This is a genomic window from Cytobacillus gottheilii, from assembly GCF_018582665.1.
In the GTDB taxonomy this organism is placed as follows: Bacteria; Bacillota; Bacilli; order Bacillales; family Cytobacillaceae; genus Cytobacillus; species Cytobacillus gottheilii.
In genome coordinates, this window is the sequence record NZ_CP071709.1 from 392,501 (window position 1) to 507,843 (window position 115,343).

At 37.5% G+C, this 115,343-nt stretch carries 98 protein-coding genes and 2 riboswitches (2 of these 100 running past the window's edge); of the genes, 76 read left to right on the forward strand and 22 right to left on the reverse strand.

Annotation, left to right across the window (positions count from 1 at the left end; translation table 11 throughout):
* The 3 genes in view from tsaB to tsaD are tightly spaced (at most 20 nt apart) and all read left to right on the forward strand, a layout consistent with a single transcriptional unit that may run on beyond the window.
* On the forward strand, nt 1-361 hold the 3' portion of the coding sequence (tsaB, locus tag J1899_RS02095; RefSeq protein WP_214477195.1) for a tRNA (adenosine(37)-N6)-threonylcarbamoyltransferase complex dimerization subunit type 1 TsaB. The gene continues 344 nt to the left of window position 1, outside the view; only the last 361 of its 705 coding nucleotides appear in the window; the start codon falls outside the window, past its left edge; its stop codon occupies nt 359-361.
* Between the two features lie 20 nt (nt 362-381).
* Nucleotides 382-831 (forward strand): ribosomal protein S18-alanine N-acetyltransferase, encoded by a 450-nt coding sequence (gene rimI / locus J1899_RS02100; RefSeq protein ID WP_066450609.1) that lies wholly within the window; start codon nt 382-384, stop codon nt 829-831.
* Nucleotides 828-1,856: a tRNA (adenosine(37)-N6)-threonylcarbamoyltransferase complex transferase subunit TsaD gene (gene tsaD / locus J1899_RS02105; RefSeq protein ID WP_214477197.1), complete on the forward strand. Its 1,029-nt coding sequence runs from the start codon at nt 828-830 to the stop codon at nt 1,854-1,856. The genes rimI and tsaD overlap by 4 nt, the downstream gene beginning before the upstream one ends.
* A 246-nt stretch (nt 1,857-2,102) precedes the next feature.
* On the opposite strand, the gene J1899_RS02110 is transcribed toward tsaD, so the two are convergent.
* On the reverse strand, nt 2,103-4,022 hold the full coding sequence (locus J1899_RS02110; protein WP_214477199.1) for an ABC-F family ATP-binding cassette domain-containing protein: 1,920 nt from the start codon (nt 4,020-4,022) through the stop codon (nt 2,103-2,105).
* Nucleotides 4,023-4,187: 165 nt separating this feature from the next.
* Between J1899_RS02110 and moaC the strand changes: the two genes are divergently transcribed.
* Together moaC and J1899_RS02120 are read left to right on the forward strand one after the other, a co-directional pair.
* The gene (gene moaC, locus J1899_RS02115) at nt 4,188-4,673 is read left to right on the forward strand and encodes a cyclic pyranopterin monophosphate synthase MoaC (protein ID WP_066450600.1); all 486 of its coding nucleotides are present in this window, start codon (nt 4,188-4,190) and stop codon (nt 4,671-4,673) included.
* Nucleotides 4,674-4,697: 24 nt separating this feature from the next.
* The gene (locus J1899_RS02120; RefSeq protein WP_066450597.1) at nt 4,698-5,342 is read left to right on the forward strand and encodes a redox-sensing transcriptional repressor Rex; all 645 of its coding nucleotides are present in this window, start codon (nt 4,698-4,700) and stop codon (nt 5,340-5,342) included.
* A gap of 57 nt (nt 5,343-5,399) precedes the next feature.
* Here the strand turns inward: J1899_RS02120 and J1899_RS02125 are convergent, their stop codons facing one another.
* Both J1899_RS02125 and J1899_RS02130 read right to left on the reverse strand, forming a co-directional pair.
* Nucleotides 5,400-5,606, reverse strand: a complete 207-nt coding sequence (locus tag J1899_RS02125) for a YdiK family protein (RefSeq protein WP_066450595.1) — start codon at nt 5,604-5,606, stop codon at nt 5,400-5,402.
* Complete coding sequence (locus J1899_RS02130) at nt 5,603-6,331, reverse strand: CPBP family intramembrane glutamic endopeptidase (RefSeq protein WP_214477202.1); 729 nt, start codon at nt 6,329-6,331, stop codon at nt 5,603-5,605. The genes J1899_RS02125 and J1899_RS02130 overlap by 4 nt, the downstream gene beginning before the upstream one ends.
* A gap of 340 nt (nt 6,332-6,671) precedes the next feature.
* On the opposite strand from J1899_RS02130, the gene groES reads away from it, so the two are divergent.
* Nucleotides 6,672-6,956, forward strand: coding sequence for a co-chaperone GroES (gene groES / locus J1899_RS02135; RefSeq protein ID WP_066450589.1), 285 nt, complete (start codon nt 6,672-6,674; stop codon nt 6,954-6,956).
* Nucleotides 6,957-7,012: 56 nt separating this feature from the next.
* Entirely contained in the window at nt 7,013-8,644 is a 1,632-nt protein-coding gene (gene groL / locus J1899_RS02140) for a chaperonin GroEL (protein WP_214477205.1), read from the forward strand.
* Between the two features lie 82 nt (nt 8,645-8,726).
* Here groL and J1899_RS02145 read toward each other — a convergent pair whose 3' ends face one another.
* The gene (locus tag J1899_RS02145; RefSeq protein WP_214477206.1) at nt 8,727-9,938 is read right to left on the reverse strand and encodes a tyrosine-type recombinase/integrase; all 1,212 of its coding nucleotides are present in this window, start codon (nt 9,936-9,938) and stop codon (nt 8,727-8,729) included.
* Nucleotides 9,939-10,337: 399 nt separating this feature from the next.
* Between J1899_RS02145 and J1899_RS02150 the strand changes: the two genes are divergently transcribed.
* Nucleotides 10,338-12,095 (forward strand): hypothetical protein, encoded by a 1,758-nt coding sequence (locus J1899_RS02150; protein ID WP_214477208.1) that lies wholly within the window; start codon nt 10,338-10,340, stop codon nt 12,093-12,095.
* A 182-nt stretch (nt 12,096-12,277) separates the two neighbouring features.
* Here J1899_RS02150 and J1899_RS02155 read toward each other — a convergent pair whose 3' ends face one another.
* From J1899_RS02155 to J1899_RS02175, 5 genes are all read right to left on the reverse strand, one after another.
* Nucleotides 12,278-13,516: a tyrosine-type recombinase/integrase gene (locus tag J1899_RS02155; RefSeq protein ID WP_214477210.1), complete on the reverse strand. Its 1,239-nt coding sequence runs from the start codon at nt 13,514-13,516 to the stop codon at nt 12,278-12,280.
* Nucleotides 13,517-13,563: 47 nt separating this feature from the next.
* Entirely contained in the window at nt 13,564-13,794 is a 231-nt protein-coding gene (locus J1899_RS02160) for a helix-turn-helix domain-containing protein (protein WP_214477212.1), read from the reverse strand.
* A 384-nt stretch (nt 13,795-14,178) separates the two neighbouring features.
* Nucleotides 14,179-15,693 carry a recombinase family protein gene (locus J1899_RS02165; RefSeq protein WP_214477214.1) on the reverse strand — a complete coding sequence of 505 codons (1,515 nt, stop codon included), beginning with the start codon at nt 15,691-15,693 and terminating at the stop codon, nt 14,179-14,181.
* Complete coding sequence (locus J1899_RS02170) at nt 15,690-17,072, reverse strand: recombinase family protein (RefSeq protein WP_214477215.1); 1,383 nt, start codon at nt 17,070-17,072, stop codon at nt 15,690-15,692. The genes J1899_RS02165 and J1899_RS02170 overlap by 4 nt, the downstream gene beginning before the upstream one ends.
* A gap of 358 nt (nt 17,073-17,430) precedes the next feature.
* Nucleotides 17,431-17,589 (reverse strand): hypothetical protein, encoded by a 159-nt coding sequence (locus tag J1899_RS02175; protein WP_214477217.1) that lies wholly within the window; start codon nt 17,587-17,589, stop codon nt 17,431-17,433.
* Nucleotides 17,590-17,907: 318 nt separating this feature from the next.
* On the opposite strand from J1899_RS02175, the gene J1899_RS02180 reads away from it, so the two are divergent.
* From J1899_RS02180 to J1899_RS02195, 4 genes are all read left to right on the forward strand, one after another.
* Complete coding sequence (locus J1899_RS02180) at nt 17,908-19,479, forward strand: type I restriction-modification system subunit M (RefSeq protein ID WP_214477219.1); 1,572 nt, start codon at nt 17,908-17,910, stop codon at nt 19,477-19,479.
* Nucleotides 19,463-20,701 carry a restriction endonuclease subunit S gene (locus tag J1899_RS02185; protein ID WP_214477221.1) on the forward strand — a complete coding sequence of 413 codons (1,239 nt, stop codon included), beginning with the start codon at nt 19,463-19,465 and terminating at the stop codon, nt 20,699-20,701. Before J1899_RS02180 ends, J1899_RS02185 begins: the two co-directional genes overlap by 17 nt.
* Before the next feature lie 2 nt (nt 20,702-20,703).
* Nucleotides 20,704-23,856, forward strand: a complete 3,153-nt coding sequence (locus tag J1899_RS02190; protein WP_214477223.1) for a type I restriction endonuclease subunit R — start codon at nt 20,704-20,706, stop codon at nt 23,854-23,856.
* A 151-nt stretch (nt 23,857-24,007) separates the two neighbouring features.
* Entirely contained in the window at nt 24,008-24,268 is a 261-nt protein-coding gene (locus tag J1899_RS02195) for a hypothetical protein (RefSeq protein ID WP_214477226.1), read from the forward strand.
* 12 nt (nt 24,269-24,280) lie between these two features.
* Here the strand turns inward: J1899_RS02195 and J1899_RS02200 are convergent, their stop codons facing one another.
* The 5 genes from J1899_RS02200 to J1899_RS22535 all read right to left on the reverse strand — a co-directional run bounded on the left by J1899_RS02200 (nt 24,281) and on the right by J1899_RS22535 (nt 27,826).
* Nucleotides 24,281-24,775: a DUF1643 domain-containing protein gene (locus tag J1899_RS02200; protein WP_214477228.1), complete on the reverse strand. Its 495-nt coding sequence runs from the start codon at nt 24,773-24,775 to the stop codon at nt 24,281-24,283.
* 93 nt (nt 24,776-24,868) lie between these two features.
* Nucleotides 24,869-25,105: a DUF5348 domain-containing protein gene (locus tag J1899_RS02205; RefSeq protein WP_214477230.1), complete on the reverse strand. Its 237-nt coding sequence runs from the start codon at nt 25,103-25,105 to the stop codon at nt 24,869-24,871.
* Entirely contained in the window at nt 25,102-25,902 is an 801-nt protein-coding gene (locus tag J1899_RS02210; protein ID WP_214477231.1) for an ExeA family protein, read from the reverse strand. The genes J1899_RS02205 and J1899_RS02210 overlap by 4 nt, the downstream gene beginning before the upstream one ends.
* On the reverse strand, nt 25,895-27,250 hold the full coding sequence (locus J1899_RS02215; RefSeq protein WP_214477233.1) for a DDE-type integrase/transposase/recombinase: 1,356 nt from the start codon (nt 27,248-27,250) through the stop codon (nt 25,895-25,897). Before J1899_RS02215 ends, J1899_RS02210 begins: the two co-directional genes overlap by 8 nt.
* A 45-nt stretch (nt 27,251-27,295) precedes the next feature.
* Nucleotides 27,296-27,826, reverse strand: coding sequence for a DUF6431 domain-containing protein (locus tag J1899_RS22535; protein WP_281420604.1), 531 nt, complete (start codon nt 27,824-27,826; stop codon nt 27,296-27,298).
* A gap of 796 nt (nt 27,827-28,622) precedes the next feature.
* Here J1899_RS22535 and J1899_RS02220 point away from each other — a divergent pair.
* The 3 genes from J1899_RS02220 to J1899_RS02230 all read left to right on the forward strand — a co-directional run bounded on the left by J1899_RS02220 (nt 28,623) and on the right by J1899_RS02230 (nt 35,345).
* Complete coding sequence (locus J1899_RS02220) at nt 28,623-30,323, forward strand: hypothetical protein (protein WP_214477234.1); 1,701 nt, start codon at nt 28,623-28,625, stop codon at nt 30,321-30,323.
* Between the two features lie 14 nt (nt 30,324-30,337).
* Nucleotides 30,338-33,664, forward strand: coding sequence for a hypothetical protein (locus tag J1899_RS02225; RefSeq protein ID WP_214477236.1), 3,327 nt, complete (start codon nt 30,338-30,340; stop codon nt 33,662-33,664).
* Between the two features lie 829 nt (nt 33,665-34,493).
* A complete protein-coding gene (locus J1899_RS02230; protein ID WP_214477238.1) occupies nt 34,494-35,345 on the forward strand; it encodes a DegV family protein in 852 nt (283 codons plus the stop codon).
* Between the two features lie 219 nt (nt 35,346-35,564).
* Here the strand turns inward: J1899_RS02230 and J1899_RS02235 are convergent, their stop codons facing one another.
* A complete protein-coding gene (locus J1899_RS02235) occupies nt 35,565-37,349 on the reverse strand; it encodes a sigma-54-dependent Fis family transcriptional regulator (RefSeq protein WP_214477240.1) in 1,785 nt (594 codons plus the stop codon).
* A 219-nt stretch (nt 37,350-37,568) separates the two neighbouring features.
* Between J1899_RS02235 and J1899_RS02240 the strand changes: the two genes are divergently transcribed.
* The 9 genes from J1899_RS02240 to J1899_RS02280 all read left to right on the forward strand — a co-directional run bounded on the left by J1899_RS02240 (nt 37,569) and on the right by J1899_RS02280 (nt 49,314).
* Nucleotides 37,569-38,723: an iron-containing alcohol dehydrogenase gene (locus tag J1899_RS02240; RefSeq protein WP_214477242.1), complete on the forward strand. Its 1,155-nt coding sequence runs from the start codon at nt 37,569-37,571 to the stop codon at nt 38,721-38,723.
* 13 nt (nt 38,724-38,736) lie between these two features.
* Entirely contained in the window at nt 38,737-39,777 is a 1,041-nt protein-coding gene (pdxA, locus tag J1899_RS02245; protein ID WP_343216736.1) for a 4-hydroxythreonine-4-phosphate dehydrogenase PdxA, read from the forward strand.
* A gap of 9 nt (nt 39,778-39,786) precedes the next feature.
* On the forward strand, nt 39,787-41,028 hold the full coding sequence (locus J1899_RS02250; protein ID WP_214477244.1) for a four-carbon acid sugar kinase family protein: 1,242 nt from the start codon (nt 39,787-39,789) through the stop codon (nt 41,026-41,028).
* A 17-nt stretch (nt 41,029-41,045) separates the two neighbouring features.
* A complete protein-coding gene (gene dapA, locus J1899_RS02255) occupies nt 41,046-41,954 on the forward strand; it encodes a 4-hydroxy-tetrahydrodipicolinate synthase (RefSeq protein WP_214477246.1) in 909 nt (302 codons plus the stop codon).
* A gap of 45 nt (nt 41,955-41,999) precedes the next feature.
* A complete protein-coding gene (locus J1899_RS02260) occupies nt 42,000-42,989 on the forward strand; it encodes a hydroxyacid dehydrogenase (RefSeq protein WP_214477248.1) in 990 nt (329 codons plus the stop codon).
* Nucleotides 42,990-43,096: 107 nt separating this feature from the next.
* Complete coding sequence (locus J1899_RS02265) at nt 43,097-44,425, forward strand: SLC13 family permease (RefSeq protein ID WP_214477250.1); 1,329 nt, start codon at nt 43,097-43,099, stop codon at nt 44,423-44,425.
* 230 nt (nt 44,426-44,655) lie between these two features.
* Nucleotides 44,656-45,300 (forward strand): nucleoside deaminase, encoded by a 645-nt coding sequence (locus J1899_RS02270; protein WP_214477252.1) that lies wholly within the window; start codon nt 44,656-44,658, stop codon nt 45,298-45,300.
* Nucleotides 45,301-45,650: 350 nt separating this feature from the next.
* Complete coding sequence (locus J1899_RS02275; RefSeq protein ID WP_214477255.1) at nt 45,651-48,005, forward strand: ABC transporter permease; 2,355 nt, start codon at nt 45,651-45,653, stop codon at nt 48,003-48,005.
* A 541-nt stretch (nt 48,006-48,546) separates the two neighbouring features.
* On the forward strand, nt 48,547-49,314 hold the full coding sequence (locus tag J1899_RS02280; protein WP_214477257.1) for an ABC transporter ATP-binding protein: 768 nt from the start codon (nt 48,547-48,549) through the stop codon (nt 49,312-49,314).
* Nucleotides 49,315-49,447: 133 nt separating this feature from the next.
* Here J1899_RS02280 and J1899_RS02285 read toward each other — a convergent pair whose 3' ends face one another.
* Entirely contained in the window at nt 49,448-50,701 is a 1,254-nt protein-coding gene (locus tag J1899_RS02285; RefSeq protein WP_246586559.1) for an anaerobic sulfatase maturase, read from the reverse strand.
* A 236-nt stretch (nt 50,702-50,937) separates the two neighbouring features.
* Entirely contained in the window at nt 50,938-51,774 is an 837-nt protein-coding gene (locus J1899_RS02290; RefSeq protein WP_214477259.1) for a class II fructose-bisphosphate aldolase, read from the reverse strand.
* A gap of 161 nt (nt 51,775-51,935) precedes the next feature.
* Here J1899_RS02290 and J1899_RS02295 point away from each other — a divergent pair, with 161 nt between their 5' ends.
* Genes J1899_RS02295 through J1899_RS02310 form a run of 4 tightly spaced genes read left to right on the forward strand, consistent with a single transcriptional unit; the run spans nt 51,936 to nt 56,589 of the window.
* Nucleotides 51,936-52,784, forward strand: coding sequence for a MurR/RpiR family transcriptional regulator (locus J1899_RS02295; RefSeq protein WP_214477261.1), 849 nt, complete (start codon nt 51,936-51,938; stop codon nt 52,782-52,784).
* 59 nt (nt 52,785-52,843) lie between these two features.
* The gene (locus J1899_RS02300) at nt 52,844-54,211 is read left to right on the forward strand and encodes a GntP family permease (RefSeq protein WP_214477263.1); all 1,368 of its coding nucleotides are present in this window, start codon (nt 52,844-52,846) and stop codon (nt 54,209-54,211) included.
* 45 nt (nt 54,212-54,256) lie between these two features.
* Nucleotides 54,257-55,156: a 2-hydroxy-3-oxopropionate reductase gene (garR, locus tag J1899_RS02305; protein ID WP_214477265.1), complete on the forward strand. Its 900-nt coding sequence runs from the start codon at nt 54,257-54,259 to the stop codon at nt 55,154-55,156.
* Between the two features lie 2 nt (nt 55,157-55,158).
* Nucleotides 55,159-56,589: a four-carbon acid sugar kinase family protein gene (locus J1899_RS02310; RefSeq protein ID WP_214477267.1), complete on the forward strand. Its 1,431-nt coding sequence runs from the start codon at nt 55,159-55,161 to the stop codon at nt 56,587-56,589.
* 59 nt (nt 56,590-56,648) lie between these two features.
* On the opposite strand, the gene J1899_RS02315 is transcribed toward J1899_RS02310, so the two are convergent.
* Complete coding sequence (locus J1899_RS02315; RefSeq protein WP_214477269.1) at nt 56,649-57,434, reverse strand: sulfite exporter TauE/SafE family protein; 786 nt, start codon at nt 57,432-57,434, stop codon at nt 56,649-56,651.
* A gap of 196 nt (nt 57,435-57,630) precedes the next feature.
* Here J1899_RS02315 and J1899_RS02320 point away from each other — a divergent pair, with 196 nt between their 5' ends.
* From J1899_RS02320 to J1899_RS02420, 21 genes are all read left to right on the forward strand, one after another.
* Entirely contained in the window at nt 57,631-58,542 is a 912-nt protein-coding gene (locus J1899_RS02320; RefSeq protein ID WP_214477271.1) for a LysR family transcriptional regulator, read from the forward strand.
* Nucleotides 58,543-59,184: 642 nt separating this feature from the next.
* Nucleotides 59,185-61,833: a beta-glucosidase H gene (locus J1899_RS02325; protein ID WP_214477273.1), complete on the forward strand. Its 2,649-nt coding sequence runs from the start codon at nt 59,185-59,187 to the stop codon at nt 61,831-61,833.
* Nucleotides 61,834-61,924: 91 nt separating this feature from the next.
* Nucleotides 61,925-63,373 carry a glycoside hydrolase family 30 protein gene (locus J1899_RS02330; RefSeq protein ID WP_214477276.1) on the forward strand — a complete coding sequence of 483 codons (1,449 nt, stop codon included), beginning with the start codon at nt 61,925-61,927 and terminating at the stop codon, nt 63,371-63,373.
* A 486-nt stretch (nt 63,374-63,859) separates the two neighbouring features.
* A complete protein-coding gene (locus J1899_RS02335; protein ID WP_246586654.1) occupies nt 63,860-64,540 on the forward strand; it encodes an ABC transporter ATP-binding protein in 681 nt (226 codons plus the stop codon).
* Nucleotides 64,541-64,554: 14 nt separating this feature from the next.
* Nucleotides 64,555-65,298 carry an ABC transporter permease gene (locus tag J1899_RS02340; RefSeq protein ID WP_214477280.1) on the forward strand — a complete coding sequence of 248 codons (744 nt, stop codon included), beginning with the start codon at nt 64,555-64,557 and terminating at the stop codon, nt 65,296-65,298.
* Between the two features lie 58 nt (nt 65,299-65,356).
* A complete protein-coding gene (locus J1899_RS02345) occupies nt 65,357-68,005 on the forward strand; it encodes a lantibiotic dehydratase (protein ID WP_214477282.1) in 2,649 nt (882 codons plus the stop codon).
* Nucleotides 68,005-69,186 carry a hypothetical protein gene (locus tag J1899_RS02350; protein ID WP_214477284.1) on the forward strand — a complete coding sequence of 394 codons (1,182 nt, stop codon included), beginning with the start codon at nt 68,005-68,007 and terminating at the stop codon, nt 69,184-69,186. The genes J1899_RS02345 and J1899_RS02350 overlap by 1 nt, the downstream gene beginning before the upstream one ends.
* A gap of 144 nt (nt 69,187-69,330) precedes the next feature.
* Complete coding sequence (locus J1899_RS02355) at nt 69,331-70,695, forward strand: hypothetical protein (protein WP_214477287.1); 1,365 nt, start codon at nt 69,331-69,333, stop codon at nt 70,693-70,695.
* Between the two features lie 2 nt (nt 70,696-70,697).
* The gene (locus tag J1899_RS02360; protein WP_214477288.1) at nt 70,698-72,650 is read left to right on the forward strand and encodes a TOMM precursor leader peptide-binding protein; all 1,953 of its coding nucleotides are present in this window, start codon (nt 70,698-70,700) and stop codon (nt 72,648-72,650) included.
* A 12-nt stretch (nt 72,651-72,662) separates the two neighbouring features.
* The gene (locus J1899_RS02365) at nt 72,663-73,586 is read left to right on the forward strand and encodes a thiopeptide-type bacteriocin biosynthesis protein (protein WP_214477289.1); all 924 of its coding nucleotides are present in this window, start codon (nt 72,663-72,665) and stop codon (nt 73,584-73,586) included.
* Nucleotides 73,564-74,394 (forward strand): SagB/ThcOx family dehydrogenase, encoded by an 831-nt coding sequence (locus J1899_RS02370; RefSeq protein ID WP_214477291.1) that lies wholly within the window; start codon nt 73,564-73,566, stop codon nt 74,392-74,394. The genes J1899_RS02365 and J1899_RS02370 overlap by 23 nt, the downstream gene beginning before the upstream one ends.
* Nucleotides 74,395-74,411: 17 nt before the next feature.
* On the forward strand, nt 74,412-75,413 hold the full coding sequence (locus tag J1899_RS02375; RefSeq protein WP_214477293.1) for a hypothetical protein: 1,002 nt from the start codon (nt 74,412-74,414) through the stop codon (nt 75,411-75,413).
* Nucleotides 75,379-75,534, forward strand: coding sequence for a thiazolylpeptide-type bacteriocin (locus J1899_RS02380; protein ID WP_082851772.1), 156 nt, complete (start codon nt 75,379-75,381; stop codon nt 75,532-75,534). The genes J1899_RS02375 and J1899_RS02380 overlap by 35 nt, the downstream gene beginning before the upstream one ends.
* A 33-nt stretch (nt 75,535-75,567) precedes the next feature.
* Entirely contained in the window at nt 75,568-75,723 is a 156-nt protein-coding gene (locus J1899_RS02385; RefSeq protein WP_151575816.1) for a thiazolylpeptide-type bacteriocin, read from the forward strand.
* Between the two features lie 43 nt (nt 75,724-75,766).
* Nucleotides 75,767-75,922 (forward strand): thiazolylpeptide-type bacteriocin, encoded by a 156-nt coding sequence (locus tag J1899_RS02390; protein WP_082851772.1) that lies wholly within the window; start codon nt 75,767-75,769, stop codon nt 75,920-75,922.
* A 303-nt stretch (nt 75,923-76,225) separates the two neighbouring features.
* The gene (locus tag J1899_RS02395; RefSeq protein WP_214477295.1) at nt 76,226-77,710 is read left to right on the forward strand and encodes a hypothetical protein; all 1,485 of its coding nucleotides are present in this window, start codon (nt 76,226-76,228) and stop codon (nt 77,708-77,710) included.
* Nucleotides 77,697-78,971, forward strand: a complete 1,275-nt coding sequence (locus J1899_RS02400) for an aminotransferase family protein (RefSeq protein WP_214477297.1) — start codon at nt 77,697-77,699, stop codon at nt 78,969-78,971. The genes J1899_RS02395 and J1899_RS02400 overlap by 14 nt, the downstream gene beginning before the upstream one ends.
* 15 nt (nt 78,972-78,986) lie before the next feature.
* On the forward strand, nt 78,987-79,727 hold the full coding sequence (locus J1899_RS02405) for an SDR family NAD(P)-dependent oxidoreductase (protein WP_214477298.1): 741 nt from the start codon (nt 78,987-78,989) through the stop codon (nt 79,725-79,727).
* A gap of 30 nt (nt 79,728-79,757) precedes the next feature.
* Entirely contained in the window at nt 79,758-80,579 is an 822-nt protein-coding gene (locus tag J1899_RS02410; RefSeq protein WP_214477300.1) for a DUF4097 family beta strand repeat-containing protein, read from the forward strand.
* Between the two features lie 329 nt (nt 80,580-80,908).
* Nucleotides 80,909-82,177 (forward strand): sensor domain-containing protein, encoded by a 1,269-nt coding sequence (locus J1899_RS02415; protein ID WP_214477302.1) that lies wholly within the window; start codon nt 80,909-80,911, stop codon nt 82,175-82,177.
* 123 nt (nt 82,178-82,300) lie between these two features.
* Nucleotides 82,301-83,740, forward strand: a complete 1,440-nt coding sequence (locus J1899_RS02420; RefSeq protein WP_214477303.1) for a glycoside hydrolase family 1 protein — start codon at nt 82,301-82,303, stop codon at nt 83,738-83,740.
* A 111-nt stretch (nt 83,741-83,851) separates the two neighbouring features.
* Here J1899_RS02420 and hmpA read toward each other — a convergent pair whose 3' ends face one another.
* Nucleotides 83,852-85,048 carry an NO-inducible flavohemoprotein gene (gene hmpA, locus J1899_RS02425; RefSeq protein ID WP_214477306.1) on the reverse strand — a complete coding sequence of 399 codons (1,197 nt, stop codon included), beginning with the start codon at nt 85,046-85,048 and terminating at the stop codon, nt 83,852-83,854.
* A gap of 275 nt (nt 85,049-85,323) precedes the next feature.
* Between hmpA and J1899_RS02430 the strand changes: the two genes are divergently transcribed.
* The 6 genes from J1899_RS02430 (at nt 85,324) to J1899_RS02455 (ending at nt 91,226) form a co-directional block, all read left to right on the forward strand.
* Complete coding sequence (locus tag J1899_RS02430) at nt 85,324-85,767, forward strand: Rrf2 family transcriptional regulator (protein ID WP_214477308.1); 444 nt, start codon at nt 85,324-85,326, stop codon at nt 85,765-85,767.
* A 255-nt stretch (nt 85,768-86,022) separates the two neighbouring features.
* Nucleotides 86,023-86,109: riboswitch (cyclic di-GMP riboswitch) on the forward strand.
* Nucleotides 86,110-86,372: 263 nt separating this feature from the next.
* Entirely contained in the window at nt 86,373-86,750 is a 378-nt protein-coding gene (locus J1899_RS02435; protein ID WP_214477310.1) for a hypothetical protein, read from the forward strand.
* 33 nt (nt 86,751-86,783) lie between these two features.
* Entirely contained in the window at nt 86,784-87,494 is a 711-nt protein-coding gene (locus tag J1899_RS02440; protein ID WP_214477312.1) for a hypothetical protein, read from the forward strand.
* Nucleotides 87,495-87,596: 102 nt separating this feature from the next.
* Complete coding sequence (locus J1899_RS02445; RefSeq protein WP_214477314.1) at nt 87,597-88,802, forward strand: methyl-accepting chemotaxis protein; 1,206 nt, start codon at nt 87,597-87,599, stop codon at nt 88,800-88,802.
* A 737-nt stretch (nt 88,803-89,539) separates the two neighbouring features.
* On the forward strand, nt 89,540-90,040 hold the full coding sequence (locus tag J1899_RS02450; protein ID WP_246586656.1) for a CueP family metal-binding protein: 501 nt from the start codon (nt 89,540-89,542) through the stop codon (nt 90,038-90,040).
* A gap of 220 nt (nt 90,041-90,260) precedes the next feature.
* Nucleotides 90,261-91,226, forward strand: a complete 966-nt coding sequence (locus J1899_RS02455; protein WP_214477318.1) for a 2-hydroxyacid dehydrogenase — start codon at nt 90,261-90,263, stop codon at nt 91,224-91,226.
* Nucleotides 91,227-91,285: 59 nt separating this feature from the next.
* Here the strand turns inward: J1899_RS02455 and J1899_RS02460 are convergent, their stop codons facing one another.
* The 3 genes from J1899_RS02460 to J1899_RS02470 all read right to left on the reverse strand — a co-directional run bounded on the left by J1899_RS02460 (nt 91,286) and on the right by J1899_RS02470 (nt 93,859).
* The gene (locus J1899_RS02460; protein ID WP_214477320.1) at nt 91,286-92,500 is read right to left on the reverse strand and encodes a methyl-accepting chemotaxis protein; all 1,215 of its coding nucleotides are present in this window, start codon (nt 92,498-92,500) and stop codon (nt 91,286-91,288) included.
* A 62-nt stretch (nt 92,501-92,562) separates the two neighbouring features.
* Nucleotides 92,563-92,724: a hypothetical protein gene (locus tag J1899_RS02465; protein WP_214477322.1), complete on the reverse strand. Its 162-nt coding sequence runs from the start codon at nt 92,722-92,724 to the stop codon at nt 92,563-92,565.
* 94 nt (nt 92,725-92,818) lie between these two features.
* Nucleotides 92,819-93,859 carry an ATP-binding protein gene (locus J1899_RS02470; protein ID WP_214477323.1) on the reverse strand — a complete coding sequence of 347 codons (1,041 nt, stop codon included), beginning with the start codon at nt 93,857-93,859 and terminating at the stop codon, nt 92,819-92,821.
* 803 nt (nt 93,860-94,662) lie between these two features.
* On the opposite strand from J1899_RS02470, the gene J1899_RS02475 reads away from it, so the two are divergent.
* The 21 genes from J1899_RS02475 (at nt 94,663) to J1899_RS02575 (ending at nt 115,181) form a co-directional block, all read left to right on the forward strand.
* A complete protein-coding gene (locus J1899_RS02475) occupies nt 94,663-95,442 on the forward strand; it encodes an SAF domain-containing protein (protein ID WP_214477325.1) in 780 nt (259 codons plus the stop codon).
* Nucleotides 95,443-95,453: 11 nt separating this feature from the next.
* The gene (locus tag J1899_RS02480) at nt 95,454-96,605 is read left to right on the forward strand and encodes a CpaE/TadZ family protein (RefSeq protein ID WP_214477327.1); all 1,152 of its coding nucleotides are present in this window, start codon (nt 95,454-95,456) and stop codon (nt 96,603-96,605) included.
* Between the two features lie 12 nt (nt 96,606-96,617).
* Complete coding sequence (locus tag J1899_RS02485; RefSeq protein WP_214477329.1) at nt 96,618-97,967, forward strand: TadA family conjugal transfer-associated ATPase; 1,350 nt, start codon at nt 96,618-96,620, stop codon at nt 97,965-97,967.
* On the forward strand, nt 97,967-98,893 hold the full coding sequence (locus tag J1899_RS02490) for a type II secretion system F family protein (RefSeq protein ID WP_066450460.1): 927 nt from the start codon (nt 97,967-97,969) through the stop codon (nt 98,891-98,893). The genes J1899_RS02485 and J1899_RS02490 overlap by 1 nt, the downstream gene beginning before the upstream one ends.
* A 4-nt stretch (nt 98,894-98,897) precedes the next feature.
* On the forward strand, nt 98,898-99,830 hold the full coding sequence (locus J1899_RS02495; RefSeq protein ID WP_214477331.1) for a type II secretion system F family protein: 933 nt from the start codon (nt 98,898-98,900) through the stop codon (nt 99,828-99,830).
* Between the two features lie 17 nt (nt 99,831-99,847).
* A complete protein-coding gene (locus tag J1899_RS02500; protein WP_066450454.1) occupies nt 99,848-100,057 on the forward strand; it encodes a hypothetical protein in 210 nt (69 codons plus the stop codon).
* 120 nt (nt 100,058-100,177) lie between these two features.
* Nucleotides 100,178-101,578: a vWA domain-containing protein gene (locus J1899_RS02505; protein ID WP_246586560.1), complete on the forward strand. Its 1,401-nt coding sequence runs from the start codon at nt 100,178-100,180 to the stop codon at nt 101,576-101,578.
* Between the two features lie 15 nt (nt 101,579-101,593).
* On the forward strand, nt 101,594-103,300 hold the full coding sequence (locus tag J1899_RS02510; RefSeq protein ID WP_214477333.1) for a hypothetical protein: 1,707 nt from the start codon (nt 101,594-101,596) through the stop codon (nt 103,298-103,300).
* Nucleotides 103,293-103,886: a hypothetical protein gene (locus J1899_RS02515; RefSeq protein WP_066450444.1), complete on the forward strand. Its 594-nt coding sequence runs from the start codon at nt 103,293-103,295 to the stop codon at nt 103,884-103,886. Before J1899_RS02510 ends, J1899_RS02515 begins: the two co-directional genes overlap by 8 nt.
* Before the next feature lie 636 nt (nt 103,887-104,522).
* The gene (locus J1899_RS02520) at nt 104,523-104,900 is read left to right on the forward strand and encodes a hypothetical protein (protein ID WP_214477335.1); all 378 of its coding nucleotides are present in this window, start codon (nt 104,523-104,525) and stop codon (nt 104,898-104,900) included.
* Nucleotides 104,893-105,537 (forward strand): hypothetical protein, encoded by a 645-nt coding sequence (locus J1899_RS02525; protein WP_066450440.1) that lies wholly within the window; start codon nt 104,893-104,895, stop codon nt 105,535-105,537. Before J1899_RS02520 ends, J1899_RS02525 begins: the two co-directional genes overlap by 8 nt.
* Before the next feature lie 14 nt (nt 105,538-105,551).
* Complete coding sequence (locus J1899_RS02530; protein ID WP_066450438.1) at nt 105,552-106,022, forward strand: hypothetical protein; 471 nt, start codon at nt 105,552-105,554, stop codon at nt 106,020-106,022.
* Nucleotides 105,988-106,389 (forward strand): pilus assembly protein, encoded by a 402-nt coding sequence (locus J1899_RS02535; RefSeq protein ID WP_214477337.1) that lies wholly within the window; start codon nt 105,988-105,990, stop codon nt 106,387-106,389. Before J1899_RS02530 ends, J1899_RS02535 begins: the two co-directional genes overlap by 35 nt.
* Nucleotides 106,386-107,093 carry a hypothetical protein gene (locus J1899_RS02540; protein ID WP_214477339.1) on the forward strand — a complete coding sequence of 236 codons (708 nt, stop codon included), beginning with the start codon at nt 106,386-106,388 and terminating at the stop codon, nt 107,091-107,093. The genes J1899_RS02535 and J1899_RS02540 overlap by 4 nt, the downstream gene beginning before the upstream one ends.
* Nucleotides 107,094-107,218: 125 nt before the next feature.
* The gene (locus J1899_RS02545; RefSeq protein ID WP_214477341.1) at nt 107,219-107,785 is read left to right on the forward strand and encodes a hypothetical protein; all 567 of its coding nucleotides are present in this window, start codon (nt 107,219-107,221) and stop codon (nt 107,783-107,785) included.
* Between the two features lie 100 nt (nt 107,786-107,885).
* Complete coding sequence (locus J1899_RS02550; RefSeq protein WP_066450423.1) at nt 107,886-108,185, forward strand: hypothetical protein; 300 nt, start codon at nt 107,886-107,888, stop codon at nt 108,183-108,185.
* Between the two features lie 125 nt (nt 108,186-108,310).
* Nucleotides 108,311-108,610: a hypothetical protein gene (locus J1899_RS02555; RefSeq protein ID WP_214477343.1), complete on the forward strand. Its 300-nt coding sequence runs from the start codon at nt 108,311-108,313 to the stop codon at nt 108,608-108,610.
* A 137-nt stretch (nt 108,611-108,747) separates the two neighbouring features.
* Nucleotides 108,748-110,451 (forward strand): transglutaminase domain-containing protein, encoded by a 1,704-nt coding sequence (locus tag J1899_RS02560; protein WP_214477345.1) that lies wholly within the window; start codon nt 108,748-108,750, stop codon nt 110,449-110,451.
* A 357-nt stretch (nt 110,452-110,808) separates the two neighbouring features.
* Nucleotides 110,809-111,765: an AAA family ATPase gene (locus tag J1899_RS02565; protein WP_066450420.1), complete on the forward strand. Its 957-nt coding sequence runs from the start codon at nt 110,809-110,811 to the stop codon at nt 111,763-111,765.
* The gene (locus J1899_RS02570) at nt 111,766-112,983 is read left to right on the forward strand and encodes a DUF58 domain-containing protein (protein WP_214477347.1); all 1,218 of its coding nucleotides are present in this window, start codon (nt 111,766-111,768) and stop codon (nt 112,981-112,983) included.
* The gene (locus J1899_RS02575) at nt 112,980-115,181 is read left to right on the forward strand and encodes a transglutaminase TgpA family protein (protein WP_214477349.1); all 2,202 of its coding nucleotides are present in this window, start codon (nt 112,980-112,982) and stop codon (nt 115,179-115,181) included. The genes J1899_RS02570 and J1899_RS02575 overlap by 4 nt, the downstream gene beginning before the upstream one ends.
* A gap of 64 nt (nt 115,182-115,245) precedes the next feature.
* Nucleotides 115,246-115,343, forward strand: a riboswitch (purine riboswitch); it runs 4 nt beyond the window's last position.

Genomic DNA, 115,343 nt, shown 5'->3' on the forward strand with positions numbered 1-115,343 from the left:
TGATGCCAGAAGAGGACAAGTGTATACTGGCTTATATCGTTATGATAATGGAAAGTTAATGAATATTAGAGAAGATCAGCTGCTGCTATCGAAAAATTGGGCTGAGGAACTGACTCAGCAGCCAGAAAAGATTCTATTCCTAGGAAACGATGCATCTATTCACCGTCAGCAAATAGAGGAAATCATGGGTGAACAGGCAATCTTTAGTGGTATAACGGAAATGAATCCGCGTCCTGCTGAATTAGCATTGATAGGGAAAGATATGGAGCCTGAAGCTGTTCATACCTTTGTACCGAATTATATTCGCCTGGCAGAAGCAGAAACAAAATGGCTGGAAGAGAATAAGAAGCAGAAGCTTTGAATAAATGGGGAAGTGTCAAAATGAATAAGTCGTTAACATTTCGGTTTATGAAGGAAGAAGACATAGAGGATGTTTTACAGATTGAACAGGCCTCCTTTACAACCCCATGGACGCGAGAGGCTTTTTATCATGAAATGACTCAAAATCGTTTTGCGGTATATGTTGTACTCGAAGAAGATGGAAAGATCATTGGCTACTGCGGCTCCTGGGTGGTTGTGGATGAAGTGCATATCACCAATGTTGCCATTCATCCTGATTACCGCGGCCAAAAGCTTGGAGAGGCATTAATGAGAAACATGATTGAAGTGGCGATTGAACTTGGTGCCGTATCAATGACACTTGAAGTGCGTGTCTCCAACCATATTGCACAAGCACTTTACCGCAAACTTGGTTTCCAAGATGGAGGCATTCGCAAAAATTATTATACAGATCTTCAAGAAGATGCTTTAGTAATGTGGGTGAACTTATGAGTGAGCAAAATCAATGGATAATGGGAATTGAAACAAGCTGTGATGAAACAGCTGTAGCAATTGTGAAAAATGGAAAAGAGATCGTTTCGAATATCGTCTCTTCTCAAATAGAAAGTCATAAAAGATTTGGCGGCGTAGTTCCGGAAATTGCCTCCAGACATCATGTTGAACAAATGACAATTGTCATTGAAGAGGCGATGAAGGAAGCAGATATTACGTTCTCTGACTTAACAGCCATTGCTGTCACGGAAGGGCCTGGGCTGGTGGGTGCTCTGCTGGTAGGAGTTAATGCGGCAAAAGCTCTGGCATTTGCACATAATATTCCGCTTGTTGGTGTTCACCACATAGCAGGTCATATTTATGCGAACCGCTTATTGACAGAGATGAAGTTTCCACTGCTGTCACTAGTCGTTTCTGGAGGACATACAGAGCTTGTTTATATGAAAGAGCACGGTCATTTCGAAGTAATCGGTGAAACACGAGATGATGCTGCTGGTGAAGCCTATGATAAGGTAGCGAGAACATTGAATCTGCCTTACCCAGGCGGACCTCATATTGACAGGCTTGCACAATTAGGCGAGCCAACAATTCCGCTGCCGCGTGCATGGCTGGAAGAGGATTCATATGATTTTAGCTTTAGCGGTTTAAAATCAGCAGTTATCAACACTGTCCACAATGCAGAACAGCGGGGAGAAAAAATAGAACCGGAAGCATTAGCTGCCAGTTTTCAGCAAAGTGTGATTGATGTACTTGTCACAAAAGCAGCAAAGGCAGCAAAGGCCTATAAGGTTAACCAAGTTTTATTAGCTGGGGGAGTAGCTGCTAATAAAGGCCTGCGTGCAGCCTTACAGGAAACCTTTGAACCTCTTGAAGAGATTGATCTGGTCATCCCTCCTTTATCATTATGTACGGATAATGCAGCAATGATTGCAGCTGCTGGCAGTATTTATTATGATAAAGGGATAAGATCACAGTTAAATCTCAATGCTAATCCTGGTCTCGATATATCTATCCACAATTCTTAAACAGTAGGAAAAAGTCCCTGTTCATACAGGGGCTATTTTTTGTGGATAAATAAATTAATTTTCAGAAAAATATAGTGGATATGTGGATAAGTGAACAACTTTTTGTGGATATTGTGGAAAAGTGTGTGGAATACTTATTTTTCAAGGGTTGGTTTGTTAATAAATTTGTGGATAAAAAAAGAACCGAGATGACAATAGTCCCGGTTCTTTTTTAGAGAATATTAATGTCTAAAGGGGGTACGATAATTAATCTGCTAGCTCAGTCCATTCTTCAAGAAGGGTCTCAAGCTCAAGTTTTGCCAGATCATTATCTGTTGTTATCTTTAGTACCCTCTCATGGTCTTGATAAACCTCAGGATCACATAAAAGTTGATCGAATTCTTCTATTTTGAGCTCAAGCTGCTCGATTTGTTTTTCGATCTCTTCTATTCTTCTTTTTCGCTGCCGTTCCAGTTTCTTGGCTTCTTTATCTAATTGGTAATTATTTTTTTCAGTCGAAGATACAGATTCAGCAGCTGCAGAAACAGCATCAAACTTTTCAAGCTCTTCCTGCTCCTTCTTTTTATCCACATAATAATCGTAATCCCCGAGAAACTCCTCCGCACCCTCTTTTGACAGTTCAATTACTTTTGATGTAATGCGGTTAATGAAATAGCGGTCATGAGAGACAAATAAGATGGTACCGGGATAATCAATTAAAGCATTTTCCAGAATCTCTTTACTGTCTAGGTCCAGGTGATTGGTAGGCTCGTCCAGTATTAGAAAATTAGATTTTTGCAGCATTAATTTGGCTAAAGCAAGACGCGCTTTTTCGCCGCCGCTTAACGTAGACACGGTTTTTAATACATCATCTCCTGAAAAAAGAAAGTTACCTAAAACGGTTCGGACGTCTTTTTCCAGCATTTGCGGATAATCGTCCCAAAGTTCATTTAAAACACGCTTATTGGATGTAAGCTCTGCTTGCTGCTGATCATAATACCCAATCGTTACATTGGAACCGTGCAGGATCTTACCTTGTAAGGCTGGAAGGTTTTCAATAATCGTCTTCAGCAAAGTAGATTTCCCAATTCCATTGGGTCCCACTAAAGCGACACTGTCTCCTCTAGTAATCCGGAATGAAAGGTTTTCAGAAACTGCTTCACCTGCATAGCCAATAGCGAGATCCATAACCTGCAGCACATCATTGCCTGATTGCCTGTCAATTTGAAAGCCAAAAGATGCTGATTTCTCATCGCCAAGGGGACGATCCATTACATCCATTCGTTCTAATTGTTTACGGCGGCTCTGTGCTCTTTTAGTCGTAGAGGCACGTGCAAGGTTCCGCTGAATAAAGTCCTGTAGCTTTGAGATCTCTTCCTGCTGCTTTTCATACTGCTTCATATCACGTTCAAAATCTGCAGCTTTCTGATCTAAGTAGCGGCTGTAGTTTCCGGTAAACTTTTTGATCTGATGACGGGAGATTTCGTAAACCTGCGTAACAACCTTGTCAAGGAAGTACCGGTCATGCGAAACAATTAAAATAGCTCCTTCATAGCTCTGCAGGTAAAATTCGAGCCATGAAAGGGTCTCGATGTCCAAATGGTTTGTTGGCTCATCAAGAATGAGCAGATCAGGTTTTGTTAAGAGCAGCTTACCGAGTGCAAGCCGTGTTTTCTGTCCGCCACTTAAAGATGATATTTTCGCATCATATCCTATGGTGTGAAAGTTCAGGCCGTGTAAAATCGAGCGGATATCTGCTTCATACTGGTAGCCGCCATTCTCTTTAAAGCTGACCTGAAGGCGATCATACTCTTTTAAAATGCGATTATACATTTCTTCATTGCTCATTGCGTTAGGATCAGACATTTTCTCTTCCAATGAACGCAATTCTTTTTCTTGCTGCTGTAATGAAGCAAAAACAGTCAGCATTTCATCCCAAATTGTCAGTTCAGATTCAAGTCCTGTATTTTGCGCCAAATAGCCGATTTCTACTTCCTTTGGCTTCATGATTTCCCCGCTGTCATAAGAAATATGGCCAGCGATTATTTTTAATAAAGTCGATTTGCCTGCCCCGTTTCGTCCAACGAGCGCAATGCGGTCTCTTGTTTGCACTTCCATTTTTATATTCGTTAAAATTGGATCAGCACCAAAGCTTTTATTGAGCTGATTAACTTGTAATAGTATCATGATTTTCACCTCTGCAATATAAGACAAGTGTATCGTATTCCGCTTAGGTTCGGCAATAAACCGACGTTATTTGAAGAAATTTGCAAATAAATATGTGAATATCAATACAAACTATACACAAATGCACCTAAAATAGTGTATGATTCTGTTGTGAGGTGTTAGTATATGGGAGATTTAACGCATTTTAATGAAGAAGGCAGAGCTAAGATGGTTGATATTGGCGAAAAAGCCGAAACCGTTCGCACAGCTATTGCCCATTCAAGTATAAAAGTAAATGAGGTCATATACGACAAGATTACGTCTAACAGTATGAAAAAAGGAGACGTATTAGCCGTTGCACAAGTTGCCGGAATTATGGCAAGTAAAAAAACATCTGACATTATTCCAATGTGCCACCCAATCATGCTTACAAGTGTGGACATTTCTTTTGAATGGAAGCTGACAGATTCTGATCATATTCTGCAAATTACGGCTACTGCCAAAACAAAAGGAAGCACAGGTGTTGAAATGGAAGCGTTAACAGCTGCTTCAGCTTGTGCGCTGACTGTATATGATATGTGCAAGGCCGTCGATAAAGGGATGATCATAGGGGAAACCTACTTACTAGAAAAAACAGGCGGCAAAAATGGGGATTTTAAAAGAACGGAGTAGGACGGAGAATACGGAGGTACAATGATGTCAACAGAACAAACCAAAATTCCGCAGGCTACTGCAAAGCGATTACCGCTGTATTATCGATTTTTAAAAAATCTGCATGCATCAGGTAAGCTTCGGGTTTCGTCTGCGGAATTAAGTGATGCTGTAAAAGTTGATTCTGCCACGATCAGAAGGGATTTTTCTTACTTTGGAGCACTTGGAAAAAAAGGCTATGGCTACAATGTGAATTATCTGCTGTCCTTCTTTAGAAAAACGCTCGACCAAGATGAAGTAACAAAGGTTGGTTTAATTGGTGTTGGTAATCTGGGGACTGCTTTATTAAACTATAACTTCTTAAAAAACAACAATACAAAAATTGAAGTGGGCTTTGATGTTTCGCCCGATAAAGTTAATCAAAAAATTGGGGATGTATCCGTTTATCATATGGACGATCTTGAGAAGGTCATTGAAGAAAATGACATCCAAGTTGTGATCTTAACTGTACCTTCACAGCATGCCCAAACGATTACAGATAGAATTTCACAAAGCACAGTAAAAGGAATTTTAAACTTTACTCCTGCTAGATTAACTGTGCCTCCAGCAATCAGGGTTCACCATATCGACTTAGCCGTGGAATTGCAATCATTAATTTATTTCTTAAAACATTACCCGGCAGATATGTAGGAGATCCCTCTAGGAAAGCATGTCTTATTCAAAATAAAAATGAGCCCTAATAAAGGCTCATTTTTTGTTTTCAAGATTTTTAAGCTTAAAGTGGAAGCTGATCATTTTGAGGCCAGCTCCAATGTCAAAGGTAGCAATGATAATGAGAAGGTTTGTTATGAATCCCCACTCTCCGTTTTGCTGAAGACTTTGAATAGCGATGTAGACAAATAGTATTCCAAGGATCAAATAAATGATGCCTGAAAACAGAGGAGTTCTTCTCATAGTACCCCTCCAAAAAATGCGGCCACTTGTTCCATTTCCTCCAGCCATTTTTCGATTTCTTCCATATTAAGCTGCATGACGACTACAAGAGAATTCATGGCCACGTGAGCAAAGATCGGCACAAGGATCCGCTTTGTTTTTACATATAGAAAGGCAAACGTGAACCCCATCGCTGAATAGAGAAGCAGATGTTCAAATTCAGTATGTGCTGCCGCGAAGATGACAGAGCTAAGGAGCGCTGATATGAAAAAATTGAAGCGTTTATGCAGGCTGCCGAAAATAATCTTCCGGAAAATGATTTCCTCCAAAATCGGTCCAATAATCGACACAACAATGATAACAATTGAAGACGTTTCAATGATACTCATGATTTGCTGTGTGTTCTCTGACCCCATTTCAATGCCAATCATATATTCAATATTTGCAGCAACAGATTGTGCAATCAGTGCTAAAAACACCCCGCCAATGGCCCAGGCGATCGATTTTACAACGGATGATTGCTCAGATAAACTACGCTCCACTTTCATATCCTTTCGCAGCAGGAAAAGAATGATGATGAGCGCTAGCGAAAAGCTAATCACAAGCCAAGAAGACACGGCCGTCCCTTCATCCATTCGAGTGCCAGTTATAAGCTCACTTCCAAATACCATAAGCGGCAAGCCGACAATGGAGGAAAGCTGCATGGCAATATACACAATTAAAATAATCCAGTATTCTTTTTTCAAATGATGATCTCCCTTATGACATAGAATCAAGCAAATGCTCTTTTAACCATTTTACTCATAAAGAGGAGCTTCTTTCAAATAGAAGGATACCTTGAACAGCCTTTATGCATAAAAAGAATGGGAATGTATATAATGAAGAGGTTGCCAGAAATGGATCTCTCTGGACTCTGGCGCAGGCAATAATAGACTTCCTTTTTAAGACTAAAATTTTTTATGAAAAATACAGCATCATGCTTGCAAATAAAAGTCAGAACTATTAATATAATAAATGTGTTAGCACTCAAGTCGATAGAGTGCTAATAAATAAATCACTACATAATGATTGAGGAGGTTGTTTCACTTGTTAAAGCCACTAGGTGATCGAATTATTATCGAGCTTGTTGAAACTGAAGAAAAAACTGCAAGCGGTATCGTGCTTCCAGACTCTGCAAAGGAAAAGCCGCAGGAAGGCAAAGTCGTAGCGGTTGGTACTGGACGCGTGCTTGAAAATGGTGAGCGTGTTGCATTGGAAGTTGCTGATGGCGACCGCATTATCTTCTCAAAATATGCTGGAACTGAAGTTAAATACGAAGGCAAAGAATATTTAATTCTGCGTGAAAACGATATTCTTGCAGTAATCGGATAAATCAAAAATAGACTTAGACTTATATTACTTTAAAATCTTTGAGGAGGTTATTACAAATGGCAAAAGAGATTAAATTCAGTGAAGAAGCTCGCCGCTCTATGCTGCGCGGGGTTGATACACTTGCAGATGCAGTAAAAGTAACTCTTGGACCAAAAGGACGCAACGTGGTTCTTGAGAAAAAATTCGGTTCTCCGTTAATTACAAATGACGGTGTGACAATCGCGAAAGAAATCGAACTTGAAGATGCATTCGAAAACATGGGTGCAAAACTTGTTGCAGAAGTAGCAAGCAAAACAAATGATGTTGCTGGTGACGGTACTACAACTGCAACGGTTCTTGCTCAAGCAATGATCCGCGAAGGTCTTAAAAACGTAACAGCTGGTGCAAACCCAATGGGGATCCGCAAAGGAATGGAAAAAGCGGTTCTTACAGCTGTTGAAGAGTTAAAAGCTATTTCTAAGCCAATCGAAGGCAAAGAGTCCATTGCACAGGTTGCTGCAATCTCTGCTGCTGACGAAGAAGTTGGCCAATTAATCGCTGAAGCAATGGAGCGCGTTGGCAACGACGGCGTGATCACAATTGAAGAATCTAAAGGCTTCACAACTGAGCTTGATGTGGTTGAAGGTATGCAATTTGACCGCGGATATGCATCAGCATACATGGTAACTGACACAGATAAAATGGAAGCTGTTTTAGAAAATCCATATATCTTAATCACTGACAAGAAAATCTCCAGCATCCAAGAGGTTCTTCCTGTACTTGAGCAAGTTGTACAGCAAGGCAAGCCATTATTACTAGTTGCTGAAGATGTAGAAGGAGAAGCACTTTCTACTCTTGTGGTAAACAAACTTCGCGGCACATTCAACGCTGTTGCTGTTAAAGCTCCTGGCTTCGGTGATCGCCGTAAAGCAATGCTTGAAGATATCGCAATTCTTACTGGCGGTGAAGTGATCACTGAAGAGCTTGGCCGTGACCTGAAATCTGCTGGTATTGACGCACTAGGACGCGCTTCTAAAGTGGTTGTAACAAAAGAAAACACAACAATCGTGGAAGGTGCTGGAGACAGCGCGCAAATCCTTGGCCGCGTAAACCAAATCCGCACTCAAATGGACGAAACAACGTCTGAATTTGACCGCGAAAAATTACAAGAGCGCCTTGCTAAATTAGCTGGCGGTGTAGCAGTCGTGAAAGTCGGCGCTGCAACTGAAACTGAATTAAAAGAGCGCAAACTTCGCATCGAAGACGCCCTAAACTCTACGCGTGCAGCTGTAGAAGAAGGAATCGTTTCCGGTGGTGGTGTTGCCCTTCTAAACGTATACAACAAAGTGGCTCAGCTTCAAGCTGAAGGCGACGAAGCAACAGGCATCAACATCGTTCTTCGTGCAATGGAAGAACCAGTTCGCACAATCGCACACAACGCAGGTCTTGAAGGCTCTGTTATCGTTGACCGCTTAAAGCGCGAAGACGTAGGCACAGGCTTTAACGCAGCAACAGGCGCTTGGGTTAACATGATCGAAGCTGGTATCGTAGACCCAACGAAAGTTACTCGTTCTGCACTACAAAACGCAGCATCTGTTGCAGCTATGTTCTTAACAACTGAAGCTGTAGTTGCTGACAAGCCAGAAGAAAACGCTGGCGGCGGAATGCCTGATATGGGCGGCATGGGTGGAATGGGCGGCATGATGTAATAACGCCCTCAAACCCTTGATATGAATGGGTTTTTGAGTAAGGTGAGAGTGAATTGCTAACATTTTGCTAACATAGAGGATATTAACGGAGGTTTCTCATGAGTTCACTGAACTTTTGGGAAGCTTCTTTTTTCATTTCTTGAGTAACATGAAGATATACATTTTTTGTGATTTGGTCATCGGTATGACCGAGGCGATCCATAATTTGTTCCAGTGACACACGAGCTTCGGCAAGAAGTGATGTATGAGTGTGTCTTAAAGAGTGCGGTGTCAAATCTTCGTTTAGGCCAGCTATTCTAAGGAGCCTTTTCATTCGATCTCGAACATTCTTAATCACAATTGGATACCCATACTGTCGTTGCATTTTGGCAAAGATAAAATCTTGATTATAGTAGGCGTCCCCTAATCGCTTGATTACCTCTTCTTGAACCTTTTTATGTTCCTTTAGCGCCTCGATGACATCCTCATCCACAATGATTTTCCTTCTGGATTTTCTCGTTTTTGGAGTCCCAAGTTGATATTTCAGAGCATTATTGCTTGGGTTGTAACACGTTTTTGTGATGCTGATGGTGTGATTCACAAAATCAATATCCTTCCACTTGAGCGCAATTAACTCTCCGGCTCGAATACCAGAATAGGAAAGAATAAGAAATACTAAGTAATCGTGTTCCAAGCCATTTTCCTTAGCAGTTTTCAAAAATAAAGCAAGTTCTTCTTTTTCCAAGTATTTTGGAAGTTCCTCTTCCTCCAGCTGTTCAAGGGTCTTCTTATCTTTTTTAAGATAAGCAAATTCCGTTGGGTCTTTTTTGATGAGTTCGAATTCCAACGCTTTTCGGAAAATCATCCTGCCAGTCCGATGAATCCCTTCTCTTGTACTGTCAGAATATCCCCTGTCCTTTAAATCATTTAAGCATTCTTGATATCGTTTAGGGGTAATATCCTTCAACTTTAACTGACCGAAGTAGGGAAGTAACTTCCCGATTTCATGAAGACGTACTCGAATGGTGCCGGGTTTTACGTCTTTAGATTCACTGTAGATAGGAAGCCACTCGTTTGCGAAATCACAAAAGGTCTGACAGGATTCCTCGATATAATTCCCCTGTTCAAGTTCATGAATCAAAGCTGCAGCGGCTACTTCGGCCTCCTTCTTGGTTGGAAAACCGCTTTTGGACTTTTGTTTTCGTTTGCCGGTTTCAGGGTCAATTCCGATATCTAAGACAAAAGCCCATTTGGAGCCACACGAGCAATTTTTCTTCTTGCACTTACAGCTCCGTCTGTAGAAATGTCCTTTCATTTCATTGAATAACCTCGCTTTCCCTGTTTTTTGTTTACAAATTTCAATTATGCCCGATTAGAAACTGAATAATTCGCGATGGTGATAAACAGAATGAAAGTAATGCCCTTTTAATTAATGGATAGAAAAGAGCGATAAGGGATTTGTGAAAGTTACGGAGGAAAAGTACGTTATTTGTGAAATCTGGCTACATAAAATAAAACTTAAAGAATTGAACTGTTTGTCTTGATAATTTTTTTGGGGAACTATTGGACAGTGTTTATTGTTGAACTAGGTTGGTTCAATAAGTGTTGTTAGAGATGTTTCTATTACTATAAATAATTGAGACACTACCTTATTTAACTCCGTAAGCAATGATAAAATATAAATAACAAACTATAACGGAAAGGGAAGAATGAAATGAGTGGAAGCGCGGGAATTCGTGGCTATTATTATCAAGTGTTAGCTGGACTATTGGATAGCGTAGAAAATGATTTATGGGAGAGTATTAGGATTGAACCATCAACTAAAGAAGACAAAGTAGATATCGAATGGGTATTTAAAAACTCTATTCGTGCCGTTCAAGTAAAATCCAGCATTAATAATTTTGAAAGAGGTAGTGTGATAAATTGGGTGCATTCATTGGTAAAAGATGCCCAATCTGCTTACGAAATGTTTAATGTGCCTATTACTTATACGCTTTTTTTAATTGGAACTACTGATCGTAATGCTGATAAATGGATATCCGATTTACATGGTGGTCGTTTAGATATTGAGAGTGATGACAAGTTAAAGGAAATTAAAAGAGAGCTGCCTAATGTACAAGTGAAAAAGCAAAATTTTGATTTCGAACCATTGCAAGCACTCTCATATATTCGTATGCAAGAATACTTGTTACGTATTGGCAAAGAGGCAAAACTTGAAAATATTAAGACACTTTGTAATGTAATAGTCAGTGAACTTTTTACATTTTCACTTCAAGGAAGACAGATGCCCAAGATTTTATTTTCAAAATTGATCGAAAAACATATTGATAGTGGAGAGTATGGAATAACGCCTATCATTAATCAATCTCCTAAACTATCTCTGGCCTTTTATGAAAAGGCGAAGGTGGTAGAAAGTGACCAAATGATGGGTATTCACCTACAAAATACACCATTGCTTAATAAACATCGTACAGATGCAATGAAATTATTGGAAAAGGCAAAAGCGATAAAGCTATCGCCGGCATCACCTGTCGAAACAGTTATGGTTGAAACTGATAAACCAACAACTCATGCTGCTTCATTGAATACCAGTTCTGAAAAAAAACAAAAAGGATTGTTGAAATTAAATAAAGAAAATGGTGATATTGCTCACTTTAAAGGAATCCCTCCTATCAATGGGTATATTAAGGTGCAGTTTTCAGAAAAAGACATTGCAGAATTAAAAGATTTAAGCAAAAGTATTCTTGGGATAGAATTGAATAATGCTGATTTTTACTTCGGTGGACTTGAAAAAAGAACTTTTGATACTGTGGTTATGTTTGGACCGCCAAGAAATATTCCAAGGGGAAAAGAAGACGAAAAAGAAAAATACTATGCTATAGAAAATGCATATGGCCATCTATTAAGCTATCAACTTTTACATGAGTATGCTGATTACTTAAACACATGCTATCCTCTTCCCCTTATCATAAAAAATACAGGAGAAATAGCGGACAATGAAATCCAAGTGACATTAAAATTCCCAAAAACAGCGCATGTTGTTACACCAGTAAAGATGGAAGCACCTCTTGAACTATTTATTGAGGAATTTATCCATGAAGACTCTTCATTTAATAATCTTTTGATCCCTACAAGAGATCACGAAGTAAAAGAATATGAAGGAACATCGCTTCGGATGCCAGTTCTAAAAAAGTTACGTCTACCGTTTGAAAATGTTGATTACACGCCAGAAGATTTTGTTAAGCATTTAGAATCACTTTTTGCTTATGATTATTTCCGAGAAGGTGACCAAGACATTGTACAGTACGAATTTAATTCATTAAACCCGTCTCATAAAATGGCATTTCCAACATTCTTACTCGTTCAAACAGATACAGATATGAATATTGAATATAAGATTACTTCAAAGCATCTAAGTAAACCGATAGAGGGGATTTTAAAGTGGTTTCATCCGGACAAAACCAAGGTATGATTTGGTTTGCGAAAACTGAATTGGATTTAGGAATCTGAATCAATTCGTTTTGTTTTTTTCTTTTAGCTATGTTAACTCCTTTACAGAATTTATTCTTAAACTAGCCGCCCTTTACATAATAAGTAAATGCTATGCATTTGGATTCTATGTACCTTGAAAGCAACAATTGCTTTCAAGTTTTTTTATTTTCGATAGCTGCGAATTAAATCGCTATATTTGTTAGAGGCATTTCTTCTTCGATGTTTTGTTACATGAAGATAAATCCTTCTAGTTGTCGAATCGTCTTGATGTCCTAACCGATCCATAATCTCATCGATCTCCACTTCAGCCTGTGCAAGCAGCGAAGTGTGGGTATGTCGTAAGCAGTGTGGAGTAAATTGAGAATTTAACTCACTAAATTTCAATAGCCTTGCCATTCTATTACGCACAAATTTCATTAATACAGGATAACCGGGATGGAGATTAAAGTTTGCAAAAATGAATCCCTTATTGCAGTAACTATCACCTAGATGTGAAATCATCTCTTCTTGTTCTTCCTTATGTTTCTCAAGCATTTCTATGATTTCAGTATCAACAGTGATGACACGCTTTGATTTTATTGTTTTTGGACGAAGTAATAGATATTTTTTTGAATTACTTTTTGGATTGTAATAGGTTTTGTTAATACTGATTGTATGCTTATCAAAGTCTATGTCCTTCCACTTTAGCGCAATCAATTCTCCTAATCGCATACCCGTATAAGATAATATATAGAAAATTAGAGTATCCATATATAAACCTTTTTCGTGTGCAATATCTAGAAAGTGTAAAAGTTCTTCCACTTCAAGAAATTTTGGAAGATCTTGAGAATTTTCATCATCTTCGTTGATGATATTGTCATTATCCCTTGTTATATAAGCATTTATCGTTGGATTATCATTAAGCAACTTCTTATCATTAGCTTTTCCGAAAAGAAGTCTACCGGTGACATGTATGGTTTCAAGCGTACTTATTCCAAGACCTTTTCCGTTCCTTTTCCCTTTTACTTTTAAATCTTTTAATACATCCTGATACATTTCTTCTGTAATACTTTTTAGTTTAATATCTTTGAAGTAAGGTAGGAATTTATTGATTCCGTATTTTCTAATTCGAACAGTACCGGGTTTTGGATTGGTTGCTTCAATGTAATTTGTAAGCCATACGTCAGTGTATTCCTTGAAAAGCATATCGGTTTCGATATGAAATTTCCCTTGTTTAATTTTCTCGATTAATGATGCTGCTGCGGCTTCAGCTTCTTCCCTAGTGTCAAAGTTATCTCTCCAAATCTGCTTTCTTTTCCCTAATTTCAGGTATTTTCCTACATCAATAACAAAGGTCCACTTGTTATCACAAGTGCATTCTTCGCCACAAGTGCAACCTCTTTTGAAATAACTACCTTTCATAGTGACTAACCTCTCTTTCTAATTGTGTTTATATAATTTTTCATACTCTATGCATGGAACTGTTCTTCTTTTTTCAATGCAATCCAATGTTTTAAATCTGCCTTATCGACTCTTATTGTGGCACCAATTTTAAAGTTTGGGATACCACCGTCTTTATCGTTTATTTGGAACAACTCGTACACTCGTCTTCTCGAAATTCCGAGAAACTCGGAAATATGCTGTGCGGTGAGAGTATCGGGTAATGAATCCCAAGTGGTATGTTTTTTTTTGTTTTGCATTTATATAACCTCCATATATTGATTTTTAAATTAACAGTAAAAACCGCAGAACTACATAGCCGACTTCTATTAAGTGGCTAAGTAACCTCTGCGGTTTTCGCTTATGGGTTATGTTATTTGATTTGTTCTTACGCAATACATTGTATCTTTGTATTTTCACATTTGAATACTTTTTCTAAAAAAAATGATAATTTTTTTGTTTAAAATTTCGGTATTTTGACCATAAAGTAAATATATGGTTCGGTTTTTTACCCATCGAAGAATTCTTAGATGGTCAGCTTACCGAAAGGCTACTCCCAAAAAGCATTGATATCAAGTTTTTTTGAGAGTAGGGAAATTCAAATACTGACATATTAATTTTTTGTTGAGTAGAATTTCGGTTTCTTACCCAGTCAGATTCTCTCTTTTGGCAATTTTTTCGGTTAGATGACCAGTGGTCGCTTCTAACGAAACAAAAGGAGAAAGACGGTAACTAATCTGTAGTTCGTTATTTTTTTCAAAATCAATGATGACTTCATCAAAGTACATCAGGAATAAGACTCGCAACTCCGTATCTGCAAACTCGTAAAAACTTGTTTGGATCATTTCTTTCATTATTACAGCAAGTAAGTCATCTTCCTGTATTCGAGTGATTTCATTTATGGTCGCATTAATATAAACGATTTCGCCTTGTATTTGCTTTTGTGAAACAGTAAATGCTTCAGCTAACAGTGGATTGTTAGCTATATCAGAAGCGAGCATCTTCTCGTTATAGATCAATTTTTCTAGATTCTTTCTCAGTTGGTCAATCGCCTTGTGAAGTTTCGCGGACCAGCTCTTCAGTTGCTCTTTGGCACTTGTTGCGAAGGTTGTGAGTTGAGTCATCCACTTCCGTTGTAAATCGTTTAGAACGGCTTCGTGAACATGGATAATCGATAATGACTTTTTGCACTCAGTACAACGATATATCATATATTGGCCCTTTTTCCCTTTGGGAGAATTGTCTTTTGCTTGAAGTAGCGAATGGCATTCCTTGCATTTAATTATTCCACGAAGGTAATAAGGTGTACTCATTGTACCAAATTTTGCTTTCAATTCGCTGATCTGATTGACCAAATGAACAAGAGTTGGACTGACAATTAACTCATAAGACTGCTTGAGAATGTCAACATCCGTGTCTGGCTTTGGTTTGCTAATTTCATAGCTTGTTCTAACATTCCAAGCTAAATGACCAGAGTAGACACGATTGGATAAAACATACCCAATGGTACTGCTATTCCAATACTTAATGTTTTTACTAGTAATTTTACACTTGTTTAAATACGCAGCTATTACATCTTGTGAGTGTCCTAGACTTGCAAGATAAAAAATGAGTTCAACAATTGGTGCATCTCTATTTGGATATAGAAGCCCATCAACCATATTGTAGCCAAGTGGTTCACGAGAGCCGGGTCGCTGACTTTTACCTACCAAACTAGCTTGAGCGTCCTTCGCTCGAATCGATTTCATTTCTGATTCCTCAGCTGCAAAAACGAGCTTAGCCTGAACAATGGGATCGTTTGGATTCCATTCACCATCATATTGGGTGCTAAAGAACTTCACATAAGGATACTGTTCTTTTACAGGAATATAGACTTCATTATAGAAGTCCGTGATGCTTCGGGTAATCCTTGACTCTTCATAGAAACAGACAGCCTCTGCTCCATTCTCAATATCCTCAAGAATCAACTGTATACCTTCACGTTTACTTGCATTATTGTGATAGGCACTTGTGGCTTTGTCGGTGCGCCATTCTATAATCTCTAGATTTTCTCTATCAGCCAAAAGGAGTATTTGGCTTTTCTGAATTTCCAAGGAATGATTGCCGTCCTGTTTTTTGTCTGAATAACGTCTATAGCTGGTTGATTTTATTTTACTCATGAGGCATCTAATTCCTTTATGAAAGCTGAGAGGAATAAATCAATGCCAATATAAGATTCATGAACGAGGACTTCATGAACTAGCATTTCTATTAATTGGTGAATGTTTGGTTGAGATAGACTTAATTCCTTCTGATAAAAAATCTTATCGATTGTCTTAACCTCATTACTCAATAGTTTTAAGGCCATTAAATCTTGATCAATCTTATTAGATTTGTCCTTTAATATTTGAATTTTATCCAAATACTTTGAAATAACAGACTTGCTGCTCAGGTTAATCGTACTTAGCTCAAGTGAAGTTTCAAGATATTCTGATGTTGCGATATCCTTTTCATGTTCTAATCGTTTCTTTGTAATAGCAATATGTTTGGACATAATCTTATTTGCTAATTGGGCAGACATAGATTTTACATGCTCTAGAACAGCGTGCTTTATCGAATCATTTAATTCAAGAACTGTAATCATCAGCCTTTTATGGTTGGAGCTGCAAACGAAATAACCTTCATCAAGGACGTTTTGCTTGCGATGCTTCATTATATTTCCGCATTTGCCGCATAATGGTGTTGTCAAGAACAGGCTATTTACTTCATTAAGCTTTTCTTTATAGATATCTAGAAATTTATCCATTTGAGCCTTGGTTGCCAAAAATAGATCCAAACTGATTAAAGGTTCTACATGAGCCATTGGGTGCAACCCACTTTTTGATTCGTAATGAGCAGCGTAAAATGGATTGGTTAAAATTCGTAGTCGTTTCTCAGGTTGATTTAGTCCCTTGTGACGTGTCATAAAAAAGTTAAAAAATTGTTCTTCGTCTTTCACATTACTAAACTCAGTGAATAGTGAAACAATAGAATCTCGCTTTTCCTTATTTACGACAAAACATACTCGATTATCTTCCTTTAGACGCGTATAACCAAAGATGCTGGAAGGATATTGCTTTCGAGTATCACCGGTACGTGTTCGAATATTTTCACCTTCCATCTGTCCAAACATTCCATAAAACGCTTCTAGGGCTAACTTGTTACGAAATGGTGGTTCATTACTCGCTGTATAGATAACTTCTACGTTATATTTAATAAAAATTCTGGTGATATCCACGAACTCATAAAAGTTTCTAGCCAACCGATCTCGCTTATACACAATCACCTTTTTTACTTTGCCTTCTTGTATCAGGCGAATCAACTCCATTAATTTACGTCTTTCTTCCATTTTTAACTTTGTGGCTGAAACGTTATGATCACATAATTCAACCACGAATTCCTCTTCTCCGGTCAACCCTACTGACTCAAAGTACCTTTTAGCGGAAGAGAGTTGCAGCTCAAGACCTTGGCTTGCGGAACTAACGCGATAATATTTAACAATTAAGTTTTTTTCCTCCATGTTTATTACCTCATTCGAAATTTATTTTCTACTAATCAGTAAAGCCCGAAGTTTATAATCGTCCTTTGTTATATGGTCCAAAAGTGCCTTTTCAATAAAGCGTTGGAACCATACCTCTGACTCCGACGACAATTCTTCCGAGTAACTGACTTTAACGACACGATATTTCTCGGTCATTACTTCCCCTCCCATCGAGTATTTGCTAATCAGCATTGACGCGAGGGGAAGGGTTTATACTTTCTTCTTTGAAACTTGGTTAGTTGATTCCAGTTCTATATCAAGTGACAATTGAATGCCACTCAGAACCTTTTCAGTTTTAGATCCTGCATTCCTCCGAGGCACAATCAACATTTTTGTTTCATATCCGGGAATTTGAAGCTTCTTTATAATCTTGTTCATGCTTTTGTTCCTGTAAGTGGATGAACACATTTATAATAGATTTTGAGATTCCAACCTCTTCACAGTGAACAAGGCATTCCTTATGCCAATTAGTACTAGTGATTTCCTTGTTCTCCACTAGGGAGTCCTCCTTTCTAAAACAGAATTAAATGCTCTTGGCCTCAAGCGTTAATCATCTTACTTTTAAGATTTTAATATTCTTATAGGTAAAAAGTACTATTTTTAGGGGTTGGCTAAGAATTCAGTTGTAATAATATTACATCTAAGTAAGATCTTCGTTACTCTGTTGGCATCTATTAGTTAAAGGAGTTTTGTATGTTATTTTGATGTATAATTAGTATTGGAAATGTCATGGAAATTGAAAATTAAGTTGGGGATCATTTCCTAATTGATTTATATACAGATTATTACTATATCAAGGCAGGGGGATATATTTATGGTTAATAAGAAACAGGTTAAAGAAAAGAGTATAGAAGAAACTTTGTGGGATTCAGCCAATAAATTACGTGGGTCGGTTGAAGCATCGGAATATAAGCACGTTGTATTAGGACTTATCTTTTTGAAATTTGCCAGTGATAAATTTGAAAAAAGAAAAGCAGAACTTATTTCTGAAGGTAAAGAAAAGTATGCTGATATGGTTGAGTTTTACACCATGAAAAATGTTTTCTATCTGCCTGAAATCTCTCGATGGAGTTACTTAGTAGAGAACTCCAAGCAAGAAGATATTGCATTAAAAATCGATACAGCTCTTTTTACTGTAGAGAAAAATAATCCAGCCCTTAAAGGAGCTTTACCTGATAATTATTATTCTCGTTTAAATCTTGATGTGAGTAAATTAGCATCATTAATAGATACCATTAACAACATAGACACTATAAAGGATAAGCAGCAAGACATTGTAGGACGGATTTATGAGTATTTCCTAAGTAAGTTTGCATTGGCAGAAGGGAAAGGAAAAGGAGAATTCTATACTCCAAAAAGCATTGTAAATCTTATTGCTGAAATGCTAGAACCATATAAAGGTAAAATTTACGACCCGGCTTGTGGTTCAGGTGGAATGTTTGTACAATCTGTGAAATTTATTGAGTCCCATCAAGGGAATAAAAGAGACATCTCAATTTATGGACAGGAATACACAAACACTACCTACAAACTAGCTAAGATGAACCTTGCAATTAGAGGGATTTCAGCTAATCTTGGGGACATAGCTGCGGATACTTTCTTTAATGACCAACACAAGGATTTGAAGGCAGATTTTATTATGGCTAATCCACCGTTTAATCAGAAGCAGTGGAGATCTGAGAATGAGTTAACAGATGACCCACGTTGGGCAGGATACGAACTGCCGCCTAAAGGAAATGCAAACTATGCTTGGATTTTAAATATAGTATCTAAACTATCTGAGAATGGTGTTGCCGGATTTTTACTAGCGAATGGTGCATTGAGTGGTGGTGGCGATGAATATAAAATACGTAAAAAATTAATTGAAAATGACTTAATAGAGGCTATTCTTGTCTTACCAATGAATATGTTTTATACAACCGATATAAGTGTAACCCTTTGGATACTTAATAAAAACAAGAAGGCAAGAACTTTTGAGCAGAACGGTAAATTAAAGAAATATAGAAATCGTGCGAATGAAATTTTGTTTATGAATTTACGGAACGTTGGCGAGGCTTTTGAGAAAAAGTATATTCAGTTCAATGAAGAAAACATCAAAGAAATTGTAGATGTTTATCACAAATGGCAACAAATTGATTTTGAAGAGCAATATGTGAATATAGCGGAATTTTGTTATAGTGCTACGTTTGAGGAAGTCGCTAATAAAGATTTCTCTTTAGTACCAAGTAAATACATTGAGTTTAAAGATCAGGATGAAGATATCGACTTTGATAGAAAAATGAGATTACTACAAACTAAATTTGCCGAATTATTAAAGACAGAGGAAAGTTCTAATAAAGAACTACTTGCACTTTTCAAGGAGTTAGGCTATGAAATCAGATCATAAGAGAATAGGAGATTTTATAAGAAAAGTAAACGATCGTAACACTGAACTTAATGTGACAAATTTGATGGGTATAAATATCGATAAGTTTTTTATGCCATCTGTAGCTAATACAGTAGGTACAGATATGTCAAAGTACAGAATAGTAAAAAGAGGACAATTTGCATGTAATAGGATGCATGTTGGTAGAGATAAACGATTACCAGTGGCGTTATCAAAAGAAGAAGATATAATTGTGTCTCCCGCTTACGATGTGTTTGAAATAATTAATCATGAAGTCCTTAATCCAGATTACTTGATGATGTGGTTTTTACGTGAAGAGTTTGATAGAAATGCATGGTTCTTTACAGATGCTGATGTACGAGGGGGATTAAGATGGGATGATTTCTGCAATATAAGAATACCTGTTCCCTCTATCAGCAAACAAAAGGAAATCTTTAAAGATTATGAAATATTGCTTAATAGGGTAGATTTAAATAATAGTATTATTCGAGCATTAGAGGAAACTGCACAAGCAATTTTTAGACAATGGTTTGTTGATTTTGATTTTCCTAATGAAACTGGCATGCCTTATAAATCAAATGGTGGCGAAGTAAAATATGATGATGAATTAGGTAAAGAGTTACCAATCAATTGGAGAAAAGGTACGCTTAATGAAATAGCCGATATTATTGACGGAGACAGAGGGAAAAACTATCCAAGTCAAGAAGATTTAAAAGAGAGTGATTTTTGCTTATTTTTGAATGCTGGGAATGTAAGTAAAACAGGATTTAATTTTTCGGAAACTGCATTCATTTCAAAAGAAAAAGACGCGTCGTTAAGAAAAGGTAAATTGGTAAGGAATGATGTAGTTATTACTTCTAGAGGAACAGTTGGTAATGTAGCCTTTTATAGCGATAATATTCCCTTCAATGATATAAGAATTAATTCGGGAATGTTAATTCTAAGAGGTAAAGAAAATGCCATTTTCATATACTCTCTGCTAAGAAACAAAGAAATGAAAAAAGTGATAGAAAACTATTTATCAGGTTCTGCACAACCACAACTTCCTATTAAAGATTTAATTAAGATACCAATTGTTATTCCTCCAAATGAATTATTAGTTGAATTCTCAAAAATAGGTATTAAAATACAAAGTCAAATCGATTTACTGAACATAAAAAATTTAAAGATTGAAGAGTTAAAAGGCATTTTATTATCAAAAATGGCAACTGTGGAGGGATAGGTTTGAAATTCACAGAAGAATCCTTAGAGCAAGCTGTAATAGAGTTATTTGAAGCTGAAAACTATCAACACCAGAATGGTATTCATATTCATAAAGAAGTTAGTGATGTGCTTCTACGTGAAGATTTAAAGGCGTTCTTACTTAACCGATATTCTGATGATGATATAACTATGAATGAAATTGAAAGTATTATTCGGCAAATGGAAGTGTTACCGGCATCAACTTTATATGAAAGCAATAAAGCCATTATCAAAATGATTTCTGATGGTTTTGTTCTTAAACGAGAAGACCGAAGCAAGAAGGATTTATTTATTCAATTAATAGATTTTGGTCTCGATAATATCGAAAATAATCTATTTAAAATAGTTAGTCAATTAGAGATACAAGGATATGAAAAGCGGATTCCGGATGCAATTGTTTATGTAAATGGCTTACCTTTAGTAGTGATAGAGTTCAAGAATGCTATCAAAGAAAACACAACAATAAAAGATGCCTATACACAACTGACTGTTCGTTACCAGAGGGATATCCCTGAACTCTTTAAGTATAATGCATTTTGTGTTATTAGTGATGGAGTAAATAATAAGGCTGGTTCGTTATTTGCTCCCTATGATTTCTTTTATGCATGGCGAAAAATAGAAGGTAATGAATCGTTTGAAAAAGATGGCATTGATTCACTTTACTCAATGATGAAAGGTTTATTTAACCAAAAACGTTTCCTTGAAGTGGTACGTCATTTCATTTATTTCCCGGATACAAGCAGCAAAAAGGAAAAAATTGTTCCTCGTTATCCACAATATTATGCAGCAACAAAATTATTAAAAAGTACTAAAAGAAATATGCGACCACAAGGTTCAGGTAAGGGTGGTACGTATTTTGGAGCGACTGGTTCAGGAAAGAGTTATACCATGCTTTACCTTACTAGACTTTTAATGAGGGATAAGGATCTACAAAGTCCTACTGTTGTTTTAATATCCGATAGAACCGACCTAGATGACCAACTTGCGGGACAGTTTACAAATGCTAAGTCTTTTATCGGAGATGATCAAGTTATAAGTGTGGAAAGTCGGGAAGATTTGAAGTCTTACCTACAAAATAGAAAAAGTGGTGGCGTATTTTTAACTACAATTCAAAAGTTTAATGAAGATGTTGATTTGCTTACTGATAGAAACAATGTAATTTGTATTTCGGATGAAGCTCACCGTTCACAAACAAATCTGGACCAAAAAATAAAGATTACCAAAGATGGTGTCGAGAAAAAATATGGCTTTGCCAAGCATTTGCACAATTCACTCCCTAATGCAACTTATGTTGGTTTTACAGGAACACCGGTGGATGCAACAATTGATGTATTTGGTGAAGTGGAAGATGCGTACACAATGATTGAAGCTGTATATGATGAAATTACAGTTCGGATTGTTTATGAGGGAAGAGCAGCTAAAGTAAATCTAAATGAAACAAAATTGCATGAAATTGAAGAGTACTATAAAGTGTGTGAAACTGCTGGGGCTAATGAATATCAAATAGATGAAAGTAAAAGAGCGGTAACCCAGATGGAAGTTATTCTAGGTGATCCTAAACGGTTAAAACTAGTGGCTGAAGATTTTGTAGAGCATTATGAAAAGAGAATTGAAGAAGGTGCCACAGTTAAAGGAAAAGCAATGTTTGTCGCTGCTAATAGACATATTGCTTATGACTTATATAACGAAATTATTTCACTACGACCAGAATGGGCAACTGTGAGAGTTTGTGATGAAGGTGTAGTGCTTTCTGAAAAAGAAAAAAAAGAAATTAAACCGATGGAAAAGATTAAAATGGTCATGACGCGTAATAAAGATGATAGTAAAAAACTATATGACCTACTAGGTACAAAAGAATACCGTAAAGAGTTAGATAGACAATTCAAAAATGAAAAATCAAACTTCAAAATAGCCATTGTTGTTGATATGTGGTTAACGGGATTTGATGTACCATCACTAGATACCATCTATATTGATAAACCTATTCAGCAGCACACCTTGATTCAGACTATTTCACGTGTTAACCGAGTTTATGAAGGTAAAGAAACTGGATTAGTTGTCGATTATTTTGGAATAAAGAGTAATTTAAATGTAGCCATGAGGAAGTATGGAGTTGTAGAGGGAGAGAATTTTGATGGTATAGATAAGGCAGTTGTCATTGTGAAGGATCAGTTAGATTTATTAGCAAAAATCTTCTATAAATTTGATAATACTGCATATTTCCAAGGAACCCCATTGCAACAGTTACAGTGTTTAAATCTAGCTGCTGAATTTGTACAACAAACGGAGCAATTAGAAAAACGATTTATGGCAATAACTAAGAAACTTCGCTCTGCCTACAATTTATGCGTATCTAGTGAAGATATAAGTCAAATAGAAAGGGATTATATTCACTATTACCTAGCGATAAGGTCCATCATTCATAAATTAACTAAAGGCGATGCTCCAGATACTGCCCAAATGAATGAAAAAGTTAGGCAGATGATGAAGGAAGCATTAATAAGTGAAGGCGTTGAAGAAGTATTTAAGCTAGATAAAAATGACCCAAAAAATAATGCGGATTTATTTAGTGAAGAATACTTAGCTAAAATCAATAAAATAAAACTACCAAATACTAAAATTAAACTGCTACAAAAACTATTGTCAAAAGCAATTGAGGAATTTAAGAAAACCAATAAAATTCAGGGTGTTGACTTTTCAAAAAGATTTAAAAAATTAGTAGAACAATATAATGAAAGAAAAGATTTCCAAGCATTGCAAAGCGATGTTTTGGATGATGTTGCAGAACAATTCGCTGATTTGTTCGCAGATCTAATGAAGGAGCGGGATTCTTTTAAGGATTTAGGAATCGATTATGAGGAAAAGGCCTTCTACGATATTCTCAAAGCAATTTCCGAGAAACATGAATTTGAATACCCTCACGACAAACTTATTAAACTATCACAGGAAATTAAAGCAATTATTGCTGATAAAGCAAGATACACAGATTGGTCGAGTCGAGATGATATAAAGGCAGAGTTAAAGGTCGATCTTATTTTAACACTTGCTGAAAACGATTACCCTCCTGTTCCTAAAGACGAGATTTTTAAAGAAATATTTGAGCAAGCGGAAAATTTTAAGAAGTATAGGGTTTAAACATAAAAGTACTATTTGTATGAACTGTAAAAAGAAGAGATGCTTGCGCATCTCTTCCCTGTCAGACATACAAGTTGCTCTAACAACTTAATTATATTTTTTCCAATAAAAAATGAATTTATAATTAACTTTTTAAGGATAGATGAAATAAATGAAACTATTATTATGTTTAGAGTGTAGCGATATGTTTAACCTCGATTTAAAAATGCAAAAGTGTAGCTGTGGTAAGACTAAAGGGCAATATATTGATAATCTTTATGCAATTTATGAAGGGGCTAGTGCTATGCCTATAGGTATTAGTAATCCAAGTTTAAAAGAGGCTATAAGTAATCAGCCAGATGAAGGTCTGGGTAAAGAGTTTACTGCATTTATAATACCAAGAAATTGTCCGACTTTTTTCAGAAGGGGATAGAACTATACCCACTTATAAAATTCTATATGGATTAAGTTTTTCATAATCATACCAATTTTTCCCGTGTCTTGGGAATCCGTCTCTAGTTAATGAGCCTACTCTAAATAGATTTCTACCTTTTATTAACAAATGTGTATTTACTATTAGATTATCATAATATTTTTTCAGGTCTTCATTACTTATTTGGTAAGGTACTGTATTTTGTTTAGGGTATGGCGGATACCCTCCCCATGCAGCGATAATAATATCATTTGTATTAGAATTTCTTACAACCTGCTTTATTTCATCTAAATTATTATCTGTTGACAAATCCTCAATTGATTTATTGCTCTTTATAATATTTGAAAGAGTGCCACTAAAAATACTCATTAAATTAACAATAGTAACTTCCTTAATATTATATTGTTTTTGCTTATATAAATAATCTAAAACTGTGTAAATGGTATCATCGGATATAATCCTTTTTTCATTTTTTATTTCAATCTTTTTGCCAGCTGTTAATGCCACTCCATAATATCCAAAAATTGACGTTATTAATTGTCCAGAAACTGACGAATTCATTGTCCAAACAAAAGGGGAAGCAATTGCTTCCCACAGTTTTCACAAATTAACCTGATACGTTTCATTCTTCTTCAGATAGAACCTAACATCATTTCGTCCGGTAAGAATATACCAGTCTCTGCCCAGTTCCAATAGGCAGGAAAGTATTTTTCCATTTCCCAAATGGAGATCAAACCAATCTCCACTGCGCATCTTATAACCTACTTGATCTCCCCAAAGGATAAACCAACAATCCAGCTCTTCATTGTAGCTCATTTGTTTCCAGCGGCTCTTCATGATAGTTCTCCTTGGATCACTTGTTTTATCATATGATCATCTATGATTCTACGACCATTTTGCGAGCCGTATAGAAGACTATGTGTACATAGTTTATTAATAAGCCTTGCGGCTCCACCAGAGAACCGGTGTACTTCATCAAGCGACCCGTCAGAAAAAATAGGTTGATCAACGCCGGCATAACGAAGATGTCTAGAAACATATTCCGCCACTTGAGCTCGGTCAAGATGTCCTAACTGGAATTGGATATCAATTCTTTGCCGTATGGCTGCGTATGATTGGAGTCGCAGTCGATCCCATAGTTCACTTTGACCAACAAGAATGAGCGCCATCGGACTTTGTGAATCCATTCTGAAGTTTAATAAAAAACGAACTTCTTCTAGCATCTCGCGGTCTAATAGATGAGCTTCATCAACCACAACCACTGGCTGGAGTCCTCGAATTCCTTTCATCAGTTCAATTTCCTTATGAAGCTGCCGTTTCGCATCACCACGATAAAACTTCGCTTCAGAGCCCAATTGTTCCAACAACCCTTTATAAAAATGACGCGGTGTTAATTTGGAGTCGGAAAGATACAAGACATGAAATTTTCTTTTGTCTAATCGATCCACAAATTTACGGATGGTCGTTGTTTTTCCAGTTCCACTATCTCCACTTAGGACGGCAAAAAGCTGTCGATCAGCTGCGTACTTCAACCGTCCAAGAATTTCTTGCATCATGGTGGATTCATAAAGTTGATCAGTTGGCAGATCTCTGGCGAAAGGTGTATGGTCCATTTCATAGAACGCTTCAAACATGGGATTCATCCTCCTTCCAGATGGCGCGGAAGGTGACGGCAGGTTTCTGGTCTATTTGGCGTTCCAGATTTTTTCGTTCAGCTGCCTTTAATAGCCTTGAAGAGTCAGCACTCTGCGCCTGCAGGTGCCCAGGCAACTCCGAACGTCTACCAGCCATCTCCCCAATGACAAGCTTCTTCGCTTTCCAAGGTGTGTAGTCTTCAAATTCGATGGTAAGCTCTTCGATATTCAGAGGATCATAGACAACATCTACTTTTCGTCCCATGAAAGCCAAGCCAACCTCGTATTTTTGATCCATGAAACTAATGCATCCAGATTTATCCACTTTCCTTGTTTCACAGTGAAGAAATGCATGGCTTAACGTTTCTTGATCGATAAAGCGAATCGCCTTTCTGTCCGATCGAAATGCCGTTTCCGGGCTCATTTTCTTTTCAAATGCGGAATGAGGCTTATTTTGATAGCACTCTGTCAGCCATACTTGAAAAAGTTCATTTAGGCGATCTAACGTATTGGGTTTTTCAATAACAGCCTCACTGATAAATGAATCTATGACCCTATTAAACCTTTCGATTTTCCCCTTTGATTCGGCTGCATAGGGCTTCGTATACAGAAGGCGAGTGCCTATTTTAGAACAGGTGCGGGCCATCCACTTGGTGCGATATTGCTTTCCGTTATCAAAATAAACAGCTTCCGGAACCCCATATTTTTGGATGGCCTGCCGGAAGGCATCTTCAATGATCCTTGAATCGAGTGTTGGATAGAAGCCTGCATGCACAACCAATCTGGTTGCATCGTCGATAAAAGCAACCAGATAAACCTGCTTCTTAACTCCGTTTGAACCAATAGGCAAATAAGGGCCGTATTTGATATCTGATTGCCAAAGTTGGTTTCGATGCCGTTTCTGAAACCTTCTGGCAGCTACTCCAGATTGCGTATAGAGACGCATTTGCCTTGTACTGTATCCTTTTTCGGTCAATTTCTCTTGAAGCGTAGACCTCTTGATTTGACCTGGTTCAGCTAAGCCTTCCCATTCGAGGATCTGAATGATCTGTGCCACACTGCGGCTTGGCACTTCCTTTCGGAGAAGGATGGCCTGTTCCAATAGATGAGAAGGGATGGCTACTGACTTCCGAGAAACCGTCCTCCCTTGTGGCTTCAATCCTCCAAATCCATCTTCGCGAAATTGAGCCAGATATCTCCTAATAGTTCTTTCTGAGAGACCGCTGGCCTTCACGATCTGGTCTTTTAACTCCTTTGCTTTCCCCGCATCAAGCCCTTCTGCCAATAAAGGGGAGATCAGCTGAAAACGCTGCACGGCCAACTCTTCTGATTTCCTTTGATTCCTCATGAATACACTCTCCTTTCAGTGTCTATCATGAGTGTAAATCAGAGGTTATTGGACAATGAATGTAGAACGGGTATGTATCCAAAAATTAATATTTACGATGGGCCGGACAATTCTTGTCAGCCATCCATTCGCATCTCCTGCCAAGCGCCCTAATCTCTGAAGTGCAGTCCCTGAACTTTCGGACGAGAAATTCAGGGGGATGTTTCCTTGATTGGTTCTGATCATGATGGAAGTTAAACAGCCAACCCAGTAATCGACAAATTCTTGAAGCCAGCTATGCCACCTCGAAAGAGTGGAATTATCGGCTGGAACAGTGTGAGTGGATGGGTTCGAAAGAACATTTTCAATGCATTCAGCTTCATAGCGTTTATAAGGGACCAACAAATCAGGTAGTTCATGATGGATAGCACGGCAGTTTGTGCACCTGAGCCTCCGAATGTTATAAATCTTCCCCTGTCCCGAATGATCTATTGCCTTTCGATTCTTAGTTCCTATAACCAACATGTCTTTCCCGCAACACGGAGAAGGAATCCTCCCTGCACCCCTAACTAAAAACTCCAGTAAGAGTATTTTCAATCAGCTGATAATCTGATACAATAATCATATACTTTTTTGTGGGACGTCTCCTGTATAACTGTTGGCGCAGTTATACGTAATGGGAGGCGTCTTTTCCTTTCTCCAGAATGATAAATGTCGAAATGTTTCGAATTATATACGGACATTATAATCGACAAATCCTGGACAGGCAATATCGTCAACTTTCGGTAATTTAAGGGTGTCAAAAACAGCCAGCCGCACTAGGGTTCTTCATTATAACAATGGCATTAATAGCATTTAATTCTTCGCGATTTTTGAATGGAATTCTTATTGAGTATCTGTGTCTTGTATCTTTAGTTATAGTTGACGGATTCGTAATAATCAAACCTTCATTTATGTAAGACGAAAATAAAACTATTTTAGTCAATTAACCACACCCCTTATATGAGAATATAATATATTTTGATATTTGTAATCATTTGTGGATACTTATTAGATGTTAAAGTAAATCAACTTAGTATGATAGTTTCTATATTCCCTGTTTTATAAGATTATTCATCCTGATTTGCTCATAAGTAAATAATCCAAAGAGAGTCTAATCAACTGTTTACTAAACGTTGATTAGACTTTTTTAAAAATTTAAAGACACGACATAATCTACTCTGAAGTAATAATACCCTCACGAAACCTGATTTTCTAACTTTTAGTTATCAATTTTTAATTCAGTTTAATGCTGATTTAGTCAAAAATATGTATGAAAATGACATACATTGTTCAAAACGTTTGGTAAAATATAGGTATTATTATTTTGTTTATCAGGAGCTGTGTTTTATATATGGTGGAATTTACAAACGTAACCAGTTTAATAGAAAATGTGAATTTAAATATAACAAGTGCATCTTCTAGTGCTGTAAAGGTTTTACAATGGCAGTGTGAAGGTGAGATAGACGTAAATTCATACAATGGTGTTCAAATAACTAGTGATGAATTTCTAAATAAGGCCATGGATTTTTTGGAAATAGTACAGAGTAAGAATCCCGATCTTGCTCTTACACCAGAATACTCTTTTCCCTATGAGGGACTACAAAGATTAGTTATGAATGAATCTCTTTGGCCAAAGGCCGGATCTTTATTTTGTTTTGGAACTCAAGGTGAAAATATTAATAATTTTAAAGAGTATCTTAATGAGTGGGACAAACATGAAAATATTAATGTAATTTGGAATGCTGTTCATAATCTAAGAGAAGAAAAAAATTTTGTGAGTCCTCTTATCTACTTTTTTATATTTAATTCTGAATTGTATATCTTACCACAAATAAAAACAGGGAATATGCTGGACAAATGGAGGAATCTGGAGGCTAATGATCTGTGTTTAGGAAATACAGTCTTTGTGTTTGATGATAATAACTCATCAAATAAATTTCTCTCTATAATTTGTGCAGATGTACTTCATATAAAAGCAGAGCATATCTTAGAGAACGTGTCAGGCAACATTACAATTTTTCATCCCCAATTAAATGAAAACCCTAGAAATAGATATTTTACAACATTCAGAAGAGAGATTCTAGATAATACAAAAAATACTAATAGAATTATTACTCTTAACTGGGCAAGTAAAACAAAGTTAAGTGGAACTCAAATTAACTTTAGTAAACCTTGGTCAACATTTTATAAAAAACACAATAGAAACTTACAGGGGGATAGTAGAAAGTTAAGGCTTAAAAACTTGAAGTTAGGGTATTTTTTTGCTTATGACGGAATTAATGAGTATTGGTATTGTGAAAGAAAAGAAAATATCAAGTTCTATTCAATAAATAAAAGTGATACTGGTGAAGCACAGGGGCCGGCTGCACATGGTTATGAACCAGTAATGATTAGTACCTATGATTACTCTAGTTCATGGTTAGAGAACTCAAATGCTCTTTTTAGTGAAGATAGTTTAATAAAAGAGTTAGAAAATTTAGAAGAAAGATATTTATTCCCTATCCAAACTTTATCGAATAGTCCAGATCAAAGTGATTTCTTTTTTGGGTCTTGCTTTGGACACTTTGAAGAAGGGGAAATAAGAACTAACGATAATGAGTTAGTTTCTAGAATGATAATTGGATCAGATGAAGAGTCTGACGATAAAAGGTTTGGGAAACTCCATTTATTTCTGATATTAGTTGATAATTTAAAAAGTGGAAACATTCCTAATGCTCTTGCTTACTTAAAAGAGAATCATGAATTTACTGTGGATGAGGATTTTCCTGAGAATGGTAGCATGGTATATAATCTTAAACCTTATGAAGATGTTGAAATTAGGTATCCTGAGTGTTTAGTTGTTATAACAAATGAAAAAAGAGAAAATAAAATTGAACAAATTGTTACAGAGTTATCAGCTAAATTAAGTAAACGACTTAGGAATCAAATAATAGTTTACTATGAGCCGCTTGGGAAACAAGGATATATTTATTACGATAAGCATTTAGATGAAAGTGAAATCCAGAATCCTAACTTCACTAAGAACTTCGCAGATATACGAATATCCAAATAACTGGAGGGATAAAGTTGAAATTAGATATCTTATTAAAAGAGAATGGATATTCTTTATTAAACGAAGAGTATTCTTACTATGCAAATACACCAATTAAGTATTTGCATTTTAAAAGGTCTGCAGAAGTGGAATTTAAGGATTTTTCTGAATACTTTATGATAGAGGTAACAGAAAGTGTAACGGAAGCCTTATTCAAAGAAAATATAGAAAGTTTTAAGGAATTTCAAAGAAAACTTATCGCTGATGTATTTTTTAATTATAAAAATGACATTCGTTGGAATATATATTTAATACTTTTAGTAACAAAGAAAGAAATACTTAATGATATTCCAGTTAGGGAGATTGAAAAAGATACGAATTTTGCCAGAAAGCTTATTTATGACGAGACGGAGTTGAAAAGTTTCCTTAGTGGGGATATTTATAAAGGGACAAGCAATGATACTTCAAAAGTCCCAACTAATATTAGCCCAGAGAGTATTTGGTATAAGGAGCTTAGTAAAAGTAACTTAACAGGGTGTTTGACACAAGATTTTCAAGAAAAAAATATTGATCTATTTCTTGAAACCAAAGATTTTAATGATGAAAGTTTAATAGATGTTGATGAAGTAAATAATCAAAACGAGGCTAAAGCTAATATTCCCATTGTTAATAGTGTGTCCTTAGTTGATATTTCACAACTAAAAAGACCATGCTTTAGTGGGGAAAAAATTCTTAAACCAGTTCAAGTAAATTTATTGCATGGATCAAATGGAACGGGTAAAACTTCATTCCTAGAAACAATTGAATTAGCTATAACCGGGGAAAACAGCCGTTCAAAATTATTTAAAGAAGAAACTGACAGTAATATAAAGGTTCTTTGTAATACAAATAATGGAAATATAGAATTTTGGTCTCAACGTACTTCAATAGAGAATAAGAAATTAGAAAGTATGTGGTACGGGACACCAATTGGAAGAGGAAAAGCAACTTTAAATAAAAACTTTTCATTATTTAACTATTTTGATGCGGATAAACCATTTAGATTTGCAATGGAAGAAACACAAGATGATACGGATAATCAATATTTAAATAGGTTTTCTCAACTTATCTTTGGTGACCATATTGTTAAAATGCAAAAAAATTGGATTAGGTATAAAAAAGGTTTTGAATCAAGACATAAAAAATTAATAAACGAAGATATTGAAATTAATGATAAAATAGATAATCTCAATACTAATATTGAAAAATTTAAAGATTTGAATCCTATTAATATAAATTATTTTACTTATAGTTTTAATAAGGTTTTACTTAGAGAGCATTTATCTGATGGGATAAATGCAGAGAGTCTAAAGAAGATAAATGAGATACTGAAATATTTAGAAAATCCTATAAAAAACATTGATGAATTAAGTTCTCATTTTAATAAACTGTCTGAATCATCATTAAAAGATCATTTTAGTAATCTTAATGAACAAAAAGAAATATTTGAGCGGGAAATTGCTAAAAGTAGAAGTCAGATAAACAATATAGAAGAAAAGATAATAGATATTGAAGATGAGATTAAGAAAATAAATAATGACAATGAAAGTTTAAATAGATTATTAAATGATTTAGAAAATAGTAGATTGGATTGGTTGGAGAATAAAAAAATTATAACTAATCAGGAAAGCGTCCAAAAAAGAATTTCTCTAATTTCAGATCTGAATATAGTAGAAGAACAATTAAGTTTAATTAATAAAGTTAAACTTAATTGGCCAGAACTTAACGAAATAAATGACATATCAAATTATCTAAGTAGGGACAATGTAGATGAATTAGAGGGAAAAAAATCAGAAATTAAGGAAAAAATTTATTTCATTGAATCAAAAATAAATGACTATAAGAAATACATAGGAGAAGTACGAGAGTTACAAATAAGAATTAAGAACCTCGGTCTTGAATACCTTGAACAAGAAGGGGAAACAGAAAATTGCCCTTTATGTGGAGTTCATCATAATGATCATGATGATTTAGTAAAAAACATAAATAAGCTAAATGATTTCACAAAAAAGGAAAGTGTTTTAGCCAATTGGGAAAACGATAAGAATAAATTAAATCGTGAGTTAATTTATTATAATGAGAAATTGGAAAATTACTATAAAAAAGAAAGAGTAAGAAATGTCATTTTTGAATGTTACAATACTTATTTTAGGGTTAATGATCAAGTGATTAGTTTTGAAAATGCTTATTTCATTATAATCGAATTTTTAGATAAAAATAGCGAGCTACAGATTGCTAGAAATAATTTTAATAAATTGCTAAAAGATATAGAAGATGAAGGATATAACGATAAAGCTATAAAAAATAGTAGGTATTTCTTAACTAGGGATAAGTTTTACAATGAATTTAAACAAAAAAATATAACTGAGGATTATGAATTATTTCTATTGGAGTTAGAAGAATCCTATAATAATAAATTAAGAATAAATAAAACTAAATTAGATGCCCTAAATGAAAGCTTGATGGAAGTTAATGCTGTGATATTTAAATTGAGAAATGTTATGGATAACTACATTAACGATAAAGAAAAAAATAGTGAGCAGATTAAGCGAATGCAAGAAGCTATAAATAGTATTAATAATATAAATAATTATTTTGAAATTTGCGGAACTACAGATTTAATTATATGGTTAAATGATGTTTCGTTGCTTAAAGATAACTTACAAAAAGCTATAAATTATTTAAATCACTCAAGTGAGGTTGAAATTTATTTAGAGCAAATAAAGGAGTTGAAATCTAAACAAATTAATATAGGGAATACTATTATTGATTGTCAGAAGGCGATTGGTGTCTTGAGTGGTTTACCAAAACATGAGGAGTTTGTTCAAACCTTTATAAAAAACAACTTATCAAAAATTGAGTATCTGTTTAAATCTATTCACTCCCCAAAAGAGTTTACATCACTTGAATTTGATGACACAGGAATTATAGCTATAAGGGAGAAAGGTAAAAGTAAATCAAAGGCACATCAAATGAGTACTGGACAAAGGGTTTCTTTAGCACTTGCAGTAATGTTTACACACTTTTTGGCCGCTCAAAACGCTCCTAAAGTCCTGTTGTTAGATGAACCAGTTGCAAATATGGATGATTTACATTTATTAAACTTATTGGATATTATTCGAGAACTAGCATTAAGGGGAACTCAAATAATATTTACAACTGCAAATCCAGATGTTGCAGGACTGTTTAGAAGGAAATTTAGTTTCTTTGGAAATGAATTTAAGCAATTTGAATTCATAAGACAAGACAGTGGTTTTACCACGATTAAAGAATTAATATTCTCACCCTACTTAGAAGAAGAAATTTTAAATACTCCTATATAAAAGCTATATAAAAAAGAGCATCTTTCATCAGTCCATTATTAAATTTTCTTATACTGTAATAATCTGACTTGAATGCATGATGGATATTCATTACCTATATAAAAGTCTAATAAGATAAAATTAAAATTGAAAGAAACAAAAGCATATATCTTCATTATTAGGAAATCAATTTGTTACTAAAAAACTGGCTAGTAGTTGAATGCTAACATTTTGCTAACATCTTCCCGACGCACTCCCATAAAAAACGGTAAATCAACGTTAAAGATGTTACAGTAAGCATTATCCAAACCGTTGATTTACCGCAATTTTTTCACTCGATGTTAACCATATTACACTCTAGCAACCTATGGGCGGTATGATGTAAGGTTTTAAGCCTTCATCTTGAGAAATAAGTTAATACTATTTCTCACCCATTATGACTAGTCATGTAAATGATTATTTTTTTAAAGTATAGACTACTTCCTGATATTTAGGAGGTAGTCTTTTTGTGTTGAGAAATATGCCTTTCAGGTTCTTGAACGATAGACATTTAAAACAGACTTTACTTGGGGAGTTTTGTAATAATAAAAGAAGTGTGGAGAAGATTTACTTGTGTTTTCCGTCCTCTGACATTTCAAAATAGGTCTCACTAAGCATTAGTATAGAAAAGAATTGTTATGCAGCAGTTTAGCTCATTGTTCTGGCATTGGTAAAGTAGGTTTACTAGAATAAGACGCTTTTTTTAGTAAATTAATGAGCAGCAGGAAGGACAAAAACCATCTCGTGTATAATTAAACCATAATACAGGAAAAGTGAACGCGGATCTTACTATAACCAAGGGGGAAATAGAATGCGGAAAATCATCTTATCGACCGAAAGTGGTGCTGACATCCCGGGGGATTTAGCTGAAAAATACGATATTCAAGTCGTTCCGATGCACATCATTATGGATGGAAAAGATTATTTAGATGGTGATCTGCCGGTCCAGAAGATTTATGAATACTACGGACGTACGAAGAAAATACCCTCTACTACCTCCACAAATGCTCATGAGTACCAAGAGTTCTTTACAAATATAAGAGGAAATTTTCCTGATTGCATCATTGTACATATTGGCTATACATCAAAAGCTTCATCTTCTTTTCAAAATGCTGTCATTGCTGTGGAAGAATTTGAAGACATTTTTCTAATTGATGCCTTGAACGTTACTGGAGGATTAGCGGCGATTGTACTGTATGCCGCTGAGTTATTAGAAAAAGAACCACACATTGACCCGGAGCATTTAGTTGAAAAAATAGAGTCAATTGTTCCTAAGTCAAGACTGGCTTTCATCCCAGGCAGTCTTGAGTTCCTTAAAGCGGGAGGACGAGTAAGCAATATGGCTTCTCTGATTGGAACTTTGTTGAAAATAAAGCCATGTATAGAGTTGAAGGATGGAAAGCTGATGTCGACCAAAAAGTACCGCGGGAAAATGGGTGGAGCTGCTGAAAAACTCTTGAGTGATTACTTAAATCATTTCAACATCGATAGAAAGCAGCTTTATTTTATTTACTCAGCAGGGCTTGATGAAAGAATTATGCAGCGAATGGATGAGCTTGCAAAAGAAAGTGGTTTCCACAATATAAGATGGATCCAAGCGGGTGGTATGATTTCGACTCATTCTGGTGCTGGGGGCTTCGGCGTAGCAGGATTAGAGCAATAGTACAGAAGACTATATGCCAAAGGACATCATATTGGAATTCTCAATGAAAAGCTTATATTTTTGTACATGTCATTAAAGATACTACACACTTTAAACTTACGGTCGGCATGATAGATAAGCCACTTCATCCCTCGATACATATGGTTTTTTAAAGAGGCAATTCTTAGAATAGCCTCTTTTATTGGGGGGATAACATATGGTATACGGATCAAATAATCATCAACTCGGAGCCGAATTAATCTTCCTCCATAAAGTGCTTCGGCTTATTCCTAATCTCTTCGCGGTGCTTTCTTTATTTTGTCCTTCTTCCTCTAAGACAGCTTGAATGATATAGTAATTAATCTCATCTAATGTTTTGTTAAGTGGTATTGAAGACACTTTAGGTGGATTCACCATAGAAGTTCGTGTCTCTTGTGATAATATTTTTTTTACTAGATCTTTAGATATATAAGATCCTTCTGCTAGAAGAACAAGTTCTCTCAGCACGCGATGAAGCTGATCTAAATTGTTCTCCCAAGTAAATTCTTTCATAAATTCTAGTGCTTCTTGTTCAAAGCCAATGATTTGCTTGCCCATTGAGGTGTTAAGTTTATTGATATATAAAGCAAGAATACTGGGCAAATCAGAGATTCGCTCGCGAAGAGCCGGTAAAAATAACTGCAGACAAGAAAGTTTATATTTTAAAGAATGGATGATTTCATCATTGTTTAAGGTATCGTTAAGCGTTGCTGAAAAAATTAAACGGTTCCGCTGTGCGAGATTTGATTGCGAAAAGAACTCAAACAGTTTGTTAAACTGTTTTGGATCGAGCGCAATAATTTCCTTAAAATAGATCGTTGTTTGTACATTGTATAATGGCGAATTATAATGCGACAGCAGGGAATTCCACTGCTGTTCATTAATCGTTGCGCAATCTATTGTATAAAGGGGATTATTATTAAAAGGCCCCTTTTTGTAAATAATAGATGCTGCTTTTTCCTTCCCTGTCCCACTTTCTCCAATAATTAAGATAGGAAGATGCGTACGGCTATATTCCTCTATTTGCTTTCGAACCATCCCGATAAAATTTGCGCTGCTATAATCATCGTCGTATATAGTTTGATCTGCAGAATCTAAGTTATAGATTGAAAAAACATCCTCTTGAATAAGAGGTGCATCTTTCTGAGTGATTTTAATCAAGGTAAATTGTTCGTCATTATGAAAATAAAAATCATTAGTAATGGTAAAGAGAAAGTGATCCACAATGATTTCAAACTTTTGACTCGGAAAAGTTTGAAGCTTTTCAAGATAATCATTTACAGTATTAAAAATAGTATCATGATAATCCAAAGCTGTTATATGAGAGAACCATAACTTTCCATTTTCATTATAGATCAGAAAGTTATCGAAATGGCTTGTGGAAATCTGCTTAAAAATTTCTTTTTCCTTATGAAGCGGCCGCAGTGATTGAACAAGCTGAATAGCTCTATTAAATGAGGAAGCTGCACTTTCATTTCCTGAAGAGATAAGGATGGAATTTAATCCAATCTCCTCCGCTACAGTGGAGCCAATTCGATCACTTACAACTAGATCGTATTGGTGCTCTTTTAATCTTCTAAGGATAGGTTCGACATCTTCTTCGCTCTCAAAAGTAATGATATCCAGCTTGTATTGAAGCAGATCGGATAGCAATTTTGCACGCTCCGTTATGGTTGAGAAACCTACTACTGCAAACCTGGCATCATACAACTCTGCCATTTTAATCGCGCGCAGCACATCGTAAACGGATATGGATATTTCAATTACAGGGATTTCTACAGCAGCTCGAAGTAACTCAGCGGTCCCGCCCCGGGATATGATCGCGTCAAAGTTTTCATCTGCGTGTTTCTTTGCCAATTGAACCCCTTCACTTAAGTCACCGACTTCTATTGTAAGCATGACGTCGTCGCGTTTCATTGAAATGGAGCGTAAAATTTCGGCTAATCCCTCATAAGGCGCAATTGCCAATAGTTTCACTTTGTTCATTAACCAAGACTCCTTCATTTAATATTACTAATAGTATAAAAATAAAAAAGAAATAAAACAATGAAAACGTTTCAAATTTAAACGTTTTTTTATTTTTATCGGGTTGAAACGAAACGGAAACTGAAAGATACTAGAAATGTAAAGAGTTTTCTAAGTAATTCTAAATGAAGATTAAATAGATGTTTCAAAATGAAACGATTGAGAAAGGGGTTTTAAAATATGGGCTTTCAATTGACAATACCTGCAAATTTATATGGTGGCAGCGGAAGTTTACATGAACTCTCAAATATATTGAAAAAGGAATCAGCAAGGAAGGTCATTGTTTATACGGATAAAGGCATTAGAAATGCCGGCCTGGTCGATGAGCTTTGCAAAGTGTTAGAGGAAACAGGTGTAGAGTTTAATGTATACGATGACATTAAACCAGAGCCTAGTTATATAGAGGTTGAGAAGATTCAGGAAGAAACAAAAAATGCTCAAGCTGATTTAATTATTGGCTTTGGCGGAGGAAGCGTTATGGACGCAGCTAAATTATGCTCTGTCTTAATTGGTGCCACTTACAGCGTGAAAGATTTACTTGATACACCACAAATAGCTGCGAAGAAAATCAAAACCATTATGATTCCTACAACGTGCGGAACAGGTTCTGAAGCTACTTGTAATGCAATCGTTGCTGTGCCAGAGGAAAAGGTGAAAAAGGGAATCGTGAATAATGAAATGATTCCGGATTATGTTATTTTAGATCCGCAGCTGATTCGAAATCTGCCTAAACAAATCATTGCTGCTACTGGTGTAGATGCTCTTGCACATGCGGTAGAATGCTATACGTCAAATAAAGCTACACCGTTTTCCAATGTGTATGCACTTGAAGGGGCAAAGCTCATTTTTGAGAATATTAGACAAGCATACAATGAGCCAGAGAATATGAAAGCAAAAGAGGCCATGTTAATAGGAGCATTCTACGGCGGAGTTGCGATTACCGGAAGCGGCACGACTGCAGTCCATGCCTTGTCATATCCTTTGGGAGGCAAATATCATATTCCTCATGGCGTTTCCAATGCGATTCTTTTTGAAACCGTTATGAATTTCAACAAAGATGCGTGTGCTGATCAGCTCGCTGACATATGTGATGCGATTAATCCTTCTTATTCAGATAAAAGTGTTAATGAAAAAGCACAATATGTCATCGATGAAATTGCAGACATCGTAAAAGTAACCAATATACCAGTGAATTTAAATGAATTTGGTATTCAAAAAGATGATCTGGAATTTTTGGTTCAGGCTGGCAGCGAACAGAAGAGATTGTTAGTAAACAATAAGAAAGAATTATCAAAAGAAGATATCAGACAAATATATTCAAAAGTAATTGGTTAGGAGATGAGTTATTTTGAATAAAAAACCAATCATCGGAATTACAATGGGAGACCCTGCCGGAAACGGCCCGGAGTTATCGGTAAAAGCTTTGGCGAAATCAGAAGTTTATCAGCAATGTAAACCATTCATTATTGGAGATGCATCTTGCATAGAAGAAGCAATTGGAATACTGCAGCTGGAAAACGAACTTAAAGTGAATTCTCTTAACGATGTAAAACAAGCAAAATATGAGTATGGCGTTATTGATGTACTCGATATGAATCTAGTAGATATGTCCAAAAAAGAATTTGGAAAAGTGCAGGCCATGTGTGGAGAAGCAGCATTTCAGTATGTCACAAAAGCGATCGAGCTTGCTGTTAATGAAGAAATTGATGGGACCGTAACGAATGCTTTAAATAAAGAGGCAATGAACTTAGCTGGCCATCATTATTCAGGTCATACTGAAATATATGCTGATTACACTTATACCAAAAGCTACTCGATGATGCTGGCTCACGATAGTATGCGGGTTGCTCATGTTTCGACACACGTTTCCCTGCGCGAGGCATGTGACAGAGTGAAGAAAGATCGCGTGCTGGAAGTCATCCGTCTCGCTGATGAAGCTTGTAAAAAATTAGGGATTGAAAGACCAAAGATCGGCGTAGCGGGATTAAACCCTCATGCAGGTGAGAATGGATTATTTGGCCGAGAAGAAATAGAAGAAATTCAGCCGGCAATTGAACAGGCGATGAAGGAAGGTATCATCATTCCAGATGAACAGTCTGTTCCATCTGATACGATCTTTTCAAAGATGGCTGGCGGCTGGTATGACATTGTGGTTGTCATGTATCACGATCAAGGTCATATACCAATTAAATTAAAAGGGTTCGTTTTCAATAAAGAATTAAATAAATGGGATGCTGTCTCAGGTATAAACATTACGTTAGGTCTTCCTATCGTTCGCGTCTCTGTTGATCACGGCACTGGATTTGACCAAGCTGGCAAGGGTACGGCAAGTCCGGTTAGTCTGCTGAATGCAATTGAATACGCTACTTTATACGCCAACAATAGATAGGAGAAAAAAATGGTAAAATTACTGATTATCGCTGACGATTTTACCGGAGCTCTTGACACTGGTATTCAATTTGCAGAAAAGGGGATTTCTACACAGGTTTTCAGTAACTTTAATTTTAAAATGGATGAAATCCCCTCAAATACAGAGGTTTTGGTCATAGACACTGAATCTAGACCTCTATCAAAAGAAGCGGCTTATGAATCTGTTAGGAAGATTTCGGATTGGGCGAGAGAACAAGGAATTGAGATGATCTTCAAGAAAACGGATTCGGCCCTTCGCGGGAATATTGGATCAGAGCTCCAGGCTGTTTGCGACTCTTACCCAGATGAAACACTTTTCTTTATACCTGCGCATCCTGAAATTGATCGAGTGATAAAAGAGGGAACGAGTTATATTTCAGGTCAATTATTAGAACACAGTGTATTTGGCAAGGATCCTTTTGAACCAGTCACAAAATCATTTATACCCGATATTATTAAGGATCAAAGCGACATTGCTGTGGATGTGATCACCAGTGAAGAAGCAATCGACTGGGATACAATTAATCAAACTAGCATTCTAGTGTGTGACTCGAGCACTGTAGATGATATAGATAAACGTTTGAATGAATTAATGCAAAATAATACAGTGAAATATTTTGCTGGGTGTACTGCGCTGGCAGATCGATTAGCGAATATCCTTTCCTTTAATCGTACGGAAACGGCATCTTATCGGAAAACAGAAGGACTGTATATAGCATGCGGCAGTCTCAATAAGATAACGGGAAAACAATTGGATTATGCTGAAAAGCACGGTTTTAATCGTAAGCGCTTAACCCTTCGGCAAAAAAGCCCAATGAATTATTTTAATAGCCCAGAAGGAAAAACATTTATTAAAGAGCTGCTGGAAATCAGTCAGGAAAATAACAAAGTCATAGTTGATACATTCGAGGACGTCATAAATGAAAATGAAAAAGACAATAAACCTCAAGAAAGTCTAAGATTCGCTATTGCCGAAGCTCATGGACATCTTGCTGAAGAAATCATGAATAGCGAGAAGGATTGCACCATTTTGATGACAGGCGGCGATACGCTGATGGGTTTCTTAAATGTAATCGGATCCACGAAAATTAAACTATTATGCGAAATCGAGAAGGGTGCTGTTTTATCCATTATTGAACATAATGGGAAAGAACAGCAAGTCATATCCAAATCAGGCGGCTTCGGCACTGAAGATGTTTTTTGCAGAATAGCTGATAAGATTCTGAAATAAAAAAGGAGTGTTTTCATATGAAAAACATTAAATTAGAAGGAATTATTTCCCCGATCTTAACACCAATGAAACAGGACGAAAGTGTAAATTTAGAAGAGCTGGGAAACCAAATTGATCGGCAAATTGACGGTGGGGTACACGGGATCTTTCCTTTTGGAACGAATGGGGAGGGTTATATCCTAAGTGAGGCTGAAAAAGTCGAAGTTTTAGAATATACCATTGATAAGGTGAAAGGCCGTGTTCCTGTATACGCTGGTTCTGGACTGATCTCTACTAAAGATACAGTGCGAATGAGTGTAAAGGCACAGGAATTAGGAGCCGATATTCTATCAATTATTACTCCTAGTTTTGCTCTAGCTTCTCAGAAAGAACTTTACGATCATTTTGTTGAAGTAGCGAAACATGTAGACGTACCAATTGTTCTATATAATATCCCTGCTCGTACTGGAAATAAACTCTTGCCGGAAACAGTGGCTAAATTAGCGAAAGATGTAGATGTGATTGTAGGGGCGAAAGATTCAAGCGGTGACTGGGACAATCTGAAAGCTTATATTCATCAGACAAGAGAATTAGAGAAAGATTTTTATGTTCTATCAGGTAATGATTCTCTTATTCTGCCTTGCTTAAAAGAAGGCGGTACTGGTGGTATTGCTGGCTGTTCTAATGTGTACCCTCAAGTACTGTCTTCCATCTATAATCTGTTCAAACAAGGAAAATTAGAAGAAGCGCAAATGGCACAAGATTCCATTGCCAGTTTCCGTTCGGTATTCCAATACGGAAACCCTAACACTGTAGTGAAAAAAGCAGTATCATTACTAGGTTATCCAGTTGGAGATTGCCGCCGTCCTTTCAATTATCTAAGTGATGAAGGCGTTGCAGCGTTAGAAAAAGTATTGAGCGAAAATAAAGAAAGAGGCATGAATTAATATTTTTATATAAATGGACCCGATCCAAATAAGAGGAGGTACAGCATGAAATTTGTTATGACACAAGCAGTTACATCTGAAGGGATGGAACTGCTTGACGGTATAGCTGATATTTATGTTGCAGATAATCAAGACCCCAATAATTACTTAGATGAGATGAAAGATGCTGATGCCTTAATTGTGCGAATTGCAAAGTGCGATGGAAACGCTATCGAGAATAGTCCGAACTTAAAGGTAATCGGCCGTACTGGTGTTGGTTACGATACTGTGGACGTCGAAACGGCAACCAAGCATGGAATTCCTGTGGTAATAACACCCGGAGCTAACAACCGCAGTGTTGCTGAACACGCAGTTGCTTTAATGTTTTCCTTAGCGAAAAATTTATTTGAAGGGCAAGTAGAGTTGGTCGCCGGAAATTGGGAAGTGCGGGGACTGAAGAAGGCTTTTGAATTACAAGGGAAAACAGTAGGGATCATTGGGTTAGGTTCCATTGGACAAGAAACAGCAAAAATTTGTAAAGGGATCGGTATGAATGTTGCTGGATACGATCCTTTCTTAAAACCAGAGGATGCCGAAAAAATGGGCATTGAATACTTTGGAGATTATCGGAAATTGCTGGAGGAATGTGATATTGTTTCTGTACATGTTCCTCTTACGAAAGAAACCGAAAATATGATATCAAAAAAAGAACTATCAACGATGAAAAAAACAGCACTCATTATCAATACAAGCCGCGGCGGAATTGTAAATGAAGGCGACTTAGTGGAAGCGCTTAATAATGGAACGATTGCAGGAGCTGGCTTTGATGCATTCTGTAATGAACCACTAGGGGCAGATGATCCTTTGTTACATTGTCCTAATTTAGTGCTTAGTCCGCACTCGGCGGCCCAAACTCGTGAAGCGGTAATAAAGATGGCTACATCATGTGTAGAAGGATGTCTGGCAATCGTTAATGGCAAAAAGTGGCCATATGTTGCAGACCCAGCCGTCTATAACCATCCAAAATGGGAAGGTACTGAGTGGGAAGAAGTATAGATTTTAATAGTAGGAGAATACAGGTGCAAAATGTATTTGTATTCTCTCTGAAACTTATAGAAAAACCTAATTTCCAGCTAGTATCTTAACTAAAAGGAGGCTGCACAATGGACTCGAGTTATATTGCGATAATCATATCGATTATAACAATAATACTATTCATTTCTAATAAATTGCCAATGAGTGTAATAGCTATTTTTGGTTCCTTAGCAATGGCGTTCTTTATTCCTGAAATGGAATTATCCTCTGTATATTCAGGTTTTAGTTCACCAGGCTGGCCAATGGTAGTCGGGATGCTGATTGTCAGCGATGCATTATTTGAAACAGGTGTTGCTCAAAAAATTGGGCAAAGAATAGGCAACAGTTTCTTGGCAAAAACGGAAAGACGTTTTATCATAACTGTCGCTATTATTTGTACTGTAATGTCTGCATTTATGAGTAATAATGGTTCAGTTGCGATTTGGATGCCAATTATCGCTGCTGTTGCTGCAGGATCATTGGGACGTATCCGCTCGAAAATGGTTATATTTGTAGCAGGAACAGCTGCTGTTATTGGTGGAGGAAGCACGCTGATTGGATCAACATCGCAGCTTTCAGCAAATGCTATTCTCCAAGGGTATGAAGGTTTTGAAGCGGGAATGGCCATGTTTGATATGACGAAAGTCATGCTTCCTGTTGCTATTGTACAAATTCTTTATTGGGCAACGATTGGTTACCCAATTTTAAAATGGGCTTTAAAACCAGAGAGTCCAGACTTTGATAAAGGGAATGCATACGCCACCGCTTCACAAGATGTACTTCAAGATAAAGCTGACGGTGTACCTAAGTGGAAAGGCAGAGTTGTCTTATATACGATGATTCTTTGTATTGTACTCTTCTTGATTGCTGGCTTTGAACCATTTAATAACTATTTGAATATTGGAATTATAGGTCTGGTTGGAGCAATGATTGTATTAGGATCTAAGGCTGTGTCTGCAAAGAAAGCGTTTGCTAATCTACCTTGGGACATATTAATTACAATAGGTGTCATTTCCGGATTAGGAGCTGGTTTAGATGCTTCAGGCGGCGGGGAACTTATTGCAAACTCTGTTCTATCCCTATTTGGTGGAGAAACTGCCTCTATTGCAGTATTAACAGTTGTCATTATCGTATTGACAAGTATCTTGACGAACATCATGCAGAACAATGCGGCAGCTGCAATGCTTACGCCAATTGTCATTTCAATAGCGTTTTCTCTAGGTATTAGTCCACTTCCTTGGGTTATTGTTATTGCAGCTTGTTCGAATTTAGCGATTGCCACTCACTATGGTACAGCGGTAAATATGCAAATTCTTCCTGCAGGATATAAATTCATGGACTTTGTTAAAATTGGCGGACCGTTATTAATTCTATTAATCATAACGTTAAGCATCAGTACTTTGTGGGTCTTTTTCTAAGAAAAGTACAATACTTTTAATCTTTAACTTAAATAAAACCATGGAGCTTTCTAAGAGTCAGTTTTCGTTGTGAGAACTGGCTCTTTTCATTTTATTCCGGAATGATTTATATAAGGTTTTTTTCATTTTTTATGGAAGGATATTACTTCTAATCTATTGAATATAAAAAGTTTAGAAAGGTTAATCGATCTTCCTATCTTTATGATTATTTTCAATATGGAGTGGTTCACTTGAAATGGACAGATTTTACAAATGAATGGCAGGAATGTTTTCAAATAGCATGGGAGTCGTTCCAAGAAGGTTCTAAACCGGTCGGGGCAATAGTCTTTGATGACAAAGGGAATATTGTTTCAAGAGGGAAATGTGCGACGTTCAATCAATTATCGAATACGGTTATATCCCATAATGAATTGGCACATGCAGAGGTAAATGCATTATTAGAACTAGACAACAGAATACATAAGAATGTTAATTCTTATGTATTATACTCAACTTTAGAACCGTGTCCATTATGTTTTAGTGCATTTTACATGAGTGGAATACGCAATCTTAAATATGCTGCGAAGGATAAATATGGCGGCAGTACAAATTTAAAAGATACAACACCATATCTAAGCAGAAAGCCAATAAATATAGAGGGACCAATCATGTATCTTGAACAATTATCAATCCTCCTTAATGTGTACTTTGATTTAAGTATTGATTACGAAAAAGCGAAGCCTGTTCACCAATTAATGTCAGAGGATTACCCGCAGATCATTAAAATGGCGGAAGAGTGGGTGGAGGCAGAAAAATTAAAGAACGCACGGAATTTAAAAATTGAGGATGTATTCGAGATGTTTATAAAAGACTTTCATCAAATTATGCAAGTCTAATTTATGTCTGAAGAGGTTCTAATTAATAAGGAAGCTTCCCATGAGTTTTGTGGCAGGCTTCTTTTTTTCTGCGCAAGTACATCAGCAAAATGTTATTAGCAAAACCCTCGTAATTGACAGCTTTAATAACTAGTTCCCCTTATGCTTCTCTTCCTCCTTTCCCTTAATGAAATACAGCTCAAGTCGTAGTAAACAATCAGTCTTAAACATCTGTACCCAATAAATACCATTTCGTATGATTACTACAGCATTATGAATTATCATCATGGAACCTAATAGAGCAGTTAGAAGAAAAAGTGTTGAAGGGGAAAGCTCGAATCCAGACAAAGGTGAAGGAGGGAGAGAAGTTAATGTTTCTAAAAATGATCAAGAACGATTTCAACCGAAATAAGCTGGTTACGATCACGGTCTTCTTATTTATTACAATGGCTGTTATTTTGGCAGCCAGTGCAACTAATAACATTGCCAATCTGATTCAGGGGATATCAAGTTTTCAGGAACGTGCAGTGCCAGCAGACATTACGGTGATGCATGCCGGGGATTTTGATCAGGCAGAGATCGATCGATTCACCGAACTATATCGTGACCATATTGCAATGCAGGAAACAATGGTGCTTCAGAATATTGATGGAAGCAATATTCATTTCGGTCAAAATCAAACGATGGCCGGAACGATACAGGATATTTCTTTTGTGGTGCAAAATAAGAATTTTGATTTTATCTTAGATCTTGATAATGAAATGCTGGATGTAAAGCAAGGTTCTGCAGCTGTTCCGATCTATTTTATGGAACAATATGATTTAAAAATAGGCGATCATATTGCAGTGAAAAGCGGCGGGTATGAGAAAGAGTTTCTCATTTCAGATTATGCAAGGGATTTTGAGATGAATTCTCCTCTTACTTCTTCGAAAAGATTTGTGATTCATCAGGATGACTATAATGAAATGCTGAAAATGCAGGCTGGGGAATTGGAATTTCTGATTGAATTTAAGCTGAATGAAACTGGTGATTCTGCTGCTATTCAAAATGCCTATCAGGAGGCTGGCCTTCCGGCAAACGGTCCGATCATTGAAGGAAAGATCTTTATGTTGTTTAATGCCATGTCGGATATGATTATTGCGCTTGTTATTATATTGATCAGTATTCTTCTTATCGTGATTGCTTCACTTTGCATCCGGCTTACATTTCTGGCAACGATTGATGAGGATATTAGAGAAATCGGTGTGATGAAAGCCATAGGGCTAGCCAAAAAAAATATTCAAAAGGTCTATCTTAACAAATACAGATTCATTTCCGCAGCTGCCGGTATGGCTGGGTATCTCATTTCCTTTGCTGTCGTAAATCTATTAAACAGTCATATGAGACTCTATATTTCCTCTGATTTAACAGGGAGTTTAAAATACATCCTTTCGCTTATAGCTCCATTGCTTGTCTATTTCATGATTGTGATGTACTGCAAATCAATACTGAAAAGAATCGATAAGATCTCGGCAGTGGAGGCGTTGCGTGGAGATATCACGGAGTCCGGAAAGACTCGGAAATACAGCTTTCCGCTGCTAAATAACAAGTTCTTCAGCACGAATATTTACATGGGACTGAGGGATATAGCAAAGCGCTTCAGGCTATATAGGCTGCTGTTGGTTATTTTTATTATATGTACATTTATTATCATACTCCCTGTAAATATTTATAACACGATCCATTCACCTCAGTTCTCCACCTATATGGGGATCGGAAAACAGGACGTGAGAATCGATCTTCGAAGAACGGATACCATTACAGAAGACTTTATCAAGCTGCAGGAAGAGTTGAAAAATGATCATGATATAGAAAAGTTTGCACCCTATATGACAAGCTCTTACCAGGTGAAAAACGCAGACGGTTCCTGGAACTCTATGAATATTGAAACAGGGGATTTTTCTTTGTTTCCATTAACATTTCTGGAAGGCAGGGCACCGGAGAGAGAAGGAGAAATAGCGTTATCATTTGCAAATGCTGCAAAAGACGGATTAAACAAGAAAGTGGGAGATGAAGTAACTGTCAGGACTGGCGGGAAGGAGCAGATGCTAACCGTTACGGGGATCTATCAGGATATTACGAACGGAGGAAAAACGGCAAAGGCGCATAGCAGTCTTGGCGTAAATGAAGAAGCTGTTCTTTGGTATATTGTCAGTCTGGATTTGGCTGAAGGCGTTAATATACAGGAGAAAATGGACTACTACCAAAATGCTTATAGCTCAGCACAGGTAAATGATATTGAAGAATATACGCAGCAGACGCTTGGGAATATCATCGATCAGTTGGGTATCGTGGTAATCGGCGGAATATCCATCGCTATGATCATAGCTGTTTTAATTACGGCATTATTCCTTCGAATGCTCTTATCAAAAGATATGTCTCAGATTGCCATTATGCGAAGTGTGGGAATAACGCTGAAACAAATTCGCCATCAGTACATGGCAGGAACTTTAATGGTACTGCTATTGGGGATCACAATAGGTGTTCTCGCTTCGGATTTCCTAGGTGAATGGCTTGTAAGTTTGGCTATGTCTACTATGGGAGCGGCAAGAATTGAATTTGTTCAGGTATTATGGCAGACGTGGCTTCTTTGTCCTTTAGCACTGCTTATAGCCGTTGGATTTACAATATATGTATCTTGTAGGGTTGCTGTAAAAGGTGATTTATCGGTTGTTTTAAGAGGTTGATATTGCTATGGGAAGGGAGAGGTATGTCTTTTACACTTTGTGATTGGAAAATGTGTTGCGATGAGGGGGAAACACCCCTGTGGAATCCAGAAACTAGAAATTGGTGTCGCGGAAAGGGGGGAAACACCCCTGTGGAATTCAGAATCTAGAAATTGGTGTCGCGATAAAGGGAGAAACACCCCCGTAGAATCCAGAAACTAGAAAATGGTGTCACGAAAAGGAGAGAAACACCCCTGTGAAATCCAGAAACTAGAAAATAGTGTCGTGGAAAGGGGAGAAACACCCCCGCGTAATCCAGAAACTAGAAAATAGTGTCGTGAAAAGGGGAGAAACACCCCCGCATAATCCAGAATCTAGAAAATAGTGTCGCGGAAAGGGGAGAAACACCCCTGTGAAATCCAGAAACTAGAAAATAGTGTCGTGGAAAGGGGAGAAATACCCTCGTAGAATCCAGAATCTAGAAAATAGTGTCGTGAAAAGGAGAGAAACACCCCACAATAATCTCAGGACGCAAAGAAAAAATGAATGGGAGGAATCATAGATGACCAATATACTTGAAGCAAGCGAGATGACCAAAACCGTAGAGTTAGGGAAGGGGAATGAGATTCAGATCTTAAAGGATATAAACCTGACGATAGAAAAAGGCGAGTTTGTATCGGTTATGGGGCCATCCGGAAGCGGGAAATCAACACTGTTATACAATATCAGCGGAATGGATCGTATTTCGTCTGGCAGTGTGAGGTTTAAAGGCCGCGAGATCAGCAGTCTAAAAGAAGAAGAATTGGCAAAGATCCGACTGAAAAAAATGGGATTTATCTTTCAGGATATCAACCTATTAAAGAACTTGTCCCTGATTGACAACATTATGTTTCATGCACTTGTAACAAAAGGGGCGGATAAAAATGCAATAATTCAAAAAGCAAAAAAACTGATGGAGATGACAGGGATAGAAAAACTTGCAGACCATACGATCACACAAGGTTCTGGCGGACAGCTGCAGAGAGCAGGCATATGCAGGGCATTGATCAATAATCCGGATATCCTTTTTGGAGACGAACCGACCGGAGCCTTAGACAGCAAATCGACAGAAGAGATTATGGCCATTCTGGCTGAGATTAATCAAAATGGAACAACGATCATGCTCGTTACGCACGATGTAAAGGTAGCTGCAAAAACAGAAAGAATCCTGTTTATGGTAGATGGAAAAATCGTTTCTCAGAAGAAAATGAGTAAATATGACGGACAGCAAGACAACAGTAAGAGAAGAGAAGAAAGCATTATGAAATGGTTAGTGGAGAATGGGTTATGATTTTTTTGATATCGGAATAATGTCCTGGAAATTAACTGACCTATGCAGATTCTATAAACGGATTATGAGACTGTCTTCCCAAATACATTAAATGCCTCCCGATCAAAGGGAGGCATTTCTATATCTAATAGGATTAGTTAAAATCCAACAACGGCTCACAGCATTTCTTAAATTTTTTCATACTTCCGCAAATACAATGATCATTTCTCCCTGGCATCTTATAACCAGCATTAATAAGATCTTGGATTCTCTTTTTCTTTACATTGGTTGCGACAATTTGCATTCTTTCATGTGCATATCGGTACGCTTGTTTGTGGCTCTCACAAAAATACTCGACGCAGGATTCGTTATTGGATTTGACTCTGTTGCGAGGACAGCCTCCATGACATAAATGAAGAAATTCACAAGACTTGCATTGGTTTGGTAAGTTGGGCTTTAGATCATGAAAATTCTCCATCAATTCATTTGTAAGCAGATCTTCCAGTGAATCAACTCCAACATTTCCTAATCGGTACTCTTCATGTATAAAGAAATCACATGGGTATGCGTCACCGTTTTGTTCTAAAACAAGGTGTTTGGGACAGGTTTCAAGGTGAGAGCATAGGCCGGCATGCTGATTCAGGTACACTGCTAACATGTCATCAAAGAAACGGATGGATGTCTGAGGCATACCATCGTTATACCACACGTCAAAAATATCGCATAAAAAATCACCATATTGTTTAGGAGTAATCAGAAAAACACCTGGTTTATTAATTTCCTGTGCACGAAAATCCATGCAGGGAATGAACTGAACAAAAGGGAAATTTTGTTGCTGATAAAATTTCATTAGATCAGCTGCTCTTGTAATATTATTCTCATGTAAAACGGTTAGGATATTAAAGTCTGCATTTGCTTCTTTAAGATACTCAATTCCGCGCATTATTCTTTTATAGCTTCCTTTACCAGAACCCGTGACCCGTCTGGCATCATTAATGTCTTCTGGTCCATCCAAGCTTACGCCGACCAGAAAATTATATTCCTTAAAGAATGAAGCCCATTCTGCATTTAGTAACGTACCATTTGTTTGAATGGAATTACTGATAATTGTGTTTCTTGGTGCATATTTTGCTTGTAAGTGAACCACTTTTTTGAAGAAGTCTAATCCTGCTAATAATGGCTCCCCGCCTTGCCATACAAACGATACATACCCTTTTGATATATTCATATATTCAATAATGAATTTTTCTAAAACAGTGTCATCTATACGACCAATATTCTGCGGCATCCCATTGCACTGACTATAGTAACAATAGTCGCATGCTAGGTTACATGCTTCAGAAACGGTTTTCCACATTACGGATGTTAATGCAGGTTTGAGTGTTGCAGTTCCTCCATAAGACATCATCTTCTTCTCCTTTATAAAATCAGGTTAAGAAAAAGGTTAGGTGAATGGAGGGAGTTTGTCTGTGATATTAATCACATGGCTATTGATGAGGTTAAATTTATAAAGTTAAATACGAGTATAAAACAAAGAGACAGGCGCATAAACAACCTGTCTTTTTTAGAGCTTTGTTTACTAGGTATTTAAGTACAGTATGATTCGTTACATCCGCAAACCGCTATCTATAACGGAATATCCAATCACTTATTCTTATACAGCTCAATAATCTGATACATCTGCTCAGCCATAACATCTTGAGCAGCGGTCATTAAATTGCTTAAATGAATTTGCGGCTGAGCCTGCAGCTGAGTTGCCATTTCAGTCACAGCAGCTAATGATACTTCTGTATTCACATTGATTTTTCGTATACCTAGATTGATCGCTTTTAATACTTGATCCTCAGGTGTTCCAGAACCTCCATGCAGAACGAGTGGAATTTGAATGGATTCTGCAATCGTTTTCAGAAGCTGGTGGTCTAATTTCGGCTCGCCTTTATACATGCCGTGTACAGTTCCGATGGATGCGGCAAGGAAATCTACATTGGTTTCTTTAACAAAGGAAATCGCTTCGTCAGGATCCGTTAGTCTTCCGTCTCCTTCTTCCTCATCAGAGAAATCTCCTTTTGCCATTGATCCGATCTCAGCTTCAACAAATACGCCTGCAGCATGTGCCATCTCAACGACATGTTTGGTTGTTTTCACGTTTTCTTCTAAAGAAAGAGCTGATCCATCGTACATAACAGAAGAAAAGCCTGAAGCAATAGCACGTTCAATTGTAGAAATTTCATAGCTGTGATCAAGGTGAAGTGCGACTGGAATTGAAGCTTGATCTGCCATCGATTTTGTAAATGCGGCAAAGGCTTCCAAATTCATATAATCCTTGTATCGTTCACCGTAGGCAATGATAACGCCCTTGTTTGCCCGTTCGCCAGCCTTAATGGCTGCTTGAACAGTTTCAGCATTATAGCAATTAAAAGCGGCAATTGCGCTATTTGTTTCTTCTGCTAGTTGAAGTAACTTTTTTGTTGTAGTAAACATTACAAATCTCCTTGTTATGTAGTTTAATTACAAGAATATCGTAATATATTACTCTATTTTTGTCGATATTTTGAACGAAAAGTGATAAAAATCACTTTTTTCTATTGTGAAAGCGTTTTTTATGTAGTATTATTACTACAAACTTATATGGAGGTGTGTAGATGTTAAGTTTTCAAGAGCGAATTCTTCAAAAAGAAGATTCCCTTACTGCCTCAGAAATAAAAATTATCGATCAACTTAAGAAACACGATAAACCATTTTTATTATCAATGAATGAGCTTTCTTTATTAAGTAATGTAAGCGAACCCAGTATCATCCGCTTATATCGAAAGCTTGGATATACGAGTTATCAAGAGCTGAAGGTTACCTTGGCTCAAGAACTTGCCAATCAGCACTCTAATTTAGCAGGAAATGAAACCGCAATCTTGGAGGAAGATTTAGCTGACACAGTGTTTACGAAAATAGGGGATCAGTTTTCGGCAGCGATGTCGATGACAAGAGAAAAGATTGTAGTACAAGAAATGGAAGAGGCTGTTAAGCTCATCGCTGAAGCTGGACGAATTTTCTTCTTCGGCCAAGGGCTCTCAGGTACGATTGCTGAAGATGGCGCTCATAAGTTTATGAGAATTGGCGGCACTGTTTTGGCAGAGAAAGATCCGCATTATCAGGCGATATATGCAAGCCAAATGACAGAGAATGATGTTGTCATTGCTATTTCGCACTCTGGTGAAACCGTCAACATTATTGAGGTGGTTCATATGGCTAAGTCAAGTGGTGCGACTGTCATTATGATTACGTCAAATGAAAATACGACACTAGCAAAAATGGCGGATATTTTACTTTTGACACAGGCACAAGAAACTGCAACGCGATCGGATGCGATGACAAGCAGACTCGTGCAGCTTGCCTTTTTAGATACTCTTTATACAAGAGTTGTAGCGGTTGGGGGAGAAACCATAAAGAAAGCGGTTAATAAATCAAGATTAGCTGTTACGAAAATGAAAAAATAAAAAAGTGAAACAATTGAAAACGCTATCTGTTCAATGTATTCACTAAAGGGGAAACGTATATGTTAACAGGAAATGCTTTAATTATTGCCTTTATTATTGCTTTAGCTGCACTGTTTTTGCTCATTATTAAATTCAAGTGGGATGCATTTGTCTCTCTTTTAGTTGTTGCCCTAGGTCTTGGATTTGTATCCAGTATACCTGTTCGTGATGTAGCGGGTATTATGGCAAGCGGATTCGGGAGTACTTTAACGGGTGTTGGTATTCTAATTGGTCTCGGAATTATATTTGGTCAGTACTTAGCTGCTTCCGGGGCAATTAGTAAAATTGCTTCGGGAATGCTTAAAGCATTTGGAATTAAAAAATCTCCTTACGCTCTAGCGGCAACATCCATTACCGTATCCATTCCTGTATTTTTTGATGCAGCATTTATTATTTTACACAAATTAATTCAGAGTCTTTCAGTGAAAACAAAGATTTCACTTTCTGCTTTTGTGGCAATCTTAGCAATTGGACTTATTACAGCACATAGCTTAATTATCCCAACTCCAGGTCCATTGGTTGTAGCAGACCAAACAGGTTCTGATATTGGAGTATTCTTCTTATACGGACTTCTTGTTTCAATCCCGGCGGTTCTTGTTGGAGGAGTGATCTATGGGAAGTTTATCGGGAAGCGCATTACAAATGAAGGACGCCTTCATGATTCAGAAGTTTCTGATGAAATGGTTGCAGAAGACAATACTGGCAGAAAAGAAATCTCAACAGGTCTTTCTTTTGCAATGCTGGCTCTTCCGATTGTCTTAATTTTATCAAATACGGTTGTGAACCTATTCTTTGCTGACAATCCTGAACATGCTGTTCCAACGTTCTTTGCCATTATCGGTGATAAAAACGTCGCATTGTTAATTAGTGTGATTGCCGCCATGTTTGTTCTAAAACCTTATATTAAAGAAGATACGAAAACGATTTTCTCAGATGCTTTCGATCAAAGCGGGATGGTTCTTCTTATTACAGGTGCCGGTGGAGCATTTGGAAAAATTGTTCAAGAAACAGGATTAGGCGATTTAATTATTGATTTAATGCAGGGATTAAGTATCCCAGCGTTATTGCTTGCTTTCTTATTCTCACAAATTCTTCGCGCATCCCTTGGTTCTGCAACGGTTGCTCTTGTAACCACATCAGCAATCTTAGGGCCAATGGCTGTAGAGCTTGGTGTATCACCAGTTTTACTAGGATTAGCGATCTGTGCAGGTGGTATTGGGTTATCAATGCCAAATGACTCTGGTTTCTGGGTTGTAAGTAAATTCGGACGCCTATCAATGACAGAAACATTAATGGTATGGAGCCTAGGCGGATTCCTGTCAGGTGTAACTGCATTAACAGTTGTTTATATTTTAAGTATGTTCCAAGGATTTTTACCAGGACTATAAACCTTTTAAATACTCTTTAATAAACTAGAAACGGAGATGACTAGAATGGCAAATAAAGTTGGATTTATCGGATTAGGAATTATGGGATTGCCTATGGTGCGCAACCTTTTGAAAAACGGAAACACTGTAACGGTTTTTGATATAAACAAAGCAGCGGTAGATACTCTAGCGGCAGAAGGAGCTCAGCCAGCTTCTTCGGGCAAAGAAGTAGCAGCGGCAAGTGATGTTGTGATTACGATGCTTCCAAAAGGAGAACATGTTCGCCAAGCGGTATTCGGAGAAAACGGAGTAATGGAAGGCGCACGTGAAGGAGCGATTATCATTGATATGAGCTCTGTCTCACCTGTCGAGTCAAAGGAAATGGCAGACATGGCTGCAAAAGGTGGAGCACGGTTCCTTGATGCGCCAGTGAGTGGCGGAGAACCAAAAGCAATTGATGGAACACTGTCCATTATGGTTGGCGGAGACGAAGAAGCCTTTGAATCTGTGAAAAATGTACTTCTTGCAATGGGTACAGATATCGTACGTGTAGGAGATTCAGGCTGCGGAACAACTGCGAAGCTGGCGAATCAAATTATCGTAAACTTAAATATTGCAGCCGTGTCCGAAGCGCTGATTTTAGCAGCAAAAGCGGGAATTGATCTTGAAAAGATGTACCAGGCAATCCGCGGAGGACTTGCTGGAAGTACGGTTATGGATGCAAAAATTCCAATGATTTTAGAACGTAATTTTAAAGCGGGCGGCCGTGTGGATATCAACATGAAAGACTTAACAAATGTAATGAATACAGCTCATGAACTGGCTGTTCCGCTCCCTCTTTCCAGCCAGCTGCTTGAAATTTTCCATAGTTTAAAAGCGGATGGCAAAGAAGCACTAGACCATTCAAGCATTGTTCAGCATTATGAAAAGCTTGCGAACATCGAAGTTTCTAAAGAGGTGAAATAACAATGGACACAGTAAAGGCTTCAGCATTACTATCGAATCTTAAAGAACTTAATCGAACTGACATCCAGGCACGCTTAGAAGCTGAACAAACGAATTTCAAGCACAAAGTTGTTGTATTGGACGATGATCCAACAGGCGTGCAAACAGTGCATGGAATCTCAGTTTATACAGATTGGACGAAAGAAAGCATTGTAAAAGGCTTTCGAGAAGAAAATCGTATGTTTTTCCTTCTGACTAATTCCCGTGGATTCACATCGAAGGAAACGAAGATCGCCCACGAGGAGATTGCACAGCGCGTTCAGGAAGTTTCCGCAGAAGAAGGGATTCCTTATATCCTGATTAGCCGTGGCGATTCAACGTTACGCGGACACTATCCATTAGAAACAGAAACGCTGAAAACAACGATTGAGCAGCAATCAAGCACTATATTTGATGGGGAAATTATCATGCCTTTTTTCAAAGAAGGCGGCCGTTTAACCATCAATAACATCCATTATGTTCAGTACGGAGATGATCTTGTTCCGGCTGGAGAAACAGAGTTTGCTAAAGACCGGACATTCGGCTTTCAGTCTTCGCATTTAGGTGAGTGGATTGAAGAGAAAACAGAAGGTGCGTTTACAAAAGAAAACACTATCTACATTAGCCTTGATGATCTTCGCTCAGGCAATAGTGATGCTGTAAAACAGCAATTAATGAGTGCGGCAAACTTCCAAAAGATTGTTGTGAATGCTGTTGACTATGTGGATGCTGAAGTGTTTGTCACTGCGTTATTACAAGCATTAAAAGAAGGAAAAACATTCTTATGCCGAAGTGCTGCTGCTCTCACAAAAGTTATAGGCGGGGTATCAGATAAGCCATTATTATCGAGAGATGAGCTAATCACAGAAGAAACAAATCATGGCGGTTTAATTGCAGTAGGATCACATGTACAAAAGACAACAGAGCAGCTGAACGAACTATTGGCAAGCGGACTAGTAACACCAGTTGAATTTGATGTACATCTTGTCCTTGAACCAGAAAAGTTTGAAGCAGAAATTAAACGGGTTCGTACAACATGTGAAGATCTAATTAAACAGGGAAAATCCGTTGTGTATTACACACGCAGAGAACGACTTGATTTGGGCGAAAACAAGAAAGAAGAAGAACTGCAGCTTTCTGTTAAAATATCCGATGCGGTCACAAGTATTGTTCGTGACCTAGAAGTCCGTCCGAATTACATCGTTGCAAAAGGCGGAATTACGTCATCCAGCATTGGCACGGTTGGACTATCTGTGAAACGAGCGGAAGTTGCCGGCCAAATTAAAAAGGGGATTCCTGTATGGAAAACAGGCGCAGAAAGTAAATTCCCAGGTGTTGCTTATATCGTTTTCCCAGGGAATGTGGGAACAAAAGATACATTAAAAGAAGCTGTTGAAGTATTAGAAGGAAAGTAATGAATATAAGATAAATGAAAGAGAGGCGTCTCAATTGAGAAGCCTCTCTTTTTTTCATCCTACAAAAATGCAACCTTCACGATATTATACAAGTTAATCAATATAATAATAAGAATGGCGATATTAAATATTTTTTCTACCTGGCTATTTGTGATTTTGGTGACAATGTTGGATCCGATCCAGCCGCCTAATATACCGCCTGGAATCATTACATAAAGCATGGATAGATCGTAGTCTCCAAAGCCGCCTGAAAAAGCAATTAGCAATAAAGCTGACAGCTGTGAAAAGAAAATGATAAAGATAGAATTAACTCCGGCATTCTTTGTGCTCATTGAGAATAGAAGGCATAAGATTGCCACATTTAATGGTCCTCCGCCAATTCCCAGAAAGGCTGAAAGAAAGCCAAGAGCACCGCCAACAAGAAAAATGATAATCCCATTTTTCAGCAGATAGGATTTCAAGCTGTGCTTCTTTTTAAAATAAATAAGAATCAGCGTTAGTAATATAGCTAATAAAGTGGATTGGATGATTGCAGTGATAGTTGGAACGTTCAGAGAGATAGCGATAACGTTAAAAACGGCTTTACCTGCAAGTCCGCCTAAAATCGATCCTGCAGCGAGGATCGAACTTGTTCCTTTATCAATTTTTACTTCCTTATTTCTCAGTTTAATCAATGACACAGCAGCCATTGATAATACGGTAGCGGCTGATAATACACCTATCGTTGGCAGGTCAAAGTCACCGAATAGGTCAAGCACAGGCTTGATAATCACTCCGCCCCCGAGTCCAGCAACAGCACCAAATACTGTAGCAATAAAACCAATAGCAAAATATAAAATAAACATAATCTTTCAGCCCCTAGTTTTTTCTTATGTCAGGATAACGTTTATGTATATATAGGATAGCAGACATCCTTTACTTTAAAAAATTCCATTATAGAATGAGGTATAACGAGAAGTTATACATAAGCTAACTGCCCAGTAAAGTGGGATACAGATGATATAATAAAACAATAAATGGAATCGTTTGGGAGGATCAGAATTGAACATTGATAATCTAAAAATGTTCTGCGCAGTAGTGGAAGAAGGAAGTATCACACAAGCTGCTAAAAAGGGTTATGTCTCACAGCCTGCTGTGACGAAACAAATCCGCCAGCTTGAAAATGTATACGGTGCAGCTTTATTTGATCGATCAGAAAATAAGTTGATTCTTACTGAAGCTGGAAAGGTATTATATCCGTACGCAAAAGAAATGGTCTTACATTATCAGAAATCGAAGGATGCCATCCAATACTTGCTGGAGGAGCAGGATATTAAGCTTAATGTGGGCGCCAGCTTAACAATAGGAGAGTATATCCTCCCTGAATTGCTGAAGCGATATTTGAACAGTCATGAGAATATCAAGTTTCATTTGGCGTTGAGCAACACACCTGATATTTTAGCGAAGCTTAAAATGAATGAGATTGATGTGGCCTTAGTGGAAGGCATGTTGGAAAAGGATAAAGAAGATCAGGAACTGCTGACTGAAAAGTTTTCAGAAGATGATTTAGTGTTAGTCACCTCGTACGACCATCGCTGGAAAGATCGAACTGAAATCAATTTAGAAGAGTTAACCGAGGAAAAAATGATTTGGCGGGAAGCAATATCAGGAACTAGGGGTTTAGTGGAGCAGTATCTTCATGAACGGGGAGTTTTAGTCAATATCCAAGCCTCAATTGAATTAGGCAGTTTGCAAGCGATTAAAAGTTCCGTAGAAGCAGGGCTCGGGATCAGCATATTGCCGAAATTAACGATTGCAAAAGAACTAAAATACAGCTTATTGAGAGAAGTGAAGATTAAAGATTTTCACCTTAAACGAGATTTATATGTAGTAAGGAAAAAGACACGTTTCAGCCAAGCGGGATTGGATCCTTTTGTTGACTTTATTAAAAAAAGTTCGGATTTTCCGAAATGACGAGAGTCCATTAGCTTTCTATAAGAGGCGGTCTATCAGTTGAAACAGCTGATCGGACAGCCTCTATTTTTGTATGAATTGCCAAAATCCATCATCATTCTTTCTCCTCCTCCAAACCTCTACAATTTAATACTTATTAATAAATATTTAATTCTCCCACTACTTTACTATTATTCAAATAATATCTAATTTTATATTTCTAACGTTTTTCAATAACATGTAGATATCCCTATCAGGTATGCCATTTATATAAACATCATTACAAATAAAAAACAAATTTATCATTCCTTCAAACAAAAGTCCGGGTATGTAAGGAGATTCAAAGGATACAGGGGTAATTTGAATGAATTTTCATAAATAATAAGCCGATTACACCTAAGTGTAAGCGTTTGTTAACTCAATAACTAACTGAACTCTAGGTAATTGGAATGGAGCAGTGCAGCTCTTTGAGAGAGGATTGACGTGGGTTGGGGCTGCAGTTAGATTGAAGGATGTAAAAATACTACTGAAAAGGGGGGGGGCAGCGATATCGTACTGAATTTGTGGAGGTTTCAGATTAAGAATTTCATAGGAACTTAATTTAAGCCATCGCTACATAAAACATAGGCGGAAGAGAAAAATGAAGAAAATAGGGAGGGCAACATGAAGAAAAAGCCAAAGGTGAAATTTAAACTGATCCTGCTGACATTAATCTTCAGCTTGTTGGTTTCACCATTCTCTGCTTTAGCTGCAGAAACAAGTCAGCCGTGGATGAACAAATCTCTATCAGCGAAAGAACGTGCACATTTACTTTTAGAGAAAATGACATTAGAAGAGAAAGTCAGCTTTGTGACAGGAAATCTTAATAATTTTTATGGATTTTATAATGAAGGATTAGATCGTTTAGGGATTCCAGCATTAACGATGGCGGATGGGCCGGCTGGTGTCCGTATTGCCAATCCAGATATTCAGGATAAAAAGTCAACAGCTTTGCCCGCACCAATTGCTTTAGCGGCATCATGGGATGAAAAAGCAGCACAAACATATGGAGAACTTATAGGGAATGAGGCATATAATACAACCCATAATGTTGTGCTTGGCCCTGGCTTAGATATTGCCCGTTTTCCTTGGGGAGAGCGTAACTTTGAATCACTAGGTGAGGATCAGCTGCTTCAATCTAAATTGGCTGTACCTTATGTTAATGGAATACAAAGTTATCCTGTTATGGCGACAGCGAAACATTTTTTGCTTAATAACCAAGAAACAGAACGATTTACAATCAACTCGGTTGCAAGTGAACGAGCGATTCAGGAAGTATATGCCCGTCCATTTGCAGATGTTATTCAAAAGGCCGATCTAAGCTCAGTGATGTGTTCTTTTAATAAAGTAAATGGAACAAGTGCTTGTGAAAATGGAACTTTATTAACAGATATTCTAAAAGATAAAATTGATTTTGAAGGTTTTGTTATGAGTGACTATGGTGCGAATTATACGACTGCTGAATCGGCAAACGCTGGTTTGGACCTAGAGACACCGGGTACTCCTTATGGACATTGGGAAGAAAAATTGCTTGCGTCAGTTAAAGAAGGACAAGTGTCAGAAGAACGAATTGATGACATGGTGTTCCGCATACTGACAGAGATGTTTAGCAAGGGATTATTTGATCAGCCAGTTCAAAACAATCTAATTCCAGCTGAAGAGCATGGAGAGATTGCACGGGAAATCGCTGAACAAAGTATGGTTCTTATGAAAAATGAAAAGAATGCATTGCCATTAGACAAAGATGCATTAGATTCCATTGCTGTTATCGGGCCAGACGCAGATAATGCTTCAGCGGCAGGCGGCGGAAGCTCATTAGTTATTCCAACCTATACAGTTAGCCCGCTGGAAGGAATTAAAAACTATGTAGGCGAAGATACAAAAGTAACGTATGCTCCAGGCAGTGACCCAATTAGTGCAGGAGATATTTTACCTGGCCCTTCAGCAGTTCCATCATCTCTATTAAGTCCTGGAGGAAATGGGAAAGAATCAGGTTTAAAAGGTGAATATTGGACAAATCTTCATCTTGAAGGTGAACCATATCTAACACGCACAGACAATCAAGTGAATTTTAATTTAGGTTTCTACAATTATGACGGGCTTAATGCACAATCACCTAAACTTCCAAAAACACCTGGTGAGTTTAATCGTGAGATGTCAGCGCGCTGGACTGGCGATATTGCTGCACCGGCGACTGGAGAGTATGTACTTTCCCTGTCCAGCCTAGGCACAGGAAAACTATATCTCGATGGTAAGCTTTTAATTGATAACGAAAGTAAAAAACTAGTTACAGATAAGAAAACAGTGTCACTGAAAAAAGGCGAAAAGCATCAAGTACGCATTGAATACAGCACAGGTGAAGCTGGGGACGCACAAGATTTTGGCGCGATGATCCGCTTTGGCTGGGAACCGCCAAAAGATGCAGTCGATACTAAAATTCAAGAAGCGGTTAAAGTGGCAAAAGATTCAGATGTTGCGGTTGTCGTTACACATACGTACGATAGTGAAGGTTATGTAGATAACAATAGTCTTGATTTGCCAAATAACCAAGCACAGCTGATTGAAAAAGTTTCGGAAGCAAATCCGAATACAATCGTTGTACAAATGAGCGGAAGAGCTGTTCAAATGGACTGGCAGGATGAAGTGCCGGCCATTGTTCAAGCTTGGTTTGCCGGACAAGAACAAGGGAATGCAATCGCTAATGTGTTATTTGGCGAAGCTAATCCATCAGGGAAGCTTCCGATCACATTCCCTGTTGATGAACAAAGTACACCAGTTTCTGATGAAATCCAATTCCCTGGAGTAGAAGGGGTTTCTGAGTACACTGAGGGAGTATTCACAGGCTATAAAGGCTATGAAAAAGAAGGAATCGAACCTGCTTTTGCCTTTGGTCATGGTCTATCCTATACAACGTTTGACTATAAAAACGTAAAGGCTAAGGCAAAGAAAAAAGGCAAAAACAAAGATACTGAAATTACGGTTGACCTGAATGTCCGCAATACAGGAGACGTAACTGGTTCAGAAGTTGTTCAGGTTTATGCAGGGAAATTACCAGCGAATATAGATACACCTGCCAAACAGCTAGCAGGATTTAAGAAAGTTGAACTAAAACCAGGTAAGCAGCAAAGAGTGAAAATAACACTTGATGCAAAAGTATTCTCATATTGGGATGAAAAATCTGATCAATGGGTTATGCCATCTGGAAAGGTGCCTATTTATGTAGGAAGCTCTTCTGAAGATATTCGATTAGTTGGCAGTGTTCAAATTCGATAAGTTCATTAAGTGAAAGCTGGGGTGCGTATGCACTCTGGTTTTTTCAATTAGGAGTCAATTGAATGAATTGCAGCTTTAAGGAGGGGATCATATGTATTGGAATAAGTCGTTTTTATTAGCAGGCATAATCGCGATTATAGGAGCAGCTTTTATCTTCATGAATCCTTCTCAAGATCGAACGGTTGACTTATGGTTAACAACAGCCGACCAGAAAAATCTATTAACCTATCAAGAACCAATCTCTTTGAAAGGGGAGCTTGCTCGAGATCTCCCTATCATTCAAGTGGATCCAAATGTAAAGTTTCAAACAATGGAGGGATTTGGAGCTGCAATTACAGGATCCGCAGCCTACCTAATGAACAATAAATTGAGTTCTGATCAGAAGGAGTCCCTGCTTAAAGACTTATTTACTGAAGAAGGCATCCATATGAGTTTTATCCGCCATACAATTGGAGCTTCTGATTTCTCTGTTGATCAAGACGGCAGCCCGGCAAGTTTTACTTATAATGATATAGAAACAGAGCATGACTATAATTTAGATCACTTTACAATAGAGAAAGATAAAGATGTTATAACCCTATTGCAGGATATAGTGTTTAAGAATGAACAGATAAAGATATTTGGCACTCCATGGACAGCTCCTGCTTGGATGAAGACTGAGAAAACTTTAAATGGCTGGTATTTAGATTACGAAAATAAGAAAGTTTATCAATCTTATGCCGATTATTTTGTGAAATATATTGAAGCCTATCAGGATAAAGGAATTCCGATTGAGGCTATAAGCATTCAAAATGAACCTGAATTTACTTCAGATTCATATCCGAGCATGAGCATGAGCGCTGAAGAACATGCGATGTTTATAAGGGAATATCTTGGTCCAGCATTTTTAAAGAATAATATTTCGACGAAAATTATTGGGTTTGATCACAATTGGAGTGAAGGGCTGGATTATGTAAGTTCATTATTACATGATGAGGAAACAAGAAAATTTACAGATGGAACAGCTTTTCACTGTTATGAAGGGAATCCTTCTAGCATGTCCGATGTTCATGCTGCCTACCCAGACAAAAACATTTACCTGACGGAATGCAGCGGAGGGGAATGGAGTGCAGATTTTGGAAGTAACTTAAGCTGGTATATGAGGAATCTGCTGATTGGCGGAACTCGAAATTGGGCAAGTACAGTGATGCTGTGGAATACAGCGCTTGATGGGAATGGCGGACCGGCCAATGGTGGCTGCACCAATTGCAGAGGTATTGTAACCATCGATCAGAACAGCGGCGAGGTAAGCAAAAATGTCGAGTATTATGCAATTGGACATGCAAGTAAGTTTGTAGAGCCAGGTGCAGTAAGGATCGGGTCGACAAGCTACAAAGGAGACCTTGAATCAGTGGCTTTTAAGAATCCTGACGATTCTATTATATTGATCATGGTCCATTCTGGAAAAGAAGAGCAATCATTTCAAGTAAACCTTAATGGTGAGTTTTTTTCTTACACATTGCAGCCAAATAGTGCTGTTACTTTTAAATGGGATTATTAAATAGGATTATTCAACTATTATTTAGGTATAGTAATATGACTGATAGTAAATCGATCTTTTCAGAATAATTTATTTATATTTTTAACAGGAAGTTATAAAGACCTTTTGTCAGTCTTTAAGGCTGTTAAGAGGTCTTTCTTTATCCTTAGATATTATCTGTGCTCGCCACACCTTTAAATTTCTTTAACAATGTAATGAATTTTTAACATTTGAAATACATTCAAATCCATAACTTTTCTTTGAGGAAAATTTAGTGTGATAGAAATACAGAATTTCTATCACGCCCCTAATTAGCTGTAAATTTCAATCATAATTTAATATATAAATACTTATAAACTGTACTCTTAATCAATTACTAATTACTAGAAAATGGTTAATTTGGCCTATTAATACCATTAAGTCATACTGTTATATTGGTAATGGAAAAGTCAAAAATGTAAGAAATATTGAAAAATTGAAAAAATAAGGGAGGCGAAATTCATTTTGATGTTAGAAATTCAAGATATAAAAAAACGATTTGGTAAAAAAGAGGTTCTTAGGGGTGTTTCTTTTCAAGTTGAGAAGGGTGACTTCCTCGCTATTATTGGCAAGAATGGAGCTGGCAAAACGACTCTAGTTAATATTATTTGCAAACTTCTTAAGCAAGACAGCGGGACAATATCTTATAGCTTTCACGAAGGTCAGCTATACAATAAAATTGGTGTGCAAACACAAAGTGGAGACTTTGATGACCGTTTAAAGGTTCAGGACATGTGTGAGTTATGGAGAAAAATACATAAAGTTGAAAAAGAGCAAGTAGATCAGCTGCTGGAAAAGTTTGATTTATCAGAAGTGAAAAAGCAATATATTAAAACATTGTCGGGAGGGCAAAAGCAAAAATTAAATATTCTTTTAAGTCTAATCAATGACCCAGAGCTTTTAATTTTAGATGAGCTGACAACCTCATTAGATGCAATTAGCAGACATGAAATGAGGAAGTATTTAAAAATGCTTAACAGCCAAGGGAAAACAATTATTATGGTCAGTCACTATATGGACGAAGTAGAGGAATTATGCAATAAGGTTGTGCTGATGCGCGACGGGATTGTTGAGAGTACATCTACGCCAAATGAGCTTGTCGGGAACAGCTATAGTAATTTACAAGAATATTTCGTGAAAAGTGTATAAGACAGGAGGAAAATATGAATACAGTAAATGCCTTGTTTGAACTAGAAGTAAAGAAGCTATTAAGAACATGGATTATATTAGGGTTCGGAGTAATTGCTCCTATCTTTTTCTTAGTTATGCAAACAGAAATCAGCAATAATACATTAGAACTTTATGGAATGGAAGTTGCTGCTATAGATTTTACGTTTCCCATGTTTGCGTTCCTGAGTATTGTTGTTCTGGCAATAGGGAATGTTGGAATTGGTTTTTCTTATATGAGAAGTATTTACTTTTTTAGAAGATTGCGATTAGCCTCCGTGAAAAGCATACAATTCATTACCGCCAATTTTTTTGTACAATTCCTTTGTGCTTTATTTACATTAATTGTACTAATTGCTGTTGCGGCAACTAGATACTCACTCACACTTGAAGGCAAAAACCTTTTAAGTTTTGGATTAATTCTCGTCTTATCCTTTATGATGTGCTATTTTATTGGCGTATTTATCGGGAACCTGACAACAGACCCAAAAACGAGCCAAACTCTGTCAATGGCTGTATACTTTGTGATCATCTTCTTAGGCGGCGTTACTTATCCTGTCGAGCTAATGCCTGATTTTATGCAAAGCATCGCAAATATTCTGCCAACAACACATGCTGTAAAAGTGCTTCAAATCTCATGGAATGGCGGAGATATTTGGGAAGAGATTCACTTAATCTATATTATGGTAACGACAGCTTTATTCGCATTACTGTCTGTCAAATTCTTCAAGTATGACTAAAACGATTAGAAAAGAGTCTGTTGATTTGATTCATCCTTCCATTAATGGAGTTGAACAAATGAGGTTTGACAAACTGCCAGTGTTTTTAGTTAGAAAAAATAATATTCCGATTCATTATATACAGAAGTTTAGCTCCCCAGGACTACACCGCAAGATTCAAATCCACCAGGAATCTCAGAATAAATTAAAAGGTTATATTGATCACTTTATTAAAAATATTGAAGTTGTAATAAAGGAAGTTCACGATAATCAAGAGCGTAAAAAGCTAATTAATTTAAAGAGAGATATCTACAATTTAAGACCTCGTTTTGTTAATAACATTCAGAAAAACAAAGAAATTCTTTTGCAAACCAGCTTATTTGAACAAGCAGATGCGATACAGCAAGAATATCAGCTCTGCCATTCTTTACTTGAAGAAATAAGAGAGTATTTCGAAGACAAGAAACATGCGGAGCGCTCTGCTCTTTATGGGGCATTTTCCAAAGAGTCTACATTAATGAACACACTTAAATTTATTCAGCCGACAATCATGGAAAAGGCAAGGAGCTACTTTGATCTGCCGGTTGAAGAACATGGCGTTAAACAAAGAAAACTGGATTATACCCTTTTAAAACTATTAACTCGAGCCACTCTGAAAACCAGCCCTTTTAGTACCCTTACAAAAGTTGGCTTAGGTGAGTTTAGTGATCGTTTACCCATATCTAAAGAGATTACAGAAGGGCGGCAGTATACGGTAACCAATTTAAATATAACGTATATGCTGCGGGTATTTGAAAGAGTGCTCTTAAGGCCAAGTGTCATAAAGAAACTATCATTTCGCTTTAATGAAACCTTAACGGTATTGGAGAATCATTTTTATTGGACCACATTGGCTGATTATCCGCAAAAAAGGAAGAAAATATATCGAACAGCAGATACCTTAATTAAGATTAAATATAATTCTTTAATGGGTTCTATTCATGAAAGATTAAAAAATCAGGAAATAGTTTCATATGGAGAGCTGGAAAGTGTCTTTGCTGAGTTAGGGATTAATAAACAGCAAGCTCTGCAATATATAACAAAACTTGTAAGTAATGATTTTATACAGCCACAAAGAATGCTAAAGGAACAAAGCAATCACGTTTTAGCTGACTTTCTAAAACAGATCGATGAGTTAGAGGTCAAAGGTGAAGATGAAACAGTGTTTAAAGTGTATCAGGCGCTATCTCAAATGAAAAATGAGTTAGAGGCGTTTGATCAGTTAGATGTAAAACAAAGCTACATCAGCTACCAGAAAATAAATCAGTTATTTAAAGACATTTCAGCAGAATTGCAAATGCCTCCGCTAGATGAAAAATTACTGATTTATCAGGACTTTTTATCTGAGGAAAAACAGTACTTAAATCAGGAAGAATGGGCAGAGCGGGATCACCAATTAGTAACATTTCAGCATTTTACTATCATATTTGATGCTGTCTTAAGACTGCAATATATATTAGGCAGAAGTGTATTTGAAAAATATGGTGATATGCGGGTTTCTCTCAAAAGCAATGAGCAGGAGGATGTCATTGAGGAATTGCTAAATGCCATATTAGAGCATGCCGGAGAAATATGGGGCAGCCAATTCACAGAGACTGTTCCTGGTTCTGACATTGAAGAAATCAATGAGCTGGATCATGCAAAAAATCGTTTTATTCAATATTTAAAAAAGCAGGCAATAGAAGAGAATCTGGAAGTTATTAATATTACGAATCGATATGTTCAAGAATTAATAGAAGGCATCTCTGCAGATTTAAGTGACTATGTACAGTCCAATAGCTTTTTTATCCAGGAAGAATGCAAAAAAGGACAAATGGTCATTAATAATATGTATGGCGGTTATCTTTCGTACTTTTTAAGATTCTTTCATAACATGGAGGGAATTGCAGATTCTCCTCAAGTATCTCAATATATCAAAAAGAATGTTCATGCCAGGAATATAATCGACATTTATAAATCTTATGGCTTCAATGCAAATGTTAGACCTAAAGTTACTGAATATAGCATTGATGTGCCAAATAGCAGGATTTCTGACGGAGAAGGCTTTGCAGGCATTTTCAGCTGGAAAGACCTTGAGATTCAATACAACCATAAAACAAAGAAAGCGGATGTTTTTGCAAAAGGACAGCAAGTCAATATTCTATTTTTAGGTTCATTAATGACTAGGCTCATTCCGTCTATTAGTGCGATGCTGCATGCTTTTTCTGCAAATGGAGTTTTATTTAGGGATATTGGATCCATCCTGCTGGATGAGTTTCTGCTAAATACAGATGGAAGTTTTACAGTTAAGGCTTTTCCGAGAATTACACTCGAAAAAAGCATGGTTTTAAGCAGAAAAAGCTGGCTTGTAAATACAAATGCAATAACAAACCACTCTGATGATGATATGGCAAACTATCTCGATTTTATTGAATTTATTGACCGTTATCAAATTCCGCATAGAGTATTTCTGCGCAAAAAGAGCGGACAAGCTGATGAATCAGGTGAGAACGAAGAAAATGCCGATGGAGCATTTGAAAAACCTCAATATATTGATTTTACTAGTCCGCTGTTATGGAATTTATTTAAAAAGGAAATTGAAGGGTCATCCTATTTTCTGTTAACGGAAATATTGCCCGATTTTAAAGGCACAGAGACTGAATTTGTTGAAGAATATTTAGTTGAATATACATCAAAAGGAGTTAATTGATGAAAGAAAAAGAATTTCAGCTATTTAAAATTTATATTTATGAATCGCCCAATTTAAGGAAGTTTTTTTATGAGCTATTAGAAATACTTCATAATGAAAATCACCTGTTCCGTCAATGCATCCTGTTAAAAAGCTGGGTTCAAGGACCGCACTTTCAGCTTTATTATCAGGTTCCAAGTGAGGAATATCCAGAACGAGTGAATGGCAGAATAGAAGAATTAATAAGAAAAAAGTTATCAAGCTATGAAGATACATACACAGATGAGCAATACGGGAAATATGAGCAGATTTCAGAACGTCTTGCTTTAGCAGAGCGCTACACTGGAGATTATCTGCCGCTCATAAAAAATCATTCAATTGAACAAGGTACAAGTGATTTATCTCATATTCATTCTGTATACGACCTTGATCTATACAAACAAATTGAAATAATGAAAACAGCATTTTTTATTTTAAACTACAGCGAACTAGCAAACCTTAATGATGAACAGAGAGAATTACTGTGTTTCAAGTTTATGATCATTGCTGCAGATCAATACGAGATTTCATTTGGAGATGAAACATATAAAGGAACAAAGTACGGATATTTATCCTTTAAGTCACACTATGAAGGATTCTTAGCTCAGCTGCAGAATGTGGATGCATTTAAAAAAGACGCTATTTTACAAAAGATAAATGATCGGTCAGCCATAATGGATCAGTTTATTACGGAAGAGTTTTCCTCTTTTGTAAAAAATGTTGAGGCGGGATTACCCGATGATAATCTTGCAGATTTCCATGTTTTGAACAGATGGAAGGAAATGGTGATTAAACTGAAAGAAAGTATTAAAATTGCCTTAGATTCTAATAAGGTGAAATTAGAGGAATATCATGATATCGCCTCATTTTTAAATACTTCTAAGGAGATAAGTCAATTTCATGATGAATTTGTTAAAGATGATGCATTTAGATCTTTCTCTAAGTCAAAAGGTTTCTTAACATATCGGCTGCTCGTTAACTTTTTGTATCAAGTGTTTCCGTTTTTTAATATATCACCATTGCAAAAAAATAAGCTCTGTAAGCTTATAAGTGAGAATGCACAAGATCATTACGATTTCTCATGGCAGGACTTAAAGAAACTTAGAGGCGATTCATACGAAGGTGATGATATTTACCAAAATATCGGAAGTGGGGAAGGGTAGGGACGAGAGACTATGACTCAGCTTATTAAGGGGGATATTTGGTTAACAAGCCATAGTGACAAAATAGACATTAAGACAAAAAACAAACGATTTCAGATAAGTGATGCAAAAACCGTCACTGCTTTAAATAAGGTGTTTCCAGATATGAATAAGATGATACTTTCACGGAGTGATATCGCTAATCTGGAGCATGATCAAATAAATCTTTTCATGAATAAGTTTCTAAGTGCGAAGGGAACAGACTCGCTAAAGCAGCCTGCTGATTATGAATATATCAATATATTGGAACAGGCATCAGATCATGAGAATGCGTTAGAGGCTATTCATAAAACAGATGGGACCAGCCTTCTTATAGTGGTGCTGCCAATACAGACGGTTCCATATATCTTTATTGGAATGAAACAATCCATTTTAAGTTTTATCCTAAGCAAAGACTTGAAGATACGAAGCGGAAATATTCAGCCGATTCATTCTATGAATTTAAAAAACTCTATAGACTATTGTTTATTAGGTCAGATTGATCAATCGAAACTGCATTTATTTACTGTGAATGATGATGATTCTGATCGATTTACCCCGGTGAATATAGTAGATGATCTTGTCAGTGTGGGGGAAATGGAGAATCAGCAAGAACTGCTTCATTTTAAAGAGAACAAATTTTTACATGAACCTATAAAAGAATTAAAGAATTTTATAAAGCAAACTCCCTATTTGTTCGGGGGCTTTGGATATGGTGATTTAAAGCAGGTGCCGTTTAATATTGCACAATTTACATACATGAAGGAGCACAAAGAAGTCTCTCATTTATACAGTGATACTCATCCTCTCCATGCATTGTTCCATGTATTTAAAGAGGGGATGAGCAAAATGTTAAGTGAAGCTGAACCTGACGGTGAAGATTGTCATTGGCTATGCTGCTCTAATGCGGAAGAACTATATAGTAAAGGAGTTATTCCTTTAATCTTCCATTATTATAGAAATCACTTCCCGGCTCAACTAGAGAGTGTTCATACTAAGTTAAATGAACAGGAACTGGATTCTGAAATATTAAATATGATTCTTAATGTTCATAAAGATCATGCTGCGGCACAGGATGTTCAAATCGTACTGGAACATATACAAGGTACAAATTTTTATTGTATACAGATGGCTGCAAATGGGTACGTCCTGCTGACCGATTATGATGTGAACGCTAATAGGTTATTGAATAACGGTGTACAGCAATTTTATGCAAAATTTATTCAGAACAAAATGAGCATCAAGGAAGATAATCGAAAATTCGATTTTAATCACGGTGCCATTATAAAAAATATTATGGCAGAATTCAGTGTTCTTGATCATTCCGAGGATGTAGGAACAGAGACAGAAAATTTCCTGCGGGCGAACAACTTAACGATTCATCTATCACCTTGGAAATATAACCATTACCTTGAAAAAGCAAATCTTAAATGTTTGAAAATAAAGCTGGGCAGCTTTCAAAATGCTTATGGGGAAGCGGGAGGTGAATAGAAGTGCAGCTTTTTATATTAGACCGCGAGTCTGTACTGCAAAATGAGTTCATCTATCAGTTTAGGATGCAAAACGATCTTCATGTTGTGAAAAATGTAAAGGATGTTAATCCCAATAGTATTCTGATCGGGCTATATGACTTTTTTGACTATAATTATGAAAAAGAAGCTGTAAAGTACTGTCAGGAGCATGGGATTAGCTACCTGCGGGCAAATTTATTATTTGAAACAGCAACAATTGGTCCCTTTTATACGGAAAATAGCAGCTGTATTGATTGTTTGTATGAACGCTTGTCTGTCAACCAGCCAGAAGAGCTGATGGTTTTATATCGCAATTATGATTATAGTGCAGATTTTCTTGGTGAAAAGCACTTAATCTGGAGAAAGGAATTCATCACCTTTGTATGTCAGGAATTGATCTCTTGGCTGCAGATTTTTCTCCAGAGCCCAAAAGAGATCACAAATAAAATCGTTGTCATTAATGATGACAAGAAAAGTATTCAAGAGCATCAAATAAATAAAAATGAATATTGTGATTCATGTTTTCATCTGCCAGACGATTCTGAGGAGCTTGGATCCATTCACTTAAAAAGCCGCTTAAAGCCTGCGAAAGACAAATATCGATTACGGGAAGACTTTGATCCGAAGGTCTTTAAGGAAAGAATGGTCGATTTAAAAACAGGTAAAACGATGCATAGTTACTTTGAAGTAGAGTCTAAATATGTTCCGATGGTGGGAACTGAAAATTATATTGAACAAGGTGCAAATGAAGGAGCATTTGGACGCACCTTTGATTTTCAAAGCTCAGAGTTATCCGCCTATTTAGAGGCTTTAGAGCGATATTCAAATGTAGTAAACCGAAAATCCTTCAGCCGAATTTACGCTTCTTATAATGAAGTAAAAGAATATGCTATAAATCCTCATGAACTGACATTGCATGATGATGCGTTAAAAAATGAATACTTTAGGCTGCACAATTATTCTGAGGATTTAAAGTTCCAATGGGTATGGGGGTACTCATTTAAGAAAAAGAAGTCTGTTCTGATGCCAGAGCAAATGGTGTTTTATAAGGATGAATTAGTAAGAGATAAACCGAAGCGTTTTGTGTATGAAACATCGAATGGGTGTGCCTTAGGATCAACGATTGAAGAGGCGGTCCTTTATGGGTTGTTTGAAGTAATTGAGAGAGATAATTTTCTAGTTTCCTGGTATAACCGATTAGATCTTACTGAAATAGACATTAGCGGGTTAGACGAAGATTTTCAAATTTTACATGGACTTATTGAGGCAGATGGCTATAGAGTGACATTTTATGATACGACGATGGAGCTGGGTATTCCTTCTGTGTGGGCTTTTATGGTGAATGAAAATGAAGATGCAGTTGTTAAGACATATTCAGCTGCAGGGTGTCATTTTAATCCTGAAAAAGCTCTTATGAGTGCATTTATTGAAGTTGTTTCGTCAGTGCCTGTCTACAATAAAGTGTTTGGGGAAGAGCATTTGGTAGAAAGGAAGAATGTAATCTTTTCGGATGGAGACAAAGCGACTGAATTTCAGGATCATGTATTGCTCTATTCACACCCTGAAGCATTGGAGCGGCTAGACTTTTTATTAAATAGTACACAAAAGAAAACATTAAATGAATTATATCCAGAATGGTATACAACCGATCATTTTAAACATGCTGATTTAACAGCTGATTTAAATGAGCTGATGGATCGTTTATTTGAGCATTATGATGATGTATATGCAGTTGATATTTCGGGTGATTTTATCAAATCATTTGATCTTCGATGTGTAAAAGTATTTGTTCCTGGCATGTTAACAATGACTTTTGGACATCAATATCGCCGTTTGAACATGGATCGAATTATCCAGGGTCCTGTAATGGCAGGACGAGTACATCAGCCAATTGATGAGAGGGATGTTAATCCATTTCCGCATCCATTCCCTTAAAAGGAGGATTGTATGAATAACAAATGGGTTTCCTTGCATATTTTTGACCATGATATGAGAAATTATGATCCTTTCATTCTATCAATATATGAAAAAATGACGGATTATAAAAATTCCGGACTGGTACAGAAATGGTTTTTTATCCGATATTGGGAAGGCGGACCACATCTCCGCCTGCGATTTATAACGGAACAGCAGGATTTGCTGATTGAACAAATCGAAAATCATGTGAAGTTATACTGGGCAAACACACCAGATGAAAAGCCTCTGACTAAAGCAAATTACTATCAAAACCATCAATTTGACGGTGAAACCATTTCGATGGAAGAACTGCCCTGGTATGATCATCGGAGTGTGCAAAACATCCCGTACCTGCCGGAAATTTCCCGGTATGGCGGAAAAGAGGTTATGAGTTATTCAGAGTCGATATTTATGCAATCAAGCGAGTTAATTTGCTGCTTACTGAAAACATTAAAGCCAGATTCTGCTAAAAAGTTTATTGCAGGACTTGCGCTTACAAGGATCTTAATAGAAGAGCTGCTGGAGTTCGAGGATATGGAGGATAATAAACAATTTACGATCTTCTATAAGAAATATTGGGAATCCTTTGCCGCTGGTCATGAAACAAATGACGTGATGAAACTATTTGCTGCTAATGAGAATAGTATATCCAAATTTTACGCTGCACTAAATAATAATGGCACTGTAAAAACATATATTCAACTAATGAAAAAAGAACTGGTACAAGTAAGGGAAGCTGTAGAGGATGAATTATATATTCATAGAATTGCTGCTTCTCATATACATATGACAAATAACCGCTTTGGGATTTCTCCGTTTATTGAATACTGTATCAGTGATTATTTAAGTCAGCATTTTAGCAGTAATCAGTCCGGGATAGGAGGGGCTGTCCTTGAAAACCCTGCGGGAATATAAAAATAAAATACATTACTCTTTCTTTGACTCTGAGCTTTTTCAGCAGATGGAGCAGCAAAATAAAATCATCCATGATCTGTGGGAAGAACAAAGACCAAATCACCACTATGATTTTCCGGCACATCAATTACAAAGTGAATCAGCTGACATAATCGAAATACCCCTGCTGAAAAAAGAGAGTGTGGAAGAAAAGGCTAGAGTTTTCTTAGATCGGCGTACACATTCACTAGCTGAATTTGACTGTCAATGGTCAAAAGATGAAGTGTTCAAATGGATGAACCTCTCTTTTGGTGTATCGGGAGAAAAAGAAATTCCCTATATAAATAAAAATGGTGAATCAGCACATAAAACATTAAAGCTTAGAACATATCCATCAGGCGGATCGATGCTTCCGATTGAGCTCTACTTCTATTTGAAAGATGTCGAAGGATTAGAAGAGGGTTTATATAAATATCATGGCGACGATCATTTAATACAGCGATTGAAAGGGAAATCAGCACTGGAGCAGCTTGAAGAGCTCTCTCCAATAACGAATTTAGAACTGGAATTTCCTTTTTCATTCAAGAACACGAAAATATTAACTTTCATGGTTGCCAATTATAAATGGGCATTTGCAAAGTATGGACTCTTAAGTAAAAGGCTGGCCACTATTGAGGCTGGGCATATTGGACAAAACATTCAATTAGCTGCGACGATTTTACAAAAAAAATCTTTGCCAATGTGCGGCTTTTATGAAGATAAGGCAGAAGAATTTTTAGAAATTGATAATCGGGAGAGCAGTTGTATTTATATGGTCGCTTTAGGATAGATAAGGGAGGGGTTCATTTGGCTGCAGCACAATTATTAGACAATCTTATTTCCATTAATCATAGAATTGATCCATATTATGAATTGCAGCTAATGGACGATCATTTACTCATAATTAATAAAAGCTCTAAGCTTCCAAAGTATAAAATACCTGTACATAATTGGCATTCTGAAGAGCTCGTTATCCTTCAAAAATGGTCCAGCGGTTCAGCCGTTGAGCACCAGCTGAGGGAGATTGAATTAGCGGGCAGGCAGTCTAATTTACTGGCTCTGATCAGACATTTAAAGGACAAGATCTTCATTAAGCTTAAAAACTATAAGGTTAGAAATTGGCTTTATAATGGTTTATCCCAATATCAAGACATGATCAGCCTTCGGGAGCATTATCATTTATATCAGAATTTAGTGGGAAAAACAGAGAAAGATCATTTTCATTTTATCATTTCACAAGAATTTATAGATCTTCCATTTACAAATAGATTAATAGAAATTGGCAGCTGCTCAAAGCTGAATGAGGATGTATTCCATCATGAAATAAAAAACCGATGGGTCATTATAGCAGCTAATCAAGAGCTAAGCTATTTTCAGCAGCAGCAGATATATAGACTGGGTGAAAGGAATCCATTTATTCTGGCTTTTACCTTAGACTTGAAAGAACAAAGAATGTTAATGGGGCCAAGACTAAATCAAAAAATTCATGGGTGCCTCCATTGTATTGATTCAATTGATGAAAAAATAATTGAACATAGTGCCAGTGCTGGTACAACAGATGATGAATTAAAAGATTATTTTTTTAGAGCAATAGAATCTGAGATGCTGGATCTGATGATCGATGAATCTTATCAGTACAATAGCGGCTTCTCAAGTACTATAGGAAAGCAATTTATTTTTGATTTACAGAATGATTATGTTGCATACAAGCAGATTAGAAAAAATATGGCTTGTCCAGTTTGTATGAATATGGACCTGAAAGGAGGTGAAAAAGATGAAAAACGAATTGAATTTGGATTTGGATTTTGAAGTAATTGAGCTTGATGATGTAACTGCTCTTCCAGAAACAGCTGCATCAAGCGGAAGCTCAGGAGACAATGTGTACTCAACATGCGGCTCCAGCTCTTGCTGCTCTTCTTGCTGTACTTGATGAACGAACAGAACAATTAAGGAGGTGAAAAAAATGAAGGTAGATGTGAACCTAGACTTAGATTTTGAAGTAATCGAACTTGATGATGTAACAGCTCTTCCAGAAACAGCTGCATCAAGCGGAAGTTCAGGAGACAATGTGTACTCAACATGCGGCTCCAGCTCTTGCTGTTCTTCTTGCTGTACTTAATGAAGGAATCAAATCATCACATCAATATTAGGAGGTGAAAAAGATGAAAAACGAATTGAATTTAGATTTGGATTTTGAAGTAATCGAACTTGATGATGTAACTGCCCTTCCAGAAACAGCTGCATCAAGCGGAAGTTCAGGAGACAATGTTTACTCAACATGCGGCTCCAGCTCTTGCTGCTCTTCTTGCTGTACTTGATGATTTGACTGATCAATGGACACTGGGAATGTTCATTGATCAGTCTCCTCTTTCTGAGAGTATCAATTCCTGCTTATTGATGTAACTGCCCTTCCAGAAGCAGCTGCTTCGTAATCCGCTATTCACATTATATGCAAAGCGGATTATGATCATACATCTTATATAGGTCATCATACGTCTCATAAAAGTAATCTTATCATAAATCTGAAAAAACAAAAATCTAATGTGAATTATATGTGAGCTATAAGAGTCTCTAAAAATATCGTTATCTTTTTTATTTACTTATTATGAAGGAGTTAAACCATGAGGAAATACTTGGTAAATATTAATCAAGAGGCCAGCGGATTATTTGACATTAAATTAACATATAAAGAACCCCTTCTTTTAAGTAAGGAAGAAAGGAAGATAAAACTTCAATCGTATCAGCAGATGATCGCATTTCTTACCCAAGACCGCTTTAGTGAATACATCTTTTTTAAAAACAAAGCAAATGGCAGAATTATCGATAGAATGTTACAGCTTTTAGAAGAGAGAAGTTCCTCTTTAGGTAATATTCATGTGATCGAGCAAGTATTTGAGCCAGCTAATGAAAGTCCGCTTATAAACTCTCTGTTAAATGGCTTCAAGACCTTTATTACAGGTATGTATCCGCCGCATTTTCATTATACAAAATTAAAGCATCTTTTCTTAGAAACAGCAGATATAATGCCGCATCATGATACACAGCAGCGCTTATTGCACTCTAGTAATATTAACTCTTCAATCATATTCCGCTCCGAAGAACGAACCCATCATCCTGATTGGTTTGGAATTGCACAATTGCAAATTCAAGAGATTGATGATGGTTTCTCTGTCAAAATACATACTCAAAACCAAATTTATAACCAGAATTTTACCCTGCTTGGCTTTAACGAATATTTCAGCAGCCAAACAAAACTTAACCATACCGACAATCCAATATTTTTAACAATGAATACAAACGAAGACTTTGAGATGTTTTCGAGCCTATTGAATGATTTCTATAATGGCGGTTTTATGTCAGTGAAAGAAATACTGCCTCATATAAAAGATGAATGCATGTGGGCACAAAAATCGATGTGCTCCTTAAAAACAGGAACGAGGATGGCTTTAGGAGACGGTGAGAAGGTTTTGAATTCACCTGTTTGCTATACCGTTCAGCCTGATCAAATCATTCATCAATCATTAAATGATTTATTTGAGGAACGTTATTCGAAAGCCTTTATTTTATCTAATTGCAGCATATGCCCAGTGGTTCATCATTGTCCAAGCTGTGTCAAAATGATGGCTGAAACAGAACTAAAGGAAACATACTGTCAGATCCGCCAGCAGCAAGTCTTTGTTCAAGATTACATAAGAATCAGAAATATATTAAAAAGTTTTGTGAATAGCAGATTAGATCAATTAGCAGAATCAGATGTGATTCAATTTTCCACTAAAGAAAAGAAACTATTTTACCAAGCAGATCATATTCAAGACCAGCCTGTTAGTTATCAGAGTTTTTTTCTATTTTTAATAAAAGATGAAGTTTATATATTTATAAATCACTCTATGAAATTTTATAAAATAAATACCCCGCTTGCTGTTATCCTTGAAGGTTCTATTTATGAAGAGAGCAGGGAAAATATTCAAGAATTTATGATGAAAACGTACGGTTTAAATGGAAACTCGTTTGAAAAGCTTTTATCCATGGCTAATCTGTTTGGTGAAAAAGCTGGAATTAGCATAAACGTTAAAAGGGTGGAGGAGCATGCAAATGGACGATTATAGAATCATACATCCAATACTGCCTCGTAAAGATTATGGGAAAATAGAGAACGTGACAAAAGCAGAGGGTGTCTATGTATATAGCGGTGATAAAGAACTATTGGACGGGATTGGCGGCTTGTGGAATGTCATTTTAGGACATGGAAATAAAGAGATCGAGCAAGCCATTGCAGAACAATTGGCGGAAGTTGGCTTCATTAATCCTTGGACATGCTGTACAGATATTGTGTATAAACTGGCAGACAAATTAATACACTTTGCAGATGGTGATTTTGCTAAAACCATGTTTACATGTACAGGTTCAGAAGCTGTAGAACTAGCTATTAAACTGGCTAGAAGGCATCAGGCTGCAAAGGAAAAGCATGAGAAAAAATACATTGCCGTATTTGAAACGTCCTATCATGGAACACATTACGGCTCAATGACCGCAACGGGTGTTGATCGGGAATATTATGGACCTTATGGGCCGATGCTGCAGGGATTTGCTTATCTGCCAATTCCGTTTGAGTCAAAGCAGACAACACAGGCTGCTATACAATCTTTAGAAAAGTTCTTCACTAAATACGGAGAGAAATTAGGAGGGTTTCTGCTTGAACCGATCCTTGGCGTATCGGGTGTTGTGAAATTACCTGATGCATATGTTAAGAGGTTAAAAGAATTGTGCGAGCAGTATGATGTATTATTGATTTTTGATGAAATAAGCACTGGTTTTTATCGTACTGGATCTAAGTTTGCTTATCAGGAAATGAATATGAAGCCGGATATACTTTGTTTATCAAAAGGAATAAACAATGGCGTTTTGCCGCTTGGGGCAGTCCTGATTGGCAATGAAGTTGCACAAATGATCAAAGACCATGACTTTATTAACCACTTTTCGACGCAGAATGCTAACCCACTTTGCTGTGCGGCTGGTGTTAAAACAATCGAAATTTTAGAGAGAGAAAATTATGGTGAAATCGTTAACCGAAAGGGAGCTTATTTTAAACAAAAAATAGAGGCATTGGAAAAGGAAGTTTCTTTTATTAAAGAAGTAAGAATACACGGTCTGATGATTGGAATAGAATTAGAAATGGAAAATGATTTTTCCAAGGTCCTTGAGTTTGTTACAGACTTAAAGGAAGAAGGCTTGCTGGCTTATCCCTATAATAATAAATACTCAACAGGAATCATGCTGCTTCCGCCTTATATTGTAACGCTTGACCAAATCGATTCAATGGTCACTATTTTGAAAAATACCATCGTAAAACAAATTCAATATAGTTAAATGGGAGAAAAAAGTATGGCTAAGACAGTTTTAATCACGGGCGCGGCAAGCGAGATTGGGCAAGAAATACTTTTAGTGTTTTTAAAAAAGAATTATAAAGTAATAGCTACAGAGATTTCCGGCCAAATGGATACACTAATAGAAATAATTAAGAATGAAGAAGAAGGAAGGGTCAAAACATTTGTACTCGATTTAGAAAAAGATGAAGACATAACAGCTTTCACTAAGTCTGTTCTCGCCAATTATCCTATCCATGATTTAGTAAACGTTGCCGGAATTAATATTTTAAGAAACTTCTTTGAGTGGACCGCTGAGGATTTGAGAAGAGTCATGAATATTAATTGGGTTGGGACATTTCTGCTGTCGAAGGCTGTCGCAGAAAATATGATTCTTCATTCTATAAATGGATCCATTACCACCATTTCATCGCAGCATGCTGTTGCTGCCAACAAAGAGAGAGTGCCATATTGCGTAAGTAAAGCCGGCCTGGTTCAACTGACAAAAGTTCTTGGATTAGAGCTGGCACCATATAAAATAAGAGCCAATTGCGTTTCTCCTACATTTGTTCTTACAGAGAAAAATAAACATTTATTGTATAGTAATCAATTTTTGGATCAGGAATTAACAAAAATCCCATTAGGTTCTTATGCTGAACCAAAAGATGTTGCGAATGCAGTTGAATTTTTGAGCTCTGATTCCTCCAGTATGATTACCGGGCATAATTTAATTGTTGATGGAGGCTGGACAATTCAATAGTCCACATACTTTAATAAGGGAGTTAATTGGATGAGGAAAATAAGTTCTTATGTATTTTTAGCTGCCGCTGCCTTTATATTAACTGGCTGCCAGCCGTTTGAAGGTGAGAAAATCTCCCAATCCTATCAATATAGCGAAGAGGAAATTAAAGATATTCATACCATCAATATCGATGCACCAAGTACAAAATTAATTGTAGATACAGTGGATGATAATAAGATTTCGGTTCATTTAAATGGTACCTATGCTGGGAAAGAGGAAGATAAGGACGGTATTCTCGAAACGGGGATAGAAGAAAGCACATTCCATGCTGCAGTTGCAGAACAAATCAGTACGAAATGGGTTGAATCTGGCCTCGAGCTTACTGTACAAATACCGGAAAAGCAATATGAACAAGTAAACATCAATGTAACTAGCAAGGAACTTAGCACGTCTCCCATTGAGGCGAAATCCTTCAATTTAATCTCAACATCAGGTAATCATAATATTGGCGGATTTATGGGAGAGAAGTTTACTGTTCAGGCTACCTCCGGGGACATCAAAATGTATAATATCAGCGGTCAAGGTGACATAGAAATGACTTCTGGCAATCTTATGATGGAAATGGGAGAATTGAAAGATAACCTTTCTATATCCAATACTTCTGGAGATATAACGATCCTGTCACCACAGGATGCATCCTTTTTTATTGAGACAAATGTAAATACCGATACATCCAGTGTTGATGATCAGTTTGATCTTCAGCTGGACGATGGAGATATTTTATCCGGGCGGATTAATAACCCAGAAGAAACATCTCCGATAATAAAAATGGATACTAACTCTGGTAAAGTGAAAATTGAAACTTATTAATAATCTTATTCTAAAAATTGGTTTACCAGTTAAGTAGATGAGAACTAATTTATTTGCCGTTTAAAGAGTTAATAAAGTATTTTTTCGAAGTATGACATTAATTAGACATGTATAGTATGAATTCAATAAAAAAAGAAGTCTATTTTAAGTTACTCGAGCTTTGGAAGGCTGCTTTTATTAATTTATGTATTATAAATCTGAATGTTAGTGAGATATTAGATGGAAATGTTAGTGAAAAGGCTGCTAAAAATGCAATTTCCTAGTTCATTTATCTCCCCTAGTATCTGTTATAATAATCCTATTGGTTTAACACTTTAGGATGGTGCACAATGGAAAATCTATCTAAAGAGAAAGCACATTTATGGACTGACGAAGAAAGATTTCGTGTATTAGTAGAGCATGTTAGTGATTGGATTTGGGAAGTTGATGAAAAAGGCATTTATACGTATGCAAGTCCTAGAGTAAAAGATATATTAGGATATGAACCTTGTGAGGTAATCGGCAAAACTCCATTTGATTTAATGGATCCAAAGGAAGCAGAGAAGATTGGTTCTATTTTTGCATATCATGTTGTCAATAAGCTTCCTATTAAAAGCTTGGAGAATATTAATCTGCACCGCGATGGACATGAAGTGATATTAGAAACAAGCGGATCACCTATTATTGATGACGACGGGAATTGTATAGGCTATAGGGGGATGGATCGGGATATTACGCAAAGAAAGCAAAATGAGCGCAGACAGCAGCAGCTTTTAGATATAATTGAAGCTTCTCCAGACTTCATAGCAACATTAGATACAGATGGAAATAGTTTATATTACAACCCGGCAGCACGCAGAATGCTGGGAATCAGTGAAGAACAATCGGGCAGTAAAACAGCGAAACAAAGATGGCTGAATGAGACAATTAAATATAATGGAATTCCGGCTGCAATAGCGAATGGGCATTGGAAAGGGGAAACCTCCATTCTTAAAAGTGACGGGGAACAGGTACCGGTTTCGCAAATGATTGTGGCACATAAATCTGACAACGGAAGGGTCGAATTCCTTTCTACAATTGCGCACGATATAACAGAAAGAAAAGAACTGGAAAGAGTGATCGAATATCAGGCGTATTATGATGCATTAACGAATTTGCCTAACAGGCGCTCTCTCTATAAAAAAGTATCAGAAATAATGAATGAGATGATGGAACACAAAAAAGCAGCTGTATTGTTTATCGACTTAGATAACTTCAAAGACATTAATGATCAGTTCGGTCATCAAACAGGAGACCTCATTTTAGTAAGAACAGCAGAACAAATTAAAAGGTGTGTTGGGGAAACCACTTTTGTTTGCCGCTATGGAGGCGACGAGTTCATTGTTATTTTAGAGAATCCAGACAATGTATTGGAAGTGAAGGCAGAGGCAGTGCGAATCTTAGATTCACTGCAGCAGCCTATTGCGCTTAATGGCCATACGTTTCAAATGACTGGGAGTATCGGCATCAGTATGTATCCAGACGATGGAACTGATGTGGCGACATTAATCAATAAAGCAGATCATGCTATGTATGAGGTTAAAAGAGATGGAAAAAACAATTATACAGGCAGCTTTTAGAAATCTTTTTATAATACAATATCTATGATTTGATCATAACTGGTGCATGCTAATTTTGGGATGAACATTACAAAGGTTGTCACCAGCAGGTTTTTTAGTCCTACCATTATAGGAGGTAATAATATGCTGAATGAAAAAGGTTTTCCGGAACATTTTCTATGGGGTGGAGCAACTGCGGCTAATCAAATAGAAGGCGGCTATCTTGAGGGTGGAAGAGGTCTGAATCTTGCAGATGTACTGCCTGGCGGACCAGCTCGGTTGAAGCTTTTGTCGCAGGCTGGTTTTGACTTTGAAATGGATAAAGAGAAATACTCCTATCCCAACCATGAAGCAATTGATTTTTACCACCGATATAAGGAAGATATTGCTTTGTTTGCGGAAATGGGTTTTAAGGTATTTCGTCTGAGTATTGCTTGGAGCCGCATTTTTCCGAAAGGTGTGGAACAGGAGCCAAATGAAGAAGGCTTAGCCTTTTATGACCGTGTATTTGATGAACTTGAAAGGTATGGCATTGAGCCGCTGGTAACCATTGCCCATTATGAAACACCATTACATTTGATTAAAGAATATGGCGGGTGGAAGAACCGAAAGCTAATTGAATATTTCGAGCGCTATGTTACGGTTATATTGAACCGCTATAAGAATAAAGTGAAGTATTGGTTAACGTTTAATGAGATCAATAGTGCTACACATTTTCCGCTCTTTGGTCTGGGTTTTTCTGCAACAAGTGATGAAACCCGTTTACAAGAAAGCTTTCAAGGTCTTCATCATCAATTTGTGGCAAGTGCGATCGCCGTAAAACTTGCCCATAAAATAATTCCAGATTCACAAATTGGCTGTATGCTTCTTTACGCACCGACCTATTCCTATGATAGTAATCCGGAAAACGTCATGTACGCACTAGAAGAAGGAAGAGTCTTTAATTTCTTCTGTGGAGACGTACAAGTTCGCGGGGAATATCCGACATTTATTCAACGGTATTTCAAGGAAAATGATATAAAAATTGATATGCAGCAAGGTGACTTAGAATTAATTAAAGAAGGGACAGTTGATTTTATTTCCCTTAGCTATTATATGTCCAGAACAGAGAAGAAAGAAAAGAAAGCAGAAGAGATTGGGGAAGGAAACCTAATTGGCGGTGTAAAAAATCCATTCCTTCAATCAAGTGATTGGGGCTGGGAAATCGACCCAACTGGACTGCGGATCGGATTAAATGAGTTATATGGACGTTATCAAAAGCCTTTAATGGTTGTTGAAAATGGATTAGGAGCATACGATAAGGTTGAAGAAGATGGCAGTATAAATGACGATTATCGCATTGACTACCTGCGGGATCATATAAAAGCAATGGCAGAAGCCATTAAAGATGGTGTCAACCTGATTGGTTATACCACTTGGGGCTGCATTGACTTAGTGAGCAATTCCTCCGGACAATATTCTAAGCGATATGGATTCATCTATGTAGACAAGCATGATGATGGTAGTGGCACGCTAGAGAGAAAGAGAAAGAAATCTTTCTATTGGTATAAAGATGTTATCAGCTCTAACGGGAAAAATCTTTAATATTTTCTATGAGATGTGGGATCGTATAGTAAATCTATACGGTCTTTCTTATTGTAAAATGGAATTAGCCCGGCTGATCAGTCGGGCTAATTCCATTTATAGTGCAGCTGCTTATTCAATTTCACCAGCAGGTCCAAAGAATTCAAAATGCATTTGCTCTGATGGTACACCCCATTCTTTAAGAGCAGCATAGATCTTTTTCATAAATGGCACAGGGCCGCAGAAGTAAAAGTCTGCCTGAGAAGTTCCAGCGATTGATTTAAGCCACTCTGAATCTATGAAACCTTCTTTATCATAATTCTGATTTTTTCGATCCTGTTCAGTTGGATTGGAATACGCTGCAAAACTTTTCACATGCTTTGATTTACTTGCAGCCTCTGTAACTTCATCTCTTAAAGCATGGACATTACCGTTCAAAGCACCATGAATAAACGTAACCTCTCTGTTAGGCTGTTCTTTTATAATGGTGTGCAGCATGCTGACCATTGGAGTCAATCCGACACCGCCGCTGATTAAAACTGCTGGAAGTTCGTTTTGTTCCAGCATAAATTCACCAGCCGGAGCACTAACTTCCAAAACATCTCCTTCCTCAACATCCAGATGAAGATAAGAAGACACTACACCTTGTTCTTCACGCTTTACACTTATGCGGTAATAGTCTTTTTCGGGTGCAGCAGATAAGCTATAGTGACGGATATGGGTATATGTATCTCCGTCAGGCTGAACTCTTACAGTAAGATACTGGCCGGCTTGGTAAGAGGCAATGTCCAAACCATCCTCAGGCTTTAAATAAAACGAAGTGATAACATCACTTTCTTTTACTTTGCGCTCAACAATGAAGTTTCTAAATCTATCCCATCCGCCTGGCTGTTCCTTCGCTTCTTTATACATTTCTGCTTCAATGCCAATAAACGCATCAGCAATTACTCCATAGGCTTCTGCCCAAGCATTGATGATCTCATCGGTAGCTGCATCTCCCAAAACATCTTTAATGGCAGCTAATAAATTTTCTCCTACAATTGGATAATGTTCTGGCAGTACGCCAAGTGCTCTGTGTTTTTGTCCAATTTGCTTAACAACAGGAATAATTGCGCCTAAGTTATCAATATTTGCAGCTGCTGCATAAACAGTATTTGCTAAAGCAGTCTGCTGACGGCCTTCCCTCTGGTTGGCATGATTAAAAATGTTCAGTAGCTCTGGGTGTTTAGATAACATTTGACTGTAAAAATGGGTTGTAATTTCTTTGCCGTGTTTTTCAAGAACAGGAACTGTACTTTTAATGATTTTAATCGTTTCTTGGCTTAACATAATAACATCCCCTCTGGGTTAACATGTATTTTATATGCATGTTTATAATATAATAATAGTGGCAATAAAAGATATATTTTATATACATCTTTTGAAAAGTTGTCACATTTAAGAAGGGAATTAAATATATTTGACTGGTTTGATGTATGAAGAACCATTGCTTCTGCGCTTAGAAATATTGGGAAACCAGACAAATATCAGATTCGCTTGCGCTTGCCACTTGTCGGCTTTTCTAGATATAATACTAGGAAACGAATTAAGGAGCATTCATAAGGATGAGGCTAACAAACTATACGGATTATTCTCTCCGTGTTTTAATATTTTTAGCTCTAAAGGGTTCTGAGGAATTAAGCACCATTCAAGAAATAGCGGATTCTTATAATATCTCCAAGAATCATTTAATGAAGATTATTCATCACTTAGGACAATTAGGATATGTCGAAACTATACGCGGACGAAATGGGGGAATTCGTCTTGCTAAAGACCCAAAGGATATTAATATTGGAAAGGTAGTCTACGAAACAGAAGAAGACTTTCACATTGTTGGCTGTTTTAAACAGGGAGAAGGCTATTGCTCAATTTCACCGGCTTGTAAATTGAAAAACGCCCTATACGAGGCATTGCAAGCTTTCCTGAATGTTTTAAATGGATATACATTAGAAGATTTTGTTTTAAATAGAGTAGAATTAAATCATTTATTTGGAAATAGAGATGTCTGACCATGTAGCTGCTGCTTTTGGGAGGCATTTTTTTTACGCGTTGGATAGGTATGATTACCTAAATTAGAGGAGAAACCTGTCTCTCTAAGCAACGCCAAACCGGGTCGATGGACCTGTCCCTAAAACCCACAACCCCTTCTGCACTCGAATTTGTGTAAAGATTGTTAATCTATAGTTACAATTATCGACAAAACTTGCCAGTTTCTATATAATAAAGTAGGATATTTTCATCATGATATAAGTACTATTTTCTGAATATGATAAAGGCAAACTTATCGAAAGGTAAGGACGCAAAGCTACGAGTCTAACATCCGTATGGATAATGATAGTCGGGTTGCCAAAATTAATGTAAAGCGATTAATTGGCTATCCTTGTCTAGGATAGCCTTTTTTATACTTTCAAAAAGTGTAAATGTGCAGCGCAGAAGAAGGCTCGATGCAGTGGGTATTTTAGGGCTGTAGTATAAGTGCAACTAAGCCTCTGTCTGTGTCCTTTTAGGACTTGTCACTCGGCAAGTTTTCTTTATGTTTATTAGACTCAGGTTGGAAAAGAGTGCAGTGCAAAGCAAAGTAGAAAACGACAACATAAAAAAGGAGATTTAGAGGATGATTGTAGTAGATAAAAAGAAATATATGATGGCCATTAATGAGAATCAGAAGGAAGTTCATGTCCAGGTGCGTGCAGGCGCAATGAGAGAAGAAGATGCAGCAGAGTATATGGGAGATTTGCAGGAAACGATTAATCGGGTGCCAAGACAAGAGTACACATTTGTTATTGATGCAACGTATCAAAAGCCGACTCCATCAAAGGTTGTTCCACAGATGGAACAAACGATGAAGTTTTATAATTCCCTAGGGTTTAAAGATTTCCTGGTTCTTAAGCCAACTTCTAAAATTGCTCAAGTACAAATTAGAAATGTGCTTGAAAGAATTGAATTTACCGGTACATTTGTGGATCAGCTGCCTCATGCGATTAAAAGATAAATAAGCAATCAATCTGAACAAGGGAGATAGCATATGGAAGCGATACAATCACTTTATACATATCAAATTGTCGGGCAGGAACAGTCAGATTTAATTGCAAAAAGTGCTGAATGTTTGGCACGCTCTTTTTTTGGTATTGATGTTTCAGGAAAATGGGTGCAGGAGCCTATGGTCGGCCAGCTGAATTTTGAATATGAAGACCTTTACGATTTTATTCATGGCTATTTAACTTCTGTTGCTGGACAAGGGTATTGTGCAGTGGCTATGGATGAGCAGCAGCAAGTAGTAGGAGCTCTTGTTGGCGATACGAATGCACCTGAAATTATCGGAGAAGATATTTTCGAAGGATCTTTTTCTGATATGAATATTCTTCTTAGTGTGCTCGAAGATGTGGACAAGCGTTTTATGGAAGATTTTCAAGCGCGCCATGGCAGAGAGATAGCAGATGGTGAACTATTGCACCTTTTTATGTTAGGAGTAAGAGCTGAGCATGGGCGCCATGACATTATTAAGCAATTAGGTGCTATGCTGATCGATAAGGCAAGTGCAGAAGGATTAAAGTTTGTTCTTGGTGAAGCGACAAATCCGAAATCCATTCGTGTGATGGAAAAGTATCATAATATGACCAGATACAAAGATCTTGGCGGAAATTATATTGTTTATGATTATAAAAACCATGATCGATTAAAGGGAATTCCTTCAGAGGTAGCAGACGGAACATATATCCTTGTGAAGGAGCTTTAGGATTTATCTTTTCATACATGCTCCTTGTGGAATTTATTGTTAAATAGTAAACAAACTTGTATAAGAACTTATTAAATATAGAGTCAGGAGAATTAATTAATTATGGAAGCTATTCTAATTGGGATTATTGTGGTCTTATTGGTAACAACCGTTTATTTTGCTTTCCGCTATTTTTCACTGAAACGCCACTCACATATTCATAGTGAAATTACAATGGGCATGAAGGAACTATCAGCTGGAAAGATGATCAGCAAAGTAGATGAAAAAAGTGAAACTCATGCTCACTTTAACCAGCTGATTGAATTTTTAGCTCATGCCAGGGAAAAGTTTTCTGTGTTTGCAAAAGATGTTCATAATACTTCGGAAACGCTTGTTGAAAGTGGTGAATACGCTGCTGAAAAAGCTGATATTGTACGAGCGGCCATTGATGAGGTAGGCAGAGGTCTTCAAAAACAATTAATTTCTACAGAAGAAAGCTCTGTATCCATGGAGGATATGGCACAAGCTATTGAAGATTTATCGATCCGCTCTAACCATATTTCTGAACAATCAAACACTACCGTAGAATTAACGCAAGAAGGCAATGAGAAGCTAAAAGATTCATTAAAGAAGATGGAGAAATTCAATCAAACGGTCAACGTTACCTATGATGCCATCCAAAAGCTTGGGGAAAAATCGTATGAAATCGGCACCATTGTAAAAGTAATTACAGGTATATCTGAGCAAATCAATTTGCTGGCTCTAAATGCAGCAATTGAAGCAGCACGTGCAGGAGAGCATGGTAAAGGATTTGCGGTTGTGGCCGATGAAGTCAGAAAGCTTGCTGAACAATCCCGCCAGTCTTCTTCAGAAGTATCAGACATCGTGAAAAATATTCAGGAAGAAACCACTATTGTTGTAAAATCAATGGAACAGGGAACTTCTGAATTCACAGATACGAACTCTACGATTATCGAAGTTGGAAACATGTTCGAGAAAATTTTAGAAACGACAAAAATTATTGCTGATAATAATGTCAATTCTTCAGCGAGCACAGAAGAGATCTCATCCAGTTCACATCAGATCATGTCAACGATTAGAGAAATCGCAGCTATTTCACGTGAATCTGTTGAAATGTTTGAAGAGCTCATTGAAATCAGTGATGATGAACTGCAAACAATGCAAATTCTTGTGCACGAAGCAAATAATATTAAAGAGTTAAAAAACGAAGTTGAAGAAATTATAGCTGCCTGGAATCAACGTGGTGAAGAGACAGCAGCAGAAAACATAAAAGAAACTGCAGGGAATGTAAGTGCAGCGGCAGTGTGATTTATAAAAGGAGCATCCATCAATGAACAGATGGATGCTCCTTTTACTATGTTGTTCAGGACCCAAGCTCCTTTTCATCTGTTCCTAAAGCTGCGCCAATACAATTGATGTATTAAGAGAAAAATTCATGCAGTTTTCAGGATGCATACCATGCTGTCTAATGGTTAAGCTAACTGAAAAAAAGGAATTAGCACTTATGTCTAATTTTTTGTCATTTCTCATATTAAGATTAATTATTGTGCCCATTTTGGCTTATTGTCTGAATGCTTTTACTTTTTTATTTCTGTTGAGCTAATAGATCAAACCTATTAAGATACTTTCGAGATCCATTTCTTCTTGCTACTTTTAAATGAAATTAGTTAACTTATTGTTTTCTAATCTCTTACTGAAATATCACTAAAATAGTGTTTCTTCTATAATATATGTGCAGAAAAGGCAACTGAATACACGGCCTTCAAGCAAAGAAAACTTCAGGACACGCTATAACTATTCATGAGCTTATAACAAGGCTCATGTTCTTTATATCAATTTCATATTTAAGAATTAACAGAATCTCATAATTAATCTATTTTATAAAATAGATCATTTATGAGACAGTAAGATGTCTCTAGCAGATAAAAATTTGTGCTAAATTATCCACATTCTTCCTTCCTGCTACATGCTATTCTATCAATGTAATGGTTTGCATTTGCAGATTAGGAGGAGACAGTATGAGGAAAAAGGCAATCATATTGGGAATGGCCTTAGTGGCAGCTGCTATTATTTTTTTAGTCTCTAATGTTGAGTATGAAGTGAAAGAGGAAACGATAGACATAAAAGAACTGGTAAAAGATTATAGCACAAGTGATATGGGGGAAGATTCGGCTTCGATTACTTCACATGATTTAATTGTTGCGAAAAGTGATGGAAGTGAGCATAGTTATGAGCTGCCGAAAGATGAGTTCTTTGTGTCAATTGCTCCATATATAAATGAAACACATCCATGTGCTCTTCATAATTTAACCGGATGCCAAGGAGAGATGGCAAATGAAGAATTTGCCGTATATATCGAAGATAAGGAAGGAAATGCAGTTGTAGATGAAGTGATGAAATCTCACGATAACGGCTTCATTGACTTATGGATTCCAAGAGATCAGACATATAAAATTTCTATTGCATATAAAGGTAAAAAAGCAGATTCAACCATTTCCTCTTTTAAAGGAGACCATACTTGTATTACTACCATGCAGCTATCATGATTTTAGGCATATTTAGAGCTCTACTGCCCAATGGCAGGAGAGTTTTTTAGTATATAACTATAGATTGATGAGTAGTTAGTAGGATTCAGAGTTGATAATTATCTTCTGGATATGCAGTGTTTCTCGAATATAAAAAAAGAGGTAATATGTTATAATTTTCTATATATCCTTAAGCGTTTTCATTAAGATGCTATGAGGATTAGAGAGGCGGGGGATAAGGGTGAAACCAAAAGTTTTTATCACAAGACAAATACCTGAAGCGGCTATACGAAAATTGGAAGAAACATGTGAAGTGGCAGTTTGGAAATATGAAGATATTCCTGTGCCCAGAGATGTTCTGGAAAAAGAAATTACTGAAGCTAGTGGATTATTTTGCATGCTTACAGACAGCATTGATGCTGCCTTAATTCAGAAAGCGAACAAACTTAAAGTCATTAGTAATCTAGCTGTTGGCTACAATAATATTGATATAGAAGCTGCGAGTGAGAAGGGGATTAAGGTAACGAATACTCCTGGTGTTCTAACAGAGACCACTGCAGACTTAACGTTTGCCCTTCTTATGGCGACGGCTCGAAGAATAACCGAAGCTTCTGACTTTCTAAGAGCTGGAGAATGGAAAACATGGTCGCCAATGCTGTTGACAGGTCAGGATATCTATAATCGTACATTAGGAATCATTGGACTTGGAAGAATTGGAGAAGCAATTGCACGACGAGCAAAAGGGTTCAATATGAATGTAGTGTATCATAATAGAAGCCGGAAGCCAGAAGCGGAAGAGTCGATTGGTCTGACCTATGTATCAATGGATGAACTCCTTCAGACTTCCGATTATGTTTGTATTATGACGCCATATACAAATGAAACGAAAAATCTCATTCATGCTGAACATTTTAAAATGATGAAAGAAAATGCAATTTTAATTAATACAGCACGCGGTGGAATTGTAAATGAAAAGGATTTATATGATGCTCTTATAAATGGAGAGATATGGGCAGCTGGCTTGGATGTATTTGAAGAAGAACCTGTTCCGCTAGATCATCCATTACTGACATTGCCAAACGTTGTCACACTTCCCCACATTGGAAGTGCTAGTATAAGTACTAGAAGTATCATGGCAGAAGTTGCAGCGTCCGATCTTCTTAAAGCCGTTAATGGCGAAACTCCTGTTCATTTAGTGAATCCATAAGATAAAGGAAAGAGCCAGGAATGCTGATAACATCATCCTGGCTCTTTAAAATTCTCTATTTAAGCAAAACTCTTCTTCACCTTTTCTGCACTCTCCGCGGTGTTTCTCATATAAGAAGCAACCAAATGCTGATCTTCGGTAAGTGTTTCTATAGATGCACCCACTTGTTGAAGACTGGCTGTTGCCTGTTCAATGAGAGCGGCAAATTCATTTGTAGAAGATTCTACCTCTTCGCTATTTTTCCCTACAACACCCGCCAGCTTTGCAAACTCTATGAATTTTCCATTGATGCTTTTTAACATGACATTAAGCTCACTAAAGGTTGTGCTGACTTCATTTGCAGATTGAACACTCTTAAGCAAACTGCTGCTGCTTGTTTTCATATTCTTTTGAGCTAATTCGTTTGAATGGTTAACATCTCTTAAATTATCAGTAATTTTAATGGTTGTTTCTTTGGTGATATCTGCAAGCTTTCGGATTTCCTCTGCTACTACAGAGAAGCCTTTACCAGCTTCGCCGGCACGTGCCGCTTCAATAGAAGCATTAAGTGCAAGCAGGTTGGTCTGTTCTGTAATTTGACCGATATCATTAGCAAATTGATTTGTCTCTGCTATTTTTTGTGCTAAGGTTGTAAAATTTTCTTGTAAATCTGTAATTACGCTTTGGAGCTGGTTCATTTCCTGTGATAATTGTTCAGCTAGATTATGGCCACTTTCAGCAAAATCAGTAGCTTGATTCATTTCGGTAATCGTTTGAACATTTCTATGTGCATTATCCGCAATCGAAGAAATTTGTTCACTCTGAGCAGCACTGCCGGATGAAACTTCATTAATAGCTGTTCGCATTTCATCCTGAGCATGTACGCTATATTGAACCTTTTCGTTTACCTTTTGTATGCTCTCCACAATCGTTGACATTTCTTTTTCTAACTGAAGTTTTTGCTTTTCTTTTAAGTCTGCTTCTGTACTTGCATTCTCCAAGAAAAGTTGAAGCTGTTTAAATTGTTTTTGATTCATAAAGATTAAAACCGCTAAAATGATACCTGATAATAAGAATAAAATAAAGAATCCAATGAATTCTTCTTTTAAATAAGAGTAGCCCTCTGCTGGAAAAAAGCAGTTGAGACTAATGGTGATCAGGCCGAAAAATAGTCCAATTGCATAAAGAATTTTTTGAAAGGGAATTGCTGCAAATACTAGAAATAGGAATACCGTAATAACTCCTGTTAAATTTCCTTTTTCAATTACGAAAGTAAAGAGGTTAAAGATATTCATTCCTATGATAATAATATATGGAAATAAGGGATCTTTTTTTATTTTTTTCGTAATGAAGTAAGCTAAAGCATAAGCGAAAAGAGTGTAAAATAAGTCAATAAAGTAAAACTGTTCAATGCGATTAGGCTAATAATGACTAAAGATGAAGAGCCTAAATAGCTTAAAAGCATAAGCTTGTTCTTGCCTTGTAAATCTTCAAGCCTCATTTGATCAATTGCGTTCATAATTGTTCCCCCGTGTAATTCATTCTTCTAAATATATCGGTTGTTTTTCCGCAGAATGAATAGGTTTGAAGGGGGGATTAAAAATATTTATTTATTAAATGTTTACAGCCTCAGAACCCGGGTATGTAATGGGTAGAGTTACTATAATTGAAGTGCCCTTTGCATCGCTGGAAAGATGAAAGCGGCCACTATGATTTTCAATAATCTGCTTGCTGATCATTAAACCTAATCCAGTGCCCTTTTCTTTTGTCGTAAAAAAAGGTTCTTGCACTCGATTGAGTAAATGATCTGGAATTCCTGGTCCATTATCAAGGAAGGCAATTTGGATAGAATTCTGAATAACCTCCAGATCAATGATGATCTTTCCGCCATCCGGCATTGCTTCAATACTATTTTTTAGTAAGTTGATAAAAACTTGTTTTAGCTGGTTTTCGTCACATTCAATAGAAGGAGTGCAGGAACTCATATTTGTTACAATCTCAACATTGTTTAGGATGGCCTGTGTCTCTATTAAGGTGGTAACATCCTCAAGCAATTCCTTCACCTTGTTCATGACTTTAAACTTCATTTCTTTTGGCTTTGCCAAAGTTAACAACTCAGACAGAATTAATTCAATTCTGTCTATTTCTGCGTGAATAATTTCAAAATATGGCTTTGTATCGTTATGATGATCTTCAGTTAATTGAAGAAACCCTTTTATGGCTGTTAATGGATTGCGTATTTCGTGAGCAATGCCGGCAGCCAGCTGACCAGCGGCCATTAGTTTTTCCGTTTGCAGTAAAAGTTCTTCTGTTTTCTTTCGTTCTTTGGTGTCTCTTATTAGCAGATAAACAGCTTTTTCTTCTTGGAATAAGACGGGAATTGCTTTAACCTCTGCTTCAAAGCAATCTCCTCCATGCCGGTAAAATATAAATTCTTCAAAATTAACGGTGCTTCCTTGTTTCTGGTTCAAAAGCAATTGCTGAAACGGGAGCAGCGAAGTAGGTGATACAGACATAAAAATATTGCTGGAAATTAGAGCATTTTTGTTAAGCACTCCAAACAAATCCGCAGCATGTTGATTGTTATAAATAATCATTCCGTCCCGTAACAGCATGACCGGATCAGGAGAATGATCCACAAGACTTTTAATCACTTTTTCTCCTATTTTGATTACCCCCTTATATTTGCTTACTTCTGTGATAATTTCTATATTAACAAAACGTTCCTTTTGCAGGAAAAATAGGGAAATTATAGTACCCCATACCCCGTATACAACAAGTTAAACCCCTTTTTGTAAAATAATTTAAAGAATGTATTATTTCTATCTATCCGCCTCCTCTTAAATCAAGTATGAAATAAGAAGCTTGTCCGCCTAATTTCTCATAACCTTTCCGTTCTTTAATAAGAACAAATACCCTAGAAGTGAAATATTACTCTTAATTCAAACTATTTATCCACGAACAATCACATTTCAAAACACTTGATTAAAAGGAAAATGAGAAAAAATAACTACTATTTGTAACATTTGTAATATAAGAAAAGGAAAATTTAAAATTGTCTTTAAAAAAATATCTATGCTCCTATTATTTGCTGGGAATATGGTACCAAGTAAAAATCTCGATTTTGAGAGAATAATAGGGAATATTTATCAGACATATTTCGACATTGTCCCAGAGAGTTTGACGGAAATGTGAACGCGTGTTAGTTAATATATAGCATCAAAGAAGAAAAATTTTCTAAAAGCATAGGTTTATTTGATCTTAACCGAGGTATAAGGTAGGGAAAAGTTTTCCAATATTTCTTATGTTTTGAAAATGAAAACAGCTGAACAAACGATATAGAGAACAAGAGCTATTTTCTTCTCAAAATATAAGAGCTGCTGACCAGCTTAACGCGTGGGCAGCTGAATTGCTTTCTAAAAAAACAAAAGAACTACTGTGGGAGAGAAGAAACAGGATGTTAGAGTCGAAGAGAAGAGCCGCCATATTTTTATTGCTTGCCTTTCTGCTAGCAGCTGGAGCGGGATATCTTGTTCTGGATAAGGTAAGAGATCTTAATGCTGAATTGGGAGGGATGACGAAAATATATATTGCGAATGGCAATATCCCTGTTAGGACATTAATTGAGGGCAGTCAAATTAGAACGATGGACATCCCGAATAAGTTTCTGAATGATGCGCACATAACAGATAAAGATGAAATTATCAATAATGTTTCTGTAGTGCCATTAGCAGAAGGAGAAATCATTACTAATAATATGTTAAAGCCGTTTACTGAATTGCGGGATGAAAACAATCGTCTTGTCGCTATGTATCCATCTGAAAAGGTTCAGTTTGATCAAGTGGTTGAGACATTGGATCGTGTCGATATCGTTGTTTCAACAGACAATAATGGTGAGCAAAAGACAGAGGTGTTCATGAGAGATGTACCTGTTGCCTTTGCACAGGGAACGGAAGAGGACTTCGCTGGTGTGGCGCTTGAAGTTAGTATAGAAGACGCTCCTAGACTCATACATATGCAAAATTACGCCGACAAGGTAAGAGTCTTAAAGGCCAATGTAGGAAAAGAGGATATATCTCCAGCTCAGCTGCCAGATCAGCAAGATCAAGACACTGTGGAGGAAGAACAGCCGCCAGAGAAGGAAGAGGAAGCAGCAAATGAAGAAACTGAAGCCGAAGATGGTGCAGCTGATTCATCCGAAGAGCGTGAAACAGAAGCCGATCAAAATAATAACTAAGAGGGAATTGTATGGAGTCGAATCTAAAAGTATTATTAGTCAGTGATGATGAGGTAATTCATAATCAGATTTTAAATGCCATGTCAGGAAGCTACTCGGTTCAGCTGATTGAATCAAGAGATGTTGTCAGAGAAATGAACCGTGAAGATCGGGACATTGTCATTTTTGTACAGCCTGACAGTGATATTGCAGTTGAAAGTATTGAATATATAAAATCGGTAAGCCCGACGACATTAGTCATGTTTATTGCAAAAAGTTCCGACTTTAGCCAGCTCCGCAGTATTACGAAGGCGGGTGCTTCTGAGTTCTTTGTTTACCCGGAAGAACATAGTTTATTCATCAGCAGAATACCTACTATTTTTCAAAGCTATGAAGCTAATAAATCAAAACAAACCGAAACGTTATCTTCTTTTACAAGAGGAAGAGGGCAAATCTTTTCGATTTTCAGCGGAAATGGCGGAAGCGGCAAATCTAACTTGGCATCCGCATTTGCTCAGACGATTAAGGTCGAGTCAACAGCAGAGGTAATTCTGATTGATTTGAATTTACAATTTGGCGGGCTTGAAACGTTAATGGCCATTGAGTCTAACCGCTCTATAGCTGATCTTATGCCGGTTGTAAGTGAACTTAATGAAAGTCATATCCGGAATGTCTCGCAAAAGCTTGAAAGCTCTAAGCTTGAGGTGCTGATCAGTCCTTGTGATGCTGAGACTGCAGAGAAAATAACAGAGGATTTTGTCGCTAAATTGTTGAGAACATGCAGACGAAGCTTTGATTTTGTCATCGTTGATCTGCCTTCTTATATGAATAACCATGTTGTAACAGCACTTGAAGAATCTGATCGTATTTTTTATGTGTTAACACCAGATACACCATCTTTAAAGGTGCTAAAGCAATTTGAAGAGCTTTCAGTGAGACTGGGAATTGAATTGCCGTCACGCACTTCCATTATTTTGAATAAAACAAGCAAAGATAATGAGGTGCAGGTAAAGGATATTAAAAATGTACTAAGATTTCCGCTTGCAGCAACAGTCAGATTGGATAATAAAGGACTTCAGCCTTTCTTGAATAAAGGAGAGCCAATTAGAAAAACAGCGAAGGAAAGAAGGCTCATTCCATTTGCAAAAGATGTGAAGAAATGGGGACTTTCTGTACTGGAATAGGAGGTTTGGCGAATGGCATCCTTATTTGATAAAAGAAAAGAGAAAATCATCAGCTCAGCCAAACTGCAATCCTATCAATATGAAAATCACTTAGTGGACGAATTGGTTGAACATTATAAGTCAAGGCTGCTTCGAGATACGAATTTAGAGGCGCTGACCAAGCTGTCCCAAGGTGAAATGCGTCTTAGCATTGAACAGTTTGTGAGCCAATTCATGGCAGAGGAGAAAGTGATTATTTCCCGCCATGATAAAGAGATATTAATTACAAGAATACTAGATGAATCGGTGGGTTATGGACCGCTGGAGCCTTTAATAAATGATTCATCCATTACAGAGGTCTTAATCAATGGCTTTGAAGAGGTTTATGTTGAACGCTTGGGGAAGCTGGAGCTGACGGATGTAAAATTCCGCGATGATGATCATGTAAGACATATTGTTGACCGAATCGTAGCTCCAATCGGGAGAAGAATTGATGAAAGCTCTCCAATGGTTGATGCCAGGCTGCCGGACGGAAGCCGTGTCAATGCCGTAATACCGCCAATAAGTCTGAATGGCACATTGGTATCGATCCGTAAGTTCCGGAAAGAGCCGTTTACAATGGATGATCTATTAAACTTCAATGCTCTTAATTCTGCTATGTCCCAATTTTTAGATGGTGTTGTAAAGGCAAAAATGAATACGTTAATTTCCGGAGGTACGGGAAGCGGAAAAACCACGATCCTAAACGTATTAGCAGCATCAATCCCGCATGGAGAGAGAGTTGTAACCATTGAGGATTCAGCCGAATTAAGGCTGAACCGCCCAAATGTAGCTGGTCTTGAAGCACGTCCGGCCAATGTGGAAGGAAGCGGAGAGGTAAGTATTCGTCAGCTTGTGAAAAACGCACTCCGGATGAGACCGGATCGTATTATTGTCGGTGAGGTCAGAAGCGGTGAGGCTTTCGACATGCTCCAGGCAATGAACACGGGACATGAAGGCTCGCTAACGACTGTACACGCCAATTCACCGGATGACGCTTTAAGAAGGGTAGAAGCAATGGTTGTTATGGCCGGAATGGAGCTGCCAAGTCATATTGTCCGGGAATATATTGTCGGTGCACTCGATATCATTATTCAAGCAACCCGACTAACTGATGGAACTAGAAAAATTATCTCTATTTCTGAAGTGGTGGAAGAGCAGAATGGTTCACATTCTGTAAAAGAAATATTCCATTTTAAAAGAACAGGCATGTCATCAGATGGAGCAATTGAAGGCTTTTATACACCGACAGGTTACATTCCAGCATCACTTGATAAGTTAAAGGTCTTTGGAATAAACATCCCTGAATCTTCCTTTACACCTGTTTATGAGGAGGTGAAATAATGGCCGAGTTTTTTCTATCCATGTTTGCCGCTCTTATGTTGATTATCTCCATCTATTTCATACTCGATTACCGGATGAAAAAACGGGAATGGCGCAAGGATGTTCATGAATTTTACAACGATGGAGTGAAGAGAAAAAGTGTTATTGTTCTGCTCGGCACGAAGTTTGATCAAACGGAAACAGCGCAGCCGATCTATGAAAAGCTTCGCAGTGCCAATATTCCTTTAACACCGTCTGAATACCTTGGAGCACATGTTGTTATTTTTATGGGAATTATTATCGCCTTGCAGAACTTCTTCGGCATTGGGTTTCCAGTCAATCTTCTTGTTGCTGCATTAGTGCTTGAAGGAGGCAAAAGGCTGCTGTTTTTAATACGAAAAAATTATATGAAGCAGCGTATTGTTGAGCAGCTTCCTGAGATTTGCAGAACATTGGCCAACTCCAGCCGGTCAGGTATGACATTGACGCAAGGAATTAACCTCGTTGCACAGGAAGTGAGTGAGCCAGCTAAAAGTGAATTTCGCAGACTGGCTCAGGAGCTGTCACTCGGAATCGATTTTAATGCAGGTCTTAAAGCAATGGAGAAACGCATTGACAGCAGAGAGTTTCAGCTCTTTGTCGCAACTATGCTGATCCAAAAGAAGGCTGGAGGCAATCTCTACGCTGTTCTTGATGAAATGAGTCAGACGCTGGAAGATCGAAAAATCCTGCAGCAGGAGATCAAAACAATGACAGCTGAACAGAGATATGTTTCTTATATTGTTCCGGTGATTCCTATATTCCTAGTGTTAATGATGAATAATGTCATCGATGGATTTTTAGATCCGTTATTTTCTGGATTGGGACTCTTCCTGCTCGCATTTTTCGTAGCTGGAACCGTACTAACGTTCATTCTAGTCCGAAAAGTGACGAATATTAGGGTGTGAAAAGATGGATGGATTAATCCTTATTATTGTTAGCTTATGTTTAATCTTTGTTGCCCTTTCTTTAAGAAGTTTTTATAAATATCTCATCTCTAAAGAGAGACTTAAAGAAGAAATAAAAGAGAAAACATTTATCTATAATTCTTTTGAAAAAAAGATTACAAGAAAAGAAAAAATGATCTCAAAAATGCTGCAATATGCTGATGACTTTTCTGGCATTGGTCAGAGAATCAATTTCTTTAGTGAAAATGAAGAAATAAAAAAGCAGCTAATGCAGGCTGGCTTTCCATATGGATTGACAGTAGAACGATTTCAAGGTTTGAAAATCTTTTTACTTATTATTGGTGTTATTGCAGGTGGAGTATCACTTGTACTCCGACTGCCCTTTGCGGAGGTTTCGGTCATCCTGCTGCCTGTAGCCGCCTATATGCTGACGATACTTTGGCTTAAGAAAAAGGCAAAGCAGCGCCAGGCGGAGCTTTCCTATCAGCTTCCGGATTTTCTCGATACGATGAGTGTAACTCTGCAGGCAGGTGTCGGCTTAGATCAAGCTCTTAGAGATATCGTTCCTTACTTTGAAGGACCTGTTAAAGATGAATTTGGTCGATTTATACAAGAAACAGATGTAGGAGTGCCAAGAGCTGATGCCTATCGAGAACTCTTAAAGCGTAATGAAAGCAGAGAGTTCCAGATGCTGATTAAATCATTAATCCAAGGTGAACGACTAGGTGTTCCGATTTCTAAGACCTTTAAACAGCAATCCGAAGAAATGCGCAAGATCAAGAAGGAAAAAATTAAAGAGGAGGCAGCAAAAGCCTCGCCGAAAGTCACCTTGATTACCACTTTTATTGTTATGCCGTCTGCCATCATTTTAATTGGCGGCCTGATGGCTATCAATATGTTTAAAGATAGCAGTAATTTATTCAACTTATTTAACTAAAAAAGGAGAGATTTACAATGAAAAACATGATGATTAAAGCATGGACAAAAGTTATGAATCCAGTGAAGAACGAAAAAGGAGCACAATCACTTGAGTGGTTAGGAATTGCAGCTCTACTTATTCTTGTATTAGGGATTGTTTCAACAGCGGTTAGTGATCAGAGTGAAGGAATTGGATCCATCATCTCAGGAATTATTGATCAGATTTCACAAATGGTAGGCGGCTGATTCGTCACATACAAACTGGCGTCTTGCCTGAGACGGCAGGACGCTCTCTTTGCTTAAGTTTTATAGAAATAAACGTTTTGAAACTCTAGGGGTATTCTTATTTGTAAGGTGGTTAAAAAATTGACATATACCAAAAGGACCCTTCCCATTCTCATAATCTTTATCCTTTTTTTGGCTGCCTGCAGCAACAATCAAGATGAGCCAGATCAGGTTAATTCCGACAATGATGATGCGCAAGTTTCTGCTAATGCAGAAGATGACGAGAAAGATGATGCATCAAATAAGTCTGATGAAGAAGAACCTGAATTAGATATTGAACCTCTTCCTGAAACATATGAAGAGTTAGCTGCAAAGCCAGTCGGTGAACATCATGATTTCACATTTAATTTAAATGATGAAGATATTCAAAGAATGCTAGATACATTCAATGACCTTCCGGAACTGCCAGAAGATGCATCGAATGAAGAGTTAGATTATTACTACCAAGAGCTTCTGAAAAAGGTTCAGCAAGAATACAAAGGTCCAGAAGAAGCGATTAAACAGTTGCGTTTTCAGTCTATAGGAAATCCAGAGCAGGCAGATTCAAGATATCAGTTTAAAGAGAATCTAAATGTTGAAATTCTTCTGGATGCTTCGGGGAGTATGGCAGCAGAGGTGAATGGAGATGTAAAGATGGACGCAGCTAAAGAATCAATTCTGCAGTTTGTTGAGTCACTTCCTGATGATGCAAAAGTAGGTATTAGAGTTTATGGTCATGAAGGAAGCAGCAAAGAAGCTGATAAGCCATTATCATGCAGCAGCAGTGAGATTATTTATCCGATTTCATCTTATGAGAAATCCTCATTTCAAACAGCTTTAGATGGAGTTACTCCAAGTGGATGGACACCAATCGAATTAGCGTTAACTGAAGCACAGAAAGATCTATCAGAGTTTGATGGAGCAAATAACACAAATATTGTTTATTTGGTCAGTGATGGTGTTTCTACATGTGAAGACCAGCCAGTAGAGGCGGCAAAGCAGCTATACGATTCAAATATTGAACCAATTGTGAATGTCATTGGGTTCGATGTTGATAATGAAGGTCAAAATCAGCTTAGAGAAATTGCTGATGTGACGGAGGGTATTTACACTTATGCTGCTGATGGAAATGAGTTAAGCGATGAGCTTGCGAAAGTAAGTGATTTGGCAGAGACATGGGAAAAGTGGAAAGAGCAGGGTGAGCAAAGCCTTGATTACAAAAGGGTGAATAATAGTCTTGATATATTTGTGTATATCACTGAGGAAAAATCCAAAACAACAAGAGAGAAATCCATTATAAATCTTATTGTTTCACAGATGGCGCAAAATGAAAAAATAAGCAATGAAGCAAGAGATTACTTACAGCAGAAAAACACGGAATATCATGATTGGATCAGAGAAGAAATTGATCAGTTTAATGAGGAGCTCAAAGCCTTAAACGAAAAAAGCTATAGTGAAGCATTACAAACACTAGAGGAAAAATATCAGACTAATGCTCAATAAGTGAGGTGAGTATTTTTGGGAGAAAGAGTGTTTAATCGTGTTGCAGCATTGCTTATGATTGGTGTACTCATCTTTTGGAGTGCCTTTCCGGCAGTTGCAGGAGCAGCTGGCTTTATCTCACCTGGAACGCCGATTTCACCAGGGAAAAGCATTTCTCCAGGTAAGCCAATTTCAGGAGGGACTTTTATTATTCCCGGTAAGGCATATGATCCAGGAGATCCAGTAAATGGTGGAAATGCTGGTGGAGTATCAGGGCAGCCTATTTTACCGGGTTCACCACTTAATCTGGGGTCATTTATGATCCCGAATGCACCTCCAGCACCGCCAAGTTCATTTTATTGGCAGGGAAACCCAATTAACGCTGGTAATGCCGTTCAAGGTGGCAACGCCATTGCAGGAGGCGACCCAGCGAACGGTGGCGACGCGGCGAATGGCGGAAATGCAGCCAACGGAGGCGACGCAGCGAACGGCGGAAATGCCGCTAACGGAGGCAACGCAGTAAATGGCGGAAATGCCGCTAACGGTGGCGATGCCGCAAATGGCGGAAATGCCGCTAACGGAGGCAACGCGGCGAACGGCGGAAATGCCGCTAACGGAGGCGATGCAGCGAATGGCGGAGATGCCGCTAACGGAGGCGACGCAGCGAATGGCGGGGATGCCGCTAACGGAGGCGACGCAGCGAATGGTGGAAATGCAGCCAATGGTGGCGACGCAGCGAATGGCGGAAATGCCGCTAATGGTGGCGACGCAGCGAATGGCGGAAATGGTGCTAATGGTAACGCAGGTAATGGCGGAAACGCGCCAATGGGGAATTCTTCTGATGCAGGTGATGTTCCTCCTTGGTATAATGTCATATTTAAATCAACTGATGGCTCTAAAGGAATTTTTAGTCATGTGACTGGAGCGATTGGTGACTTTAAATCATTTGGCTTAGGTTTTCTGAATCGGGATGTAGCTGGTGCAGTATTATCTATGGCTGCTGGATTTAAATATGCTCCGATTCCGGGAACTTCTAACTATGCGATCTATGGGAAAAATGGCTATAACAATAGCTTGCTTGATAATTTATATCAGAGATATAAAAATTACACCTTTAATGGGGAAGAGAGAAATCTCGGACCAAACTCAAGAAGAATTAGTGAAACAAGACTGAATGCTTTTTTGGATAGCAAAAAACTGAGACCGACTGATAGAGGCTTTTGGAGCCATGTTGGAAATTCAGTCAAAAATTCGATTAAAAACAGCTGGAGCCCGTTCAGCAGCAAAGTTTTCAATCCAAAAAACTGGCTGAGCACAAGTGTGTTTAATAAAGATTTCTTTGCCAAGAGCAATATGCTAAAGCTGAGCGGTCCTGTCGGTTATATTACTACAGCTGCGAGCAGTGTATTTGATTATGGCTGGGGATCTAAGAGTGATATCGGTCTTGCTTCTACCAACTTTGCTGCCGATTTAACTACAGATGTGGCTGTTGGTGTTGTATCAACTGGTATTGGAAGTGTGGCTTCCAGTATGGCAGCTGGTGCAGTCGCTGGATCGGTTGTCCCAGGACTTGGAACAATTGTTGGAGCAGGAGCTGGTTTACTGGCAGGTATAGGAACCACTTATTTAATTAATGGAACAGCTACCGGCCGAAAGGTAAAGAAAGCTGTTTCAGATGGAATTAAAAAAGCCTACGATTGGGTTGGCGGTGGCTTGAAGAAACTGGGTGGTTTATTTGGTTAAAGATGTAGAGAGAACAGCAAAGAAATTCTTTGATGGAAATGGCATGTATTTATTAGGCTCAAACCTCTTAATGGGGACTATTTTGAGCCTAATCCCCTCGGGGTCACTTAATATCTTTTTGTTATTCATGCTGATTACAGCGATTGAGACTGTGATCGCCTGGACTTGGTGGAAGAAGGATATGGAGATTGTCCGGTTTAATTCCTTAACAGCTTTTTTACTCGTAGCTACTTTGGGATTATTTGCGGTGTTCCCTTTATTCCGTTTAACAGAGGGCGTACCATTTTGGCTAATCTTGATCGCATACTTGCTTGTAGTCGCATATGCGCTTTATAGGAAAGAAGTTATTTTTCAAGCCTTCTATAATCCGCAGAAGTCCAAATTATATCTTGGTGTCATGCTTGTGCTGGTGATCTTTTTGATTGTTGGGGCTTTCTCCTTCCGATATGGCCAGGAGATGGTTATTTTAGCGAGCATGAATGATCATTCGGGCGCCTTTTTTGTTGCAACATTTGCTTATTTGCTGGGTTTATTACTGACTTTTGTGTCAACAGCATTATTAAAAAAGCCAGCTGAATTAAAATAGGTGCTATTAAAATCAAAACCTGGAAAAGGAGTCGTGTTTAAGGCGTAATCGAGACACGAAACACTAAAACTTGGGAATTGGAGTGGTGTTTAAGCCGTAATCGAGACACGAAACACCAAAAATTGGGAATTGGAGTCGTGTTTAAGGCGTAATCGAGACATGAAACCTAAAACTTGGAAAAGGGAGTCGTGTTTAAGGCGTAATCGAGACACGAAACACCAAAACCTGTGAATTGGAGTGGTGTTTAAGGCGTAATCGAGACATGAAACACCAACACCTGGGAATTGGAGTCATGTTTAAGGCGTAATCGAGACACGAAACACAAAAGCCTGGAAAAGGGAGTCGTGTTTAAGGCGGAATCGAGACACGAAACGCCAAAACTTGGGAATTGGAGTCATGTTTAAGGCGTAATCGAGACACGAAACACTAAAACTTGGAAATTCGAGTCATGTTTAAGCCGTAATCACGCCACAAAAAGCCAGTAACTGGAAAAGAGAGTCGTGTTTAAGCGGTAATCACGCCTCGAAACACCATAAAATGGAAAAAAAGGAGTCATATTTAAATCGTAATAAGCTGCAATAATTAGGTGCAGCCAGCTGTTAGGTGAAAATTTCTTTGAATACGGGGGTGTAAGAGATGTTTAGTTTCTCCGGTTTTTTAAAAACGTTAGGCATTGTTTTACTTGTGTTTATCGCCCTTTCCTTTGTTTTGGGTTTCGTGGGACTTAATCATATGGGAGCTTTGCTGGCTATAATGTATTTCTTTTGTTATCTGTTAGCCGGAGTATTGGCACCTATGTGGAATAAAAAAACGCCGTATTTTGCAAGTTTTATGCTAAGTGTCACGTTAACAGTTTTAAACTTAGTTGCCGCAATCTATTTGCTGGATGTTATGGTTTTGGCTGACCCAGCCGAAATCAACAGCAGTCTGGTTTACAACACAGCATTGTCACTGCTGGCAACATTCGTAACGGTAAAAATAATGGAGAAGAGAGGGGGAGAAACCTATGCTTAGAGATGTAGCGGACCTATACAATCGAAATATCATCAATATACTGCTGATATGTTTAATCTTAGTTGTGCCAATTACGTTCTTTAACTATGCTGCGATTGTTTACATAATGAATTTAAATACACTGGAATATGCAAACATTCCTGCTTTAGCATTATGGGTTTTAAACTTCACTATTTTATTCCCTCCCTTTTTTCTCATAGCTAAAATGGATCGAACTGAACAAGAGGTGAATTTAAAGCAAATTCTGTCTTTTTTTATCATGAAATTCGGATTTGTGGCTGCCATTACGATTGTATTTTTCGCAATTGGAATGTTCGGATCCCTACTCCTCTTTATTCCAAGTTTAATAGCAGTGCTGATTATTCTACTTTTTCCATTATATGCGGATCGCGAAAGTATTAAGGATGCGATGCAAGGGGTTTGGGAGATTATTAAAAGAGAGCATATATTTTTATTTATCGATGTTCTCATTATTGTTTCCTTGAATGTGCTCGTTTGGTCAGGATCGTTATACTTGCTTGGAGGCTTTGAGAATAACACACTGGTCTTTATTGTTCTTCGTGCCTTAATTAATTCACTCATTTTTCCGGTAGTATATTTCTATTTAACGTTTAAATATCGAAAAGATTTTGCGTAAAGAAGGTGAAGAAAATGACAGAAACAGAACAAACAGAAACCGGGTTTAAACAAGTGCATGTTGCGTTAGTTGTATTATTTTCAATTTTAACTCTAGGTGTGTATTTAGCCTACTGGTTCTTAAGCAGACGCCACGCCATAAGAGAGTATGAAGGTTCTGGGTATATCCCGTTTAAGTGGTGGGGAGTCTTTCTTGTTCTTCTCTCATTATCCTTTTTATATAAGTTTATTGGTCCAATTTTTCTGACACCATATGGAGTAGCCCTTTTTGATTCAATTGATATGATATTTTCCTATTATTTCTTAGGAATACTCTATTATTCTGTCTTTCGTTTAAAAACAATTATAGAAGATGCATATGAGGAAAAATTATTTGCCTCTTGGCTTCTTGTATTATTTCATGTTTGGTATATCCAGTATAAATTGAACAGGTTAGGGGACGTTGATATCAATGAAAAAGCTCTTGCGCCCCAAATGGCAAAATGAGGATGGGGCAATTAGTTTAGAATTCTTAGGGATTTTGCCGTTTTTCTTTCTATTCTTCTTGCTCCTTTGGCAAGTGGTTGGCACAGGTTATGCAGTCTTCACCGCTAAAACGGCAGCGAATGACGCCGCGAAGACCTATGCAGCTACCAATGATCTTCAGGAAGCAATTCAAACAGCGCAGGAATCAATTGGATCCAGCAGTGTTTTATCCTATAAAAATCTGATTCGAGAATATTCGAGTAATGGTGATTTCAAGCTTGTTCTATACGCAGAGCACAAATTAAGCTTTGTACCGGATCGGTGGAGGGAGCAGGCAACCTTCGAACTGGATGAAGAAGCATTTGGAAAGGTTTTGTATACAGAATGAAGTGGCTGAATAATGAAAGAGGAAATGCCGCGATTTTCATGCTGTGGCTCCTTGGGATCGTGGCAATCATATTTGTCCTGACGATTAATATAGTAAAAGTCTATATTGTAAAAGAGCATAGCAGTCTTTCCGCAGAGCAGGCCGCTTTAGCAGGAACGGCAGTACTCATAGAAAATACAGCACAAGCCATTGAGAACTATGAAAGAAATCCGAACTACTTGTTAATAAGAGAATTGCATGAAAATGAATTAGCAGATGGAAAGCCGATCTCCGCCTTAATTGAAGAGAAAAAGAATGAATATGTAAACAGCGGCCGTGATGAGTCGGCTGCCTATATTGAAGCGGCAAACGATATTTTGACAAAAAGCAGGTTAAATTGGAATGGTTTTTTAAAACAAGAATTAAGAAGAGAATTATCAGAAACGAAAGCTGGGGCAGAAGCTTTAGTTCGTTCCGCTGTCATGAATGTTATTAACAGTAATCATGCCAGAACAGAGGACACAGTGATCTCATTTTCTCTTGATAAATGGCGTGTTGAGGTGGAATCAACGGTTCGATTTGAATCTGTTTCGGATAATAAGTATATTTCCAGATTTATAGAAGATATTCCGCAAAAAGGGTATGGACCAACTCTTGCTTATATGGAAAATGTATATGCAAGCGGCATGAGCTTCCCAGAAATCCCTGAAGAAGAATCAGAATAAGATCAAACGGAAGAACTGACCTTTATTTGCAGCAGGTTCAGTTCTTTTTTCGCATTCAGTGTCCATTCTATTAGCAGATCGATAAACAGTCTGGCTGCTTTTTAAGTAAAATAGAGGTGTTTATAATGAACTTAGGAGCATATCGTGAGGATCCGCTCGCTGATAATATCATCTATCTATGGATCTTACCAAGTTTAGCGATTTTAGGTTTTATGTTCTATCCAGAAGCAGAGCCCATTGCCGTGTTTATTGGCAGTGCAGTGATCTTTTTGATGATTGTATTATCAGTTCTGATGAAGATAAAAAAGTGGCATTATTATTTAGGGTTTAGAGGATTGGCTACAGTAATTTATCTTGACCTTACTTCTGTGTTTATGGCTTTGACGATCATAAGAGCCGGCGGTGGCGTCGTGATTTCAAGCATTTTGCTCGTGATGTTAATCTTAACCATTTTTATTGCACTTAGATTCCCGAATTTTGTCCTAACAGAAGCAAATGAACCTCGTACGAAGATTGGGAAGACGATTGTTTCCTTTGCCTATTTGGGAAGCGCGGCGGCTGCGGCGATTGGGTATTGGTCTGTAAATGGTTTCGGGGCAAGCCTTGTATTAACTATTGTGTTTGTTTTGTTTCTTATTGTGATTGCTTTAGCTCACGCAAGTTTTCGTTTGACATTGAAACGGTCAGAGTAAAAGCAGGAGTTTATATTATAGAATTTTAATCTTCTATAATATAACTGTTGGTGCAGCAGCTTAATCAAAGAGATAAACTTTGAAAAAAGTAGGTCATTTAATGAAAAAAAGAACTTTACTAATCATTTCAATTATTTATAACGCGGTTATTTGGCTTGGGATTATGCTCCCTCTTTATTTCGAGGAAAAAGCAAATGGCGAAATATCCAGAGAATCAGCTCTATATATAGCCTTTCCTACAATTCCGTTTATGATAATTGGTGTTATTATGACTGGGGTAGCTATATCTCCTAATAGGAATGGCGATGATAGGGTGAATAAAAAGTCTGTATTGTTTGGAATCGTATTGACGATTGGATTCCTGGGATATCGAGTGGGGATGTCATTCATTAATGATTAAATTAAATCTGTGTAAATAAGGTGCGGAAGAATTTATAATTTCGAACATATTATCTTATGGATTAGGGATGGCGGTGATTAATTCATCTTTTATAAAAGAGACCTTTGTGAAAGCGAGGTTATTAAATGACAAAACGAACTTTATTAATCTTATCAATTTTATATAATCTTGCAATCTATGGGATCTCCCTTGGAGGACTTTACCTAGAGGAACAAAAAGAAGGAAAAATGACTGGGGATATGTTCCTTTTACATGTTGGTGTTGCATTTCCTTTTATGATCATTGGTCTCATTATGATCGGAACCGCGGTGTCACCTGATGCTGAAGGGAAAAAGAGGGTAAACAGAAGGTCTGTTATTTTTGGGATTGTGCTGGGAATTGGGTTTATATCCTATCGATTAGGAATGTCTTTAATTGGAGAATAGACTAAGTTTTTCACCATGCCAGCCTGCTAATCATTTAGTTCACGTGATAAAACCGGGATTGGTTAATTTTACCCAGAAACCTTTCTACTGAAATTCCGTAAACATACATAAGAAATAAGCGCAAAGGGAGGAAAAACATGATTAAAAAAGCACCATGGTTATTCATGCTCTTTTTATCGGCGTGTTTGCTTCTTTTAGCTGGCTGTGCTGATAAAACTGATAGCACTAATAACCAAGAAGAAGAGGAGACAGAGAAGACTGATCAATATGACCAGTTAGCACAAGAGAAAAATGAGGAACTGGAGCTCGAACCGCTTGAGCTAACTTCTTATAGCGAAGAAGTAGGAGCGAAAATTGCCGAGCCTGCATATAAGCATTTTGCTGCAAACGGCAAGGTAACCGTTGAAGGCACAATTGAAAAGCATGCTGAGTTGAAGTCAGACTACGTTTGGATAAAAATTTATGCAGACGAGGAAGGCCCTGCGGGTGATAAGCATGAGTATTATGCACCGATTGCTGATGGGGAATTTAAACAGGATGTTCGCTTCTTTAACGGTGAAGGAGAGTATCGCGTCGAGGTTCAGGTGCCGAGTATGGATCGTGATAACTATTATTATGATACAGCTAAATTTACAGTTGAAAATGTGAATCCAGATATGAATAGGGATATCAGCTATACGCCATTTGGATTTGAAGCCGGATTGAACCTTGAAGGAGACACAAGTTATTTGCAGGAAGATGAGATATTCTCCTTAAAAGGAGCAGTGACGGAATTAACGGATGATGACACCTTAATGCTTGTGCTGCGGAAAGACAGCGAGACATGGAAGCATGTAATCCCGCTCGATGGCGGCGAGTTTTCATATGACGTTCCTCTTTTCTATGGAGCAGGCCTTCACGAGCTTGAAGTGCTTGTGCCAGATGAAGAGCGGGAAAATTATTACCAAACGGCAACAACGCTTTTAATAGATAACGAGTCAGATCAAATAATGGAGCCAATTGAATACTCAAAGACATATATGGAGCGTGGAGTAACTCTTGATTTTCCTCAATATGGAGGAGAAGAAACAGATGGAGTCTATGAGGTAAAAGGAACGATTGACCCTAACGCAGAATTTGGTCCTGAAACAGATCATATCTATATCACAACCAAAAAAGGGGAAGATGAAGCATTGGATGTCATACCTGTTGAGGATTACCAATTTAATGATTCCTTTCATCTAAGATTTGGTCCGGGCACATATGAAGTGACGGTGAGTGTTCCTGAGATAAAAGAGGAGAATAGTGACTATTTCCGATACTTTGGCTTCGCGAAGTTCCATGTTGATTCCACTGCACCAGATGAGCGGGATCTTCTGCCATCAAGAGGTGTGCAGTCCGATGACCCGCAAATCATCAGCTTGGCAGAGGAAGTAACCGGCGGCAGTGCTGGTGAGCGGGAAAAAGTAAAAGCTGTCTATGAATATGTAGCTAAAAATATTGCATATGATGTTGAAAAATATGAAACAGATAATTTTAATTGGGATGACAGTGCATTGAAAGTTCTGGATCTAAAAAAAGGCGTTTGTCAGGATTATGCGTATTTAGCGATCGCCATGCTGCGTGCTGCTGATATTGAAGCTAGATTTATAGAAGGTAAGGCGAAAGGAAGCGGCATATTGCCTGGCAATCATGCATGGGTAGAAGCGAAGGTGGATGGAAACTGGCTGACAATGGATCCGACATGGGGTTCTGGCTATGTGGACGATGGCGTTTTTACAGCAAAATACAATGAAGACTATTTTGACCCAAATCCAGATGAGTTTGCTAAGACGCATACTCGCACTGGTGTAGCATATTAGATTAGTAGTTTGCGGACTGACCTATGAGGGCAGTCCGCATTGTTATAGATAAGCTATTTTTTGTTTAAGGAAAAAATTACTGATCTTTTTTAGGGACAATATAAGGTAGAGTAAAAGAGTTGAATCATAGACAAAGATTAGTCTGAAGAAAAAGACCCAGAATTTTCTTCCCACCTTCAAGACTGTTTCGCAAGCAGTTTTTTCCCAGTTCCTGTTATAATAAAGAAGTGTTATTTCAACTGATTATTCACAACGTTTTGAATTTACAACAGGACTTTGTTCATTTAGGTAGAATTTATTAGGTAGAGGATTCATTTCGACAATTTTCCTTGCTGAGGTGAGGACTAGGAGGTAATTATGGGGAGAGAAAATATGCATCCAGCCATTGAGCGGGTGCTCAAGAATATAGAGAAGGTTATTATTGGAAAACGTCAGGTTGCAGAGCTTAGTCTTGTTGCACTGCTGGCGGAAGGTCATGTATTGCTCGAGGATGTTCCAGGTGTGGGAAAGACCATGATGGTTAGAACGCTGGCGAAATCAGTAGGAGCGCAATTTCGCAGAATTCAATTTACACCAGACCTTCTTCCGTCTGATGTGACAGGTGTTTCTATTTATAATCCAAAAGAAATGGAATTTCAATTCCGTCCAGGTCCAATTATGGGGAATATTATTTTGGCTGATGAAATTAACCGTACTTCTCCCAAGACACAATCCGCATTGCTGGAAGGTTTGGAGGAAGGCAGTGTCACGATTGATGGTGTTACACATCGTTTAGAGAAACCTTTCTTTGTTATGGCTACACAGAACCCAATTGAATATGAAGGAACCTATCCGCTTCCAGAAGCACAGCTGGACCGTTTTTTATTAAAAATGAAAATGGGATACCCTGATGCAGCCGAAGAGCTTGAGGTGCTGAATAGTGTTCAAAGGCTTTCACCACTTGAGGAATTAGAGCCGGCAATTGATTTGGCGGAGCTAAAGGACTTGCAAATGCAGGTGAAAGAAGTGCATGTAGATGAAACGATTAAAAGATATATCGTTGAAATTGCTGAACGGACTAGAAGTCATGGAAATGTCTATCTTGGGGTAAGTCCCCGCGGATCCATCGCATTAATGAAGGCTGCTCAGGCGTATGCCTTCTTAAATGGAAGAGACTTTGTGCTGCCGGACGATATTCAATATTTAGCTCCAGCTGTTTTTGAGCATCGGTTAATACTTAAATCTGAAGCGAAATTTGAAGGGATAACATCGGGGGATGTCATTGATCGTATTCTTGCCAGGACTCCTGTTCCAGTTCAAAGGGCTGTGAAATAAATGAAGCAATCTCTTAAGGTATTAAAGGGTGTTTGGAAATTAGTTGTGCTCTTTTTCTTGATCATCCTTACATTTTCATATGCCATGTTTCAAGGCGGGTTTGTCAGCTGGTTTTTATTTTACAGCTTCCTGCCTTTTGCCTTGTATGGGTTATTCCTCGTTTTCTATCCATTTCAGCGGATTGAAGCCGTGCGTTCATTATCGAAACACGAGTTTAATGCAGGTGAACAGCTGAAGGTATCGATTGAGCTTGAAAGATCTATTCAGTTTCCGCTTTTCTTTCTTGTGGTTGAAGATTGTATCGATGAAAAGTTAAATCAGTTTGGAATGGTCAATAAATCAAAAACGCTCATGTTCCCTGGCTTTCAAAAAAAATTATCTTATGAATATGTGCTTGAAAGTCTGCCAAGAGGCGAGCATATTATTCCTGCTATTCGGTTGAAAACAGGGGATCCGCTCGGTTTAATTGAAAAAGAGATCATTGTCAAAACAGAAGCCAGATTTGTTGTTTATCCATCTTATGAAGAACTAATTTATAAACCTTTTGAAAATCATTACGATCAAGGAATGACTGCTTCAAGAGAGCGTGTGCAGAGAGATACATCGATGGCGATTGGCATTAGAGAATATCAGCCGGGTGATCGTTTTTCCTGGATAAATTGGAAGGCGACGGCAAAACGCAATGATATTATGACAAAGGAATTTGAGCAGCGCCAATCTCATGATGTTTATATTATGATGGACTGTTCGCCGCATCGTTCCTTTGAAGCAATTGTATCGTTTTCGGCCTCTATTATGAGAGCCATTTTGCGCAAAGGTGCTCAAGTTGGCTTTTTGACTTCTTCGGCTGATCGGGCTGCTTTTCCGATTCGCGGAGGAGAGACGCAGCAGCAGCAGCTCTTTTATCATCTTGCGAAACTGAGAGACGAGAGCGCTGTGTCGTTTGATCGTGTATTGGAAACTGAAAAATTTCTCGCACAGCAAAACTTCAATTTAATGCTTGTGACAGGGGAGTTAACAAAGGCATTAATTGAGAAAGCTGGTTACTTCTCTTCCCGCAAAGGAATCGTAACGATTTTCTTAATAAAAGGAAAAAATGATTCTTCGACAGAATTGGAGCTTGCTTTGAAGTCTGAAAGCTCGGCGAGAGGTATTCGTGTTGTGATGATTCATGACGGCAACTTCTCCGAAGCTTTTTCGGAGGTGAGAAAAGCTTGAAAATACGTGATGTGAAAAGAGATTTAACGACACTGATCTTATACACAATTGGATTTCTGCTGCTGTGGGAATGGTTAAGGCCAGTTGAACAGCTGACAGACACCTCAAATATATGGCTATTTATAATGTTTGCAGGAGTATCGTTACTATTAGCCTACTTAGGTACACCGATTATATTGAGCGGTATTGTTAAGATCGTATTTATTTTATATGCCCTTCACTTTTTATATGGAGAAGGTTCGTTTCTGTCGCTCTCATGGGCAGGTTCGTTTTTGGAGGATATCTTCACTAATTCCGAGACGATCCTTAACCGGGATTGGCCAGGTCTTACAAATCATTTTCGCAGTCTGTTATTTTTTGTGCTTTTGTGGCTGATGACCTATCTGGTTCATTATTGGCTGATGAACAGAAGGCAAATCTTTATTTTCTTCTTTATGACGATGATCTATATCACCGTTTTAGATACGTTTACACCGTATGAAGCGGATATGGCGATCGTTCGAACCATCATTTTAGGATTCGCTGCCATGGGGATCTTAACCTACTATCGATACCTGGAAAAGGAAGGGGTAAAAGCCTCTCTTCATTTCTCGCGCAAGTGGATGCTCCCGCTTGCCATTATGATCGCTTTAAGTGTTGGGGTTGGACTAGCTGCTCCAAAGGCCGATCCTATTTGGCCAGATCCTGTGCCGTTTATTCAATCGTATAGCGAGGATAGCGGAGGTCCTGGTCCTGGAATTAAAAAGATTGGATATGGAGAAAATGATTCTCAGCTAGGCGGGCCGTTTATTGGTGATGACACACTAGTGATGAGAACGGAAATGCAATCACGTCATTATTGGAAGATCGAAACGAAGGATATTTATACTGGAAAAGGCTGGATACGGTCGGAAGATGATGAAGGTGAAGTGTTCTTTGGGGCAGATGAGATCGTGCCTATTCCAGAGCTTACAGAAGATGTGACTTCTGAAAAGACAGAAAGAACCAGCTCTGTTTTAAATGTTATGAATTATGATCATATTGCTTACCCGCTAGGTGTTCAAACGATTACAACGAATCCTGAGCTGACCTATTCACTTGATTCAGAAATTGAAAAAATCAGCACCCAAAATCAAACAGGCAGAAGTACACCAGCAGCGGAATATGAGGTCACATATCAATCCTCTCAATATAGTGTGACAACACTTCAGTCATCAAATAGGGAAACAGAGCTCCCGGCTGAGATAATCGAAAGATACACACAGTTGCCGGAAAGTCTGCCGCAGCGTGTCCGAGATCTAGCTGTTGAGATCACACAGGATGAGGACAATTGGTTTGATATGGCTCGTGAACTGGAGTCCTATTTTAATAGCTCTGGTTTTACCTATGACCAGCAAAATGTGGCAGTTCCTGGAGAAGATGAAGATTATGTTGATCAATTTTTATTTGATACAAAAATTGGATATTGTGATAACTTTTCAACTGCTATGGTCGTGCTTGCAAGATCTCTTGACATGCCTGCCCGCTGGGTGAAGGGTTTTACAGAAGGAGACTATATAGAAGGATCAGGCAGCGGCGTGAGTGTATATGAAGTGACAAATAATAATGCCCATTCCTGGGTGGAAATCTTCTTCCCTGAAGTTGGATGGGTACCATTTGAGCCTACACAAGGCTTCACTAATAATATACAGTACAACTTCGATACAGAAACAGATACACCAGCACAGCAGCCTGAGACTCCAGAGCAGGCTGAAACTCCTGAGCTTGAGGAGGATGTGACAGAAACAGCATCGAATTCAGAAGGATTTTCTATGACAACAATGTGGAATTCATTTAAAAGCTTTGTCGACAGAAATACTTTATGGATTATTCTGGGGATACTAATCGCTGCCGCCATAGGATGGGTTCTCTATCTGAAAAGAGGACGCTGGCTTCCTCGTTATTATGTCTGGAAATTGAAAAACAACAGCAGCAATCAAGATTTTACAAAGGCATATTTTATCCTTCTTAAAGAGCTGGAACGCTATGGCCTAAAGCGTAAGGAAGGACAGACTTTAAGAGACTATGCTGCATATATTGATCAATTCTTTTCTTCCAATGAAATGGGTGAGCTTACCTCTAACTATGAGCTTTTATTATACAGAGGCAAGCTTGATGAAGATAGTTTCAAAAAGACGAAGGAATTGTGGGAAAATTTAATTAAAAAGACAATGGCTTGACCGTAAAAATAACCTGTTGTTAAAATAGGTTAAGTGAAAAAAATGATTTAATAACATTGGTTCAAAATTAAATATAGCAACCCTTCATATATCCTCGATAATATGGTTCGAAAGTCTCTACCGGATCGCCGTAAATGATCTGACTATGAAGGCAGTAATTCT

Bases quoted from the DNA above. Each gene is read 5' to 3' on its own strand.
- J1899_RS02340 (WP_214477280.1), top strand. From the start codon at position 64,555: ATGAATACAGTAAATGCCTTGTTTGAACTAGAAGTAAAGAAGCTATTA.
- J1899_RS02230 (WP_214477238.1), top strand. From the start codon at position 34,494: ATGCGGAAAATCATCTTATCGACCGAAAGTGGTGCTGACATCCCGGGG.
- groL (WP_214477205.1), top strand. From the start codon at position 7,013: ATGGCAAAAGAGATTAAATTCAGTGAAGAAGCTCGCCGCTCTATGCTG.
- J1899_RS02150 (WP_214477208.1), top strand. From the start codon at position 10,338: ATGAGTGGAAGCGCGGGAATTCGTGGCTATTATTATCAAGTGTTAGCT.
- J1899_RS02540 (WP_214477339.1), top strand. From the start codon at position 106,386: ATGAAGTGGCTGAATAATGAAAGAGGAAATGCCGCGATTTTCATGCTG.
- J1899_RS02495 (WP_214477331.1), top strand. From the start codon at position 98,898: ATGGATGGATTAATCCTTATTATTGTTAGCTTATGTTTAATCTTTGTT.
- J1899_RS02180 (WP_214477219.1), top strand. From the start codon at position 17,908: ATGGTTAATAAGAAACAGGTTAAAGAAAAGAGTATAGAAGAAACTTTG.
- J1899_RS02405 (WP_214477298.1), top strand. From the start codon at position 78,987: ATGGCTAAGACAGTTTTAATCACGGGCGCGGCAAGCGAGATTGGGCAA.
- J1899_RS02315 (WP_214477269.1), bottom strand. From the start codon at position 57,434: ATGTTTATTTTATATTTTGCTATTGGTTTTATTGCTACAGTATTTGGT.
- J1899_RS02570 (WP_214477347.1), top strand. From the start codon at position 111,766: ATGAAGCAATCTCTTAAGGTATTAAAGGGTGTTTGGAAATTAGTTGTG.
- J1899_RS02275 (WP_214477255.1), top strand. From the start codon at position 45,651: ATGTTTCTAAAAATGATCAAGAACGATTTCAACCGAAATAAGCTGGTT.
- J1899_RS02400 (WP_214477297.1), top strand. From the start codon at position 77,697: ATGGACGATTATAGAATCATACATCCAATACTGCCTCGTAAAGATTAT.
- J1899_RS02145 (WP_214477206.1), bottom strand. From the start codon at position 9,938: ATGAAAGGACATTTCTACAGACGGAGCTGTAAGTGCAAGAAGAAAAAT.
- J1899_RS02120 (WP_066450597.1), top strand. From the start codon at position 4,698: ATGTCAACAGAACAAACCAAAATTCCGCAGGCTACTGCAAAGCGATTA.
- J1899_RS02235 (WP_214477240.1), bottom strand. From the start codon at position 37,349: ATGAACAAAGTGAAACTATTGGCAATTGCGCCTTATGAGGGATTAGCC.
- tsaD (WP_214477197.1), top strand. From the start codon at position 828: ATGAGTGAGCAAAATCAATGGATAATGGGAATTGAAACAAGCTGTGAT.
- J1899_RS02395 (WP_214477295.1), top strand. From the start codon at position 76,226: ATGAGGAAATACTTGGTAAATATTAATCAAGAGGCCAGCGGATTATTT.
- J1899_RS02420 (WP_214477303.1), top strand. From the start codon at position 82,301: ATGCTGAATGAAAAAGGTTTTCCGGAACATTTTCTATGGGGTGGAGCA.
- J1899_RS02290 (WP_214477259.1), bottom strand. From the start codon at position 51,774: ATGTTTACTACAACAAAAAAGTTACTTCAACTAGCAGAAGAAACAAAT.
- J1899_RS02390 (WP_082851772.1), top strand. From the start codon at position 75,767: ATGAAAAACGAATTGAATTTAGATTTGGATTTTGAAGTAATCGAACTT.
- J1899_RS02170 (WP_214477215.1), bottom strand. From the start codon at position 17,072: ATGGAGGAAAAAAACTTAATTGTTAAATATTATCGCGTTAGTTCCGCA.
- garR (WP_214477265.1), top strand. From the start codon at position 54,257: ATGGCAAATAAAGTTGGATTTATCGGATTAGGAATTATGGGATTGCCT.
- J1899_RS02430 (WP_214477308.1), top strand. From the start codon at position 85,324: ATGAGGCTAACAAACTATACGGATTATTCTCTCCGTGTTTTAATATTT.
- J1899_RS02220 (WP_214477234.1), top strand. From the start codon at position 28,623: ATGGTGGAATTTACAAACGTAACCAGTTTAATAGAAAATGTGAATTTA.
- J1899_RS02440 (WP_214477312.1), top strand. From the start codon at position 86,784: ATGGAAGCGATACAATCACTTTATACATATCAAATTGTCGGGCAGGAA.
- J1899_RS02500 (WP_066450454.1), top strand. From the start codon at position 99,848: ATGAAAAACATGATGATTAAAGCATGGACAAAAGTTATGAATCCAGTG.
- J1899_RS02355 (WP_214477287.1), top strand. From the start codon at position 69,331: ATGAATAAGATGATACTTTCACGGAGTGATATCGCTAATCTGGAGCAT.
- J1899_RS02210 (WP_214477231.1), bottom strand. From the start codon at position 25,902: ATGTTTGAAGCGTTCTATGAAATGGACCATACACCTTTCGCCAGAGAT.
- J1899_RS02125 (WP_066450595.1), bottom strand. From the start codon at position 5,606: ATGAGAAGAACTCCTCTGTTTTCAGGCATCATTTATTTGATCCTTGGA.
- J1899_RS02160 (WP_214477212.1), bottom strand. From the start codon at position 13,794: ATGCAAAACAAAAAAAAACATACCACTTGGGATTCATTACCCGATACT.
- J1899_RS02380 (WP_082851772.1), top strand. From the start codon at position 75,379: ATGAAAAACGAATTGAATTTGGATTTGGATTTTGAAGTAATTGAGCTT.
- J1899_RS02165 (WP_214477214.1), bottom strand. From the start codon at position 15,693: ATGAGTAAAATAAAATCAACCAGCTATAGACGTTATTCAGACAAAAAA.
- J1899_RS02205 (WP_214477230.1), bottom strand. From the start codon at position 25,105: ATGAAGAGCCGCTGGAAACAAATGAGCTACAATGAAGAGCTGGATTGT.
- J1899_RS02450 (WP_246586656.1), top strand. From the start codon at position 89,540: ATGGCCTTAGTGGCAGCTGCTATTATTTTTTTAGTCTCTAATGTTGAG.
- dapA (WP_214477246.1), top strand. From the start codon at position 41,046: ATGAAAAACATTAAATTAGAAGGAATTATTTCCCCGATCTTAACACCA.
- J1899_RS02480 (WP_214477327.1), top strand. From the start codon at position 95,454: ATGGAGTCGAATCTAAAAGTATTATTAGTCAGTGATGATGAGGTAATT.
- J1899_RS02520 (WP_214477335.1), top strand. From the start codon at position 104,523: ATGTTTAGTTTCTCCGGTTTTTTAAAAACGTTAGGCATTGTTTTACTT.
- J1899_RS02410 (WP_214477300.1), top strand. From the start codon at position 79,758: ATGAGGAAAATAAGTTCTTATGTATTTTTAGCTGCCGCTGCCTTTATA.
- J1899_RS02545 (WP_214477341.1), top strand. From the start codon at position 107,219: ATGAACTTAGGAGCATATCGTGAGGATCCGCTCGCTGATAATATCATC.
- J1899_RS02300 (WP_214477263.1), top strand. From the start codon at position 52,844: ATGTTAACAGGAAATGCTTTAATTATTGCCTTTATTATTGCTTTAGCT.
- J1899_RS02330 (WP_214477276.1), top strand. From the start codon at position 61,925: ATGTATTGGAATAAGTCGTTTTTATTAGCAGGCATAATCGCGATTATA.
- J1899_RS02215 (WP_214477233.1), bottom strand. From the start codon at position 27,250: ATGAGGAATCAAAGGAAATCAGAAGAGTTGGCCGTGCAGCGTTTTCAG.
- J1899_RS02240 (WP_214477242.1), top strand. From the start codon at position 37,569: ATGGGCTTTCAATTGACAATACCTGCAAATTTATATGGTGGCAGCGGA.
- J1899_RS02385 (WP_151575816.1), top strand. From the start codon at position 75,568: ATGAAGGTAGATGTGAACCTAGACTTAGATTTTGAAGTAATCGAACTT.
- J1899_RS02280 (WP_214477257.1), top strand. From the start codon at position 48,547: ATGACCAATATACTTGAAGCAAGCGAGATGACCAAAACCGTAGAGTTA.
- J1899_RS02310 (WP_214477267.1), top strand. From the start codon at position 55,159: ATGGACACAGTAAAGGCTTCAGCATTACTATCGAATCTTAAAGAACTT.
- J1899_RS02475 (WP_214477325.1), top strand. From the start codon at position 94,663: ATGTTAGAGTCGAAGAGAAGAGCCGCCATATTTTTATTGCTTGCCTTT.
- rimI (WP_066450609.1), top strand. From the start codon at position 382: ATGAATAAGTCGTTAACATTTCGGTTTATGAAGGAAGAAGACATAGAG.
- J1899_RS02435 (WP_214477310.1), top strand. From the start codon at position 86,373: ATGATTGTAGTAGATAAAAAGAAATATATGATGGCCATTAATGAGAAT.
- J1899_RS02350 (WP_214477284.1), top strand. From the start codon at position 68,005: ATGAAAGAAAAAGAATTTCAGCTATTTAAAATTTATATTTATGAATCG.
- J1899_RS02285 (WP_246586559.1), bottom strand. From the start codon at position 50,701: ATGATGTCTTATGGAGGAACTGCAACACTCAAACCTGCATTAACATCC.
- J1899_RS02445 (WP_214477314.1), top strand. From the start codon at position 87,597: ATGGAAGCTATTCTAATTGGGATTATTGTGGTCTTATTGGTAACAACC.
- J1899_RS02155 (WP_214477210.1), bottom strand. From the start codon at position 13,516: ATGAAAGGTAGTTATTTCAAAAGAGGTTGCACTTGTGGCGAAGAATGC.
- J1899_RS02335 (WP_246586654.1), top strand. From the start codon at position 63,860: ATGTTAGAAATTCAAGATATAAAAAAACGATTTGGTAAAAAAGAGGTT.
- J1899_RS02460 (WP_214477320.1), bottom strand. From the start codon at position 92,500: ATGAATATCTTTAACCTCTTTACTTTCGTAATTGAAAAAGGAAATTTA.
- J1899_RS02185 (WP_214477221.1), top strand. From the start codon at position 19,463: ATGAAATCAGATCATAAGAGAATAGGAGATTTTATAAGAAAAGTAAAC.
- J1899_RS02415 (WP_214477302.1), top strand. From the start codon at position 80,909: ATGGAAAATCTATCTAAAGAGAAAGCACATTTATGGACTGACGAAGAA.
- J1899_RS02265 (WP_214477250.1), top strand. From the start codon at position 43,097: ATGGACTCGAGTTATATTGCGATAATCATATCGATTATAACAATAATA.
- J1899_RS02565 (WP_066450420.1), top strand. From the start codon at position 110,809: ATGGGGAGAGAAAATATGCATCCAGCCATTGAGCGGGTGCTCAAGAAT.
- J1899_RS02525 (WP_066450440.1), top strand. From the start codon at position 104,893: ATGCTTAGAGATGTAGCGGACCTATACAATCGAAATATCATCAATATA.
- J1899_RS02560 (WP_214477345.1), top strand. From the start codon at position 108,748: ATGATTAAAAAAGCACCATGGTTATTCATGCTCTTTTTATCGGCGTGT.
- J1899_RS02345 (WP_214477282.1), top strand. From the start codon at position 65,357: ATGAGGTTTGACAAACTGCCAGTGTTTTTAGTTAGAAAAAATAATATT.
- hmpA (WP_214477306.1), bottom strand. From the start codon at position 85,048: ATGTTAAGCCAAGAAACGATTAAAATCATTAAAAGTACAGTTCCTGTT.
- J1899_RS02325 (WP_214477273.1), top strand. From the start codon at position 59,185: ATGAAGAAAAAGCCAAAGGTGAAATTTAAACTGATCCTGCTGACATTA.
- J1899_RS02485 (WP_214477329.1), top strand. From the start codon at position 96,618: ATGGCATCCTTATTTGATAAAAGAAAAGAGAAAATCATCAGCTCAGCC.
- J1899_RS02465 (WP_214477322.1), bottom strand. From the start codon at position 92,724: ATGAACGCAATTGATCAAATGAGGCTTGAAGATTTACAAGGCAAGAAC.
- J1899_RS02295 (WP_214477261.1), top strand. From the start codon at position 51,936: ATGTTAAGTTTTCAAGAGCGAATTCTTCAAAAAGAAGATTCCCTTACT.
- J1899_RS02195 (WP_214477226.1), top strand. From the start codon at position 24,008: ATGAAACTATTATTATGTTTAGAGTGTAGCGATATGTTTAACCTCGAT.
- J1899_RS02550 (WP_066450423.1), top strand. From the start codon at position 107,886: ATGAAAAAAAGAACTTTACTAATCATTTCAATTATTTATAACGCGGTT.
- J1899_RS02490 (WP_066450460.1), top strand. From the start codon at position 97,967: ATGGCCGAGTTTTTTCTATCCATGTTTGCCGCTCTTATGTTGATTATC.
- J1899_RS02530 (WP_066450438.1), top strand. From the start codon at position 105,552: ATGACAGAAACAGAACAAACAGAAACCGGGTTTAAACAAGTGCATGTT.
- J1899_RS02260 (WP_214477248.1), top strand. From the start codon at position 42,000: ATGAAATTTGTTATGACACAAGCAGTTACATCTGAAGGGATGGAACTG.
- moaC (WP_066450600.1), top strand. From the start codon at position 4,188: ATGGGAGATTTAACGCATTTTAATGAAGAAGGCAGAGCTAAGATGGTT.
- J1899_RS02535 (WP_214477337.1), top strand. From the start codon at position 105,988: ATGAAAAAGCTCTTGCGCCCCAAATGGCAAAATGAGGATGGGGCAATT.
- J1899_RS02365 (WP_214477289.1), top strand. From the start codon at position 72,663: ATGAATAACAAATGGGTTTCCTTGCATATTTTTGACCATGATATGAGA.
- J1899_RS02555 (WP_214477343.1), top strand. From the start codon at position 108,311: ATGACAAAACGAACTTTATTAATCTTATCAATTTTATATAATCTTGCA.
- J1899_RS02110 (WP_214477199.1), bottom strand. From the start codon at position 4,022: ATGATACTATTACAAGTTAATCAGCTCAATAAAAGCTTTGGTGCTGAT.
- J1899_RS02250 (WP_214477244.1), top strand. From the start codon at position 39,787: ATGGTAAAATTACTGATTATCGCTGACGATTTTACCGGAGCTCTTGAC.